General features: G+C 72.0%; 112 protein-coding genes and 2 pseudogenes (2 of these 114 cut by a window edge). 62 read left to right on the forward strand and 52 right to left on the reverse strand.

All coding sequences use genetic code 11. From position 1 onward, the window contains the following. The 3 genes in view from O7620_RS28055 to O7620_RS28065 are tightly spaced (at most 13 nt apart) and all read left to right on the forward strand, a layout consistent with a single transcriptional unit that may run on beyond the window. Positions 1-162, forward strand: the 3' portion of a protein-coding gene (locus tag O7620_RS28055) for an ABC transporter ATP-binding protein (protein ID WP_151488532.1). 645 nt of this gene lie to the left of the window's left edge; only the last 162 of its 807 coding nucleotides appear in the window; its start codon lies beyond the left edge, outside the window; it ends in the stop codon at positions 160-162. After that, positions 159-914 carry an ABC transporter ATP-binding protein gene (locus tag O7620_RS28060; RefSeq protein ID WP_151488531.1) on the forward strand — a complete coding sequence of 252 codons (756 nt, stop codon included), beginning with the start codon at positions 159-161 and terminating at the stop codon, positions 912-914. The genes O7620_RS28055 and O7620_RS28060 overlap by 4 nt, the downstream gene beginning before the upstream one ends. 13 nt (positions 915-927) lie before the next feature. After that, positions 928-1,761, forward strand: a complete 834-nt coding sequence (locus tag O7620_RS28065) for an NUDIX domain-containing protein (RefSeq protein ID WP_151488530.1) — start codon at positions 928-930, stop codon at positions 1,759-1,761. A 201-nt stretch (positions 1,762-1,962) separates the two neighbouring features. Here the strand turns inward: O7620_RS28065 and pstB are convergent, their stop codons facing one another. From pstB to O7620_RS28100, 7 genes are all read right to left on the reverse strand, one after another. Beyond that, positions 1,963-2,739 (reverse strand): phosphate ABC transporter ATP-binding protein PstB, encoded by a 777-nt coding sequence (pstB, locus tag O7620_RS28070; RefSeq protein WP_151488544.1) that lies wholly within the window; start codon positions 2,737-2,739, stop codon positions 1,963-1,965. Positions 2,740-2,756: 17 nt separating this feature from the next. Continuing rightward, positions 2,757-3,845, reverse strand: coding sequence for a phosphate ABC transporter permease PstA (gene pstA, locus O7620_RS28075; protein ID WP_278126119.1), 1,089 nt, complete (start codon positions 3,843-3,845; stop codon positions 2,757-2,759). Beyond that, positions 3,842-4,933, reverse strand: a complete 1,092-nt coding sequence (pstC, locus tag O7620_RS28080; RefSeq protein ID WP_151488528.1) for a phosphate ABC transporter permease subunit PstC — start codon at positions 4,931-4,933, stop codon at positions 3,842-3,844. The genes pstA and pstC overlap by 4 nt, the downstream gene beginning before the upstream one ends. 39 nt (positions 4,934-4,972) lie before the next feature. Further along, positions 4,973-6,082: a phosphate ABC transporter substrate-binding protein PstS gene (pstS, locus tag O7620_RS28085; RefSeq protein ID WP_278126120.1), complete on the reverse strand. Its 1,110-nt coding sequence runs from the start codon at positions 6,080-6,082 to the stop codon at positions 4,973-4,975. Positions 6,083-6,373: 291 nt separating this feature from the next. Then, on the reverse strand, positions 6,374-7,300 hold the full coding sequence (mshD, locus tag O7620_RS28090) for a mycothiol synthase (protein ID WP_278126122.1): 927 nt from the start codon (positions 7,298-7,300) through the stop codon (positions 6,374-6,376). Positions 7,301-7,637: 337 nt separating this feature from the next. Next, a complete protein-coding gene (locus O7620_RS28095; protein WP_278126123.1) occupies positions 7,638-8,513 on the reverse strand; it encodes a polysaccharide deacetylase family protein in 876 nt (291 codons plus the stop codon). A 154-nt stretch (positions 8,514-8,667) separates the two neighbouring features. After that, positions 8,668-9,387, reverse strand: a complete 720-nt coding sequence (locus O7620_RS28100) for a response regulator transcription factor (RefSeq protein WP_192580148.1) — start codon at positions 9,385-9,387, stop codon at positions 8,668-8,670. A gap of 242 nt (positions 9,388-9,629) precedes the next feature. Here O7620_RS28100 and O7620_RS28105 point away from each other — a divergent pair, with 242 nt between their 5' ends. From O7620_RS28105 to O7620_RS28120, 5 genes are all read left to right on the forward strand, one after another. Continuing rightward, entirely contained in the window at positions 9,630-10,685 is a 1,056-nt protein-coding gene (locus O7620_RS28105; RefSeq protein WP_278126125.1) for a hypothetical protein, read from the forward strand. Positions 10,686-10,790: 105 nt separating this feature from the next. Beyond that, on the forward strand, positions 10,791-11,579 hold the full coding sequence (locus O7620_RS28110; protein WP_278126126.1) for a DUF2993 domain-containing protein: 789 nt from the start codon (positions 10,791-10,793) through the stop codon (positions 11,577-11,579). 108 nt (positions 11,580-11,687) lie between these two features. After that, complete coding sequence (locus O7620_RS32135; protein WP_310503780.1) at positions 11,688-11,765, forward strand: Ms5788A family Cys-rich leader peptide; 78 nt, start codon at positions 11,688-11,690, stop codon at positions 11,763-11,765. 209 nt (positions 11,766-11,974) lie between these two features. Then, positions 11,975-12,823: a sulfurtransferase gene (locus tag O7620_RS28115; protein WP_278126127.1), complete on the forward strand. Its 849-nt coding sequence runs from the start codon at positions 11,975-11,977 to the stop codon at positions 12,821-12,823. 6 nt (positions 12,824-12,829) lie between these two features. Further along, on the forward strand, positions 12,830-13,150 hold the full coding sequence (locus tag O7620_RS28120; protein WP_151488520.1) for a DUF1416 domain-containing protein: 321 nt from the start codon (positions 12,830-12,832) through the stop codon (positions 13,148-13,150). Positions 13,151-13,218: 68 nt separating this feature from the next. On the opposite strand, the gene O7620_RS28125 is transcribed toward O7620_RS28120, so the two are convergent. Continuing rightward, a complete protein-coding gene (locus tag O7620_RS28125) occupies positions 13,219-17,592 on the reverse strand; it encodes a S8 family serine peptidase (protein ID WP_278126128.1) in 4,374 nt (1,457 codons plus the stop codon). A gap of 148 nt (positions 17,593-17,740) precedes the next feature. On the opposite strand from O7620_RS28125, the gene O7620_RS28130 reads away from it, so the two are divergent. Both O7620_RS28130 and O7620_RS28135 read left to right on the forward strand, forming a co-directional pair. Continuing rightward, positions 17,741-18,298, forward strand: a complete 558-nt coding sequence (locus O7620_RS28130) for a winged helix-turn-helix domain-containing protein (RefSeq protein WP_278126129.1) — start codon at positions 17,741-17,743, stop codon at positions 18,296-18,298. A 77-nt stretch (positions 18,299-18,375) separates the two neighbouring features. Continuing rightward, positions 18,376-19,233, forward strand: coding sequence for a hypothetical protein (locus tag O7620_RS28135; RefSeq protein WP_278126130.1), 858 nt, complete (start codon positions 18,376-18,378; stop codon positions 19,231-19,233). Between the two features lie 7 nt (positions 19,234-19,240). Here O7620_RS28135 and O7620_RS28140 read toward each other — a convergent pair whose 3' ends face one another. From O7620_RS28140 to O7620_RS28150, 3 genes are all read right to left on the reverse strand, one after another. Beyond that, positions 19,241-21,292, reverse strand: coding sequence for a glycogen debranching N-terminal domain-containing protein (locus O7620_RS28140; RefSeq protein WP_278126131.1), 2,052 nt, complete (start codon positions 21,290-21,292; stop codon positions 19,241-19,243). Then, the gene (locus O7620_RS28145) at positions 21,289-21,669 is read right to left on the reverse strand and encodes an SCP2 sterol-binding domain-containing protein (RefSeq protein WP_278126132.1); all 381 of its coding nucleotides are present in this window, start codon (positions 21,667-21,669) and stop codon (positions 21,289-21,291) included. The genes O7620_RS28140 and O7620_RS28145 overlap by 4 nt, the downstream gene beginning before the upstream one ends. Before the next feature lie 82 nt (positions 21,670-21,751). After that, positions 21,752-22,126: a DsrE family protein gene (locus O7620_RS28150; protein WP_278126133.1), complete on the reverse strand. Its 375-nt coding sequence runs from the start codon at positions 22,124-22,126 to the stop codon at positions 21,752-21,754. Positions 22,127-22,138: 12 nt separating this feature from the next. On the opposite strand from O7620_RS28150, the gene mtfM reads away from it, so the two are divergent. Further along, entirely contained in the window at positions 22,139-22,243 is a 105-nt protein-coding gene (gene mtfM, locus O7620_RS28155; protein ID WP_030327764.1) for a small membrane protein MtfM, read from the forward strand. Between the two features lie 55 nt (positions 22,244-22,298). Next, the gene (locus O7620_RS28160; protein ID WP_151488515.1) at positions 22,299-22,889 is read left to right on the forward strand and encodes an FABP family protein; all 591 of its coding nucleotides are present in this window, start codon (positions 22,299-22,301) and stop codon (positions 22,887-22,889) included. Between the two features lie 3 nt (positions 22,890-22,892). Here O7620_RS28160 and O7620_RS28165 read toward each other — a convergent pair whose 3' ends face one another. Further along, positions 22,893-23,765 (reverse strand): aminotransferase class IV, encoded by an 873-nt coding sequence (locus O7620_RS28165; RefSeq protein WP_151488514.1) that lies wholly within the window; start codon positions 23,763-23,765, stop codon positions 22,893-22,895. 82 nt (positions 23,766-23,847) lie between these two features. On the opposite strand from O7620_RS28165, the gene O7620_RS28170 reads away from it, so the two are divergent. From O7620_RS28170 to O7620_RS28185, 4 genes are all read left to right on the forward strand, one after another. Next, positions 23,848-24,252, forward strand: a complete 405-nt coding sequence (locus O7620_RS28170) for a Fur family transcriptional regulator (RefSeq protein ID WP_151488543.1) — start codon at positions 23,848-23,850, stop codon at positions 24,250-24,252. Further along, entirely contained in the window at positions 24,249-25,361 is a 1,113-nt protein-coding gene (locus O7620_RS28175) for a folate-binding protein (RefSeq protein ID WP_278126136.1), read from the forward strand. The genes O7620_RS28170 and O7620_RS28175 overlap by 4 nt, the downstream gene beginning before the upstream one ends. 23 nt (positions 25,362-25,384) lie before the next feature. Continuing rightward, complete coding sequence (locus tag O7620_RS28180) at positions 25,385-26,212, forward strand: 3-keto-5-aminohexanoate cleavage protein (protein WP_151488512.1); 828 nt, start codon at positions 25,385-25,387, stop codon at positions 26,210-26,212. A gap of 94 nt (positions 26,213-26,306) precedes the next feature. Then, positions 26,307-27,266 carry an asparaginase gene (locus O7620_RS28185; RefSeq protein WP_278126137.1) on the forward strand — a complete coding sequence of 320 codons (960 nt, stop codon included), beginning with the start codon at positions 26,307-26,309 and terminating at the stop codon, positions 27,264-27,266. A 236-nt stretch (positions 27,267-27,502) separates the two neighbouring features. Here the strand turns inward: O7620_RS28185 and O7620_RS28190 are convergent, their stop codons facing one another. After that, positions 27,503-28,300 carry an alpha/beta hydrolase gene (locus tag O7620_RS28190; protein WP_278126138.1) on the reverse strand — a complete coding sequence of 266 codons (798 nt, stop codon included), beginning with the start codon at positions 28,298-28,300 and terminating at the stop codon, positions 27,503-27,505. Between the two features lie 112 nt (positions 28,301-28,412). On the opposite strand from O7620_RS28190, the pseudogene O7620_RS28195 reads away from it, so the two are divergent. The 6 genes and pseudogenes from O7620_RS28195 to O7620_RS28220 form a co-directional block, all read left to right on the forward strand. Further along, positions 28,413-28,907 (forward strand): annotated as a pseudogene (locus O7620_RS28195) (helix-turn-helix domain-containing protein); the annotation flags it as partial. A 134-nt stretch (positions 28,908-29,041) separates the two neighbouring features. Further along, a complete protein-coding gene (locus O7620_RS28200) occupies positions 29,042-29,773 on the forward strand; it encodes a hypothetical protein (RefSeq protein ID WP_278126139.1) in 732 nt (243 codons plus the stop codon). Positions 29,774-29,844: 71 nt separating this feature from the next. Beyond that, positions 29,845-30,159 carry a DUF2516 family protein gene (locus O7620_RS28205; RefSeq protein ID WP_151488507.1) on the forward strand — a complete coding sequence of 105 codons (315 nt, stop codon included), beginning with the start codon at positions 29,845-29,847 and terminating at the stop codon, positions 30,157-30,159. After that, positions 30,156-31,043: an alpha/beta hydrolase gene (locus O7620_RS28210; RefSeq protein WP_278126141.1), complete on the forward strand. Its 888-nt coding sequence runs from the start codon at positions 30,156-30,158 to the stop codon at positions 31,041-31,043. The genes O7620_RS28205 and O7620_RS28210 overlap by 4 nt, the downstream gene beginning before the upstream one ends. Before the next feature lie 11 nt (positions 31,044-31,054). Then, the gene (locus O7620_RS28215; RefSeq protein WP_278126142.1) at positions 31,055-31,357 is read left to right on the forward strand and encodes an alanine--tRNA ligase-related protein; all 303 of its coding nucleotides are present in this window, start codon (positions 31,055-31,057) and stop codon (positions 31,355-31,357) included. A 46-nt stretch (positions 31,358-31,403) separates the two neighbouring features. Next, positions 31,404-32,318, forward strand: coding sequence for an SDR family oxidoreductase (locus O7620_RS28220; RefSeq protein WP_278126145.1), 915 nt, complete (start codon positions 31,404-31,406; stop codon positions 32,316-32,318). 62 nt (positions 32,319-32,380) lie between these two features. Here O7620_RS28220 and O7620_RS28225 read toward each other — a convergent pair whose 3' ends face one another. Beyond that, on the reverse strand, positions 32,381-33,349 hold the full coding sequence (locus O7620_RS28225) for a YafY family protein (protein WP_278126146.1): 969 nt from the start codon (positions 33,347-33,349) through the stop codon (positions 32,381-32,383). 68 nt (positions 33,350-33,417) lie between these two features. On the opposite strand from O7620_RS28225, the gene O7620_RS28230 reads away from it, so the two are divergent. The 3 genes from O7620_RS28230 to O7620_RS28240 all read left to right on the forward strand — a co-directional run bounded on the left by O7620_RS28230 (position 33,418) and on the right by O7620_RS28240 (position 35,334). Continuing rightward, on the forward strand, positions 33,418-34,209 hold the full coding sequence (locus O7620_RS28230) for an EI24 domain-containing protein (protein ID WP_278126147.1): 792 nt from the start codon (positions 33,418-33,420) through the stop codon (positions 34,207-34,209). Position 34,210: 1 nt separating this feature from the next. Further along, on the forward strand, positions 34,211-34,726 hold the full coding sequence (locus O7620_RS28235; RefSeq protein WP_278126149.1) for an O-acetyl-ADP-ribose deacetylase: 516 nt from the start codon (positions 34,211-34,213) through the stop codon (positions 34,724-34,726). Positions 34,727-35,067: 341 nt separating this feature from the next. Then, the gene (locus O7620_RS28240; RefSeq protein WP_278126151.1) at positions 35,068-35,334 is read left to right on the forward strand and encodes a flavin reductase; all 267 of its coding nucleotides are present in this window, start codon (positions 35,068-35,070) and stop codon (positions 35,332-35,334) included. Here the strand turns inward: O7620_RS28240 and O7620_RS28245 are convergent, their stop codons facing one another. The 7 genes from O7620_RS28245 to O7620_RS28275 form a co-directional block, all read right to left on the reverse strand. Next, entirely contained in the window at positions 35,335-36,231 is an 897-nt protein-coding gene (locus tag O7620_RS28245; protein WP_278126152.1) for a GNAT family N-acetyltransferase, read from the reverse strand. A 202-nt stretch (positions 36,232-36,433) separates the two neighbouring features. Then, on the reverse strand, positions 36,434-37,441 hold the full coding sequence (locus O7620_RS28250) for a LacI family DNA-binding transcriptional regulator (RefSeq protein ID WP_278126154.1): 1,008 nt from the start codon (positions 37,439-37,441) through the stop codon (positions 36,434-36,436). 18 nt (positions 37,442-37,459) lie between these two features. Next, complete coding sequence (locus tag O7620_RS28255) at positions 37,460-38,839, reverse strand: GH1 family beta-glucosidase (RefSeq protein ID WP_278126155.1); 1,380 nt, start codon at positions 38,837-38,839, stop codon at positions 37,460-37,462. Next, positions 38,836-39,669 (reverse strand): carbohydrate ABC transporter permease, encoded by an 834-nt coding sequence (locus O7620_RS28260; protein WP_151488495.1) that lies wholly within the window; start codon positions 39,667-39,669, stop codon positions 38,836-38,838. The genes O7620_RS28255 and O7620_RS28260 overlap by 4 nt, the downstream gene beginning before the upstream one ends. Then, positions 39,666-40,658 carry a sugar ABC transporter permease gene (locus O7620_RS28265; RefSeq protein WP_278126156.1) on the reverse strand — a complete coding sequence of 331 codons (993 nt, stop codon included), beginning with the start codon at positions 40,656-40,658 and terminating at the stop codon, positions 39,666-39,668. The genes O7620_RS28260 and O7620_RS28265 overlap by 4 nt, the downstream gene beginning before the upstream one ends. Positions 40,659-40,728: 70 nt before the next feature. Further along, a complete protein-coding gene (locus O7620_RS28270) occupies positions 40,729-42,036 on the reverse strand; it encodes an extracellular solute-binding protein (protein WP_278126157.1) in 1,308 nt (435 codons plus the stop codon). Positions 42,037-42,214: 178 nt separating this feature from the next. Continuing rightward, positions 42,215-42,976 carry a maleylpyruvate isomerase family mycothiol-dependent enzyme gene (locus O7620_RS28275; RefSeq protein ID WP_151488492.1) on the reverse strand — a complete coding sequence of 254 codons (762 nt, stop codon included), beginning with the start codon at positions 42,974-42,976 and terminating at the stop codon, positions 42,215-42,217. A gap of 114 nt (positions 42,977-43,090) precedes the next feature. Between O7620_RS28275 and O7620_RS28280 the strand changes: the two genes are divergently transcribed. Further along, positions 43,091-44,128, forward strand: coding sequence for a UDP-N-acetylmuramate dehydrogenase (locus tag O7620_RS28280; protein WP_278127182.1), 1,038 nt, complete (start codon positions 43,091-43,093; stop codon positions 44,126-44,128). A 163-nt stretch (positions 44,129-44,291) separates the two neighbouring features. Here O7620_RS28280 and O7620_RS28285 read toward each other — a convergent pair whose 3' ends face one another. Continuing rightward, positions 44,292-45,107: a class I SAM-dependent methyltransferase gene (locus O7620_RS28285; protein ID WP_278126159.1), complete on the reverse strand. Its 816-nt coding sequence runs from the start codon at positions 45,105-45,107 to the stop codon at positions 44,292-44,294. A gap of 7 nt (positions 45,108-45,114) precedes the next feature. Then, the gene (locus O7620_RS28290) at positions 45,115-45,882 is read right to left on the reverse strand and encodes an SDR family NAD(P)-dependent oxidoreductase (protein ID WP_278126160.1); all 768 of its coding nucleotides are present in this window, start codon (positions 45,880-45,882) and stop codon (positions 45,115-45,117) included. A 100-nt stretch (positions 45,883-45,982) separates the two neighbouring features. Between O7620_RS28290 and mshA the strand changes: the two genes are divergently transcribed. From mshA to O7620_RS32140, 3 genes are all read left to right on the forward strand, one after another. Next, positions 45,983-47,452: a D-inositol-3-phosphate glycosyltransferase gene (gene mshA, locus O7620_RS28295; protein WP_278127184.1), complete on the forward strand. Its 1,470-nt coding sequence runs from the start codon at positions 45,983-45,985 to the stop codon at positions 47,450-47,452. Between the two features lie 56 nt (positions 47,453-47,508). Next, positions 47,509-48,024, forward strand: coding sequence for a YbjN domain-containing protein (locus O7620_RS28300; protein WP_151489902.1), 516 nt, complete (start codon positions 47,509-47,511; stop codon positions 48,022-48,024). Positions 48,025-48,350: 326 nt separating this feature from the next. Then, positions 48,351-49,250 (forward strand): hypothetical protein, encoded by a 900-nt coding sequence (locus O7620_RS32140; RefSeq protein ID WP_347403807.1) that lies wholly within the window; start codon positions 48,351-48,353, stop codon positions 49,248-49,250. Between the two features lie 393 nt (positions 49,251-49,643). On the opposite strand, the gene O7620_RS28315 is transcribed toward O7620_RS32140, so the two are convergent. Then, entirely contained in the window at positions 49,644-50,927 is a 1,284-nt protein-coding gene (locus tag O7620_RS28315) for an MFS transporter (RefSeq protein WP_278126163.1), read from the reverse strand. A gap of 45 nt (positions 50,928-50,972) precedes the next feature. Beyond that, positions 50,973-52,253, reverse strand: a complete 1,281-nt coding sequence (locus O7620_RS28320) for an MFS transporter (RefSeq protein WP_278126165.1) — start codon at positions 52,251-52,253, stop codon at positions 50,973-50,975. Between the two features lie 153 nt (positions 52,254-52,406). Here O7620_RS28320 and O7620_RS28325 point away from each other — a divergent pair, with 153 nt between their 5' ends. Continuing rightward, positions 52,407-53,174: a phosphoglyceromutase gene (locus O7620_RS28325; protein ID WP_007465667.1), complete on the forward strand. Its 768-nt coding sequence runs from the start codon at positions 52,407-52,409 to the stop codon at positions 53,172-53,174. Between the two features lie 51 nt (positions 53,175-53,225). Here the strand turns inward: O7620_RS28325 and phoU are convergent, their stop codons facing one another. Continuing rightward, on the reverse strand, positions 53,226-53,879 hold the full coding sequence (gene phoU, locus O7620_RS28330) for a phosphate signaling complex protein PhoU (RefSeq protein WP_151489925.1): 654 nt from the start codon (positions 53,877-53,879) through the stop codon (positions 53,226-53,228). Positions 53,880-54,082: 203 nt separating this feature from the next. Between phoU and O7620_RS28335 the strand changes: the two genes are divergently transcribed. Together O7620_RS28335 and O7620_RS28340 are read left to right on the forward strand one after the other, a co-directional pair. After that, positions 54,083-55,363 carry an ATP-binding protein gene (locus O7620_RS28335; protein ID WP_278126167.1) on the forward strand — a complete coding sequence of 427 codons (1,281 nt, stop codon included), beginning with the start codon at positions 54,083-54,085 and terminating at the stop codon, positions 55,361-55,363. Positions 55,364-55,387: 24 nt separating this feature from the next. Beyond that, positions 55,388-56,071 (forward strand): response regulator transcription factor, encoded by a 684-nt coding sequence (locus tag O7620_RS28340; RefSeq protein ID WP_151489907.1) that lies wholly within the window; start codon positions 55,388-55,390, stop codon positions 56,069-56,071. A 12-nt stretch (positions 56,072-56,083) separates the two neighbouring features. Here O7620_RS28340 and O7620_RS28345 read toward each other — a convergent pair whose 3' ends face one another. Further along, entirely contained in the window at positions 56,084-56,737 is a 654-nt protein-coding gene (locus O7620_RS28345; RefSeq protein ID WP_278126168.1) for an NAD(P)-binding domain-containing protein, read from the reverse strand. A 466-nt stretch (positions 56,738-57,203) separates the two neighbouring features. Here O7620_RS28345 and O7620_RS28350 point away from each other — a divergent pair, with 466 nt between their 5' ends. Then, complete coding sequence (locus O7620_RS28350) at positions 57,204-57,782, forward strand: TetR/AcrR family transcriptional regulator (protein WP_278126170.1); 579 nt, start codon at positions 57,204-57,206, stop codon at positions 57,780-57,782. 10 nt (positions 57,783-57,792) lie between these two features. Here the strand turns inward: O7620_RS28350 and O7620_RS28355 are convergent, their stop codons facing one another. From O7620_RS28355 to O7620_RS28365, 3 genes are read right to left on the reverse strand one after another with little or no spacing between them, the layout of a single operon-like run. After that, a complete protein-coding gene (locus tag O7620_RS28355) occupies positions 57,793-58,179 on the reverse strand; it encodes a Fic family protein (RefSeq protein ID WP_278126172.1) in 387 nt (128 codons plus the stop codon). Then, entirely contained in the window at positions 58,176-58,376 is a 201-nt protein-coding gene (locus tag O7620_RS28360) for a CopG family transcriptional regulator (protein WP_151489911.1), read from the reverse strand. Before O7620_RS28360 ends, O7620_RS28355 begins: the two co-directional genes overlap by 4 nt. A gap of 35 nt (positions 58,377-58,411) precedes the next feature. After that, the gene (locus O7620_RS28365; RefSeq protein ID WP_278127185.1) at positions 58,412-59,209 is read right to left on the reverse strand and encodes a hypothetical protein; all 798 of its coding nucleotides are present in this window, start codon (positions 59,207-59,209) and stop codon (positions 58,412-58,414) included. Positions 59,210-59,289: 80 nt separating this feature from the next. Here O7620_RS28365 and O7620_RS28370 point away from each other — a divergent pair, with 80 nt between their 5' ends. Both O7620_RS28370 and O7620_RS28375 read left to right on the forward strand, forming a co-directional pair. Further along, positions 59,290-60,234 carry a Ppx/GppA phosphatase family protein gene (locus tag O7620_RS28370; RefSeq protein WP_278126173.1) on the forward strand — a complete coding sequence of 315 codons (945 nt, stop codon included), beginning with the start codon at positions 59,290-59,292 and terminating at the stop codon, positions 60,232-60,234. A gap of 27 nt (positions 60,235-60,261) precedes the next feature. Further along, the gene (locus tag O7620_RS28375) at positions 60,262-61,068 is read left to right on the forward strand and encodes a sugar phosphate isomerase/epimerase (protein ID WP_278126175.1); all 807 of its coding nucleotides are present in this window, start codon (positions 60,262-60,264) and stop codon (positions 61,066-61,068) included. A 27-nt stretch (positions 61,069-61,095) separates the two neighbouring features. Here O7620_RS28375 and O7620_RS28380 read toward each other — a convergent pair whose 3' ends face one another. Genes O7620_RS28380 through O7620_RS28390 form a run of 3 tightly spaced genes read right to left on the reverse strand, consistent with a single transcriptional unit; the run spans position 61,096 to position 63,251 of the window. Beyond that, the gene (locus O7620_RS28380; RefSeq protein WP_151489914.1) at positions 61,096-61,683 is read right to left on the reverse strand and encodes a CGNR zinc finger domain-containing protein; all 588 of its coding nucleotides are present in this window, start codon (positions 61,681-61,683) and stop codon (positions 61,096-61,098) included. Positions 61,684-61,702: 19 nt separating this feature from the next. Then, positions 61,703-62,869 (reverse strand): glutathionylspermidine synthase family protein, encoded by a 1,167-nt coding sequence (locus O7620_RS28385; protein ID WP_278126177.1) that lies wholly within the window; start codon positions 62,867-62,869, stop codon positions 61,703-61,705. A gap of 1 nt (position 62,870) precedes the next feature. Next, positions 62,871-63,251, reverse strand: coding sequence for a hypothetical protein (locus tag O7620_RS28390; RefSeq protein WP_278126178.1), 381 nt, complete (start codon positions 63,249-63,251; stop codon positions 62,871-62,873). Between O7620_RS28390 and O7620_RS28395 the strand changes: the two genes are divergently transcribed. The 11 genes from O7620_RS28395 to O7620_RS28445 all read left to right on the forward strand — a co-directional run bounded on the left by O7620_RS28395 (position 63,250) and on the right by O7620_RS28445 (position 73,719). Then, entirely contained in the window at positions 63,250-64,170 is a 921-nt protein-coding gene (locus O7620_RS28395) for a proline dehydrogenase family protein (RefSeq protein WP_278126179.1), read from the forward strand. The genes O7620_RS28390 and O7620_RS28395 overlap by 2 nt on opposite strands. Before the next feature lie 108 nt (positions 64,171-64,278). Beyond that, positions 64,279-65,079 (forward strand): alpha/beta hydrolase, encoded by an 801-nt coding sequence (locus O7620_RS28400; RefSeq protein ID WP_278126181.1) that lies wholly within the window; start codon positions 64,279-64,281, stop codon positions 65,077-65,079. Continuing rightward, a complete protein-coding gene (locus tag O7620_RS28405; RefSeq protein WP_151489918.1) occupies positions 65,072-65,647 on the forward strand; it encodes a TetR/AcrR family transcriptional regulator in 576 nt (191 codons plus the stop codon). Before O7620_RS28400 ends, O7620_RS28405 begins: the two co-directional genes overlap by 8 nt. A gap of 63 nt (positions 65,648-65,710) precedes the next feature. After that, a complete protein-coding gene (locus O7620_RS28410; RefSeq protein WP_278126183.1) occupies positions 65,711-67,000 on the forward strand; it encodes a hypothetical protein in 1,290 nt (429 codons plus the stop codon). 42 nt (positions 67,001-67,042) lie between these two features. Beyond that, positions 67,043-68,425, forward strand: a complete 1,383-nt coding sequence (locus O7620_RS28415) for an efflux RND transporter periplasmic adaptor subunit (RefSeq protein ID WP_278126184.1) — start codon at positions 67,043-67,045, stop codon at positions 68,423-68,425. Next, on the forward strand, positions 68,422-69,357 hold the full coding sequence (locus tag O7620_RS28420) for an ABC transporter ATP-binding protein (protein ID WP_278126185.1): 936 nt from the start codon (positions 68,422-68,424) through the stop codon (positions 69,355-69,357). Before O7620_RS28415 ends, O7620_RS28420 begins: the two co-directional genes overlap by 4 nt. After that, the gene (locus tag O7620_RS28425; protein ID WP_278126187.1) at positions 69,354-70,538 is read left to right on the forward strand and encodes an ABC transporter permease; all 1,185 of its coding nucleotides are present in this window, start codon (positions 69,354-69,356) and stop codon (positions 70,536-70,538) included. Before O7620_RS28420 ends, O7620_RS28425 begins: the two co-directional genes overlap by 4 nt. Positions 70,539-70,743: 205 nt before the next feature. Then, positions 70,744-70,953, forward strand: coding sequence for a helix-turn-helix domain-containing protein (locus tag O7620_RS28430; protein ID WP_091079691.1), 210 nt, complete (start codon positions 70,744-70,746; stop codon positions 70,951-70,953). Positions 70,954-71,223: 270 nt separating this feature from the next. Beyond that, on the forward strand, positions 71,224-71,325 hold the full coding sequence (locus O7620_RS28435; RefSeq protein WP_007465623.1) for an AURKAIP1/COX24 domain-containing protein: 102 nt from the start codon (positions 71,224-71,226) through the stop codon (positions 71,323-71,325). A 122-nt stretch (positions 71,326-71,447) separates the two neighbouring features. Then, entirely contained in the window at positions 71,448-72,524 is a 1,077-nt protein-coding gene (locus O7620_RS28440; RefSeq protein ID WP_278126189.1) for an NAD-dependent epimerase/dehydratase family protein, read from the forward strand. A 286-nt stretch (positions 72,525-72,810) separates the two neighbouring features. Next, positions 72,811-73,719: a lysophospholipid acyltransferase family protein gene (locus O7620_RS28445; RefSeq protein ID WP_278127186.1), complete on the forward strand. Its 909-nt coding sequence runs from the start codon at positions 72,811-72,813 to the stop codon at positions 73,717-73,719. 17 nt (positions 73,720-73,736) lie between these two features. On the opposite strand, the gene O7620_RS28450 is transcribed toward O7620_RS28445, so the two are convergent. The 3 genes from O7620_RS28450 to O7620_RS28460 all read right to left on the reverse strand — a co-directional run bounded on the left by O7620_RS28450 (position 73,737) and on the right by O7620_RS28460 (position 76,868). After that, positions 73,737-74,612, reverse strand: coding sequence for an HAD-IB family hydrolase (locus O7620_RS28450; RefSeq protein ID WP_278126191.1), 876 nt, complete (start codon positions 74,610-74,612; stop codon positions 73,737-73,739). 119 nt (positions 74,613-74,731) lie between these two features. Beyond that, the gene (locus O7620_RS28455; protein ID WP_278126194.1) at positions 74,732-75,610 is read right to left on the reverse strand and encodes a DUF5667 domain-containing protein; all 879 of its coding nucleotides are present in this window, start codon (positions 75,608-75,610) and stop codon (positions 74,732-74,734) included. Positions 75,611-75,899: 289 nt separating this feature from the next. Next, a complete protein-coding gene (locus tag O7620_RS28460) occupies positions 75,900-76,868 on the reverse strand; it encodes an ECF subfamily RNA polymerase sigma factor, BldN family (protein ID WP_278126196.1) in 969 nt (322 codons plus the stop codon). A 586-nt stretch (positions 76,869-77,454) separates the two neighbouring features. Between O7620_RS28460 and O7620_RS28465 the strand changes: the two genes are divergently transcribed. The 3 genes from O7620_RS28465 to O7620_RS28475 are packed head-to-tail and all read left to right on the forward strand — an operon-like array spanning position 77,455 to position 80,016. Next, positions 77,455-79,089, forward strand: a complete 1,635-nt coding sequence (locus tag O7620_RS28465) for an AMP-binding protein (RefSeq protein WP_278126198.1) — start codon at positions 77,455-77,457, stop codon at positions 79,087-79,089. Further along, positions 79,079-79,333 carry a glutaredoxin family protein gene (locus O7620_RS28470; RefSeq protein ID WP_151490871.1) on the forward strand — a complete coding sequence of 85 codons (255 nt, stop codon included), beginning with the start codon at positions 79,079-79,081 and terminating at the stop codon, positions 79,331-79,333. Before O7620_RS28465 ends, O7620_RS28470 begins: the two co-directional genes overlap by 11 nt. A 20-nt stretch (positions 79,334-79,353) precedes the next feature. Further along, positions 79,354-80,016, forward strand: a complete 663-nt coding sequence (locus tag O7620_RS28475) for an HAD hydrolase-like protein (protein WP_278126200.1) — start codon at positions 79,354-79,356, stop codon at positions 80,014-80,016. Here the strand turns inward: O7620_RS28475 and O7620_RS28480 are convergent. Then, positions 79,997-80,650, reverse strand: coding sequence for a response regulator transcription factor (locus O7620_RS28480; RefSeq protein ID WP_278126203.1), 654 nt, complete (start codon positions 80,648-80,650; stop codon positions 79,997-79,999). The genes O7620_RS28475 and O7620_RS28480 overlap by 20 nt on opposite strands. A gap of 59 nt (positions 80,651-80,709) precedes the next feature. Further along, positions 80,710-82,011, reverse strand: a complete 1,302-nt coding sequence (locus O7620_RS28485; RefSeq protein ID WP_278126205.1) for a sensor histidine kinase — start codon at positions 82,009-82,011, stop codon at positions 80,710-80,712. A 369-nt stretch (positions 82,012-82,380) separates the two neighbouring features. Here O7620_RS28485 and O7620_RS28490 point away from each other — a divergent pair, with 369 nt between their 5' ends. Genes O7620_RS28490 through hemB form a run of 5 tightly spaced genes read left to right on the forward strand, consistent with a single transcriptional unit; the run spans position 82,381 to position 88,093 of the window. Beyond that, complete coding sequence (locus O7620_RS28490) at positions 82,381-83,151, forward strand: redox-sensing transcriptional repressor Rex (RefSeq protein ID WP_151490875.1); 771 nt, start codon at positions 82,381-82,383, stop codon at positions 83,149-83,151. Further along, the gene (locus tag O7620_RS28495; RefSeq protein ID WP_151490876.1) at positions 83,148-84,545 is read left to right on the forward strand and encodes a glutamyl-tRNA reductase; all 1,398 of its coding nucleotides are present in this window, start codon (positions 83,148-83,150) and stop codon (positions 84,543-84,545) included. The genes O7620_RS28490 and O7620_RS28495 overlap by 4 nt, the downstream gene beginning before the upstream one ends. After that, positions 84,542-85,510 (forward strand): hydroxymethylbilane synthase, encoded by a 969-nt coding sequence (hemC, locus tag O7620_RS28500; protein WP_278126206.1) that lies wholly within the window; start codon positions 84,542-84,544, stop codon positions 85,508-85,510. Before O7620_RS28495 ends, hemC begins: the two co-directional genes overlap by 4 nt. Beyond that, entirely contained in the window at positions 85,507-87,087 is a 1,581-nt protein-coding gene (locus O7620_RS28505; RefSeq protein WP_151490878.1) for a uroporphyrinogen-III synthase, read from the forward strand. The genes hemC and O7620_RS28505 overlap by 4 nt, the downstream gene beginning before the upstream one ends. Positions 87,088-87,109: 22 nt before the next feature. Next, entirely contained in the window at positions 87,110-88,093 is a 984-nt protein-coding gene (gene hemB, locus O7620_RS28510; RefSeq protein ID WP_278126207.1) for a porphobilinogen synthase, read from the forward strand. A gap of 52 nt (positions 88,094-88,145) precedes the next feature. Here hemB and O7620_RS28515 read toward each other — a convergent pair. From O7620_RS28515 to O7620_RS28540, 6 genes and pseudogenes are all read right to left on the reverse strand, one after another. Continuing rightward, a pseudogene (locus O7620_RS28515) lies at positions 88,146-89,258 on the reverse strand (MFS transporter); the annotation flags it as partial. Between the two features lie 30 nt (positions 89,259-89,288). Further along, positions 89,289-90,215, reverse strand: a complete 927-nt coding sequence (locus O7620_RS28520; protein WP_192580338.1) for a CU044_5270 family protein — start codon at positions 90,213-90,215, stop codon at positions 89,289-89,291. A gap of 17 nt (positions 90,216-90,232) precedes the next feature. Continuing rightward, positions 90,233-90,802, reverse strand: coding sequence for a sigma-70 family RNA polymerase sigma factor (locus O7620_RS28525; RefSeq protein WP_151490885.1), 570 nt, complete (start codon positions 90,800-90,802; stop codon positions 90,233-90,235). Between the two features lie 192 nt (positions 90,803-90,994). Next, positions 90,995-94,273: a lamin tail domain-containing protein gene (locus O7620_RS28530; protein ID WP_278126209.1), complete on the reverse strand. Its 3,279-nt coding sequence runs from the start codon at positions 94,271-94,273 to the stop codon at positions 90,995-90,997. Between the two features lie 93 nt (positions 94,274-94,366). After that, complete coding sequence (locus O7620_RS28535) at positions 94,367-95,383, reverse strand: GNAT family N-acetyltransferase (protein WP_278127188.1); 1,017 nt, start codon at positions 95,381-95,383, stop codon at positions 94,367-94,369. Between the two features lie 72 nt (positions 95,384-95,455). Beyond that, complete coding sequence (locus O7620_RS28540; RefSeq protein WP_278127190.1) at positions 95,456-96,838, reverse strand: lytic murein transglycosylase; 1,383 nt, start codon at positions 96,836-96,838, stop codon at positions 95,456-95,458. A gap of 55 nt (positions 96,839-96,893) precedes the next feature. Between O7620_RS28540 and O7620_RS28545 the strand changes: the two genes are divergently transcribed. Next, a complete protein-coding gene (locus O7620_RS28545) occupies positions 96,894-97,112 on the forward strand; it encodes a zinc ribbon domain-containing protein (RefSeq protein WP_151492205.1) in 219 nt (72 codons plus the stop codon). Between the two features lie 152 nt (positions 97,113-97,264). Further along, positions 97,265-100,105, forward strand: coding sequence for an adenylate/guanylate cyclase domain-containing protein (locus tag O7620_RS28550; RefSeq protein ID WP_278126210.1), 2,841 nt, complete (start codon positions 97,265-97,267; stop codon positions 100,103-100,105). Between the two features lie 172 nt (positions 100,106-100,277). Here O7620_RS28550 and O7620_RS28555 read toward each other — a convergent pair whose 3' ends face one another. Both O7620_RS28555 and O7620_RS28560 read right to left on the reverse strand, forming a co-directional pair. Further along, complete coding sequence (locus tag O7620_RS28555; RefSeq protein ID WP_278126211.1) at positions 100,278-100,814, reverse strand: phospholipase; 537 nt, start codon at positions 100,812-100,814, stop codon at positions 100,278-100,280. A gap of 180 nt (positions 100,815-100,994) precedes the next feature. Continuing rightward, a complete protein-coding gene (locus O7620_RS28560) occupies positions 100,995-102,653 on the reverse strand; it encodes a family 10 glycosylhydrolase (protein ID WP_278126212.1) in 1,659 nt (552 codons plus the stop codon). Positions 102,654-102,858: 205 nt separating this feature from the next. Here O7620_RS28560 and O7620_RS28565 point away from each other — a divergent pair, with 205 nt between their 5' ends. Continuing rightward, complete coding sequence (locus O7620_RS28565; RefSeq protein WP_278126213.1) at positions 102,859-104,355, forward strand: amino acid permease; 1,497 nt, start codon at positions 102,859-102,861, stop codon at positions 104,353-104,355. Between the two features lie 44 nt (positions 104,356-104,399). Here the strand turns inward: O7620_RS28565 and O7620_RS28570 are convergent, their stop codons facing one another. Further along, a complete protein-coding gene (locus O7620_RS28570; protein WP_192580440.1) occupies positions 104,400-104,585 on the reverse strand; it encodes a hypothetical protein in 186 nt (61 codons plus the stop codon). 136 nt (positions 104,586-104,721) lie between these two features. Here O7620_RS28570 and O7620_RS28575 point away from each other — a divergent pair, with 136 nt between their 5' ends. Next, on the forward strand, positions 104,722-105,729 hold the full coding sequence (locus O7620_RS28575; protein ID WP_278126214.1) for a LacI family DNA-binding transcriptional regulator: 1,008 nt from the start codon (positions 104,722-104,724) through the stop codon (positions 105,727-105,729). Here the strand turns inward: O7620_RS28575 and O7620_RS28580 are convergent. The 3 genes from O7620_RS28580 to O7620_RS28590 all read right to left on the reverse strand — a co-directional run bounded on the left by O7620_RS28580 (position 105,726) and on the right by O7620_RS28590 (position 108,713). After that, positions 105,726-106,451 carry a methyltransferase domain-containing protein gene (locus O7620_RS28580; RefSeq protein ID WP_151492199.1) on the reverse strand — a complete coding sequence of 242 codons (726 nt, stop codon included), beginning with the start codon at positions 106,449-106,451 and terminating at the stop codon, positions 105,726-105,728. The genes O7620_RS28575 and O7620_RS28580 overlap by 4 nt on opposite strands. A 277-nt stretch (positions 106,452-106,728) precedes the next feature. Next, entirely contained in the window at positions 106,729-107,037 is a 309-nt protein-coding gene (locus O7620_RS28585) for a hypothetical protein (RefSeq protein ID WP_151492198.1), read from the reverse strand. Positions 107,038-107,075: 38 nt separating this feature from the next. Next, the gene (locus tag O7620_RS28590) at positions 107,076-108,713 is read right to left on the reverse strand and encodes an ABC-F family ATP-binding cassette domain-containing protein (RefSeq protein ID WP_278126217.1); all 1,638 of its coding nucleotides are present in this window, start codon (positions 108,711-108,713) and stop codon (positions 107,076-107,078) included. 62 nt (positions 108,714-108,775) lie between these two features. On the opposite strand from O7620_RS28590, the gene O7620_RS28595 reads away from it, so the two are divergent. The 3 genes from O7620_RS28595 (at position 108,776) to O7620_RS28605 (ending at position 110,390) form a co-directional block, all read left to right on the forward strand. Continuing rightward, the gene (locus O7620_RS28595; protein WP_151492196.1) at positions 108,776-109,546 is read left to right on the forward strand and encodes an ROK family protein; all 771 of its coding nucleotides are present in this window, start codon (positions 108,776-108,778) and stop codon (positions 109,544-109,546) included. Positions 109,547-109,646: 100 nt separating this feature from the next. Further along, positions 109,647-110,015, forward strand: coding sequence for a tetratricopeptide repeat protein (locus tag O7620_RS28600; protein WP_278126219.1), 369 nt, complete (start codon positions 109,647-109,649; stop codon positions 110,013-110,015). Positions 110,016-110,135: 120 nt separating this feature from the next. Then, a complete protein-coding gene (locus tag O7620_RS28605; protein ID WP_007465523.1) occupies positions 110,136-110,390 on the forward strand; it encodes a Smr/MutS family protein in 255 nt (84 codons plus the stop codon). 57 nt (positions 110,391-110,447) lie between these two features. Here O7620_RS28605 and O7620_RS28610 read toward each other — a convergent pair whose 3' ends face one another. After that, positions 110,448-110,708 (reverse strand): hypothetical protein, encoded by a 261-nt coding sequence (locus O7620_RS28610; RefSeq protein ID WP_278126223.1) that lies wholly within the window; start codon positions 110,706-110,708, stop codon positions 110,448-110,450. A 541-nt stretch (positions 110,709-111,249) separates the two neighbouring features. Here O7620_RS28610 and O7620_RS28615 point away from each other — a divergent pair. Continuing rightward, positions 111,250-112,008, forward strand: coding sequence for a transposase family protein (locus O7620_RS28615; RefSeq protein WP_278126225.1), 759 nt, complete (start codon positions 111,250-111,252; stop codon positions 112,006-112,008). A gap of 915 nt (positions 112,009-112,923) precedes the next feature. Here O7620_RS28615 and O7620_RS28620 read toward each other — a convergent pair. After that, on the reverse strand, positions 112,924-113,065 hold the 3' portion of the coding sequence (locus O7620_RS28620; RefSeq protein ID WP_278127191.1) for an ISAs1 family transposase. Its footprint extends 1,022 nt past the window's final position; 142 of the gene's 1,164 nt are visible here — the last part of the coding sequence; its start codon lies beyond the right edge, outside the window; the stop codon is at positions 112,924-112,926.

Here is a 113,065-nt window from a genome sequence, read left to right on the forward strand (position 1 = left end):
GTGTCCCGGATCGCCGAACGTGTCCTGGTGCTCGACCGGGGATCCGCCATCGAGTCCGGCACCGTCACGGAGATCCTCACCGCGCCACGCCATCCGGTCACCCGCGCCCTTCTGGAGAGTGCGCGGCACCTGGACGCGGCACTGGAGGTAAGGCAGCCATGATCCTGGAAGGACGCGAGGTCGGCTTCGCGTACCCCCGCGGGCGGGCGGTACTCGACAGCGTCAACGTTGGCGTCACCGCCGGACGTGGCATCGCACTGGTCGGCGAGTCCGGAGCCGGCAAGACGACGCTGCTGCGGATCCTGCTCGGGCTGCTGCGGCCCACCACCGGCGAGGTCCGCTTCGACGGAGAGCCGCTTCGGCCACGCGACCGGGCGCTGACGCGGCGGTTCCGGCGCGGCGTGCAATCCGTCTTCCAGGACCCGTACTCGTCGCTGGACCCACGTCAGAGGGTGGGGCGGATAGTCTCCGAACCACTGCGGTCGCTGGGTCTGGACGCCGCTGGGCAGCGGGTGGCCGACGCGCTGCGCGAGGTCGGCCTGCCCGAGGACGTGGTGGGACGGTACCCGCACGAGTTCTCCGGTGGGCAGCGCCAACGCATCGCCATCGCGCGGGCCATCGTGTGCCAACCGCGGCTGCTTCTCGCCGACGAGCCGGTCAGCGCGCTGGACGTCACCACCCGGGTACGCGTCGTCGACCTGCTCGCCGAACTGCGTGAGACCCGCGGCCTGACGGTGGTCATGGTGACCCACGACCTCGCCGTGGCCTCGCTGCTGTGCCACGAGACGGTGGTGCTCTCCGGAGGCCGCGTCGTAGAGCACGGTGACACCGCCTCGGTGCTTGGCTCCCCCGCCCATCCGTACACGCGTCGGCTGCTCGCCAGCGTCCCCCGGTTGCCGGCCAGGCCCAGCTAGCTAGGCTCGCGGCATGACGATCGACAGCGACGGCTTTCCCGCCCCGGCCGCTCTGGTCGAGCACGCCCGCCGGTTCCGGGCCGAGGGCGGCACTCCGGCGGTGCCGCGGGTCGCGGCCACGGTGCTGCTGCTGCGTCCGACCGACACGGACTTCGAGGTGTACGTCATCCGCCGCGTCGCCGCGATGACCTTCGGTGGGATGTACGCCTTTCCCGGCGGCGGGGTGGACCCCTCCGACTCGGAGGCACATCTGGAGTGGGCGGGGCCGACGCCGATCGAGTGGGCGGGCCGGCTCGGGGTGGACGCGGACGCCGCCCAGGCGGTGGTCTGCGCCGCCGCCAGGGAGGTCTTCGAGGAGGCGGGTGTGCTGCTCGCCGGCCCGGACCGGGCGGCCGTGGTGGGTGACGTCAGCGGCGACGATTGGGAGGTGGCCCGGCAGGACCTGGAGGGGCGGCGGCTGGGCTTCGCGGCGCTGCTCGCCGACCGTCAGCTCACCCTGCGGTCGGACCTGCTGCTGCCCTGGAGCCGGTGGATCACGCCCGAGTTCGAGCCACGCCGCTTCGACACGTACTTCTTCGTGGCCCTGCTGCCGGCGGGACAGCGGACCCGCGACGTCTCCGGCGAGGCCGACCACACCCTGTGGATCCGTCCGGCGGACGCGCTGGCCCGCGCCGAGGCGGGCGAGTTGACCATGCTCCCGCCCACCCTGGTCACCCTCGCCCAGGTGGCGGCGGCCGGCGATCTGGCCGGCGTGGCCCGCGCGGCGACCGACCGGGACGCCGCCACCCCGATCACCCCACGCCTGGACCTCCCACCGAACGGCGAGCCCCGCTTCGTCCTCGGTTAAAACGTGCCGGGCCACGCGCGTACCGCTCGGGGAAAGATCGCGCCCGAACATGGAAATAGTGGCCTCACGCTGCGGTGAGACCACTACATCATGGATCGAGCATGATCATGGCCGAGTTGGGCCCGGGCCGGACACCCCGGGCACGCGAAAAGGGGCGCCGGTCGTGACGACCGACGCCCCTCGCGGACCGGGATCGGCGGCTCAGCCGAAGCGGCCGGTGATGTAGTCCTCGGTCTTCTTCACGCTCGGGTTGCTGAAGATCTTCTGGGTGTTGTCGTACTCGATCAGCCGGCCCGGGTCGCCGGTCTTCTCGATCGAGAAGAAGGCGGTCCGGTCCGACACCCGCGCGGCCTGCTGCATGTTGTGCGTCACGATGATGATCGTGAACTTGTCCTTGAGCTGGAACATCAGGTCCTCGATCGCCAGCGTGGAGATCGGGTCCAGGGCCGAGCACGGCTCGTCCATCAGCACGACCTGCGGCTCGACCGCGATGGTCCGGGCGATGCAGAGCCGCTGCTGCTGACCACCGGAGAGGCCCGCGCCGGGCTTGCCCAGCCGGTCCTTGACCTCGTCCCACAGGTTGGCCGAGCGCAGCGCCTTCTCGGCGGCCTCGTCCAGGATCGACTTCTTCCGGACGCCGTTGAGCTTCAGCCCGGCCACCACGTTCTCGAAGATGCTCATGGTGGGGAACGGGTTCGGCCGCTGGAACACCATGCCGATCATGCGGCGGACCGCGGTGACGTCCACGTCCCGGTCGTAGATGTCCTGGTCGTCGATGGTCAGGCTGCCCTCGACCCGGGCACCCGGCAGCACCTCGTGCATCCGGTTGATCGACCGCAGGAACGTGGACTTGCCGCAACCGGACGGGCCGATCAGGGCGGTGACCGTCTTCGGCTCGACGGTCAGGTTGATGTTCTCGATCGCCTTGAAACCGCCGTAGTACGCGGTGACGTTCGAGGCTTCGACGCGCTTGGCCATGGTGGTACCTCCGGGGTTCATCGGCTGAGCCTGTTGCGACGGGCCAGCAACTTCGCCGCGATCGTCAGGATGAGCACGAGGGCGACCAGGGTGAGTGCCGCGGTCCACGCCCGTGCCGGCGAGTACTTCGAGGCCTCGCCGGCCTGCTGGTAGACGTAGAGGGCCAGCGACGACTGGTTGTTCTCGAAGGGGTTGAAGTTGATCGCGGCGCCGCCGCCGGCGACCAGCAGCACCGGGGCCGTCTCGCCGGCCGCGCGGGCGATGGAGAGCATGACGCCGGTGACGATGCCGGGCAGCGCCGTGGGCAGGACCACCCGCAGGATGGTCTTCCACTTGGGTACGCCGAGCGCGTAGGCGCCCTCGCGCAGGGGCGGCGGAACGAGGCGGAGCATCTCCTCGGTGGACCGGACGATGGTGGGCAGCATCAGCACACTGAGCGCGAGCGCGGCGGCGAAGCCGGAGAAGCCCGGCCGGCCGTCGTTGAACCACGGCGACACGATCAGCACCCAGAACGCCAGCACGAACAGGCCGGTGACGATCGACGGGATGCCGGTCATGACGTCCACGAAGAACCGGATCGCGAAGGCGAACCGGCCCCGGCCGTACTCGACGATGTAGATCGCGCAGAGGATGCCGAGCGGCACGGTGATCAGGGTGGCGATGCCGACCTGCTCCAGCGTGCCGACGATCGCGTGGTACGCGCCGCCGTTCGGGTCGCGAGCCCCGATGTTGTTCATCGAGGTCTGGAAGAAGTTGCCGTCCAGCCGCTCGGTGCCCTTGCTGACAAGCGTCCAGACCACCGAGGCGAGCGGCACCACGGCGAGCACGAACGCGGAGTGGATCAGCGCGCTCCAGGTGCGGTTGCGGGCCGACCGGCGGCCCTCGACGGCGTTGGACGCCGCGAAGAGCCCGACGAGGTAGAGCACCGCGCCGAGGACGATGACAAGGACCGGGCCGCCGATGCCGGCGCCGTAGACGATGACCGCGGAGAGCGCCAGGGCTGCCACGGCGACGGCCGGTGCGGCGTACGCGGGCAGCCGCCGAGCCCGCAGCGTCTCCGGTTGTGCCGGCGGCCGGGGGCGACGTGAGGTGACCGTGGTGCTCATGCGGCGGACTCCGTGAACTCCCGGCGGCGGTAGATGATCGCCCGCGCGATGATGTTGACGACCAGCGTGATCGCGAACAGCACCAGACCGGAGGCGATCAGCGCGCCGCGGCCGGTGTCGTTCGCCTCGGCGAACCGGTTGGCGATGTTGGCGGCGATGGTGTTGCCGCCGCTCTCCAACACGTTGAACGAGATGGCGTACGTGGATCCGAGGGTCAGCGCCAGCGCGATGGTCTCACCCAGCGCCCGACCCAGGCCGAGCATCACCGCGGCGATGATGCCCGGGCGGCCGTACGGCAGCACCGCGGTACGCAGCATCTCCCACCGGGTGGCGCCCAGCGCGATGGCCGCCTCCTCGTTGGCCGTCGGCGTCTGGAGGAACACCTCGCGGGTCAGCGAGGTGATGATCGGCAGCACCATGATCGCTAGCACGAGGGAACCGAGCAGGATCGAGTTGCCGTACGGGCCCTCGCCCCCGAAGATCGGGATCCAGCTGAAGTACTTGTTCAGCCAGCCCGAGAGGTCGGTGACCGGGCCGATCAGGTAGTCGCGACCCCACAGGCCGAACACCACGCTGGGCACGGCGGCCAGCAGGTCGATCAGGAAGCCGAGGCTGTTGCCGAGACGCCGGGGCGCGTAGTGGGACAGGTACAGCGCGATGCCCATGGCTACCGGCACGGCCATCAGCAGAGCCAGGGCGGCGCTGAGAACGGTGCCGAAGGCGAGCGCGCCGATGCCGAACGTGGGCGGGTTGTCGTTCGGGAACCAGCCCTCGAAGGTCCAGAAGTTCGCTGTGTTGGCACGGAGGGCCGGGATCGCCTTCGCGATCAGGAAGGCCGCGATGGCCACGATGATGACCAGCACCATCGCGCCGGCGGCCAGGGTGAGGCCGTGGAAGGCCCGCTCGGCGCCGAACTTCCGGTTTCTCGGCAGCGCGCCGCCGCCTCCCAGCCCGTTGCCACCGGGGGTACGCGCGCTGACTGGTGCCTCGGCCACACGCGCCGAGGCACCGGCGGGCCACTCGTGACTCTGGGTCACGCGCGTCCCGCCGGTGCCGGCGTCGGCCGAGCGGTGAGGGGTTTCACCCATCTGCTCGCTCGATTCCGTTGCTGAGGTGGTGGGGTCGGATCAGGAGAGGTTCTTGACCGCGGTCTCGACCTTGGTGCGGACCGTCTCCGGCAGCGGGGCATAGCCCAGCTCGGTCAGCGAGGTCTGGCCCTCGGCGCTGGCGGCGTAGCCCAGCAGACCCTTGACCAGCTTCAGCTTGTCGGCCGCGAGGCCCTTGCTGCAGACGATCTCGTACGTCGCCAGGACGATCGGGTAGGCCCCGGCCTCCTTGGTGTTGTAGTCGATCGACAGCTTGAGGTCGTCGCCCTGGCCCTCGATCTTCGCCCCGGCGATGGTCTTGCCGGCCGACTCGGCGGTCAGCGCGGCCCACTCGCCGGCGCCGTTCTGCACCTTGGCCATGTTCAGGCTGGAGTTCTCGGCGTACGACCACTCGACGTAGCTGATCGTGCCCACCGTGCTCTTGACCTTGCTGGCCACGCCGTCGGACTTGGCGGCGCCGACGCCACCCGGGGCCTTCCACGCCTTGGCGTTACCGAAGGTCCAGTCCGCCTCGGCGGTCTTCGACAGGTACTTGGTGAAGTTGTCGGTGGTGCCCGACTCGTCGGAGCGGTGCACGGCCTGGATCGGGGCCGACGGGAGCTTGGCGTCCGGGTTGTCGGCCTTGATCGCCGCGTCGTCCCACTTGGTGACCTTGCCGGCGAAGATCTTCGCCAGGGTGGCCGGCTTGAACTGGAGGTTGTCCACGCCGCTGCCGGCGTTGTAGACGACCGCGACCGGGCCGATCACCATCGGGAGGTTGAGGGCCTTGCCACCGGCGCACTTGGCGTCGGCCTGCGGCTGCTCCTCCGGCTTGAGCGCGGAGTCCGAGCCGGCGAAGTCGGCGGTCCCGGCGATGAACGCCTGGATGCCGGCGCCCGACCCGGTGCCCTCGTAGTTGATCGTGGTGCCCTGGCACTTCTGCTGGTACGCCTTGATCCATTCGGCCATGGCGTTCTTCTGGGCCGACGAGCCCTGGGCGTTGACCGTGCCGGTACCGCAGTCGACCGCGGCGGCCGAGCCCGAGGCGCTGGCGCCGGGGGTGGGCTCGTTGTTGTCCGAGCCGCATGCACTGAGGCCGAGCGTCGCGGCAAGAGCGAGGCAGGCAATAGTGCCGTACCGCTGGAGCTTCACCTGAGGGGTTTCCCTTCGCGTCTGACTTGGCGCCCCGATCCCGGGGCCCGAGGACCGGCACTGACCGGCTGACACGAAAGTTAGAAGTGCCAGGTAGCCGGTTCGCCGGTCGCAAGTGAACGCAAGGTGAACACGTGCGGCCCACGAGGTGACCGCTTGCTGAGGGCGAGTTGTCCGTTAAGTGAACCCGGGTGCGCCTGTCGGAAGTATGGTCATATTTCAGGTACGGCGTTATCCCGCCGATGCGCGGCCGTGATCCGCCGGTTACTCGGCTGTCCCGGTGCCCGACCGTCAGCCGAGGTGGTAGTTGATGTGCGCGGACCAGCGGGCGAAGCCCAGCCGCTCGTAGAGCGCGACCGCCCCGGTGTTCGAGTCGTCCACGTAGAGCATCACCCGGTCCAGGCCCCGCTTGTCCCGCAGGTACGCGAGCCCCGCGGTGGTCAACGCCCGGCCGAGCCCGCCGCCGTGCGCGGTCGGCTCCACGCCCAGCACGTACACCTCGCCGATGCGGGCCGACCCGGGCCGCTCGTGCACCTTGGTCCAGTGGAAGCCGAGCAACCGGCCGGTCGAGGTCTCCTCGGCGAGTAGGAAGCCGGCCGGGTCGAACCACGGCTCGGCGAGGCGTACCCGCAGGTCGTCCGCGGTCCAGCGCCCCTGTTCGGGATGCTCGGCGAAGGCGCGCGAGTTGAGGGTCAGCCAGGCCGCATCGTCCGCCCCGGGTCGGAACGCGCGCAGCATCACCCCGTCGGGCAGGCGCGGCTCACCCAGCGGGGCGGCCAGTGGCCGACGCAGCTGCCAGAGCACCCTGGCACGGGTGAACCCGAGGTCGACGGCGAGCGCGGCGGCCGAGGGGTGGTCGCCGTGCGCCCACGCCCGCAGTGGCCCGGTGGCCGAGGCGAGTACGCCCCGAGCCAGCGCCCGGCCGGTGCCCCGCCGCCGGTACGCGGGGTGCACGGCCAGCTCGACCCCGATCCCGCCGACCGGGTCGGTGGTGTCCAGGTGCGCGTATCCGGTGAGGGTGCCGTCGTCGGCACGGGCGATCAGGTGCACGGCCGGGGCGTCGGGGTCGCGCAGCCGGAGCAGGACGTGCTCGTCGAGCGGGTCCGCGCCGTCGGTGTCGCCCGCGCAACGGGCCAGAGCCAGCACATCGGTGACGTCCGCCGGGGCCAGTCGGTCGCTCCGGGTCACCTGGTCGCTGGTCGGCTCCGCGCTGCTCATCCCGTCACCGTATCCGCTGCGTCTCGTGACACCCGCCGGGTCGCCGAGTTAAGGACGGTCGGCGTCGAGGAGGCCAGCAGCCGGCGCCGGCGAGGTTTTGGTCAACGCCTTTGGAGCTGATGCGTTGATGCATCACCGGGCCCGGTCGTGCTGTCCTGCTGGTGCCGGGATTTCACCGGCCCGATGGTGCGGTCCCACTGGTGTCCGCGGCCTCACGCCCGGTCCCGGTCCCGGGAACGCCGGCCTGGCGGGGCTGATTCGTTCACCACATCAACTCCAAGGGCTGCGCACCAACCATCCCCACCCTCCGGACCCGCGGCCTTCGCCAGCGCCGGCCTCACGTCGGGTCGGTCGGCAGCGCCTCCAGCTCGAACCGCGCGGTCAGGTCGGGCAGGATCCGGCGCAGCGCGTCCACGGTGCCCTGGCGATTTCCGCCGGCGTCGTGTAGCAGCACCACCGAGCCCGGTTCGGCCTGGCTGACCACCGTCGCGGCGATCTTGGTCGCGCCGGGGACCTCCCAGTCCGACGGGTCCACCGACCAGTGCAGCGGGGTCATGCCGAGCTGCTGCGCCACCGACACCACGGGGTAGGTCCAGGCGCCGCCCGGCTGCCGGTACCAGACGATCGGCGCGTCCGGCACCGCCGCCCGGATCGCCTCGTTGGTGCGCAGCAGGTCGGCGCGGATCACGTCCGCCGGGCGGTTGCCCAGGGTGACGTCGTGGTGCCACGAGTGGTTGCACAGGCTGTGCCCGCCGTCCACGATCGCCTGGATCAGGTCGGGGTGGGCCTGGGCGTTCTCGCCCACGACACAGAAGGTCGCCTTGACGTCGAACTCGCGCAGCATGGCGAGCACCTGCGGGGTGTAGCGCGGATCGGGACCGTCGTCGAAGGTCAACGCCAGGCGGGGTGTGCCGGTGCTGGTGTGCGCCCCGAACAGTTGGCCGCCCGTGGAGTCCCGTCCCGTCCCGTCCTGGCCGGCCTCGGTGGCACTGGCACTGGCACTGGCACTGGCGGTGGGTGGCCCGCTCGGCCCGTCCCCGGTGGGCTGATCGGCGTAGTACGGCCCCTCTGCGTTGGTGTTCACCCCGGTGGCCTGCCGTTGGGGTTGGTCGGGGACGAGGCTGCGGCCCAGCAGGTATGCCGAGCCGAGCAGCGCCGTCACCACCAACACCACGATTCCGGCCGCCCGGACGGTCGGGTTGCCCCGCGTCACGGCTTCCGCCCCGCCGACCGGACACGCCGGCCCGTCGCCCCCGTGGTTTCTGTGCGCACCGTCGCCCCTTCCGCTAACAAACCCGGCAGTCAGAATAGAACCGACGAGATGCGCAAAAGGGGCATATGGGGAATCCCCCGGACGGGAGGACCGGTCAGACGGGCAGCGGCGCGTGCTCCGCCTCGGGCAGCGACCGCGACGGCGGGACGACGAACTTGTAGCCCACCTGGCGGACCGTGCCGATCATCGACTCGTACTCCGAGCCGAGCTTGGCGCGCAGCCGCCGCACGTGCACGTCGACGGTGCGGGTGCCACCGAAGTAGTCGTAGCCCCAGACCTCACGCAGCAGCTGGTCCCGGGTGAACACCCGACCCGGGTGCTGTGCCAGGAACTTCAACAGCTCGAACTCCTTGTAGGTGAGGTCGAGCGGGCGCCCCTTCAGCTTGGCGGCGTACGTGTCCGGGTCGATGTTCAGCTCGCCGGCCCGGATGGAACCGCCGGCACCGGCGGTCGCGTTGCTCAGCCGGCCCACCGCCAGCCGCAGCCGCGCCTCCACCTCGGCCGGCCCGGCCGAGGCGAGGATGACGTCGTCGACGCCCCAGTCGGCGTTCAACGCGATCAGGCCGGCCTCGGTCACCACCGCGACGAGCGGCACCCCGAGCCCGGTCGCGTGCAGCATCCGGCAGGTCGCCCGTGCCTCGCTCAGCTCCGACCGCGCGTCCACCAGCACCGCGTCGGGGCTGGGCCCGGCGACCAGGGTGCGGACGTCGCGTGGTGCGGTGCGGACCGAATGCGGCAGCAGGTCGAGTGCCGGCAGCACAGCGGACGGTTCCCCTGCGCGTGCGGTCACCAGCAGCAGGATCTCCACGATCACCTCCGTCCCGGCGGCGCATGGCCGCACGCGACCAGACACACTCGTGAGGGGAGTGCGCTGAGAAATTGCGTGGTCCCGGCGTCGCTGACGGGCGGGTAACGCGTTGAGCGTAACCGATCGCCCCGGCTGCGCCCTCAGGCCACTTCCCGTTTGTCTAGCTTGCCCCTGATCGTGGCACAGTTTTTAACGTTGCCGAAACCCTTGACCGCCGCATCGGCGGGTGGGTCTGGCACGATCGGGGCGTGTTTCCCTCCACCTCGCCGGACGCCGGCCGCGAAACGTGGCCCGACGGGCCCCGTCCGGGCCCGGCCGCCCCGACCCGTGGCCAACCGCCCGCGCCGCGCACCGGTCCGGCCGTCGTCGACGGCGAACGTCGTGAGCGGGGTGGTCCGCGCCGTGCCCGCCGCTCCGGCGAGCCCGCCCGTCGCTCCGAGGACGAGATCGACGAGCCGGAGGAGGAGGTCGTACCCCCGGTGGAGGTGCGCCGCCCACTGGCGCTGATCATCGCCGGATTCGCCGCGCTGCTCGGTGTCGGTCTCGTGCTCGGCGCGCAGACGTCGGGCCCGGGCCACCGGTTGCCGTTCGCCTTTATCATCTTCGGCGTCCAGCTGTTGTTCGTGCTCGCCTGGACCATGGCCATGCGCCCGCCCGCCCTGCTGCTGGTCGGCGGGATCAGCGCCGTGGTCGCCGCGCTCGCCGACATCGCCGCCGTGCAGACCGACATCGCCGGCCTGGCTCCGCTGGGCTACCTGGCCGCCGGTGGTTTCCTCGCGGCGGTGCTCGGTCAACTGGTCCGCCGGGTCGACCGGGTCCGGGTCACCGACTCGCTCGGCGCCACGCTGCTCATCGTCGTCGGGGTGGTGGCCCTCGGCACCCTGATCGTGCTCAGCCGCATCCCGGCCGGCACTCAGGCGATCACGGTCTGCCTGACCGCGAGCGGGGTCGCCTTGACCGTCGCCCGGCTCACCGACGCCGTGCTGCCCTGGCCCCGACTGGCCCCGCAGGTGCCCCGGGGCGCCGCCGGCGTCGTCGTGGGCGCCATGGTCGGCACGCTGATCAGCGCGCTTCTCGGCAGCTACCTGGTGGCACCCTTCACGCCGACCCGGGCCGCGGTGATCGGCCTGGTCGCGGCGGTCACCGCCGTGCTCTCCGACCTCGCCGTCGGGTACGCGGAGGCGGGGCGACTGATGGCCGGCGAACCGCCCACCATGTGGGTCGCCCGGCACATGCAGGGTCCGCTGGGCGGCTTCGCCCTGGCCGCGCCGGCCGCGTACGCCATGTGCATGCTCTTCCTCTGAGCCCACGGTTGAGCCCGGAGCCGGTCGGGTACCTACGGGTGCGCCGCTCTGCGGCACCGGTACGAACGCCCCGTCGCTCCGCGGCGGGCGAAGACAGGAGGCGGCGTGGCCCAGGACTATCCGGCGGACGAAACCCGGCCTCGGCGGCGCGGTCGCAAACTGCTCATCGGTCTCGTCATCCTGCTTCTGGTGGTGGCCGGGCTGCTGGTGGTAGCCGACCGGGTGGCGGTCGGGGTGGCCGAGCGGGCGATCGCCGACCGGGTCAGCCAGGAGATCACCAAGCAGGGCGCGCAGTCCGCGGCTCCCGAGGTGCAGGTCGGCGGGACGCCGTTCCTCACGCAGGTGATCGACGGCCGGTACGAGCGGATCTCCATCAAGCTGCGGGACGTGCAGGCCTCCGTCGAGGGTGAAGCCGTACGACTGCCGGTGCTGGACGTCGACGCGCGCAACGTGCGGGCCTCCCTGGACACTCTTCGTTCCGGGCAGGGTGACGTGGTCGCGGACACCGTCAACGGCACCGGCACGATCAGCTACGACAGCCTCGCCGCGTTGCTGGACCGGCCCGGGCTCACCCTCGCGGAGCAGGGCGGCAAGCTCGCCGTCACCGCTCCGGTCGACATCCTCGGCCAGAAGTTCACCGTCGCCGGCACCGCCGACGTCACCGTCGCCAAGAGCGGCGCCGTCGCCCTGCGTTTCAACAACCTGGACGCCGCTGGCCTGCCGAACCTGCCGCTGGCCCGCACCCTGCTGAACAACTACGCCAAGGGCATCTCCGTCGACGTGCCGCTGCCCGACCTGCCGTTCCAGCTCGCCGTGCGGGAGGTCCGTCCGTTGCCCGAGGGGCTGGCGGTCACCGCCGACGCGAAGAACGTGCCGATCAACTCGGTCAGCTGATCGCTCGGGCCGCCGGTGGGACGTCGAATCCGGCCGGCGGCCCGCCCGATTCCCGGATGGTGGTCGGCTCGGTGGCAGCTCGGTCACAGACTGGTAGGCTCCGTCACCATGGGGACTCACCTCACCAAACGGCGCGCGGTCGACCTGTGCCGCGTGGCCACCTGCCTGTGTCGCCCCGTCATCTGACGGCGGGGCTGTCCTCGGCCGCCTGACGGCGGCCACCGGCACGCGGGGTTCTCGTACCCCTCCGGTGATCCCATCGAACGCCCGGCAGCGGCGCCGTCGCACGAACCCGTGATCCCGTCCTTCCACTGGGTCCCGCGCGTGGTGCGACAGTCACACCTATCGATACTCACGCGTTGGCTCACCATCCATCCTCACCAGGGAGTGATTCGATGAGTCGCGACACCGCACTCGTCTCGGCCGAGTGGGCCGAGAAGAACCTCGACGCCCCGGGCGTCGTCTTCGTCGAGGTCGACGAGGATACGTCGGCCTACGACACCGGCCACATCGCCGGCGCCATCAAGATCGACTGGAAGAACGACCTCCAGGACCAGGTCCGCCGGGACTTCGTCAACAAGAGTCAGTTCGAGGCGCTGCTCTCCGAGCGGGGCATCAGCAACGACGACACCGTCATCCTGTACGGCGGCAACAACAACTGGTTCGCCGCGTACGCCTACTGGTACTTCAAGCTCTACGGCCACGGCGACGTGAAGCTGCTCGACGGCGGTCGCAAGAAGTGGGAGCTGGACGCCCGTCCGCTGGTCACCGACTCGGTGACCCGCCCGGCGACGCAGTACGTCGCGCAGGAGCCGGACACGTCCATCCGAGCCTTCCGCGACGAGGTCGTCGCCGCGATCGGCACCAAGAACCTGGTGGACGTGCGCAGCCCCGACGAGTTCGCCGGTCGACTGCTCGCCCCCGCCCACCTGCCGCAGGAGCAGGCGCAGCGGGCCGGCCACATCCCCACCGCGATCAGCGTGCCGTGGTCCAAGGCGGCGAACGAGGACGGCACCTTCCGGTCCGACGACGAGCTGCGCAAGATCTACGGGGACGCGGGGCTCGACGACGGCAAGGAGACCATCGCGTACTGCCGGATCGGTGAGCGCTCCTCGCACACCTGGTTCGTCCTCCAGGAGCTGTTGGGCCACCGCAACGTCAAGAACTACGACGGTTCGTGGACCGAGTACGGCTCGCTGGTCGGCGTGCCGGTCGCGCTCGGCGACGAGCCCGGGGAGGCCTGATCCGTCATGACTGCTCCCACCGCTGCGGGTTGCGCCGCACCCGACCAGGCCGCCCCGCTGCCGGCCAGCCTGGACCTGGAGAAGGAAACCGTGATCACCGGCATCGTCCGCTCGGCGGCGGATGAGGCCGTGCCGGGCGCGTACGTCCGGCTGCTCGACTCGACGGGTGAGTTCACGGCCGAGGTGGTCACCTCGGCCGCCGGTCAGTTCCGGTTCTTCGCCGCGCCGGGTTCCTGGACCCTGCGGGCGCTGTCCCGGCACGGCAACGGCGACACCGCCGTCACCGCGGGCCGGGGCATCAACGAGGTGTCCGTCACCGTCGCCTGACCCACTGCTCTGATCGACCGGGGCCGGTCACCCGCGCGGGTGACCGGCCCCGGTCGTCTCCGGATGGTTCAGATGCCGGTGGCTTTCGTGCCGCACGAGACCGGGTCGAGGGTGACGTCGACGGTGGTCACGAGGCCCGCCGCGATCCGGGTGCGTCGCACCTGGGGCGCCCAGCTGTCCCGGGCCACGACGACGTCGTAGCGGCCTTTCGGCAGCCACCAGGCGTACCTGCCCCGGGCGTCCGCGGTCAGGGTGTGGCCGGTGGCCCTGCCCCGCGGGTTCACCCTCACCGTGGCGGGCACTCCGACGGTCGCCCCGCCGCAGGTCACACCGGTGATGGTGCCCTGAACCCGGCCCCAGTTCGCCGGCGGTGACACGGTCATCGTGACCGCCACGGTGGGCACCGGGTACGGCGTGTCCGAGGCGATGGCCAGCTCACCGGAGTAGGTGCCCGGTTGGAGGACGCCGGCCGCCGCGGTGGCGCTCAGCGTGACGGTGACCGCCCGGGACCTCCCCGGTGCCAGGGTGAAGCCGCTCGGCGCGATGGACAGCCAGGGCAGGTCCGCCTCGTTGGCGCACAGGTCGAGGCCGTCCAGCCGCTCGCTGTCCGCCGACCCCACGAACGGCGAGGGCGAACCACCGATCTTGTACGCGCCGCAGGCGGCGGCGCCCCGAAACCGTCCGGACCGGACGTTGGGCAGGTCGCGCCAGCGTCCTTCCGCCGGGTCGTACGCGATGGTCCGGTTGGTCACCGCGGTCGACGCCGCGGTGACCCCGCCACTCAGGACCAGCAGGCCGCCGGCGGCCGTGTACTGGGAGCCCCACAGGTCGATCGGCAGGTCCGGCAGGGGACTCCAGGTGTCGGCCGCCGGGTCGTACCGGTAGGCGTCGGTGTGTTCGGTGCTGCTGGTGCCGCCGGCGCAGTACACGGCGCTGCCGATTCCGCCGCAGGAGAGCCAGGCGACCGGGTGCGGGTAGGCCGCGCCGGTGCGGAACGTGCCGGTCGCCGGGTCGAACACGACCAGCCGGTCGGAGTCGGTGCAGTCGTTGTCGAGGCATCCGCCGACCAGGTAGACCTTCCCTCCGACCACGGCCTGCCCGGCCGCGGCTGCCGGGAACGGGTTGGTCGCCCCGGCCACCGTGCTCCAGGTGCCGGCGCCCGGGTCGAACACGTCCACCGAGGCGACCGTGAGGTCGTCGGCGCCCCAGCCGCCCAGCACGTACAGCTTCCCGCCCACCGCCGCCGCGACCGGCTTGGACCGGGCGCTCGGCAGGTCGGGCAGCGTGGTCCAGGCGTCGGTCGCGGGGTCGTACCGCCAGGCTTTGCGCTCCAGGCCGGAGCCGCCGCCACCGCCCACCGAGTAGACCGTGCCGTCCAGGTTGGCCGCCGCGTTGTCGAAGACCGCCGCCGGCAGGTCGGCGATCCCGGCCCAGGCGTCCTGGGCGTGTGGCGCGACGTCGGTGCCCGCCCCGCCGTACGCGGTGCCGGTGCGGGCCTTGCTGATTCCCTTCATCTTCTGTTCCCGCAGCGGCGCACCGGCCCGGGACAGCAGGTCGAACCGTCCGTTGCGCTCGACCAGGTTGACGGTGGCCGGCGCGGTGCCGGTGTTGCGAACGGTCAGCTTCGTGCTCCGGGTACGGCCGTAGCGCTGGTACGACTCGATGTCGGTCGTGGTGACGGTGAGTCGGCCGGCGGCCAGCGCGAGGTCCGCCCGGCGGGCGCCGTCCGCCGCGATGGTCGCCGTCCTCGTCACCGTCCGGTACGGGGATCGGCCGGCGGTGAACCGGTGTGCCCCGGTCAGGCCGGAGAATAGCCAGTAGAAGCCGTCCGGCAGGGTCGGGTCCTCCGGTGTGGCCGCGGAGACCCCTCGGTCCTGCGGCCGTTCGACGCTGGCGACGGTGACGCCGTTGAGCGGGGCGCGGGTGTTGCGGTCGGTGGTCACGCCGAGCAGCAGCCCTCCGGGTGTCGGCGCGCAGTCACGGTTGACGAGCTGTACGTCGTCCACCTCCCACCACCAGGCGTACGTGCCCTGGAAGCGGAACCGGACCTGGACGCGGTCGGCGCCGGCGGCCGGGTCCAGGGGCACCTCCTCGGTCCGTGGCCCGCGCCGGCTGCCGGTCTGGTGCCAGACGGTGGTCCAGTTGGCACCGCCGTCGGTGGAGACGTCCACGTCGGCCGTGTCGGTGACGCCGACCGCCCGCCAGTCGCTGCGGAAGCGCAGCACCGGCGCCGGTGCCGCGCTCAGGTCGACCGTGGGGCTGATCAGGTCGGTGTCCTGGGTGCTGTCGGAGCCGAGCCGGTCGCTGTCGACGATCGCGAAGGTGCCGCTGCCGCCGGTGAGGTTGCCCCGTTCCCCGGGGTCGGTGAAGGTCCAGCCGCCGTCGCCGGTGCGGTCGCGCACCGTCCAGCCGGCCGGCGTACCGGCTGCGTCGAAGCCTTCGTTCAGCAGAGGAGTGGCGGAGCTGCCGCTGTAACCGGCTGCCGTGCAGGCCGGCTCGACCGGCACCGCGATGTCCGCCGTCACCGGCCCCGTGCCGGCCACCACCTCCCGGGTGAGGGTGCGGTAGCCGGGGTATCGGGCGGCCACGGTGAGCCGGTAGGTGGCGTTGCCCGCGACGGTGAGCGAGTACCGCCCGGTGGTCGGGTCGGTGAAGATCGGTGCGCCGGGTCGCCCCTCGACGTCGATGCGGGCGTACAGCGGCCAGCCGTGTCCCGAACCGTCGGTGACTCGACCGCGCACGGTGACCAGCGGGCTCGCCACCAGGGCGAAGTCGTGGGTGACCGTGCCGCCCTCGGTGACGGTGACGGTGGCCGACTGCCGGGCGTACCCGTAGGCGTCGACGGTGACGGTGGTCTCGCCGGCCGGCACGGCGAGCGTGTACCGGCCGTCCGCGCCGGTGGTGACGCTGCGGGTGCCGTCGCCGACGGTCGCGCCCGCGACCGGTTCGCCGGCCGCCGTCACTGTTCCGACGACCCGTCCGGCCGGCCCACGCGGCGCGGACCGCACCGCCTCGTACGCGTCCAGTCGGCCCTCGCCGAAGACGTTGTTGTCGGCGGCGGTGCCCCCGCAGGTGGTGGCGTCGACGTCGCGGGCGGTCCGGTCCAGCAGCTCCTCGGTGGCGGCGATGTCCCCCTTGAGGGTCGGTGCCGCCGACCAGACGAGCGCGACCGTGCCGGAGACGTGCGGGGCGGCCATCGAGGTGCCGCTGAAGGCGGCGTAGGCGTTGCCGGGGACACTGGAGCGCACGTCACTGCCGGGGGCGGCGACGTTCGGCTTGTAGGCGTGCGGGTCGGTGGCGTCGCCCCGGCCGGAGAAGTCCGAGATGGCGTTCTGCACGTCGTACGAGCCGACGGCGTACGCGTCGGCGTTGTCGCCGGGGGAGCTGGCGCTGCCGCAGTCCGGGCCGTCGTTGCCGGAGGAGAAGACCGGGAACATCCCGGCCGCCCGCCAGGCCGCGATGGTCTGCTGGAACCACGGGTCGCCGCCGGCGCCTCCCCAGGAGTTGTTCACGACGTCGGGGCGCAGGTCCGGGCGGGGGTTCTGCCCGTTCAGGTCGGTCGGGGCCAGCACCCACTGACCGGCGGCGAGCAGCGAGGCGTCCGAGCAGTCGGTGTCCTCGCAACCCTTCGCGGCGATCCATTTCGCGCCGGGGGCGACGCCGATCTGGTTGCCGGCGCCGTCGTCGCCGACCATCGTCCCCACCGTGTGGGTGCCGTGGCTGTTGTTGTCGCAGGGCGCGGCGTTCGGGCAGACGTGGGCCGGGTCGTACCAGTTGTGATTGTGGTCGACGGTGCCGCCGCCAAGATTCCCCCGGTACGCCCCGACCAGCGCCGGGTGGTCGTACTGGACGCCGCTGTCGATGTTGGCGACCACCACGCCCTCGCCGCGGTCGCCGAACTCGTTCCACACCTGCGGCGCGTTGATGTTGCTGAGGCCCCACTCGGCGCCGGCGGCACTGGCACGGCTGCCGGCGGTCGGCTTCGGACGCACCAGCGGGTAGCTGCGGCTGGGTTCGATCCGGGCCACCTCGGGTCGCTTGGCGATCTCGTCGGCCAGCGCCCGGTCGCCGGTCACCCGTACGGCGTTGGCGATCCAGTAGGCGGTGTGCGGCGCCTTGCGGGCCGCCAGCAGCGAGCGCAGCCCCTGCTGGGTGCGTTCGGCGGTCGTGGTGAGCAGCCGGTGCACCTCCCGGGCCCGGTCGTCGGGGTCGCGCAGCCTGGTGGTTCGCGCCACCGGTGCGGTGTCCCGCAGGTAGACCAGGAAACTTCCGCTGCCCGTCGCGCCGAGCTGACTGAGCAGGCGTTGGTCCACGCTGGCTCGGGCGGGCGCCGGTTGGGGACGGGCGGCGACCACGGGTTGGGCGGTGACGCCCAGCCCGACCGCGGTGCACGCCAGTGCCGCCCGCCAGAGGGCGGTCCTTGTGGCTGATGCTCGGAACACTCTTCCTCCCCACGTCAGGAATCCCGACGGTTCGGGACCCGTGCGCGCACCGCGCGTCGACCCGGTGCTGAATGGTTAACGCCGGTCGGTGCATGGTCAGTGACGAAACGCGATCCCAAGCCGAGCGTGGACCCCGAAATCCATCGGCATGCGTCACTATCAACGGGTGGAATTTCCGGGTGGAGGCGGCGTCTCCGGAGCAGAGGTCCCGATCGTCGTCTGCGTCAGCGCGGACGTCTCGGTGCGGGAGCGGGTGGTCCGCCAACTCGGCGGTGTCGGCCCGGTGGTGAGCTGCGCCGACCTGACCGAGCTGCGCACGCTGCTGTTCCCCGCAGCCCCGCCCGGCCACCCGGCCCCGCCCGCCGCGACGATCGTCCCGCCGGTGGTGCCGCAGGGGCCGGTCAGCTGGGGTGAGCTGGTCGTCGACCGCGCCGCGGACCTGGTCACCTGGTGTGGTGACCCGCTCCCGCTCACCCGCACCGAACGGGAGTTGCTGGCCCGTCTGATCGGGCCGCCGCTGGTGGTGTGGAGCTACGAACAGCTCTTCGCCTCCGTGTCGAGCGGCACGTACCCGGGCGACGGCGCGATCCTGCACTCCGCGATCAGGCGACTGCGGCACAAGCTGCGGAGCCTGCCGGGTGGGCCGAGGGTGCACACCGTGCGGGGCGTCGGCTACCGGCTCGACCCGCCGCCCCGACCGACCTGACCGCAGGGCCGCCGACCGGTTCCCGACCGCCGCCTCCGCCGCCGGGCCGGAGGACCGCCCGTGACACCATGGCACGGGTGAGCGGTGCTGTGCGGACGGGGTGGGTTCCGTCGACCGGTCCCGCCGCGCCGGCACCCGCACGGCGTCGGCGGCGCTGGCTGCTGGTCGCGACCGTGCTCTGGGCCGTGCTGCTGGCCGCGCTCACCTGGACGTCGGTCCGCCACGATCCGCCCACCGTGCGGGAGCAGCGCACCCTGGACCAGGCCGGCCCGGTGGTCGACCGCGCGGTCGGCGAGCTGGCCCGGGCGGCCGGCGCGGCCGGACTGCTGGAGCTCGGCCCGGCGCGTATCGCGGCGGGCTGCCGGGTCACCCCGTTCGCCGACGGTGCCCGGCTGCGCCGTGAGGTAGGTGTCCTCGCACTCGACGGCACCGAACGGTCCGTACTGGCCGGGCTCGCCGAGCGACTGCCGGCGAGCTGGCGGGCCGGGGTCGGTTCCGGTCTGAACGGCCCGGAGCTGCGGGCCGACGCCGGGGAGTTCGTCGCCGTGCAGGGTCGACCGACCGGGGACGGCCGGATCCGGCTGACCGTCGACACCGGCTGCCGGCCGGTCGGCGCGGGTTACACCGCACCGCCGGCCACCGGTGACGCCGGTGCCGTCGCCGCCCTGACCGCCGCGCTGCGCGCACTCGACCGGCCGGCCGAGGCCGCGCCGGAGCTGATCACCGCGCCCTGCCCGGGTGGCGCGCTGGCCCGAACCGCACGCTCCGCCGCCGGCCCGGCCACCCCGGCGGCCGCGCTCGCCCCGCTGGCCGGCGGCATCCCACTGCTGGACAACCCCCCGGTGTACGCGTACCGCGCCGGGACGGTCACCGTGCTGGCCGACCTCACCCCGGACGCGTCCCGGCTGACGGCCACCGTCGGCTGCCCCGACTGATCCGGGCTCAGCCGTCCCGCCCGTCCTGCGGACCACGGCTGCGCCCCAGCGCGTCGACCCGGCCCCAGCGGCCCGGAATGTCCAGCAGCTCGATCCGACCCATGCCCGACGGCACCGCCGGATCGATGATCAGGTGCTCGCCCTGCGGTTCCAACCCCAGCATCACCCGCAGCAGCAGCAACGGGGTGCCCGCCGACCAGGCCTGCGGGCTGCACGCCGTCGGATACTCCACCGGGTATTCGGTGAGGGTGCGGGCGTACCCGGCGAACGCCTCCGGCAGCCGCCCGTCGAAGTAGCGGGACGCGGCCAGCATCGCGTCGCAGATCAGCCCGGCCTCCTCCCGGAAGCCGTACCGCCACAACCCCCAGGCGATGATCGAATTGTCGAACGGCCACACGGTGCCCACGTGGTAGCCGATCGGGTTGTACCGTCCCTCGTCCTCGCCCAGGGTGCGTATCCCCCACCCGGAGAACAGCCGTGGCCCCAGCAGGTGCTCGACGACCTTGCCGGCCCGGGACTCGTCGACGATGCCACTCCACAGCAGGTGCCCGATGTTCGACGTCAGGGCGTCCACCTGCCGGCCGTCGGCGTCCAGGGCGAGCGCGTAGTACCCGCCGTCGGCGATCCAGAAGTCGTGGTTGAACCGCCGCTTCAACTCGGCGGCCTCCCGTTCCAGCCGGTCGGCGTACTCCGGGTCGTTCCAGAACGTGCGGGCCAGCCGGGCGGCCCGGATCTTCGCGTCGTACGCGTAGCCCTGCAACTCACAGGTGGCCCGGGGAAAGCCGGGCATCCGGCCGTCGGCGTACGAGATGGCGTCCCAGGAGTCCTTCCAGCACTGGTTCTGCAGGCCGGTCTCCGGATTGCGGGTCTGGTACCAGAGGTAGCCGGTGCCGAGCAGGTCACCGTACGTGTCGATCCACTCCAGTGCGGCCCGGACGTGTGGCTCCAGCCGCTTGACCAGCGCGGCGTCGCCGGTCCAGCGCTCGTACTCGTCGATCAGGATGATGAACAGCGGCGTCGAGTCGGCCGAACCGTAGTACGGCGAGTGTGGCTGCTCCTCGAAACCGGCGGTCTCCCCGTACCGCAGCTCGTGCAGGATTTTGCCCGGCTCCTCGTCCCGGAAGTCGTCCACCCGGTGCCCCTGGAGGCCGACGAGCATCAGGATGGTCGGCGGGATCAGCTCCGGCAGGAACGGCAGCACCTGCAACGAGGTGATGATGCTGTCCCGGCCGAACAGGGTCATGAACCAGGGCAGCCCGGCGGCGATCAGTCGTACGCCCAGGGCGATCGACTCGTAGCGCAGCGCGGCCAGGTCGTTGAGGCTGCGCCGGTACGCCCCGGCCAGCGGCTGGCAGTCGCAGCCGAGCTTCGGTGCCCGGTCGATTAGCTCCTGCTGGTCGGCCCGGATGGCGTCGGCGCTGCGGCTGCCGCCGTACGGCAGGGTGGCCCGGATGTCCTCGCCCCGCGCCCCGTAGACGACGGTGGACGCGTGCAGCCGGGTGGTCCACTCGCTGTTGCGGGCGATCCGGATCCGGAAGGTCATCCCGGCGACGTCGACCTGGGCCGGCGCGCTGGGGCGGATCACCGTCTCCCGGTGGAACGCATCGCGCCGGTAGATGAGTCGCAGTTCGTCGTCGGCGACCGTGACCGTCGTCCGGCCCCGCTTCTGCCGCGCGTGCTTGATCTCGAACAGGTCGGCGAAGTCGGCCGCCATCTCCATCCGGACGGTGAACTCCACCTCCTCGCCGGAGTGGTTGAGCACGGTCAGCTCCTCCTCGAAGCTGCCCGCGATCGCCCGGTTGCGGATCACCGACGCCTTGGCGTCCAGGTAGTGGGTGGGTTCGCCGGGGGCCAGGAAGAACCGGGACCGGTACGACTCGCCGGTGTCCATGGAGAGCGCGTGCAGCCGTTCGCCGTCGAGGGTGAGCACCCATTTGGACAGGAAGCGGGTGTCGAAGGAGAACAACCCGGTGGGAAAGTCGAAGGAGGCTTCGATGTCTCCCCGCCCGTCGCTGACCATGAAGGTGTTGCCGTCCAGGATGCTGACGAGGTCGGTCACCCCAGCCGCCCGGCTGTCCTACGGGCCACCTCGCGCGGGTCGCGGGTGCCCGGCGGGTTTGGAAAGAACCGTCGGAAGGCGAGGAAAAGCACCACGTTTCCGCTGAACGTGCTCTCGTTACGCAGCACCGCCGCGACCGCCTGGGCCTTCCCGACGATCAGCCGGTCGAACAACTCCGTACTGCTGTACCAGATGGCGTCGGCCGGTCCCCGGCTTCGGTTGACCTCCACCGACCCCGGTCGCATCCGGATTCGCCAATGCTCGGTCTGGTTCTCGGTGCCCAGGTCGATCTGGAGGGTTCCGTCGGCCAGGCCGCGCAGGACGCCGGGGGCGCGGACCGGCAGTGATTCGAAGAACCTCTCCGTCGCCTCGGTCACATCCGAATCGTAGGCAGCTGTCCGGGTTGTCGGGTCGGTATCCGCACTCCGCCCGTGGCGGCCGGCCGTGCCGCCGCGGAGGTCAGTAGACGAGTGCCTGCGTGCCCTCGGCCAACGCCTCCTCGACGAAGGCCGCGGCGCCCGCGATCCGTACCCCCGGCAGGACGTCGTCCGGGCCGATGTCCCGGCGGGCCGCGCACTGGGTGCAGGCGGTCACCCGACCGCTGGTCAGGACGACGTGCAGCAGTTCGGCCAGCGGCGCGGAGTGCGGCAGCTCGAACTCCTGGGCGCGGCCGGGCAGTGCGAACCAGGTCGACTCCCCGGTCAGCCAGAGCGACACGTCGGCGCCGGCCGCGACCGCCGTCGCGGCGACCGTGAACGCCTGCGCGCACCGCTCCGGGGCGTCCGCCCCCGCGGTGGCCTTGACGACGAGATTGCGGGCCATGTGGCCCAGCATAGGATGGTCGGGATGGTTACCGAGATCGGGTTCGTCAGCCTGCTGGTCGCCGGCCTGGGCGGGCTCGCCGGTGGCCTGGTCTACCTTGCCGTACGCATATCGAGAGGACGTTGGTGAGCGCGAGGAGTGAGCCGGGGTTGCGAGCCCCGCAGTCGCGAACGAAGGTTGCCCTGTGAGCGAGGACAACCCGCTGCAGCCACCGTGGCTGAACGCGCCGCCCGTCGAGGAGTACCCGTACGAGGAGAGCTACGACCTGCGGGTCGGGCCGAAGCTGCACCCCGCGTTGGACGGCCTGCTGCCCTACATCGGTCTGTGGCGTGGCCGGGGCAAGGGTGGTTTCCCCACCATCGAGGACTTCGACTACGCGCAGGAGATCCGGATCAGCCACGACGGCCGACCGTTCCTGCACTACGAGTCCCGTGCCTGGATTCTCGACGAGCAGAGCCGGCCGGTCCGCCCCGCCGGGCGGGAGGTCGGCTGGTGGCGGCCGGTCCTGGTGGACGGCCGGGCCACCGACGAGCTGGAGGCCCTGCTGACCACGCCGACCGGCGTGATGGAGCTGCACCTCGGCAAGCGCACCGGCACCCAGGTCGAGTTCGCCACCGACGCGGTCGTCCGGACGCCGACCGCCAAGGAGGTCACCGCCGGGCACCGACTGTTCGGCATCGTCGAGGGTGCGTTGCTGTACGCCCAGGAGATGGCGGCGATGGGGCACGGGCTCAGCCCGCACCTGTCCGCCCGGCTCATCCGGGTCGGCGGCTGACCGTCAGCCGACGGGAAAGCCCAGCACGGCGTGCAGGGCGGGGGTGCGCGGGCAGTGGTCCCGACGCACCCCGTCCAGCATCCGGACCTCGGTGAGCCCCCGGACCGACGAACTGAACCAGACCCCGTCCGCGGCGTGCAGCTCCGCCGGCGTGACCATCCGTTCGGCGGCGCTCAGGCCCAGCTCGTCGGCGTGGGCGAGCAGCCAGGCCACGGTCGTGCCGGGCAGGATGCCGGTGGTGGCGGCCGGCACCGTGCAGAGCGTGTCCCCGGTGAGCCACACCACGTTGGCGGTGGGCCCTTCCAGGGCGTACCCGTCGGAGGAGACCCAGAGCACGTCGTCCACCCCGGCCCGCTGTGCCCAGCGGCGGGCGGCGCTGTTGACCGCGTACGAGGTGGACTTGATGCCGGCCGGCAACCAGTCCAGTCCGGTACGCGCGTCGGCGGGCACCCCCAGCGGCAGGACGGCCACGGTGATCCCGTTCCGCCGCGCCGCCCGGGACGACGCCGGCACCTCGGTCAGCGTGGCGTAGACGGTCGGTGCCCCACCGGCCTCCGAGCCCCGGGTGCAGACCAGCCGCAGCGCACCCTCGATCTGGGCGGGCCAGCCCGCGCGGACCGTGTCGAGCAGGTCGATCAGCGTGTCGGTGGGGGGTAGCTCCAGGTCGACGGCCGCGGCCGCCGTGGTCAGCCGGGCCAGGTGCTCGTCGCGCAGCCACGGCCGGCCCTGACGCAGGTGCATGGACTCGAAGAGCCCGTCGCCGCGCAGGACGCCCAGGTCGTCGCCGCGGAGCACCGGCTCGTCGACCGGGATCAGGCCCCGCCCGAGCACGGCGATCCGCGCGGCCGGGACCGTGCCAGCGGAGGAGGTCACCATGACCGTGCAGCGTAGCGGCGCGCAGGGGGTGGCGCGATCGGCGAACTATGATCGGACGGTGTCCGAATCCTCCCTCGCGGAAATGCTCCGGGCCCGTGGGCTGCGGCTGACAGCCCAGCGGCAGCTCGTCCTCCAGGCGGTGCTCGATCTGGGCCACGCCACACCGGAGCAGGTGCACACCGCTGTCCGGGAGGTCGCCGCCGGCGTCAACATCACCACCATCTACCGCACGCTGGAGCTGCTGGAACGGCTCGGCCTGGTGACCCACACCCATCTCTCCCACGGCTCGCCGACCTATCACGCGGCGGGTGAGCACCAACACGTCCACCTGGTCTGCCGGGAGTGCGGCGCGATCGACGAGGTCGATCCGGAGCTGTTCCGCCCGCTCAGCGACGAGTTGGCCGCCCAGCGGGGTTTCCGGGTGGACATCGGGCACGTGTCACTCTTCGGCGTCTGCGCACGCTGCGAGAACGGGGACCACAAATGATCGACATCGCGGGTGCGGTGGCCGTCGAGAGCATCGACGAGGCCAGCCGCGACCAGCCGGATCCGGCGCACGTCGCGGCCGGGGTGCGGGGGGTCGCCGCGCACTATGGCGACCCGCTGCGCGAGCAGCGCACCCTGGACACCGAGGTCGGTCTCGTCGACCGGTCGCACCGGGGCGTCATCGCGGTGCCCGGGGAGGAACGCGCCGGTTGGCTGCACACGATCACTTCGCAGCATCTGACGGCGCTGGCCGCCGGTGACGGCACCGAGTTGCTGGTGCTGTCCCCGCACGGGCACGTCGAGCAGCACGCCCTGGTGGCCGAGGACGGCGAGACCACCTGGCTGGACACCGAGCCTGGTGCGACCGAGGGTCTGCTGGCGTACCTGGAGAAGATGCGGTTCTTCAGCAAGGTCGACCCGCGTGACGCCACCGCCGAGCGGGCGCTGCTGTCGCTGGTCGGGCCGGCGGCGTCGGAGGCGCTGGGCACGCTCGGCGTGACCGGGCTGGCCGAACCGGACCTGGTCGCGGTGCCCGGTCCGAAGTTCGCCGCCGGTGCCGTGCCACCGCGGGCGAGCGTTCGGTACGACGTACGGCCGCTGCCCGTGGGCGGCTGGGCGCGGCGTGGGCCGCTCGGTGTGGACCTGTTGGTGCCCCGCTCGGCGATGGATCAGGTGGTGGCGGAGCTGCGTGGCGCGGGCGTGCCGGTGGCGGGTCTGTGGGCGTACGAGGCGATCCGGGTGGCTGCCCGGCGGCCCCGGGTCGGGGTGGACACCGACCACCGGACCATCCCGGCCGAGGTGGACCTGATCGGCCCCGCGGTGCACCTGGACAAGGGCTGCTACCGGGGTCAGGAGACGGTGGCCCGGGTGCACAACATGGGCCGGCCGCCGCGTCGCCTCGTACTGCTGCATCTGGACGGGGTGACCACCGACCAGCCGCCGACCGCCGGTACGCCGGTGACCCTCGACGGCCGGACGGTGGGCTTCGCCGGCACCGCCGTGCTGCACCACGAGTTGGGCCAGGTTGCCCTCGCCGTGCTGAAGCGGAACGTTCCGGACGACGCCGCCCTGCGGATCGGCGAGACGGCGGCGGCGATCGACCCGTCCTGACCCGGCCGTCTAGGATCGCCGGCATGACGACAGGGACGTTGATCACGGTGGCCCCGACCGGGGCGGAGTCGGCCAAGGCGGAGGTGCCGGCCCTGCCGGTGACCCTCGACGAGCTGCTGCGCACCGCCAAGGAGTGCGAGGCGCTCGGTGCCGCCGTGATCCACGTCCACATCCGTGACGACGCGGCACGGCCCACCCTCGACCCGGCACGCCTGGCCGAGACGGTGGCGGCGTTGCGGGAGACCACCGACCTGATCGTGCAGCTGTCTAGCGGCGGCGCGGTGACCGACCCGGAGTCCGCCCGACTCGCGGTGCTCGACGCCCGACCGGACATGGCCTCGTGCACGATGGGCACCGTCAACTTCGGTGAGGACGTCTTCCTCAACCGGTGGGAGTTCATCGTCGACCTGCACGGCCGTATGCAGGACCGGGGGATCGTGCCGGAGTACGAGATCTTCGACCTCGGCCACCTTTCCGCGTTGCAGCGGCTGCTCGGCAGGTACGGGCTGCCGGCCGGCGGGCACGTGCACGTCGACTTCGTGATGGGTGTGCCGGGCGGCATGCCGGGCACCACCGAGACGTTGGTCGCGGCTCACCGGATGCTGCGGGACCTGCCGGAGGGCACCACTTTCTCGGCCACCGGCATCGGTCGCAGCACCATCCCGGTCATGCTGGCCGCACTGTCGACCGGTGGGCACCTGCGCGTCGGCATGGAGGACACAGTGACGTACGCGAAGGGCCGCCCGGTGGAGTCCAACATGCAACTGGTCGCCCGCGCGGTCGGCTTCGCGCAGCTCGCCCAGCGCCCACCGCTGACCACCACCGAGGCCCGCGAGCTGCTCGGACTGTAAGGACGCGGCCGTCCCGCGCCCCTGTCACCCGGGCGGTGGACGTCCTGGTCACCCCGCCGCCGGTGCCCCCAGAAGCGTCGGTACCGTCCAGCACGTGGTAAAGACGTACGAGGGCGGCGCGCCGCTCGCCGAGGTGGTCCGGTCCGGGTTCGTGGAGGGCGTGCATCGCGGCTCTGCGGTGGTGCTGGACGCCGCCGGTGTGCCGGTGGCCGTCGCCGGGGACGTGGCCTCTCCGGTCTTTCCCCGTTCGGCCAGCAAGCCGATGCAGACGATCGGGATGCTCCGTGCCGGCCTGCCGCTGACCGACCCGGCCGATCTGGCGCTGGTGTCGGCGAGCCACGCGGGCGAGGACTTCCATCTGGCCCGGGTCGGCGCGCTGCTGGACCGGGCCGGGCTCGATGCCGCGGCCCTGCACTGTCCGCCCGACCTGCCGGTGGGCGCGGCGGCCCGGGAGGCGGTCCTGCGCGCCGGTGGCGGCCCGAGCAGGGTGCAGATGAACTGTTCCGGCAAGCACAGCGGGATGCTGCTGACCTGCCAGGCCGCCGGGTGGCCGCTGGACGGCTACTGGCGACCGGAGCACCCGTTGCAGCAGGGGTTGCGGGCCGCCATCGAGGAGTTCACCGGCGAGCAGGCGGCGGCGGTGGGGGTGGACGGCTGTGGCGCCCCGGTGCTCGCGGTGTCGCTGACCGGCCTGGCCGGGGCGTACCTGCGGCTGGTCGAGGCCGAGCTCGGCTCGACGCCTCGCGCGGTCGCCGACGCGATGCGTGCGCACCCGGAGATCGTCGGCGGCACCCGTGCCGATGACACCAGGTTGATGCGCGGCGTCCCGGGCCTGCTGGCGAAGATCGGCGCCGAGGGTGTGATCGCGGTCGGGCTGCCGGGTGTCGGTGCCGTCGCACTGAAGATCGACGACGGCGCCGACCGCGCCCGGATGCCGGTGTTGGTCTCCGCGCTACGCCGGCTCGGCGTGGACGCCCCGGTGCTGACCGAGTACGCCGAGGTGCCGCTCTTCGGCGGCGGGGTGCCGGTGGGCGCGGTCCGTCCGCTCTGGTAAACCGTGTGGCGGCGCGGCTGGCCCGGCGGCCCGAGGCTGCTGGCTGGTGGCGGAGCCGGCTGAATGGGGCCCGGCGGCCTGCCGGGTGGCCCACTCGTCATGACGGTGATGCCTCAGAGTCATCAATATGACTCTGAGGCATCAGGCTCGTCCGACCGCCGACCGCCGACCGCCGACCGCCGACCGCCGACCGCCGACCGCCGACCGCCGACCGCCGACCGCCGACCGGGGGTCGATCAGGCCAGGAAGTCGAGCAGGGCGGCGTTGACCGGCTCGGGGCGCTCCAGCGGCAGCAGGTGCGCGGCGTCCGGCACGTCGGGCAGTCGTACCGCGTTGGGCGCCTCGGCGGCGATCCGGTCGGCGAGCCGGCTGATGTCCGGCACGTCGGCGGCGCCGGCGGTGACCAGGACGGGCATCCGCAGTTCGCCGAGGCGGCCGATCGCCGGCGGCGACAGTTCGCCCACCTCGACCGCGCCGAGCGCCAGCTCGGCGGCGAGCGCCCGCTGGTTCATCTCCTGCGCGAACGCGATCAGCTCGGGGTCGACGTCGGCCGGCTGGCGGCCCGGACCGACCACCCAGAACCGCACCTCACCGGCGGCCCCGGCGACGAAATCGTCCGGGTCGACCTCGCCGACCAGGCTGTCCCAGAGGTCGTTCGCCTCGTCGGACCACTCGTTGCCGGAGACCGCCGTGTCGAACAGCGCGAGCGCGCTCACCCGGTCCGGGTGGGCCAGCGCGGTGTCGATGGCCACCGATCCACCGAACGAGCAGCCGACCAGGGCGGCCCGGGGCAGGTCGAGCGCGTCCAGCAGGCCGGCCACGTCGTCGTGGTGCGCGAACGGCGTCGGGGGCAGCTCGGAGTCGCCGTAACCGCGCAGGTCCGGAACGATCACCCGGTGCCGGGCGGCGAGCGCCGGGACCTGTCCGCGCCACATCCGGCGGTCGGTGATGCCGGCGTGCAGCAGGACGACCGGCGAACCGGTGCCGACCTCGTCGTACGCGATGGCTGATCCATTGACTGTGATCTTGTGCACGGAGGGACCGTACGGACCGGAGAGGCGGCACGCAAATGGGACGTTGAGACCTTGCTAACTCTGGTTAGCGTTTTGCTTGCAGGAGCTAGCAGGGCCGTCTAGCGTCAGTCTCATGGCCACACCGAAGGACCTTCCCGACATCGGCGGGTTCATCCGCGATCTACGGCGCAACGCCAAGATCTCGCTGCGGCAGCTCGCCGAGCAGGCGGGAGTCAGCAACCCGTACCTCAGCCAGATCGAGCGCGGCCTGCGCAAGCCCAGCGCCGAGGTGCTCCAGCAGCTGGCCAGCGCGCTGCGGGTCTCCACCCCGGCGATGTACCTGCGGGCCGGGCTGCTCGACGACAAGGAGGGCCACGGTGTGCTCGCCGCCATCGCCGTGGACACCGACCTGACGATGGCCCAGAAGCAGTCCCTCAGCCAGATCTACGAGACGTTCCGCCGGGAGAACGCCCGGCTGACCGAGGCTCAGGCCGCCGCCGAGACCCCCGGCGCGACCGCCACCGGCAACACGGCCGGGACGACGACCCCGACCGATGTCGCCGACCAGCCGGCCGACGTGGCCAACCTCGCCGCCACCGGCCCCACCACCGCAGGCGGCACTCCGACCGAGGCCGTGCTCGAGTCGGTCGCCGTCACCGAGGCGGGCACCGCTCCCGCCCCGGGCAGCACGAACACCCCCGAGAAGAAGGCCGCCGGTCCGGCGGTCCGGAAGGCCGCCGAGGCGGCCGAAGAGGAGACGTCATGACCGAGCCGAAGACCAACCGCATCCCCGCCCCGATCTACGCCGCCGCCGGCGCCGGAGAGCTGGCCCTCGAGCAGCTGCGCAAGCTGCCGACCGTGGTCGGTGTCCTCGGCACCCGGGTCGTCGCCGACCTGGGCGGGCGGGCCGTGCTGACCGGCTTCGAGCTGCGTCAGAAGGCCACCGAGACGCTGCGCACCGCCAACGAGACCGCCGGCACCCTGCGCGGCCGGGCACAGGCCGAACTGGACCTCGCCAAGCTCCGCGAGTCGGCCGATCTGGCCAAGCTGCGCGAGGTCGCCGACCTCGACAAGCTGCGCGCCGCCGCGACCCGCAACGCCGCCGTGGTGGTCGCGAGCGCCCAGGCCGCACAGGAGCGGGCGTTCGCCGCGTACGGTGCCCTGGTCGCCCGCGGTGAGCGGGTCGTCGGCGCCGGTGTGCTGGAGGCCGCCGAGACGGTCAACGCCGACATCGAGGCCACCCAGGCCGTGACGTCGACCACCAGCCCGGCCGAGACCACCGCCCCGGCTGCCGCCGAGGTGTCGACCCCGACCGAGGTGTCGACCCCGACCGAGGTGTCGACCCCGACCGAGGTGCCGACCCCGGCGGAGGTGGCCGAGATCGCCGAGGCGAAGCCGGCCGCCGTCAAGAAGGCCGCCCGCGCCCCGAAGGCCGCCACGCCGTCGGCGAAGCTGCCCCGGGCCACCAAGCGGACCCGCCCGGCGGCCGAGTAGTTCGCCGCGTCGACGACCCCGACGGCGTCCTTGTCGGACGTAGTCGGGGTCGTCGACATAAGCTTGCCGGCATGGCCAACGCCGCGCCGATCTTCGCCTTTGAAGTCCGCTACGTGATCGAGCTGATCCTGCTCGTCTTCGCGCTGATCATCCAGGGTGTCGCGCTGGTGCACGCCGTGACGCAGCGCGCCGACGGCTTCCCCGCCATCGGGACGCTGCCCAAGGGTGGTTGGATCGCCATCCTCGCGGTCTGCCTCGTGCTCACCCTGCTCGGCTTCGGTCCGATCAGTCTCTTCGGACTGATCGGCATCGCCGCCGCGCTCATCTACCTGCTCGACGTCCGGGTCGGCCTGCGCGACCTGAGCGACGGCAAAGGGTTCTGGTGAGAGGTTTCCGTTGGCCGCCCCCACCGGACAGCGGGCCCCGCACCTGGGGGCCCGGCCCGGGCGGGCCGCGAACCGGTCGACCCGCACTGCCCGAGCCGGAGACCGAGCTGGTCACCACCCCGCACGGCGTACGACTGGAGAGGCTGGTCACCGGCACCGGTGATCCGGTCACCGTGTTCGCGCACGGGCTGGGCAACGGCATCGCCACCACCCGCCCGTTCGGCAGCGGGGTTACCGGCCGCAAGGTGTTCTTCCAGTTCCGGGGGCACGGCCGATCCGACGCGCCGGACGGGTCGTGGACGTACCTCGACCTGGCACGGGATCTGCGCGCGGTCGCGGATCTCGGCGGCGCCAGCCGCGCGTTCGGGGCGAGCCTCGGCGCGGGTGCCCTCTGCCGGCTGCTGACCGAGAGCCCGGAGCGCTTCGACAAGCTGGTCTTCTTCCTGCCCGCCGTGCTCGACGAGCCGCGTGGGCCGGTGGCCCGGCAACGCCTCACCGACCTGCTGGAGGCGGTGGAGAGCGGCGACGCCTCGGCGGTGGCCGACGTCGTCTCGCTGGAACTGCCGCCGCCGGTGCGTAACACCCCGGCCGGCTGGGCGTACCTGCGGCAGCGGCTCGACCAGTTGCTCCGCGACGGCCTCGCCGACGGTCTGGCCACCCTGCCGGAGCAGGCGCCGCTGCACGACGTCGCCGCCCTGGCGGCGGTCAACGCGCCGGCGCTGGTGATCGCGTGTGCCGGCGACGACCTGCACCCGGTCGAGGTCGCCGAGCGGCTCGCCGCCGCGTTGCCCCGGGCCACCCTGCACGTGTACGACCGGCCCGGCGTGCTCTGGTCGGAACGCGCCGACCTGCGGGAGCGCATCTCCGGCTTCCTCAACGAGTAGCCTGCCCTGTCATGGGCGTCACACAACACGGCCGGACGCACCGGCTGGACCTCGCGGACCCGACCCTGCGCGAGTGGACGTGCACGGTTCTGCACGCCGATCCGGAGCAGGGCATCGTGCTGGACCGTTCGGCGTTCTACCCGGGCGGCGGTGGCCAGCCACCGGACCACGGCGTCCTGCTGTGGCAGGGCGTGCAGACCCGGATCGTCGGCACCCGCGTCGCGTCCACCGCCCAGATCGGCAAGGTGCAGGTGGTCAAGGTGGAGAGCAAGGGCCGCGCCAACCGCCGGGTACGCGTCAGACTGGTGGACTGACAAATTCGGACCCCGGTTGTCAGGTATCGCTGACAACCTCGCAGGTATGACACAACCGCTCGCAGGAAAGATCGCGCTCGTCGCCGGGGCGACCCGGGGAGCCGGCCGGCAGATCGCCGTACAGCTCGGCGCGGCCGGTGCCACCGTGTACGCCACCGGTCGCAGCAGCCGCGCCGGCCGTTCGGAGATGGACCGACCGGAGACCATCGAGGAAACCGCCGAGCTGGTCACCGCGGCCGGCGGCACCGGCATCGCCGTCCGGGTCGACCACCTGGTGCCGGAGCAGGTCCGCGACCTGGTCGCCCGGATCGACGCCGAGCAGGGCCACCTCGACGTGCTGGTCAACGACATCTGGGGCGGCGACCCGCTGGTCACCTGGGACAAGCCGGTCTGGGAGCAGCCACTCGACGCCGGTTTCCGCACCCTGCGGCTGGCCGTCGACACGCACATCATCACCAGCCACTTCGCCCTGCCGCTGCTGATCCGCAAGCCCGGTGGCCTGGTCGTGGAGATCGGCGACGGCACCAAGGCGTACAACGACGAGAACTACCGGCTCTCGGTCTTCTACGACCTGGCCAAGGTGTCGGTCAACCGGCTCGCGTTCACCCAGGCCCACGAGCTGAAGCCGCACGGCTGCACCGCCGTGGCGCTCACCCCCGGCTGGATCCGCTCCGAGGCGATGCTGGAGCACTTCGGCGTCACCGAGGAGAACTGGCGCGACGGCGCCGCCACCGACCCGAACTTCCTCATCTCGGAGACCCCGGCGTTCGTCGGCCGCGCGGTGGCCGCGCTCGCCGCCGACGAGCAGAAGGCCCGCTGGAACGGCCAGTCCGTCGACACCGGCACGCTGTCCAAGGTGTACGGGTTCACCGACGTCGACGGCAGCCAGCCGGAGGCGTTCCGCTACATCGTCGAGGTCGTCGACGCGGGTAAACCGGCCGACGTCACCGGCTACCGGTAGCGCGCGCGGCCGGTCGGCGTCACCGGCTACCGGTAGCGCGCGCAGCCGGCCGACGTCACCGGCTACCGGTAGAGCGCGCGCAGCCGGTCGGCCGCGTCGGCGAACCGCGCCCGTAGCTCGGGTGGATCGACGGCCTCCACCTCGGGGCCGAGGCCCAGCAACTGGTGGTACGCCACCTCGACCGACTCGACGGGCAGTCGGGCCACCACCCAGCCCTGCCCGTCGGGTTCGCTGGCGGCGGCGAGCACCTCGTCGTACACGAACGGGGCATCGACCAGGTGTCGGAGCCGGCGCAGGCCGGCGGGGCTGAGCCGGACGGTGACCTCGGCCCGCAGCATGGTCCGCAGGAACGATCCGGCCTGCTCGCGCCAGTGCCCGGCCAGGTCGAAGCCCTCGTCGCGGTCGAAGCTCTCGTCGCTCACCTCGACCCCGGTCACCCGGTCCACCCGGTAGGTGCGGATGTCGTCGCCGACCCGCCCGACCAGATACCAGACGCCGCTCTTGAGCACCAGGCCGTACGGCCGGATCTGCCGCGTCACCTCCTGGTCGCCGCGCCGGTAACGCAGCTGCACCACCCGGTCCGCCCAGACCGCCCGGGCCAGGTCGGCCAGCCACGGCGGCGGCCCGGTCTCCCGGAACCAGCCCGGCACGTCCAGGTGGAACCGCTGGCCGGTGCGGGCCGGCGCGTCCCGCAGGGCGGGCGGCAGCGCGGCCAGCACCTTCAACTCGGCGGACGCGACCGCGTCGGCGAGCCCCATGTCGCCGGCCGGGCCGGGCAGACCGGCGAGGAAGAGCGCCTCGGCCTCGTCCCGGGTCAGCCCGGTCAGGCGGGTCCGATACCCGCCGAGCAGGCGGTACCCGCCGGCCCGGCCCCGGTCGGCGTAGACCGGCACCCCGGCGGCGGAGAGCGCCAGCACGTCCCGGTACACGGTCCGCTCGGAGACCTCCAACTCCCGGGCCAGCTCGCCGGCCGTCATCGACCCGCGCGCCTGCAACAGCAACAGCAGCGAGATCAGTCGGGAGGCGCGCACCCGCCCATCCTGCCCCGTGCCGCTCGCCGCCCGGCGGATTCGATCACCGGTCGTTAGGCTGCTCGATCGTGGACGTCAGCAGAATCGCCAGCCCGGTGACCGGGGTCGTCGGACGCTTCTTCGCCGGCGCGGGGCTGCTCCTGCGTGGGCTCGGCCTCTACGTCCGCAGCCCGGGGCTGATGCTGCTCGGCATCGTGCCGGCGCTGATCTCCGGCGCGCTCTTCGTGGCCGCGCTGGCCACCCTCGTGTACTTCGTGGACGACCTCGCCGCCCTGGTCACCCCGTTCGCCGACGACTGGTCGACGTCGGCCCGCAGTCTGGTCCGGGTGATCGCCGGGCTGGCCTTCCTGGGGCTCGGCGGGCTGCTCGGCGTGCTCACCTTCACGGCGGTGACGCTGGTCATCGGCGACCCGTTCTACGAGAAGATCTCCGAGCGGGTGGAGGATCGCCTCGGCGGCACTCCGGGTGCGGTGGAGGTGCCCTTCTGGTCGTCGCTGCGCCGCAGCATCGCCGACTCCGTACGACTGGTGGCGCTCACCGCGCTGGTCGGCATCCCGCTGTTCCTCGCCGGCTTCATCCCGGTGGTCGGCCAGACGGTCGTCCCGGTGATCGGGGCGGCGGTGGGCGGCTGGTTCCTCGCCGTGGAGCTGGTCGGTGCGCCGTTCTATCGGCGCGGGATGCGGCTGCCGCAGCGCCGGACGATCCTCAAGGCGGACCGGCCGGCCGCGCTCGGTTTCGGGGTGGCGGTCTTCCTCTGCTTCCTCATTCCGCTGGGCGCGGTGCTGATCATGCCGGCCGCGGTCGCCGGTGCGACCCTGCTGGCCCGCCGATCGTTGGGCCAGTCGACCGAGGAGCGCTGACATGGAGATCACCCTGGTCGAGGGGGACATCACGGCCCAGGCGGTGGACGCGGTCGTGAACGCCGCGAACTCGTCGCTGCTCGGCGGCGGTGGGGTCGACGGTGCGATCCACCGGCGCGGCGGTCCGGCGATTCTGGCCGAGTGCCGGGCGCTGCGGGCGTCCCGCTACGGCGACGGCCTGCCCACCGGTCAGGCCGTGGCGACCACGGCCGGAAACCTGCCGGCCCGCTGGGTGATTCACACCGTCGGGCCGGTCTGGTCAGCCACCGAGAACCGGTCGGCGCTGCTGCGCGACTGCTACGCGAACAGCCTGCGGATCGCCGACGAGCTGGGTGCGTCCACGGTGGCGTTCCCGCTCATCTCCGCCGGTATCTACGGCTGGCCGGTCGACGACGCGGTCCGCCAGGCGCTCTCGGTGCTGCGCTCGGCCACGCCCGCCACGGTCACCGAGGCCCGCCTGGTGCTCTTCGGCGCGGACACCCACGCCACGGCCCGCGAGACCTTCGAGACGGCGTAGGGCTCGGGCGGCTCTCGGCTTGATCACTTGATGCTCACCAGTCGGAACGGGCTTCTGGAAACTGGTCACCGTCAAGTGATCACCGCCCGGTCCGGCCGGTCCGCCCGGTCCGGCCGGTCCGCCCGCAGATCTTGGACAGTTTCCGTTAGCAGCTAACGGAAACTGTCCAAGATCTCGTCGTTCCGGTGCGACCACAGTTGGCATCGCCGCCAGGCATAGCAGAAGACCCCCGGGTTCGCCGAGGGTCTTTGTCGATGTGGCGGTTCAGAGGGCAGCGGTCTTGACCATGTCGACGGAGCCCTGCCAGGTGTGATGGTCGCCCGCCAGCCCGCGTGCGCCGGATGAGCCCGCGTCCGCGTCCGCATCATGCCGGCCTGCCGCACTGGCGCTGTACCCGCTGCGGCGCCCACTGGCCGTGTTCGGCCGCGCGGCTGTCGCTGCTGGCCCGCTGGCGTGGCGACCGGGTCGGGATGCTGCTCATGTTGACCACGCTCGCGCGGGAGGCGTTCGCCGACGCGCTGAGGCTGGGCCTGGGACCGGACCCGGCGGTGTACGTCGCGCGGTTCCTGAAGTGGACGCGTCCGCGCAGCGACAACCGCGCTGACTGATCAGGTCAGGTCGGCCAGGCAGGCCCAGAGGGTCGTCACGGGTCGGTAGCCCAGCCGGGCGTTGATGGCCAGCATCGGCGCGTTCGACTCGTCGTTCGAGGTGTACGCGATCCGTACGCCGGCCTCGGCAGCCCGGTGCAGCGCCGCCGTCTTGGCCAGCCGGGCGAGCCCGCGACCCCGGTACGCCGGGACGGAGCAGGTGTAGTCCGACCACATGCGATCCCCGTCCCGCTTGACCAGGCTGAACGCGGCCACGTCGCCGTTGACCTCGGCGGCGGTGCTGGCCGTCTTGTCGAGTCCGAGGTTGTCCCAGACGTCGTACCGCCAGCTCTCGAAGGTGACCGCGTCGACGGGCACGTCACCGGGTTCGTCGACGGCCGAGGCGACGTCGGCAGCGTAGAGCAGGTGCGGGTCCATCTCGGCGATCGGCCGCAGCCGTACACCCGCAGGCGGCTCGGGCAGCGCGGGCGGTGGGGTCAGGTCCAGCGCCGAGTAACGCACCTCGCGGCTGGGCGTGAAGCCGTGCCGACTGGCGAAGGGCAGCGAGCCCGCCGTGGCCATGGTGCGTACGCGGTGCACCCCGAGAGGGCGGAGGTGGTCGGTCGCGGCGGTCAGCAGCGCCGTCCCGATGCCCCGGCGGCGGTGGCCGGGGTGTACGTGCAGCGTGTTGACGTCGCCGAAGCCCGGCACCGACGTCGACGTGTTGGGCTCGGCGGACGTCCAGCCGATCACCTGGCCGTCGACCTCGGCCACCAACGCGATCCAGCCCTCGTTCGGTGGCGGATCGGTCAGCATCTTGCGGGTCGACTCGACCCCGCGTACCAGGTACGGGTGGACGATCGCCCGCAGCGCCACCACGGCGGCGGCGTCGTCCGGCCGGGCTTCGCGGATGCGCATGTCAGGCCCCCGTCCGTACGGCGACGTCGGAGAGGGCGGGTACGTGCAGCAGCGCGACAGGATCCGGCATGCCGGCGAGGCTAACGACGACCCGGCACGACGGCGACGCATTAACGCGGCAGGCAGCAACTTGGGTGGTGTTGCTGCCTGCCGACGCCGGGAGGCAGCAACACCACCGAAGTTGCGCAGATCATGACGGCGGTCAGGCCGAGGCGCGGATGATCAGCTCGGTGGGGAGCATGACCGCCGGCTCGATGGTCTCCCCGGCGGCCAGCCGGAGCAGTTGCCGGGTCATCCGCCGGCCGAGTTCCACGATGGGCTGCCGGACGGTGGTCAGCGGTGGTTCGGTGTAGGCGGCGGTCTCGATGTCGTCGAAGCCGACCACCGCCACGTCCTCCGGCACCCGCCGGCCGGCCTCGCGCAGCGTCCGCAGGGCGGCGTGCGCCATCAGGTCGGAGGCGGCGAAGACGCCGTCCAGGTCGGGGTGTTCGGCGAGCAGTCGCCGCATCGCCGCGCCCCCGGACTCCCGGGTGAAGTCACCGACGGCGATCAGTTCGGGCAGCCCGGCGGCGGCCATGGCGGTGCGGTAGCCGGTGAGCCGTTCGATCCCGGCGACCATGTCCTGCGGGCCGGCGATGGTGGCGATCCGTCGGCGACCGCTGTCGATCAGGTGCCGGACGGCCGCGGTCACCCCGCCGACGTGGTCGACGTCGACGTACGGCACGGGCACGTCGCCGAGCGGTCGACCACTGACCACCACCGGTATGCCGAGCCGGGCCAGCGTGCCGGGCAGCGGGTCGGCGCCGTGCAACGACGCGAACAGCACCCCGTCCACGTGCCGGCCGGTGGTGTATCGCTCGACGCGGTGATGCCCGGCCGGCGAGCCGGCCAGCATCAGCACGAGTTGTTTGTCGGCCGCCTCCAACTCCTGGCTGACGCCGCGAATGATGCCGGGGAAGACCTGGTCGTCGGAGAAGACTCTTGTGGCCGCCTCCGGCATGACCAGGGCGATCGAGTCGGTGCGCTGGGTGACCAGGCTGCGGGCGGCCAGGTTGGGGACGTACCCCAGCTCGGCGACCGCCCGGTTGACGGCCTCGCGGATCGGCTCGGCGACGGTGGTGGAGCCGTTGACCACGCGGGAGACGGTGGCCCGGGAAACCCCGGCCCGTGCCGCCACCGCCTCGAGCGTCGGCCGGTGCGCCGTCGTCATCGCGACTCCCCCCGCTCGTCACAGCCCGTTCCGGGAGATCACCTCCTGGTACCACCGGGCGCTGGCCTTCGGTGTGCGCCGCTGGGTCAGGTAGTCGACGTGCACGATCCCGAACCGCTTGCGGTAACCCTCCGCCCACTCGAAGTTGTCCAGGAATGACCATACGAGATAACCGCGCAGGTCCACGCCCCGGGAGATCGCCTCGTGCGCGGCACGCAGGTGCCCGTCGAGGTAGGCGATCCGATCCGAATCGATCACCTGCGTCGGGCTGTCGGGCGAGTCGGCGCCCGGCTTGTCGGGGAACGCCGCACCGTTCTCGGTGATCAGCAGCGGCACGCCCGGGTAGTCGGTGGCGATCCGCTCCAGCAGCCGGGTCAGACCGGCCGGTTCGATCATCCAGCCCATGTCGGTGAGCGGCCCGGCCGGCGGCAGGAAGTGCACCGCGCCCTCGGTGCCCGGGTACGCGCCGTTGCCGGCGCCGTCGGGCCGACCCGCGACGTAGCTGGGCGCGTAGTAGTTGATGCCGAGCAGGTCGATGGGGGCGGCGATCAGCTTCTCGTCACCGTCGCGGATGAACGTCGGCTCCACGATGCGCGCCACGTGCTCGAGGACGTCGTCGGGGTAGCCGCCGGCCAGCAACGGGTCGAGGAAGATCCGATTGTGCAGGCCGTCGACCAGGCGCACCGCGGCGGCGTCCGCCGCGCTGTCCGGGTCGGCCGGCCGTACGTCCGCCGGGTTGACGGTGATGCCCACGCTGCGCGCGCCGGCCGCACGCAACGCCCGCGCCGCCAGGCCGTGCCCGAGCAGCAGATGGTGTACGGCGGTGAAGGCCGCCGCCGGGTCCTGCTCGCCCGGTGCGTGGATCCCGTTGCCGTAACCGAGGTACGCCGAGCACCACGGCTCGTTGAGCGTGGTCCAGACGTCGATCCGGTCGCCGAGGCGCGCGTACACCGCGGTGGCGTACGTGGCGAAGTGCTCGGCGGTGTCCCGGTTGGTCCAGCCGCCCCGGTCGCCCAGGCTCTGCGGCAGGTCCCAGTGGTACAGGGTGACGATCGGGTCGATCCCCCGGTCGAGGAGCGTGTCGGTGAGCCGGTCGTAGAAGTCCAGTCCGCGCGGGTTGGCCGGGCCTGTGCCGTCCGGCTGGATCCGCGGCCAGGACACCGAGAAGCGGTACGCCCGCAACCCCAGCTCGGCCATCAGCGCCACGTCGTCGGCGTACCGGTGGTAGTGGTCGCAGGCGACGTCGCCGGTGTGGCCCTGGTACACCTTGCCCGGCGTACGGCTGAAGGTGTCCCAGATGGACGGACCGCGGCCGTCGTCGCGGGCCGCGCCCTCGATCTGGTACGCGGCGGTTGCCGCCCCCCACAGGAAATGCTCGGGAAAACGGAGTTCACTCACGCCTTTACCGCACCTTCCATGATCCCGCCGATGATCTGACGGCCGAACAGCACGAAGACCAGTAGCAGGGGCAGCGTCGCGATGGCTGTCCCGGTGAACACCTGCGACATGTCCTGGTAGTACCCGTCCGACAGCGCCCGCAGGGAGAGCTGCACGGTCGGATTTGCTGGGTCGTTCAGCACAGCGTACGGCCACAGGAAGTCGTTCCAGGTGGTCATGAACGTGAGCAGGCCGAGTACGGCGGCGGCCGGACGCAACGCGGGCAGCACGACGTGCCACCAGGTCCGGGCGGTGCCGCAGCCGTCCATCCGGGCGGCCTCGATCAGTTCGTCGCTGATGGCCTGGCCGGCGTACTGCCGCATCATGAACACCCCGAACCCGGTGACCAGCACCGGCACGATGACCGCGGGCAGCCGGTCGTTCCAGTGCAGTCGGGTCATCAGCAGGTAGAGCGGGATCACGCCGAGCTGCGTCGGCACCATCATGGTCGCGATGATCACCAGCAGCAGCGCGTTGCGTCCACGGAACCGCAGCTTCGCGAAGGCGAACCCGGCCAGGCTGGAGAAGAACACCACGGACACGGTGACCGTGGTCGCGACGATCACCGAGTTGATCAGACCGGTCAAAAAGTACGCGTCGGTGTTGTCGAACAGCCGGGCGATGTTGGCGCCCAGGTTGCCGCCGGGCGTGATCGGGGGCGGCAGTTGTCCCATCGCGTCGCTGGACCGGCTGGCGACCACGAACATCCACCAGATCGGAAAGATCGACAGGGCGGCGGCGGCCACCAGGGCCAGGTAGGTGAGCGGGCTGGCCCGCCAGAGCCGGCTCATCGTGCCGCTCCCTTCCGAGGGCCGGACCCGCCGCCGAGGCGACGCAGGACCAGCACGTTGACGGTCGCGACGATGGCGATGAGCGCGAAGAGCAGCCAGGCGACCGCTGATCCGTACCCGAAGTTGTAGTGCGGTGCGAAGGCGTTCTCGAACATGTACATGGTCAGGGTCTGCGACTCGCGCAGCGGGCCGCCCCGGATCGGGTTGGTGCCGGAGTGGAACATCCGGGGCTCGGTGAACAGCTGCAATCCGCCGATGGTGGCGATGATGGCGCAGAAGATGATCGTCGGCTTGAGTAGCGGCACGGTCACCGACCAGAACTGCCGGACGCGGTTGGCGCCGTCGATCGCCGCGGCCTCGTACAGGTCGCGGGGGATGGCCTGCATCGCGGCCAGGAGGATCAGCGCGTTGTAGCCGGTCCACCGCCAGTCGACCATGGCGGAGATGGCCACCCAGGAGGCGATCCGGTTGGATTTCCAGTCGATCGCGTCCAGCCCCACGAGGTCGAGCAGCCAGTTGACCATGCCGAACTCGCGGCCGAAGAGCACCCCGAAGACGATCGCCACGGCGGTGGTGGAGGTGACGTTCGGGACGAGCACGGCCATCCGCCAGCCGGTGCGGGCCCGCAGCCCCCGGTTCAGGAGGTTGGCCAGCCACAGCGCGGCGAGCAGCTGCGGCACGGTGGAGATCACGAAGATGCCCAGCGTGTTCACCAGCGCGTGCCAGAAGTCGACGTCGGCGAGCAACCGGGTGTAGTTCTCCGCGCCGACGAACGGATGGTCGGTGCCGAGCAGGTCCCAGTCGTGCAGGGAGACCCAGAAGGTGTACGCCAGCGGGTAGACCCCGAAGACCGCGAAGAGCAGGAAGAACGGGGCGATGTAGAGGTACGGCGAGAAGCGGGTGTCGAGCCGGCTGAGCCGACCCGAGGATGGGCGGTGGTTGCCGGATGCCGGTGCGACCGGCGGGCGGGCGTCGAGCTGGACGGTCATGCCCGGGGACTCCTTTCCGTCGTGCGGGCGGAACTCCGGCTCCCGGAGCCCGCCCGCACGCTGGCTCGGACTACTTGGCGGCGGCCTTCTTCGCGTTGGTCACCGCGTCGGTCCAGCCCTGCCCCGGGTTGCGCTGGCCGAGTTCCACCGTCCGTACGGCGTTCTCCACCTCGGTGCGGACGGCCTGGTTCTTCGGGCCCATGTAGACCGGCTTGAGGCTCTTCGCGCCACTGCCGAAGATGGTGCCGACCGGCGCTCCGGAGAAGTACGCGTTGGAAGCGCCGGTGATCGCCGGGTCGTCGAGTGCCTGCGGGGAGGAGGGCAGCGGGCCCTTGGCCTTGAACGCGCCGATCTGCCCCTTGGCGCTGGTGAGGAACTTGGCCAGCTCGATCGCCTCGGCCTGGTGCTTGCTCTGCTTGGGCACGGCGAGGTGCGATCCGCCCCAGTTGCCGCCGTTGCCGGGCACCCGGGCGATGTCCCACTTGCCCTGGGCGGTCGGGCCGGCGTTGCCCTCGATGACCCCGGTCATCCACGCGGGGCAGGCGATGGTGGCGAACTTGGACTGCTTGAAGGCGGAGACCCACTCCTCGGACCAGGATCCGTACTTGCCGGACAGCCCCGAGTCGATGATGTCCATGGTGGTGTCCCACGCCTGGCGTACGGCCGGGTTGCTGTCGACGACGAGGGTGCCGCTGGTGTCGTAGTAGCTGTACCCGGTGGTGTTGCCGGCGGTCTGCAGCAGGATGGTGTTGAAGGTGTTGGTGGCCGCGTCGAGGAAGGACGCGCCGGTCTTCGCGGCGACGAAGCGTTCCCCGGTGGCGATGTAGTCCTGCCAGGTCGGCCAGAGTTGGGACACCGCGTCCCGCTCGGTGGGCAGGCCGGCCTTCTCGAAGAGGTCCTTGCGGTAGCACATGGCGATGCCGCCGACGTCGGTGCCGAGGCCGATGAGCTGCTTGCCGTCGGCGGTCAGCCCGGCGTCCCACTTCCAGTCGAGGAAGTTGCCCTTGAGGTCGGCGGCGCCGTGGTCGAGCAGGTTGACGAAGTTGCCGGGGTTCGCCTTGTACTCGACCAGCAGACCCTCCTCGATGGCCACCACGTCGCCGGCGCCCCGGCCGGCGGCCAGCCACTGGGTGAGCTTCGGTGAGTACTCGTCGAGGTTGGTGCCGGTGCCGCGTTCGACGATCTTCACGCCGGGGTGCGCGGACATGTACTCCTGGTAGAGCTGCTCGTAGCCGAACTGGCCGAAGACGTCGACGGTCAGTGTGACCTGCCCGTCGCCGCCCTGTTCGTCGCCGCCGCCGCAGCCGGCGGTGACGAGCAGGGCGGTGGTGGCGGCGAGGGCCACCGCGGCGAGGCGGCGGCGCGGGAAGACAGCCATGGGATGGGGACCCCTCTCAAGGTGGTCGATGGCGGCGGTGCTGAGAGAGCGCTCTCACATGAGGGTGGGGGGTGCGTCCGGTGCTGTCAAGAGAGCGCTCTCTCGCCGTTGCCGACCGGACCCGGACGCCAACGAGGGCGTCACCCCAGGGGGTGACGCCCTCGCCGCGAAGGACCGGTCAGCGGCCGGTGCGCAGACCTTCGAGCAGGCTGCGGTCGCCGGTCACGTCCAGCGTCTCGAAGCTCACCCGACCCCACAGCGCCAGCAACAGATCGCTCGCCGTGCCGGTGACGTGCGCCCGGGCGTGGTGGTCGTCGTGGTCGAGGATCGTCGCCGTGTCCAGCAACGCCACCCCCTCGCCGCGCAGTCGCAGATACCACTCCTGATCCGCGTCGGTCGCCGCGAGCTGCACCACGCCGTGCCAGTCGCCCGGCACCCGTCGCCGCCCGGCGGGCAGCCAGGTGTCCAGCACCTCGCTCACCCCGTCGGCCGCGAGCTTCGCCTCGACCGGCTCACCGGCGGCGATGGCGAGCTGAGCGTCCCAGCGGTGCACCGCCGTCTCGTGCGCCATCCGCCGCGGCCAGAAACCCGCCCGCTTCGGCTGCGGAGCCCAGTTCCACGCCGGCGCCTCCGGGTCGAGCCCGTCGAAGAGGGTCATCAGCTTGTCGTAGCCCTGCTGCCAGAGCTGCAACGGGCTCACACCGGGCTCCGCGTCGGTCCGATCCGGGCGGGCCGGTACGGTCGTCAGGCCGGAGCCCGCGAACGAAGAAACCCAATGGTAGATACCGGCGAGGTGCAAAGTGAGATCGTTGACTGTCCAGCCCGGACAGGACAGTACCGGTGTCTCCGGCGGGGCCTCGGCCACCGCGGCGGCGAAGGCCGGCCCCTCCGCACGGAGCGCGCCGATCCAGAAATCCTTGCTGCCCTGCAGTCTGCTCATCGCCATCCTCCCGGGGGTGCCGAGCCACCATTGGGTGCCACGGCTACTCCTCAGCCTAAGGTGAAAGACGTGTCAGACGCCTACGCCCAGCCGACAACCGAAACCGATCGTGCCATCCCCGGTCCACTGGCCGGCTACACCACGCTGCGGATGGGCGGCCCGGCCGGGCGGATCGTGGCCGCGACCAGCCCCGACGCCATCGTCCAGGCAGTTCGGGGGGCCGACGAGCCGATCCTCATCCTGGCCGGCGGCAGCAACGTGGTGATCAGCGACACAGGCTTCGCGGGCACGGTCGTCCTGGTGCGCTCCCGCGGCCTGCGCGTCGTCGCCGAGGACGCCGCGTCCGTCACGGTACGGGTCGAGGCCGGCGAACCATGGGACGACCTGGTCGCCGCCACGGTGGCCAACGGCTGGTCCGGGCTGGAGTGTCTCTCCGGCGTCCCCGGCTCGACCGGCGCGACCCCGATCCAGAACGTCGGTGCGTACGGTCAGGAGGTCGCCGAGACGATCACCGGAGTCGAGGTGTACGACCGGACCGAGGACGCCCGTTACGCCATCCCCGCCGCCGACTGCGGCTTCGCCTACCGGGGCAGCATCTTCAAGTACCGGGACCGCTGGGTGGTGCTGTCCGTCGACTTCCGGCTCACCAGATCCCCGCTCTCCGGCCCGGTGCGTTACGCCGAACTGGCCCGCGCGCTCGGTGTCGACGTCGGCGACCAGGTTCCGCTGGCCGACGCCCGCGCGGCGGTGCTGCGGCTGCGTGCCGGCAAGGGCATGGTGCTCGACGCCAACGACCCGGACACTCGCTCGGTCGGCTCCTTCTTCACCAATCCGGTCCTCGACCCGGCGACCTACGAGTCGCTCCGGGAACACGCCGCCGACCTGGGCGAGCCGCCGAACTGGCCCGGTGCCGACGGCATGGTCAAGGTGAGCGCGGCCTGGCTGATCGACAAGGCCGGCTTCGCGAAGGGGCATCCCGGCCCGGACGGCGTGGCCATCTCCGGCAAACACACCCTCGCCCTCACCAACCACAGCGGCAACGCCAGCACCACCGACCTGCTCACCCTGGCCGCCACCATCCGCGACACGGTGCACACCCGCTTCGGCGTAACCCTGCACCCCGAACCAGTCCTCATCAACTGCACCCTCTAACCCCACCCCACCCCACCCCACCCCACCCCACCCCACCCTCCCGCCCCTGGCCGGGTCGATCATGGAGTTATGGTGGGAGACATTCCGCTCTTCCGTGGCCAAAGCGCCCACCACAACTCCATGATCGACGTGGGTCAGGGGCGGGAGGGTGGGTCAGGGTGGGTCAGGGGTGGGGTGGGTCGGGGTGGGGTTTGGGGAGGGGCCAGGGGAGGGTTAGCTCGCCCTGGCGCCAGCGGGTGGGGGTTGCCAGGACGGGCCAGCCGGTGTTCTTCAGGTGGGTGACCGCCCTGAGCCAGCGTTGGCGGGGACCGAAGGTGGCGTACGGGGCGGCGGTCTGCCAGGCGCCGTCGAGGGCCCGGATCAGGTCGTGGACCGGTTCACCGGGGACGTTGCGGTGGATCAGCGCCTTGGGCAGCCGCTCGGCCAGCTCGGCGGGGCTGCCCAGCGTGGTGAGTTTCGCGGCCAGGGTCAGCGTCCGGGGGCCGTCCGCGTCGATCAGCAGCCAGCTGGCGAGCCGACCCAGCTCGTCGCAGGTGCCCTCGACCAGCACGCCGCCGGGGGCGAGCGCGGCGGTCATCGTCCGCCAGGCGTCGGCGACCTCGCTCTCGTCGTACTGGCGTAGCACGTTGAACGCGCGGACCAGGACCGGCCGGAGCCCGGCCAGTTCGAACCCGCCGCGGGCGAAGGTCAGCCCGGGTGGGTCGGCGGCCGGTGCCGCGGCCGCCACCCGCGCCGGGTCGATCTCCAGCCCGACCAGCCGTACGTCGGGGCGTACCGCCGCGGCCAGCCGGGCCCGCAGCTCCACCGCGGTCACCGGGGTCGCGCCGTAGCCGAGGTCGACCACCAGCGGGTCGGCCGCCGCCACCAGCCGGTCGGCGCAGGTGGCGACGATCCAGTTGTCCACCCGACGGAGCCGGTTCGGGTTGGTGGTGCCCCGCGTGACGACGCCGAGCGGCCGGTGCCGGGCTGCCCCGCTCATGCTGGCGTCACTGGCCGATTCGGTGCACCTTGTGCTGGGCTGCCTGCGCCCGTGGCCGCACCACCAGCCGATCCACGTTGACGTGCTGGGGACGGGTGGCGCACCAGGCGATGCAGTCGGCCACGTCGTCGGCGACCAGCGGGTCGGGCACCCCGGCGTAGACGGCGGCGGCCCGGTCGGCGTCGCCGTCGAAGCGGACCAGCCCGAACTCGTCGGTCTTCACCATGCCCGGGTCGATCTCGATGACCCGCAGCGGTCGCCCGCACAGCTCCAGCCGGAGCGTGCCGGCGATGGCGGTCTGCGCGTGCTTCGCGGCGGTGTACCCGCCTCCGCCCTCGTAGACGGTCAGGCCGGCGGTGGAGGAGACCACCACGATGCTGCCGGCGCCGGACGCCTCCAGCGCTGGTAGCAGCGCCTGGGTGACCCGCAGCGTGCCGAGCACGTTCACGTCGTACATCCACTGCCAGTCGCCGATCGAGCCGGACTCCACCGGGTCCAGTCCGCGTGCCCCGCCGGCGTTGTTGACCAGCAGGGTGACCGGTCCGGGTGCCTGCGCGGCGGCCTCGGCGAGGGCGGCGACCGACTCGTCCGAGGTGACGTCGCAGGTCACTGCGGTGGCCTGGCCGCCGGCGGCGGTGATCTCGGTGACGAGGTCGGCGAGTCGGTCGGCGCGGCGTGCGGCGGCGAGTACGTGGAAACCCTCGGCGGCGAGTCGACGGGCGGTTGCCGCGCCGATCCCGCTGGACGCTCCGGTGACGATGGCGACAGAGGTCATCGGGTCATTGTCTCCCGCACCGCGCGGCCGATCCCGACCGGGCGTGCGGGCCGCGTCGGTGCGGGCGCGGTGATGAGGTCGGTCACCCCGGCCGGCCGCGCTGACGCATTTCCGTAGCCCGATGGGGAAGATGACATCCGGCGTACAGGTTGACCGAGAAGCGCCGGTCGTGCGAGACGACATCAACCGTGACAAAGGAGCGGACGTGGCGGAAATGCACACCGGCGTCGGTCGTCAGCGAGGTGCCCGACCGTGGCCCCAGCCACGCCGCATCGCCACCCTGTCGGTGCACACGTCCCCGCTGCACCAGCCCGGCACGGGTGATGCCGGTGGGATGAACGTCTACATCCTGGAGGTCGCCCGGCGGCTGGCCGAGGCCAACGTCGAGGTGGAGATCTTCACCCGGGCCACCTCCGGCGATTTGCCCCCGGTGGTCGAGATGGCGCCCGGCGTGCAGGTCCGGCACATCACCTCCGGGCCGCTGGAAGGGCTGACCAAGGAGGAGCTGCCGGGTCAGCTCTGCGCCTTCACGGCCGGGGTGCTGCGGGCCGAGGCGTCCCGTCCGCCCGGCCACTACGATCTGATCCACTCGCACTACTGGCTCTCCGGGCAGGTTGGCTGGCTGGCCAAGGAGCGCTGGGGGGTGCCGCTGGTGCACACCGCGCACACCCTCGCGAAGGTCAAGAACGCTCAGCTCGCGGCCGGCGACCGGCCGGAACCCAAGGCCCGCGTGATCGGCGAGGAGCAGGTGGTCGCGGAGGCGGACCGGCTGGTCGCCAACACCCGCGTGGAGGCCGCCGACCTGGTCGACCGGTACGACGCCGACCCCGGCCGCGTCACGGTGGTGCAGCCGGGTGTGGACCTGGACCGCTTCCGGCCCGCGCCGGGTGAGCGGTCCGCGGCGACCCGCGACGCTCGTCGCCGGCTGGGCCTGCCGGTCGAGGGGTACGTGGTGGCGTTCGTCGGTCGGGTGCAGCCGCTCAAGGCTCCCGACGTGCTGATCCGGGCGGTCGCCGCGCTGCGGCAGCGCGATCCGGCGCTGGCCGCTCAGGTGACCGTGGTGATCTGCGGTGGCCCCAGCGGCAGTGGGCTGGACCGGCCGACCGCGCTGATCGAGCTGGCCGCCACGCTCGGGGTCAGCGACCGGGTGCGGTTCCTGCCGCCGCGTACCGGCGACGACCTGCCGGCGTTGTACCGGGCCGCCGATCTGGTCGCGGTGCCGTCGCACAACGAATCGTTCGGGCTGGTCGCGCTGGAGGCGCAGGCCTGCGGCACGCCGGTGCTGGCGGCCGCCGTGGGTGGGCTGGTCACGGCCGTGCGGGACCAGGTGAGCGGGGTGCTGATCGACGGGCACGACCCGGTGGACTGGGCTCTGGCGCTGCGCCGCCTGCTGCCCGACCGGGCCCGTCGCGCTGCCCTGGCCCGGGGGGCCGAGCAGCACGCCCGCAACTTCTCCTGGGATCGCACGGTGGCCGGCCTGCTCGACGTCTACGGCGAGGCGATCTCCGCGCACCGCACGCGGCTCGCCGCTAACCTGGCGGGCGATCCCGCGCTCTCCTGCTCTTGGTGACCCCTGCCGTCGGTCGTCGCCGGGTGCGTGGGCCAGGTCGGTCGTAGAGTGGCCCGGTGAGCCCGAAGAGCGATCTTGCGAGTCTTATCGAGTCGGTCTGCGACGAGCGGGACCTGGCCTGGGAGTCGACCGGTCCCGGCTCGTACGCGGTGACCCTGCCGGGCACCCACAAGCTCAAGACCATCTGCAACCTGATCGTCGGTGAGCACGCGCTGCGGGTCGAGGCGTTCGTGATGCGCCAGCCGGACGAGCGACGTGAGGAACTGTGGGCCTGGCTGTTGCAGCGCAACGCCCGGATGTACGGCGTCTCGTTCTCCACCGACGCGGTCGGCGACGTGTACCTGACCGGGCGGGTCAACCCGGCGGGGGTGGACGCCGACGAGTTGGACCGGCTGCTCGGGGCGGTGCTCACGTACGCCGACGAGTCCTTCGACACCATGTTGGAGATCGGCTTCGGCAGTTCCATCCGGCGCGAGTACGAGTGGCGGGTCAAGCGCGGTGAGTCGACCGCGAATCTGGCCGCGTTCGCCCACCTCTTCGAGCCTTCCGGTGCCGGCCCCGACCCGTCCTGACCGCATCTGGCCTGCGGCTGGTGGTTCGGAGTGCCCCTGACGGGTATGCCGCACCGCGCGGTGCGGCAAGGGACCCCCGCGTGCCGATGGCGGAGTGTCAAGGAGCGGAGCGTCCCATGGCTCAGCGGAACAGCTCAGGTCGCGGCGCAACGGCGACCAGGACGAAGCGACAGACGGGCAACCAGACGCCGGGTACTCCCGGCGTCTCCGAGACGGAGATCTCCCGGATGCGGGTGGACGACATCCGCGGGCAGCTACGCAAACGCGGGGTAACCGGGATCTCGGCCCTGCGTAAGCCTGACCTGGTGAAGCAGTTGGTGCGCTCGTTGCGTTCCGGTGCGGGCCGGCGCAGCACCGGCCCGGCGGGTCGGGCCACCGGCAGCAGGGCGTCGGCCGGTCGTGCCGCCGCGACGAAGAAGGCGGCGGCACGACCGGCGCCGAGTCGCGCGAAGGCCGCGCCGGCGAACAAGAGCGCCCCCGCGAAGCGGGCCGCGGCCAAGAAGACGGCTGCCGCCAAGAGAACCACGGCGTCCAAGACCACGCCGGCCAGGAAGACCACGGCGGCGAAGAAGACCACGACGGCCAAGGCCACGGCGGCCAGGAAGACGACGGCGGCCAGGAAGACCACGACGGCGTCCAAGACCACGCCGGCCAGGAAGACGACGGCGGCGCGGAAGAGCACGACGTCGGCGGCTGCGCGCAGGTCGACGGCCGCCCGGAAGACGGCTGCCGCGCGCACGACAGCGACGGCCCGCACCGCGCCCGCGCGGAAGGCGCCGGCGAAGAAGGCCCCGGCGCGGCCGGCGGCGAAGCGGGCGGCGCCGACCCGGTCGACCGGCGCCACGGCAGCCGGTGGGATCCGGACCGGGCGGGGTACCGGCCGGTCGGTCCGTAGTTCGCAGGTGATGTCGTCGATCGCGGATCGACCGGAGCGGCCGGGGCGTAGCCTGATCACCGCGAACCACGAGGTGATCCAGCGTTGGGCGCGGGAGCGCGGGGCGAAACCGGCGACGATTGCCGGCACCGAGCGGGATGGCCGGGCCGGGGTGCTGACGTTCAACATCCCCGGGTACCGGGAAAGCAGCCGGATCCGCGAAATCACCTGGGATGAGTGGTTTTACACGTTCGACCTGCGACGGCTGAACCTGATCTATCAGGAGCAGATGCGTGACGGTCGGCAGAGCAACTTCTTCCGTACCGAGTCACCCGATCGGGAGGACGGCTGAGGTGTTTGTGGGAATGCCGCAGGGGTATGCGGCTGTTGCCAGAGACCGAGGCTCGAACTGGGGATACTCGCCAGTTGTGATGGGCGAGACAGCCATTCTGGGTTGATTCCAGATTCCGGGCGAACTAACTTTATTGCACCGCGCCACGCTTGGAAACGTTCGGGGGAGCGGCGGATCGAACAGATCCGCGCACCAGGCGAGGTGCGAGGGGACGGGTGGACAAACCGTTGGGGGACGGTGCCCACCTGTTTGGACCGGCGGCGTGAGCGGGCGATGCTTACGGGGGTGAGTGTTGCCCGCCGCCGCCGGCCCCACCGGCGGGCGCCCACCATGACCTTCGGGACGTGGTGGGCGCTTTGCGCTGTGCGTACCCCAATGGCCTGTCTGGTCGGTTCATCCGGCCGGGACGCGGTCGGCGGGTGCGCTCGGCTCCCGGCCGGCGGCCCGGCGCCGTGCGGCGACGTGCCGCTCCCGGGGTGGTCCGGCGAGCAGGTGGCCCAGTGCGGCCAGCAGGCCCAGGCCGCCCACGATCAGCCAGTGCCGGTCGCCGAGGTGCTGCAGGCTGACGCCGCCGAGCGTGGGTGCGACGAACGCGGCCGCCGGAAACGTCAGGTAGAAGACCGACTGGTAGCGAGCCCGTAGGTGCGGCGGTGCCAGGTCGGCGTTGATCTGGGCGTTGGGTGGGGCGGCGAGCATCGACCCGACCGTCCAGACGACGGCGGCGCCGAGGTAGACCGCGAGTTCGTCCGCGACGGCGAGCACACCGAATCCGAGCGCGAGCAGGGCGGTGGAGACCGCCAGCACGACGTCCTTGCGGTGCCGGTCGATCAGTCGGGGCACGAACAGTTGCCCGACCACGATCAGCGCGCCGCCGAGTGCGACCACGACCCCGTACGCCGACGGACCCAGGCCATCCGACCGCATGGCCAGCGGCATGATCGTCGAGGTCTGCAGGGTGAGGACGGCCAGCACGAAGGTGAGCCCGACGAAGATCAGGAACGTCCGGTCGGTGAGCGCGGTGTGCAGGCCGGGACGCCGGGACCGGCCGGACTCGGCAGGTGGCCCGAGGTCGACGGCCGGCGCGGCCCGTCGCAGGGTCTCCGGCACCTTCCAGCCGATCACGGCGGCGGCGGTCAGGGTGGCGCCCGCGTCGACGAGGAACAGCGCGGTGAAGCTGGCCTCGGCCAGCACCCCGGCGAGCAGCGAGGCGACCGCCATGCCCAGGTTGAACGCCCAGAACTGGAGGTTGAACGCGCGGGAGCGGCGCTGCGCGGGCACCACGTCGACGATCGCCGCGACGAAGGCCGGGCTGGGCATCGAGTGCACGACACCGACCAGTGCGGAGAGCACCGCGATCAGCACGAGGGGCCGGCTGAACGCCAGCGCCACCATCAGGCCGGCGGTGACGAGGTGCGCGGCGAGCAGGGTGGCCCGACGGCCCCACCGGTCGGCCAACACCCCGCCGAGCAGCACACCGACCGCCCCGCCGGCCCCGTACGCGCCGACGACCGTGCCGGCCACCGCCTCGCTGGCTCCGCGCGCGTCGGTGAGGTAGAGCGCCAGGAAGAGCATCGCGAACGCGCCGGCACGGTTGATGAGCAGGCCGGACCACAGGTACCAGAAGGTGGTGGGGAGTCCACCGGCAGTGTCGTCCCACCAACGGCGTAGGGCCCGCACCCGACCTCCTGACAGTTCAGCTTCCTAACAGTAGCCGGACCGCGGTCAGGCGACCGCTTCGGCGGGCTGCGGCGCCCGGGTGCGGACCGGTGCCAGTGCTTCGCCGGAGTGACGCAGTTCGGCGGCACGCCGTTCCCGGGCCGGCCCCGACACCAGATGCGCCACGGCCGTCAGGGCGCCGATCACGGCGCAGGCGAACCAGAGCGTGTCATTGCCGGCGTGCTCGCGCACCAGGCCGCCGAGGATCGGCGCGCCGGCGCCCGCGATCTGCCAGGAGAGGGAGATGACGCCCTGGTAGCGACCCCGCAGTTCGGCCGGTGACAGCTCGGCGATCAGGGTCGAGTTGGACGGCGAGTTCAGCATCTCGCCGACCGTCCAGATCAGCACGGTCAGGCCGTAGAGCCAGGGGGTGCCGGCGAACGCGGTCAACCCGAAGCCGACGCCCATCACCACGGCGGCCAGCGCCAGCACGTGCGAGCGGCTCCGGCCCCGGATCAGTCGAGGCACGAAGAGTTGGCCCGCCACGATCAGGACGCCGTTGAGCGCGATCACCGAGCCGTAGGTGGTGGGGCTGAGACCGTCGTCCGCCATGGCGATCGGCAGCATCGAGATGTGCTGGAGGAAGACCAGCGAGGCGAACAGGTTCAGCGCCACGAAACCGAGGTAGACCCGGTCGGTGAGGATCGTCCGCAGGGCGCCGCGCGGGGCCTGCATCGTCGCCGCGGCGGCCGGCCCGGTCTGCCGGGTCTCCGGCACCCGGGTGAAGAGGATCAGCGCGGTGATCAGCATGGTGCCGGCGTCGACCACGAACAGCAGCAGGTAGTCCGCCTGCGCGGCGAGGCCGGCGAGGACGGCGGCGCAGGCGAAGCCGAGGTTGATCGCCCAGTAGTTGAGCGAGAACGCGCGCAACCGGTCCTTCGCCGGCACCACGTCGATCATCATGGCGCTGTACGCGGGCCGGGCAGCCTCAGCGAACATGCCGAGCAGTAGGGCGCCCAACGCGATTGCCCAGAGGCTCCGGGCCAGCCCGAGCGCGAGCAGCATGGCGGCAGCGCCGACGTGCGCGGTGAGCAGCGTGGGCCGGCGGCCCCACCGGTCGGCGAGGGTGCCGCCGGCGGTGCTGCCGACCGCGCCGCCGACGCCCCACAGCCCGAGCACCAGGCCGGCCTGGGAGGCCGAGAAGCCGCGTTCCTGGGTCAGGTAGATGGCGAGGAAGACGAGCACGAACGAGCCGAGCCGGTTGATCAGGGTGCCGGTCCACAGGTACCAGAAGGTGGTCGGCAGGCCGCCGGTGGTGTCCCGGAACCAACTCCGCATCGTCCGCATGTGGTGCCCCCGCTTGCAAGTAATGACCGATGTGACTACAGCGCCTTACAACCCTAGTGCTGGCCGGATTCGCAGGTCATCAGCTTTTTCACGTGGTGGTCGTCACGACGGGTGCCCGCGTGTCCCGCGCGCGGTTGGTGCAGGATGATCCGCATGACTGCGAGCGAGGGGCCCACCGTCGGGACGCTGGTCCTGCTGCGGCACGGTGAGAGCGACTGGAACGCCAAGAACCTCTTCACCGGCTGGGTGGACGTCGACCTGACCGAAAAGGGCGAGGGTGAGGCACGGCGCGGCGGCGAGCTGCTGCGCGAGCACAGCCTGCTGCCGGACGTCGTGCACACCAGCGTGATGCGCCGGGCGATCCGCACCGCCGAGTTGGCGCTGAACGCCGCCGACCGGCACTGGATCGCGGTACGCCGGTCGTGGCGGCTCAACGAGCGGCACTACGGCGCCCTGCAGGGCAAGAACAAGAAGCAGACCCTGGACGAGTACGGCGAGGAGCAGTTCATGCTCTGGCGTCGCTCGTACGACACCCCGCCGCCGCCGATCGCCGACGACGACGAGTGGTCGCAGGTCGGCGACCCGCGGTACGCGCTGCTGCCGACCGAGCTGATGCCGCGTACCGAATGCCTCAAGGACGTCGTCGAGCGGATGCTGCCCTACTGGTACGACTCGATCGTGCCGGACATCCTGGCCGGCCGGACGGTGCTGGTGGCCGCGCACGGCAACTCGCTGCGAGCCCTGGTCAAGCACCTCGACCAGATCTCCGACGAGGCGATTGCCAAGCTGAACATCCCGACCGGCATCCCGCTGCGCTACGACCTCGACCCGCAGCTGCGTCCGCTCACCCTGGGCGGCACCTACCTTGACCCGACGGCGGCGAAGGAAGCGGCCGCCGCGGTCGCCAACCAGGGCCGCTGAGCGCAGCAGAAAGGGCCCCGGCGGTTGCCGGGGCCCTTTCTGCTGTTCGGGTCAGATGCTGGCGGGCTTGTTCTCACCGGTGATCAGGAAGATCACGTGCTCGCCGGCGTTGACCGCGTGGTCGGCGAAGCGCTCGTAGAAGCGGCCCAGCAGGGTGGCGTCGATCGCCGTCTCCACCCCGTACGGCCAGTCGTCGCCGAGCAGCACCGAGAACAGGCTCTTGTGCAGCTCGTCCATCGCGTCGTCGTCGCGGTCCAGCTCGCCGGCGAGGTCGGCGTCGGGCTTCGCCAGCACCGAGCCGATCTTCGCCGCCATCCGGTCGGCGATCTCGGACATCTCGGTGAAGACCGTCCGCAGCTCCGCCGGTACGGCGGGGGAGGGGTGCCGGCGCAGTGCCGTCTTCGCCACATGGTCGGCGAGGTCACCCATCCGCTCCAGGTCGGCGGCGACGTGCAGTGCGGTGATCATGGCACGCAGGTCGGAGGCGACCGGTGCCTGCCGGGCGAGCAGGTCGCAGACCCGTTCCTCGACGTGTCGGTAGAGGTCGTCGATCTCGGCGTCCCGCTCGATGACCGTCTCGGCGGCCTGCCGGTCGGCGGTGAGCAGGGCCCGGGTGGCCTGGCGCATGGCGGCGCGGACGCCCTCCGCCATGTCCACCAGCAGTTGGCTGACGATCTGGAGGTCGGCCCGGAACTCGTCGCGCATCATCACGTCCTGTGGTCGGTCACCGCCGACGGGGTGCCGGCGCAGTGGTGAGCAGGTGCGACGCCAACGGTAGGTGGCGCGGACGGACCACGGATGAACCACGGTGAACGACGCCAGACGTGGGGGTGAACATTCCTCGAAGTGCGGGTGGTTCGTCCCGGTCTGTGTGGTAGCCAGGTTAACAATGCCCCTACGATCGCCGGGTGGAGTGGGCGGTGGCGGTCGTGGTGGCTGTGGCGTTGGTGGCCGGGTTGGCCGCCGGGCTCGTGCTGCCCCGGTTCCTGCCGGCGCGGGAGCGTTCCACGTCGACGGGGAGCGCAAGCTCTCGCTGGAGCAGGGGGAGGCTCGCGATAGCCGACGAGCAGCAGGCCGGGCTCGGCCGCCGGACGATCGACTCACTCCGGGCCGGTGTCGTGGTGCTGGACAACGATGACGTGCCCGTGCTCATCAACCCGGCCGCCCGCGCGATGGGTCTGCTGCGCACCGGCAGCGCCCCGGGCACGATCGCCGCGCACCCGTTGATCCGTACCCTCGCCGGCCAGGTGCGACGCACCGGCGTCCGGCGCGAGATCGAGCTGGACCTGCCCCGGGGCCGCGACAGCGCGGGGGAGAACCCGCTCGGCGTGCACCTGCGGGCGATGGGCATCGGCAACGGGTTCATCGCGGTGGAGGCGGTCGACGTGACCGAGTCGCACCGACTGGCCCGGGTGCGACGTGACTTCGTGGCCAACGTGAGCCACGAGCTCAAGACCCCGATCGGTGCGCTCCAACTGCTCGCCGAGGCGTTGCTGGACGCCACCGAGCCGGCCGAGGCGGCGGCACCCGCCCTCTCCGAGGACCTGGTGGCCGCCCGCCGGTTCGCCGAACGTATCCAGCACGAGTCGACCCGCCTGGGCCGGCTTGTGCAGGAGTTGCTGGAGCTGACCCGGTTGCAGGGCGCCGAGCCGCAGCCGCCGGCGGAGCCGGTCGCGCTGGACTGGGTGATCGCCGAGGTGGTCGACCGGACCCGCACCACGGCCTCCGCCCGGGGCGTCGAGGTGATGGTGGACGGCGAGCGCGGCCTCACCGTGTACGGCAGCGACACCCAACTCGCCACTGCGGTGGCGAACCTGGTGGAGAACGCCATCAACTACTCGGGCGAGGACACGGTGGTACGGGTCACCCTGCGACAGGGCGACGAACACGTCGAGATCGCGGTCGCCGACCAGGGCATCGGTATCGCCCCGACCGACGTGGACCGGATCTTCGAACGGTTCTACCGGGCCGACCAGGCCCGCTCGCGTTCCACCGGTGGCACCGGGCTCGGCCTGGCCATCGTCAAACACATCGCGAGCAACCATGGCGGACGGGTCGAGGTGTCGAGCACTCTTGGTGGTGGATCGACGTTCACCCTCCGGTTGCCCGCAAGTCCACCGGACGACCTGCTGGCGACACTGCCGCCGGTTGGGATCGAGCCCGGTCCGGCCGAGCTACGGCAGGTCTGACAGCACATGGAAAGGAAATCCCCCTTGAGCCGCGTTCTCGTGGTCGAGGACGAGGAGTCGTTCTCCGACGCCTTGTCGTACATGCTCCGCAAGGAGGGCTTTGAGGTTTCGGTCGCTGCGACCGGCACCGATGCCCTCACCGAGTTCGACCGGACCGGCGCCGACATCGTGCTGCTCGACCTGATGTTGCCCGAGATGTCGGGGACCGAGGTCTGCCGGCAGCTCCGGCAGCGGTCGGCCGTTCCGATCATCATGGTCACCGCCCGGGACAGCGAGATCGACAAGGTGGTCGGCCTGGAGATCGGCGCCGACGACTACGTCACCAAGCCGTACTCGCCCCGTGAGCTGGTCGCCCGGATCCGGGCGGTGCTGCGCCGGCAGAGCCCGGAGGTGGCCGACGCGGGCGCACCGACGCTCGCGGCCGGGCCCGTCCGGATGGACATCGAGCGGCACGTGGTGACCGTGGACGGCGGTGCCGTGCAGTTGCCGTTGAAGGAGTTCGAGCTGCTGGAGCTGCTGCTGCGCAACGCCGGCCGGGTGCTGACCCGTGGTCAGCTCATCGACCGGGTCTGGGGCGCCGACTACGTCGGTGACACCAAGACGCTGGACGTGCACGTCAAGCGCCTGCGTTCCAAGATCGAGCCGGAGCCGTCCGCACCGCGTTTCATCGTCACCGTGCGGGGTCTGGGCTACAAGTTCGAACCGTGATCCGCGTACCTCTCAGCGGACGACCTTGATGTTGAAGATCGCGGTGTCGAGCCGGCCGTAGAGCCGGAGCCAGAGCGGCAGCAGCATCTCGGTGCCTCGTGCGGTGGAGAGGTCGCCGAGGTCGATCACGTCGGTGTGCCCGAAGCTGATGAGCAGCCCGGTGACGATCCGCTTGGCCTCGGCGTCGTCGCCGGACACGAAGACGCTGTGCGCGCCGTCGGCGAGCTGCCGCGGGTGCACCATCAGCTCGGCGGTCATCGTGTTGAGCGACTTGACCACCTTGGCCTGCGGAAACTCGCGCTGGATCCGCTCCGTGAGGGAGTCGGTGTTGTGCACCGAGAGGCTCGGCGGGAAGCCCGCGCCGAAGTCGAGCGGGTTGGCGATGTCGAGCAGGACCTTGCCGGCCAGGTTCGGTGCGCCGGCCGCGGTCAGGGCGGGGAGCGAGCCGTTGCCGTTTGTGGCGTTCACCACCAGCTCGGCGGCGCTGGCGGCTTCGGCCAGGGTGGCTAGGTCGACCTCGGGGTGCTGCGCCACCCAGGCGGCCTGTGCGCCGGTCCGCAGGGCCGCGACGTCGCGGGTGCCGATGGTGACCTGGTGGCCCAGCTCCGCCGTGCGAGCGGCGATCGCCTGCCCGACCGAGCCGGTTCCGAGAACTGCGATACGCATGTCGATCGATCCTCCGTCGGTGTGCCGAGTGGACTCGTGTCGAGTGCCAGCAGGCTAACAGACGGGTCTGTCTACTGCTGCCTCGTGAGCAGCGTCGTGCGCATCAAGGCCACGTGCCGTGCCGTGCCGTGCCGGGTGGGGTTATGGCCGGCGGCTGGGGTGGTGCCCTCCGCAGCCTGTAGAGCTGCCCCAGAAGTGGGGCGGGTCACGTGTGTGGCTGCTCCAGGAGAACGGGAGCCCGTGCTGTCCGTGCTGTCCGTGCTGTCCACCTCGAAGGGTCCGCCCCATATCCGGGGCAGCTCTACAGGCTGCGGGGAGTGCACCCAGGGCCGGACAGTGGACGCGCCAAGGACGGTGGGAAGCCAGGCGAGCCACGCCCGGGCGTGGTCGGCCGTTGACGCGGTGGGATTTACAGACGGAGCTGTCTATAGGATCGGCCCGATACCAGCAGATCGAGGGAGAACCGATGCCCGCGCCCCGCACCCCGGCCGGCTCGGCCCGGGACCGGATCCTGGACACCGCGTTCCGGCTGTTCTACGCGCACGGGCCGCGCGGCGTCGGGGTGGACACGGTGATCGCCGAGTCGGGCGTGGCGAAAGCGACGCTCTACAAGCACTTCCCGCGTAAGGACGATCTCGTGCTGGCGTACCTCGATCGGGTCGACCAGACGTGGTTCGGCGCGTTGCGGGCGGCGGCCCGGGACGCCGGCGACGAACCGCGCGACCAGTTGGTCGGGATGTTCGACGCGTTGGTCGGCGCCTGTCGCCGGGACGGATACCACGGCTGCGCGTTCATCAACACCGCCGCCGAGTCACCTGCGGGCGGGCCGGTGCACGCCCGGACGGTCGAGCACAAGACCGTGGTCCGCGCCTGGGTGACCGAGCTGGCCCGGCAGGCCGGCGCTGCCGAACCGGAACTGCTCGCCCGACAGCTCACCCTGCTGCTCGACGGCGGGCTCGCCAGCGGCGTGCTGGACGGCGACCCGGTGATCGCCGAGGTGGCCCGGCGCAGCGCCCGCACGCTGGTCGACGCCGCCCTGCGCTGACCCGCCGCGCTCAGAACAGCTTGCGCAACGCGACGGCGATCTCGGCGACCTCCGTCACGCGACTCTCCGCCACGCCGATGACCAGGTCATACGCCACGTCCTGGTCGGTCTGACCGAGTTGGGCGACGGTGATCGCGCGATTCTGGAGCAGAAAGGCGATGGCCACGATCCAACCGATGCGCTTGTTGCCATCGATGAACGGGTGGTTGTTGACCAGTGAGTGCAGCAGCGCCGCCGACTTGGTCCACAGATCGGGGTAGGCGTCATCTCCGAACACACTCGTCTTCGGTCGAGCCACCGCGGACTCCACGAGGCCGACGTCCCTGATCCCGACGCCGAGCTTGCGGGCGATGCCCGCCACGTCGGCGAGTGTGGGGTAACGGACCTCGGTCATCATTCGGCCAGGCGGGCGAGCAGTGTCGAGTGGCGCTCGATGATCTCGTCCGTGAGGTCGCCGAACTCTTTGGCGTTGCGCCGGGCCAGGTAGTCGTCGATCGCGGTGACAACGACGGCGTGCATCGACCGGGCCTCCTCGTCCGCGACGAGGCGGAGTTGCCGTTCACGATCGTCGTCGAGGCGGAGCGTCATGGCCATACGGCGAATGATAGCAACCTTGCTACCAAGATCGGTTAGACGTCGTCGGCGGGGTGCGCGGCTACCATGCCCTGCTTGACCCGGGCCGCGCACAGCTCGGCCAGCCGCTCGTACGCCGCCGCGCCGATCAGGGCGGTCAGCTCCGGCCCGTACGACAGGTACATCGGCTCGGTGCCGACATGCGCGTCCGTCGAGGAGGTGCACCACCAGTCCAGGTCGTGCCCGCCGGAACCCCAGCCGCGCCGATCGAACTCCGACAGCGTGGAGACCAGCACCTTGGTGTTGTCCGGTCGCTTGACCCACTCCTGGTCCCGCCGGATCGGCAGCTGCCAGCAGACGTCCGGCTTGTACTCCAGTGGGTGCACGCCGTCACGCAGCGCCTGGGCGTGCAGCGCGCAGCCGCCCCCGCCGGCGAAGTCGGCGTCGTTGAGGAACACGCACGGCCCCTCGGTGCCCTGGGTGGCGGTGCGACGGGCCGGGTTCTTGCCGTCGATGGTGTCCTCGTCGGTCCAGCTCTTGAACCCGCGCCGGAAGTGCTGCCAGGTCGACGGGGTGAGCAGCTTGACGGCGTTGCGGACCCGCTTCTCGTCGTCCGAGTCGGTGAAGAACGCCCCGTGCGAGCAGCACCCGTCGGCGGACCGACCGGCGATGATGCCGTGGCAGCCCTTGCCGAAGATGCACGTCCAGCGGGAGAGCAGCCAGGTCAGGTCGGCCCGGATCAGGTGAGTCTCGTCCGCCGGGTCGGCGAACTCGATCCACTCCCGGGGAAAGTCCAGTGGCACCTCACGGCTGCGCGGGTCGCCCGGATCGTCCACCAGCACGCGGAGCTCCATCGTCACCCGGCCCAGCGTACGCGCGGTGACGTCCGCGGGCCGGCGAGCCGCGCAAACGAGTTGCACCTAGGGTCTTCACCATGCGGCTGGGAGTACTCGACGTCGGATCCAACACGGTGCACCTACTGGTGGTGGACGCGCACCACGGCGCACACCCGTGGCCGGCGCACTCGGAAAAGGTGGTGCTCCGGCTGGCCGAGCAGATCGGCCCCGACGGAGCGCTCACCGAGGCGGGTGCGGACGGCCTGGTCAAGGCCGTGGGCATGGCGAAGACGGCCGCTGCCGGACTGGACGCCGACGACCTGATCGCGTTCGCCACCTCGGCGGTGCGCGACGCCACCAACGCGCCCGACGTGCTCGCCCGGGTCCGTGACGAGACCGGCGTACGTCTCGCGGTGCTCTCCGGCGCGGACGAGGCGCGGATGACCTTCCTGGCCGTGCGGCGCTGGTTCGGGTGGTCGGCGGGGCGGCTGCTGGTGCTGGACATCGGCGGTGGCTCCCTGGAGATCGCCGCCGGGATCGACGAGGACCCGGACGTCGCGGTCTCGCTGCCGCTCGGTGCCGGGCGCCTGACCCGGGAGCGGCTGCGGGTCGACCCGGCCAGCTCGGCGCCGCCGTCCGCCGAGGCCGTCGACAAGCTGCGGGAGTACGTCGACGGCCGGCTGGACAAGGTGGTCGACCAGATGACCGAGGTGGGCTGGGATCGGGCGGTGGCCACCTCGAAGACGTTCCGCACCCTGGCCCGACTGGCCGGGGCGGCACCGTCCGGCGCGGGCCTGTGGGTGCGGCGGAGCCTGACCCGAGCCGGCTTGCGGCAGGTCATCGGCTTCATCCGGCACATCCCGCCGGCCCAGTTGATGGAGCTGGAGGGGGTCAGCACCGGCCGGGCGCACCAGCTGCTGGCCGGTGCCGTGGTCGCCGAGGCGGTGATGCGTCGCCTGGATCTGGACTCGCTGGACATCTGCCCGTGGGCGCTGCGTGAGGGCGTCATCCTCCGTCGACTCGATCAACTCGAACCGATCTGATCGCGTCTCCGGGCTACCCTGGCTGATGTGACTTCCCGCGTTCCGGTGCTTCTGTCCAGCTCGTCGGTCTTCCCCGAGCCGACCGCGGCGGCGTTCCAACTGGCCGCGGCGCTCGGGTACGACGGTGTCGAGGTGATGGTCTGGACCGACGTGGTCAGCCAGGACGCGGGTGCCCTGCGCGGCCTGTCCGCGCACTACGGCGTGCCGGTGCTCTCGGTGCACGCGCCCTGCCTGCTGGTCACCCAGCGGGTGTGGAGCCCCGACCCGTGGGAGAGGCTGCGTAGGGCCGCCGAGCTGGCCGAGACGCTGGGAGCGCCGACGGTGGTGGTGCACCCGCCGTTCACCTGGCAGCGCGACTACGCGCGGGGCTTCACCGAGGGTCTCGCCACGGTCGCGGACCGGTTTCCCGGGCTGCGCTTCGCGGTGGAGAACATGTACCCGGTGCGGATGGCGGGCCGGCAGTTCGTGCCGTACGTCCCCGGTTGGGATCCCACCGACACCGGCTACCCGTCGTACACCCTGGATCTGTCGCACTGCGCGGCCTCGCACAGCGACCCCCTCGAGATGGCCGACCGGATGGGCGCGGGGCTGGCCCACGTGCACCTCGGCGACGGCACCGGCGAGGGCCGCGACGAGCACCTGGTGCCCGGGCGCGGCACGCAGCCCTGCGGTGAGCTGCTCTCGTCGCTGGCCGGGCGCGGATTCACCGGGGCGGTGGCGGTGGAGGTCGCGACGCGGGGCGCGAAGAGCCGCGCGGTACGCGAGGCGGACCTGCGCACCGCGCTGGAGTTCGCCCGACAGCACCTCACGGCACCGTCCCCGGTCGACGCCTGACCGCCCGGAACGGGCCGGGCGGCGGCGTCAGCTGACCGTGGTGAGCGAGTCGGCGCCGGCGGTCGGCTGAGCGGCCACCGTCACCTGCTCGCCCACGGCGGCCCGCTTGCGGGCCCGGTGCGCCGCCACGTGCGAACGGGTCGCGCAGCGCTCCGAGCAGAACCGCCGGCAGCAGTTGGACGACGTGTCCAGGTAGACGTTGCCGCACCGCTCGTCGGCGCACACCCCGAAACGGGCGCTGCCGTACTCGCAGAGCCACACCGACAGCCCCCACACGGCGCCGGCCAGGTATTCGGCGCTGACCGACGCGCCTCGGCTGGTCACGTGCATGTGCCAGTCGCTGGAGTCGTGCCCGGAGATGCGCGGCTGGACCGGGAACGCCTCGAGCAGCGCGTTCAGCTCGGTGACCGCCTGGGCGTCGCGCCCCGAGGTGCCGTACTCGAAGACGTCACGCAGCCGCTTCTGTGCCCGCCGGAAAATCACGACGTCCCGTTCCGCGACCTCGTCGCGCATCCAGGCGTTGTCGTCGGGGAAGAGGGCCCGCAGGTCGTCGAGGTCGTCCAGGCGGGCGTTGACCAGGTCAACGCCGGTCCGGGCGTACGCGTCGAAGTTCACGCCCCCAACGGTAGACGACTCACGGGGCGCGTGGCGCGTCGATGTAGTGCGGCAGGAACCGCGCGTAGCCGTCGGTGATCAGGCTGGCGCTCTCCCGTACCCCCACGCCGGCCGACTCGCCGTCGATGATCCAGCTGCCCAGCACCATCCGATTGCCGGCGAACTGCGGCAACGCCCGGAACTCCTGGTAGCACCAGCCCTCGTCGCCGTAGATCCCCGGGTTGGTGATCTCTTCGTCGGCGGTGACGATGCGTACCGAGCCGCCCTCCCGGCCGAGCAGCGGCTTGGCCACGTACTCCGTCATGCCGCGCGGCGAGTCGAGGTACGCCGGGAGCAGGTACTCGTGGCCGGGGTACAGCTCCCAGAGGACCGCGAGCAGCGCCTTGTTGGACAGCAGCAGCTTCCAGGCGGGCTCGATCCAGGTGGTCGGCGTGCCCGGGGCCAGCGCCGCCGGCCCGTACGGCTCGGCCAGCATCCACTCCCACGGGTAGAGCTTGAAGCAGGTGGTCACCGGGCGGTCGTCGGCGTCGACGAAGCGCCGGCCGTCCCAGCCGATCTCCTGGATGGGCTGGAGCTCGACGCTCAGGCCGGCCTGCCGGGCGGTCTCGGCGAGGTAGCCGGCGGTCATGTGGTCCTCGCCGGACTCCTCCTCGTTCGACCAGAGCACGTGCACCCGGGGGTCGTGCAGCCCGGCCCCGATCTTGGCCCAGGCGCCGACCAGCCGCTCGTGCAGGCTGTTCCACTGGTCCAGCTCGGGTCGGGTCTGCTCCAGCCAGTACCACTGGATGATGCTCGCCTCGACCAGTGCGGTGGGGGTGTCCGCGTTGTACTCCAGCATCTTCGGCGGCCAGGTGCCGTCGTACGCCAGGTCGAAGCGCCCGTAGAGGGTGGGTGGCGCCTCGCGCAGCGACCGGGCCACCGCCTCGGCCGCCCACTCCGGGATACCGAATTCGGCGTACCGGCGCTGCGCCACGACGTGCTCGGCGGCGGCCACCGACATCCGGTGCAGTTCCTCGGTGGCCTCCTCCAGCCGCAGCACCTCGTCCAGGTCGAAGGCGTACGCGGCGGTCTCGTCCCAGTACGACATGATCCCGCCGTCGGGCAGCTCGGTGTCGACGTAGACGAGCCCCTGGGACCGGATGGTGGCGTCCCAGTCGGGTCGCGGAGTGACCGTCTCGCGGCGCACCTCAGCCGCCGCAGGAGGCGAGGTGGGTGCCGAACCCGCCGCGCTCGGGCAGGGCCGCGGTGGTCGGCTCCGGGGCGGCTCTGCCCCCGGCCGGCGCGGCGACCAGCATCGCCAGCGCGACCGTCTCACCGCCACCGACCGGCCCGAGGGCGCAGTCGTCGTCATCGTCGTCGTCCGAGGTCATATTGCAGCCGGAGAGGGCGAGCGCGAGAGCGGTGAGCGCGCCGAGCTGCACGGAGGCCGACCGGAGCCGGCGGCGGGGGCGTTGGTCCACCGCATCGTTGTAGTCGATCGACGCCACCGCCGCCGCCCCGCCCCGCTGCCGAGGTGCCTCGGCTGCCCCTCGGCGGGGCCCCTGGCAGGGGCGATACGCTCGGTTCATGCTCCGTTCCGTCATCCTCGCCGCCTCCCGGTCATCCCAGGTCGAGCGGCTCGTCGCGACCGCCCCGTTCACCCGGGACGTCGTACGCCGGTTCGTCGCCGGCGCCGCCACCGACGACGCGTTGCGCGCGACCCGTGGGCTCGTCGACGACGGTCTGGCGGTCACCCTCGACCACCTGGGCGAGGACACCGTCACCCCCGAGCAGGCCACCGCCACCCGGGACGAGTACCTGCGGTTGCTCAAGATGCTCGCCGGCGCGGGTCTCACCCCGGCGGCCGAGGTGAGCGTCAAGCTGTCCGCCCTCGGTCAGCTGTTCGACGAGCAGTTGGCGTACGACAACGCGCGGGCGATCTGCGCGGCCGCCGACGCGGCGGGCACCACCGTCACCCTGGACATGGAGGACCACACCACCACCGATTCGACGCTGGAGGTGCTGGGCAAGCTGCGCAAGGACTTCCCGTCGACCGGCGCGGTGCTCCAGGCGTACCTGCGCCGGACCGAGTTGGACTGCCGGGAGTTGTCCTCCGCCGGTTCGCGGGTCCGGCTGTGCAAGGGCGCCTACAAGGAGCCGGAGTCGGTGGCGTACCAGTCGACCCGTGAGGTGGACAAGTCGTACGTGCGCTGCATGAACATCCTGATGTCCGGCGACGGCTATCCGATGCTGGCGACCCACGATCCCCGGATGATCGCCATCGGTGAGGACCGGGCGCGCTGGTTCGACCGGGGGCCGGAGCGCTTCGAGTTCCAGATGCTCTACGGCATCCGCCCGGAGGAGCAGGCCCGGCTGGCCGGCGAGGGTTACACCGTGCGCACCTACGTCCCGTACGGCGACGAGTGGTACGGCTACCTGATGCGCCGCCTCGCCGAGCGCCCGGCCAACCTGGTCTTCTTCGGCCGCGCCCTGATCTCCAAGAAGTAACCCCGACCGATCGGCTGACGGGCCGGCGGCGACCCCTCGGGCCGCCGCCGGCCCGTCGCGTAGGTCCGGGGCTTGACGGCGTTGGCTAAGTGGAATAGCTTTATGGCTATGACAACTAGCTTGGTCCGTCGGGACGGTGGACACATCGCCTACGAGGTGCACGGCGACGGGCCGCTCGTCGTCCTCGCGCACGGCATGGGGGAGAACAGGGCGAGCTTCCGCCACCTCGTGCCCCTGCTGGTGGCCGCCGGTCACCGGGTCGCCTCGGTCGACGTCCGGGGGCACGGAGAGTCCAGCGTCGGCTGGCCCACGTACGCCCCGGCGGAGGTCGGCGCCGACCTGCTGGCCGTCGTCCGCGACCTGGACGCCGGGCGGGCCGTGCTGGTCGGCAGCTCGTCGGCCGCGGCGGCGGTGGTCTTCGCCGCCACCGACGCTCCCGAGCTGGTCTCCGGCATTGTGCAGATCGGCGCCTTCGTCGGTCAGCCGAAGCTCAACCCGCTGCTGCGGTTGGCGATGGGTGCCGTGCTGCGCAGCCCGCGACTGTTCGGGATGTTCCACAAGACGCTCTTCCCGGTGCACCGGCCCGACGACGACGACGCGTACCGCCGGTCGATGGTGGCCAACCTGCGCGAACCTGGCCGGATGGCCGCGACGCGCGGTGTGATCGCGCCGGTCGAGCCGCACTGGACCGCCCGCGCCCCGCAGGTGCGGCAACCGGTGCTGGTGCTGATGGGCGACAAGGACCCGGACTTCCCCGATCCGCGTGCCGAGGTGCGGGCCGCGCGCCGGCTCTACCGCACCGCCGAGGCCCGGATGATCGGGGAGTCCGGTCACTACCCGCACGCCGACCGGCCACAGCGGACGGCCGAGGAACTGATCGGTTTCCTGGCGGTGTGCGCCGATGCCTAGGGTCGGTCTCAACCAGCAGACCCTGGTCCGGGAGGCGGCCCGGCTGGCCGACGAGGTCGGCTACCAGCAGCTCACCCTGGCGGCGCTCGCCAGTCGGCTCGGTGTCGCGCTGCCCAGCCTCTACAAGCACATCCGTGGTGCCGACGCACTGGCCCAGAAGCTCTCCGCGCTGGCCACCGCCGAGCTGGCCACCGAGCTGACCACGGCCGCCGCCGGTCGGGCCGGCGGGGACGCGCTACGGGCGATGGCCGACGCCTACCGCGACTACGCCCACCGGCACCCCGGCCGCTACCCGGCGACCCAGCGGGTGCCCGACCCGGCCGACCCCGAGCACGTCGAGGCGGGGACGCGGGCGGTCGCCGCCATCTATGCGGTGCTGCGCGGGTACGGGCTCACCGACGACGACGCGGTCGACGCGACCCGGGCACTGCGCAGCGCCCTGCACGGATTCGTCGCGCTGGAGGCCGCCGGGGGTTTCGGTCTGCCCCGCGAGGTGGACCGCTCGTACCAGCAACTGGTCGCCGGCCTGGACGTGGCATTCCGATCGTGGCCGTCCGCCGCCGGGTGAGCCGTACCCGTCCGGACGGGGTCGGCCTCGCTCGATGGGACGAATGGTCGTACCCTTCGGCGGGTGATTGACGGGGTGCAGCGCCCGGCACCGCGGCGGCTCTGGCCGCTGTGGACGGCGTTCGTGGTGATCGTCCTGGTCCTGGGCTGCGGCCTGCCGGCGTTGCTGGTGGTGGGGGTGGTCCGCGAGGCCGGTGGCCGCCCCACGATCAGTCGGATCGGGGCCCCGGCGACAGACGATCCGGCCACCGCGGTCGCCCGTGGGCTGTCCGACCGGATGACCGCCCAGCTCCGGCGCCAGTCCTCCGCGTTGCTCGGCGGTGATCGGGCCGGTTACCTCGCCGTCGCCGAACCGGCCGCGCACACCGACCTGCGTCGCCGCTTCGCCGCGCTGCGCGCCCTCAAGGTGACCGTCTGGCGGGCCGAACCGAGTGGCCTGCCCGTGCCGGTCGTCGGCAAGGCGGGCGAGTGGCGGCTGCTGGTGCGCTTCCAGTACTGCTTCGTGGCCCCGGGCTGCCAGCCCAGCCCGGTGCTGATCGGCACCCGCTGGCGGGAGAACGGCGACCAGCCGCTGCTGGTCGCCTTGGAGGAGTCCAAGTCCGCCGAGACCGGCACCCGGCCGTGGGAGATCAGCGACCTGGCCGTGGCGGTCGGCCCGCGCACCATCGTCGCCACCACACCGGCGCTGCGTGCCAAACTGCCCGGCCTGCTCACCCAGGCGGAGGCGGCGGCCAGGGTCGCCGACGGGTACGTGGCCGCCGGCTCACCACCCGATCGCTACCGGATCTTCTACGCGGGTCGCACCGAGTGGCAGCGCTGGTACGGCGGCGGTCGACCACAGTGGACCGGCGGTTACGCGGTGACCGTGGGCGGCGGCCACCACGAGGTCGTGCTCAACGCCGAAGGGCTGACCAGCAGCGGTGCCGACGAGCTGCTCCGGCACGAGTTGACCCATGCGGCGTCCCTGCCGGAGCGCGGATACCCGGGCAAGCTGACCTGGTGGCTCGTCGAAGGGCTGGCCGAGTTCGCGGGCGCGGGCGGCCGGCCGGTGGAACGGTACGAGGGGCTGGCCGAGGTACGGACGCTGGTCCGCGGCGGGTGGGACGGCCAACTGGACGGAGTCACCCCCGCCGACGACGCCTCCGCCGAGCGGGTCGGGGGCAGCTACGGCATCGGGTACCTCGCCGTCCGGCACCTCGTCGACCGGTACGGGTCGCAGCGGGTGCTCGCCTTCTTCAAGACCGTGGTGCACGAGCGCAGAACGCTCGACGTCGCCGCCAGGCAGGCGTTCGGCGAGCAGTGGTCGACGCTGCACGACGAGTGCGTGGCGTACGTCCGCGCCACCGCCGCCTGACGCCTGCGGGGCCGCGGTGACGGTGCGCCGTACGATCGATGGGTGCGCCGCCCTCAGTCACCCCGGCCGGCCAGCACCATCCGGCCCCGCCTGCTCATCGTCCTGACCGCCGTCGCCGTTCTCACCGCCACCACGGCCGCCTCCTGCGGCGACGATCAGCCGCCCGTCGCGCTGGCCTCGGCGGCCCGCAACCCGGTGACCGAGGTGATCGACGCCCCGGCAACGGTGACCGCGCGGACCGCCGCCACCCTCACCGCTTCCTCCGACGGCACCCTGGCCAGCCTGCGCGTCCAACCCGGACAGCGGGTGAAGCGGGGTCAGGTGCTGGCCGTGGTCGATTCGCCGTCCGCGCAGCAGCGACTGCGCCAGGCGAAGGAGGCGCTGGACGCGGCGAAGCGTGCCGGTCGCGGCGCCTCCACCGGAGACCTGACCGGCAGCCGGCGCGGCACCGACAAGGCCGCCGACGAGGCGTTCGACGCCGCCCGCACGGCCGCCGAGAAGATCGCCGACCCGCAGCTGCGCGACGCGCTGCTGACCCAGGTGACGTCGGCGCAGCGCCAGTACGCCGCCGCCGCGCGCAGCGCCGACGCGGCCGTCCGCGCGGTGCAACGGGGGATCAACGGGTTGAGCTCCGCCGTCGGCGCGCTCTCCGCGGCGCAGCGGCTCCAGGCCCAGCAGGCGTACGACCTGGCGAAGGCGACCGTCGACGCGTTGACCCTGCGCGCCCCGATCGCCGGCGTGGTGCAGCCGGGCGGCACCCGGGCCGGCGGGGGCGCGAACGGTGGCCTCGCCGGGCTGCTGGAGCAGGCGGGTGGGGCCGGGATCGACCCGTCCGTGCTGGCACCCAGCCAGGGCGCGCCACCGGCCGGGGTCGACGACGCGGTCGCGGTCGGCGGTCAGGTCACCGCCGGCACGCCGGTGCTGACCGTGGTGGACACCGGGCAGCTGGGGCTGCTCGCCGAGGTGGACGAGACCGACGTGCTGCTGGTCCGAACCGGTGTGACCGCCACGGTCGAGTTGGACGCCGTCACCGGCGCCAGCTACGACGCCACCGTCCGCTCGGTCGACGTGCTCCCCACCAGCTCCGCGCAGGGCGGGGTCACCTACCGGGTACGCCTCACGCTCGGCGCGGGACAGCTGGCCGAGGGCGAGCCGGCACCGACGCCCCGGCCCGGCATGAACGCGATCGTGCACCTGCGGGTACGCGAGGCCGCCGACGCGGTCACCGTCCCCGCCTCGGCGGTGTTCTCCGCCGACGGCCGGGACGCCGTCTGGGTGGTCCGCGACGGTAGGGCGGACCGGGCACCGGTGACCGTGGGTGTCCAGGGATCGGACCTGGTGCAGATCCTCAACGGCGTGCAGCCCGGCGACCGCATCGTGGTGCGCGGCACCGACCAGGTCCGCGACGGCCAGGAAGTCCGGTGACGGGACCGGTCGGCGACCGGCCGGAAGCCGGGTCGACGGCGGAACGCGTCCCGGCCGTCGAGGCGGTGGACGTCTCCCGGACGTACCAGCTCGACGGTGTGTCGGTGGAGGCGCTGCGCGGGGTGTCGCTGATCGTGCACCCGGGTGACTACGTGGCGCTGGTCGGGCCGTCCGGCTCCGGCAAGTCCACCCTCATGCACCTGCTGGGCGGGCTGGACCGGCCCACCGGCGGTCGGCTGGTGATCGGTGGACGGGACGTCAACGCCCTGTCCCCGCCGGAGATGGCCACCCTGCGCAACGAGACGATCGGTTTCGTCTTCCAGGCGTTCCACCTGCTGCCGCGTACCTCGGCGGTGGAGAACGTGGCGTTGCCGCTGGTCTACCGGGGTGTGCCGGCCCGGCAGCGCCGGGAACGGGCGGCGGCGATGCTCGGCCGGGTGGGCCTCGGACACCGGCTGGACCACCGTCCCAACCAGATGTCCGGCGGTGAGCAGCAGCGGGTGGCCATCGCCCGAGCGTTGGTCACCGAGCCGACGGTGCTGCTCGCCGACGAGCCGACCGGCAACCTGGACAGCGTCACCGGCGCCGCCGTGCTGGAGTTGCTGGAGCAGCTGAACGCCGAGTCCGGTGTCGCGTTGGTGATGGTCACCCACGACCAGGAGGTGGCGGCCCGGGCCGCCCGCCGGATCACCATGCGCGACGGGGTGGTCGTGACGGACAGCGACGACCCCCATGATCGACCGCTGTCCGTCGACCACGATCGACCTGAGAGACTGGTGCCCGCTCCCAGCGCGGAGCCCCGATCCGTTTCCGGAAGCGGCCCGGGGCACCCGTCCGGTGGCTCCGGTGGCGCCGCCGGAGCCACCGGGCGCCTTCCGCAGGAGCCCGCTCCGGGTGGCGCCGAGGTCGGTCGGCCCGGAGGTGTGGCGTGAGGGTCGCCGAGGCGTGGCGGGTGGCGCTGGACGCGCTCCGGGCCAACCGGCTGCGCAGCGCGCTCACCATGCTCGGCGTGATCATCGGGGTGGCCTCGGTGGTGCTGCTGGTGGCCATCGGCACCGGCACCAAGCAGAAGGTGGAACAGCAGGTCGAGGGGCTCGGCTCCAACCTGCTGCTGGTCGTCCCCGGCAAGATCGAGGTGGGCACCGCGCCGGTGGTCTCGCCGTTGACCCTCAAGGATGTGGACGCGGTGACCCGGGTGGTCGGCGATCCGGAGCGGGTCGCGGTCACTGTCGCCTCCGGGGCGACCGCGCGCGCCGGTGCCCGCTCCGACTTCACCACCGTGCAGGGCGTGCTGGAGACGACCCCGACGGTGTTCACCCGCTCGCTGGCCCGGGGCCGCTACCTCACCGGCACGGACGTGGACACCAGCCGGCGGGTGGCGGTGCTCGGCGACTCGGTGGCCCGGGCGCTGTTCCCGGACCGGGATCCGCTCGGCCAGCAGGTGACGCTGGCCGGCGTACGGTTCCGGGTCATCGGCGTCTTCGCGCCGCTCGGGCAGAGCCTCGGCGTCGACCGCGACGACGAGGTGCACGTGCCGGTGACGGCCGCGCAGCGGCTCTGGGGCACCCAACGGGTGGACGGCATCGCCGTGAAGGCACCGGACCGGGAGCGGATCGACGAACTGGGCGAGCGGATCGTCGCCGAGCTGAACCGCCGACACCCGGACACCGAGTTCAGCGCCGTCACCCAGCAGCAGATCCTCGGTGTGCTCGGCGACATCCTCGGCGTACTCACCGGCGTGCTGGCGGCCATCGCCGGCATCTCGCTGCTCGTCGGTGGGGTCGGCGTCTCCAACATCATGCTGGTCAGCGTCCGGGAACGGACCCGGGAGATCGGTCTGCGCAAGGCCGTCGGCGCCCGACCCCGCGACATCGGCGTGCAGTTCCTGTTGGAGGCGGTGCTGCTCACCACGATCGGCGGGCTGACCGGAATGGCGTTGGGTGTGGGCACCGCGCTGCTGGTGGACGCGCTGTCGCCGATCCCCGCGGCGATCACCTGGTGGTCGTTGGCGCTCGCGTTCGGCGTGTCGGCGGCGGTGGGCATCGTTTTCGGCGTGGTCCCCGCGCAGCGCGCCGGCCGGCTCGACCCGGTGGTCGCGCTGCGCGCCGAGTGAGCGGCAACCGGACGACCGGAGCGGGCGGGGACGTACCGGGAGCACGGATCGGGTGAACCGCCGACCCAAAACCATGATCAGTTGTACGAAGGGATCGCGCCGGTCACAGCGGCCCCGCTACCGTACTGGTAACACGCGCGTCGCCGCCCGGCCCGGAGCATCCGTCGGGTTGGCACGCGCCGGGCATGGGATGGGTCGGTGAGCCATGGCCGGGTCGCAGTCCGACGGACGGCTGTCGGATGTCAAGTTCCTGACCGTCGCCGAGGTGGCAACGGTCATGCGGGTGTCGAAGATGACTGTCTATCGCCTCGTGCACAGCGGCGAGCTGACCGCCGTCCGGGTCGGCCGGTCGTTCCGGGTGCCCGAGCACGCCGTACACGAGTATCTCCGGGGCGCGTTCCAGGAAACCGCCTGAGCCACCGGCTCCCGGATCGAGTGCGACGTAACGGGCATCGGTGAGCAGGAGGAGCGCGCTCGCGAGCCCCGCGCTCGCGTACCGAAAGCGGCATCGACGGGGGCGCGTTGGTCCTGCTGACGCTCTGCGGCTACCCTGGAGCCCGACCGAGACCCCACCGGTGCGCCCCGCCGCCCAGACTGGTCCGGTCCGTTGTCCGCAAGCGGTCGCCGTCGCCACCTGCGTGGTGTCATCCGGTCCGCCCCGCACGTTGTATCGAAAGGCTGTCGTATGGGCTCGGTGGTCAAGAAGCGCCGTAAGCGCATGGCTAAGAAGAAGCACCGCAAGCTGCTGCGCAAGACCCGCGTCCAGCGTCGCCGTCTCGGCAAGTGATCGCCGCCGGGCTTCGCGCCCGGCGTCCGGCGTCACTTGCCAAACTGTCGACCTCCGGAGGCTCAGGTGATCAGGCCGTGGTCGTCCCGGCTCGATCCCTCCTGTCGGGGTAGGTGCGTCAGATGACCCCCGGTAGCACCTCAGGTGCCCCGGGGGTCGTCGTCGTCACCGGGGTGAGCCGTTACCTGGGCGCTCACGTGGCGGCCCGGCTGGCCGCCGACCCGCGTATCGAGCGGGTCATCGGGGTGGACGCCCCGGAGGCCGGTGCCGAGTTCAGCGACCTGCTGGACCGGGTCGAACGGATCCGCGTCGACGCCGGCTCACTCGGCGGTCTCCTCGCCGACCTGGACGTCGACGCGGTGGTGCACCTCGCGCTGGTCAGCGCCCCCGACCCGCAGCACGGCGGCCGGTCCGGCATGAAGGACCAGAACGTCATCGGCACGATGCAGCTGCTCGCCGCCTGCCAACGGGCACCCCGGCTGCGCAAACTCGTGGTCCGGTCGTCCACCGCCGCGTACGGCGTGTCGTTCCGGGACCCGGCCGTGTTCACCGAGGAGACCGAGCCGCGCGAGGTGCCGCGCGGCGGGTTCGGCCGCGACATCCTGGACGTCGAGGGGTACGTTCGCGGCTTCCGCCGCCGACGGTCCGACGTCACGGCGACGGTGCTGCGGTTCGCCCCGTTCATCGGCTCGACGGCCGACACCACGTTGACCCGCTACTTCGCGCAGCCGTTCGTGCCGACCGTCTTCGGCCGTGACCCCCGGTTGCAGTTCCTGCACTTCGACGACGCGTTGGAGGTGCTGCACCGGTCGATCGTGGAGGATCACCCCGGCACCTACAACGTCGCCGGTCCGGGCGTGTTGTCGCTGTCCCAGGCGATCCGGCGCGCCGGTCGGGTGGCCGTGCCGGTGCTGGAGCCGGGGCTGTCGGGTGCCGCCGCGCTGGCCCGCAGCATGGGCTTCGGGAGGTACGGCCTGGACCAGGTCGACCTCTTCGTGCACGGGCGCGTCGTCGACACCACCCGCCTTGAGCAGGAGTACGGCTTCACACCCCGTTCCACCGCCGAGGCCTTCGACGACTTCATCCGCGCCCACCACGGCGGAGTGGTGGTCACCCGGAGTCAGTTGGCCGCCGCCGAGCAGCTGGTCCTGGACGGCATCCGTCAGGTCCGCGCCGCGGTGCGGGAGCGGACGTCGTGAGCGCGAGGAGTCAGCCGGTTGTGCGGGCCCCGCAGCCGCGGACCGAGGTGGCGTCATGACCGGGTCGGGGCAGGGGCGCGACCCGCAGGGGATCGGCCGGTTCGACGTACCGCAGCAGTCGCCCGCGCTGGACGCGGAGCCGGCGCGGCGCAACGGACACCGGCCGGCGGCCGAGTTGGCACCGACCCCGACGCCGGCCGACGAGGTCGACACCGCAACCAGCGACGAGGTCGACACCGCAACCAGCGACGAGGTCGACACCGCGACCAGCGGCGAGCCGGTGAGCCTGGACGGCGACCGGGCCGCCGACGGGACGCCCGGCGGCACCGCGCCGGCCGTGCCGGACCGGCCCCGGGACCAGTGGGACCGCAGGGTCGCCGGCGGCCTGGCGTTCCTGCGCCGGCGGCTGTCCGGCGAGTACGAGGTCGACGAGTTCGGCTTCGACCCGGATCTGACCGACGCGGTCTTCCACCCGTTGCTGCGCCTGCTCTACCGGGACTGGTTCCGCACCGAGGTCAGCGGGGTCGAGCACGTGCCCGTCGACGGGCCCGCCCTGGTGGTCGGCAACCACTCCGGCACGGTGGCGTTGGACGCGCTGATCCTCTCGGCGGCGCTGCACGACAAGCACCCCGCCCACCGCTACCTGCGCCTGCTCGGCGCCGACCTGGTGTTCCGGATGCCGGTGGTGTCGGAGATCGCCCGCAAGACCGGCGGCACGGTGGCCTGCAACCCGGACGCCGAACGGCTGCTCGGCGGCGGTGACCTGGTCGGCGTGTTCCCCGAGGGCTTCAAGGGCATCGGCAAGCTCTACGCCGACCGGTACAAGCTGCAACGGTTCGGTCGGGGCGGATTCGTCTCGGCGGCGCTGCGGACGGGCACCCCGATCGTGCCGGTCGCCATCGTCGGCGGCGAGGAGATCTACCCGATGCTCGCCGACATCAAGCCCCTCGCCCGACTGCTCAAACTTCCGTATTTCCCGGTCACGCCGACCTTCCCGTTGCTCGGGCCGCTGGGCATGGTGCCGCTGCCCAGCAAGTGGCTGATCGAGTTCTGCCCGCCGATCCCCACCGCCCACCTGACCGACTCGGCGGACGATCCGCTGGTCGTCTTCAACCTCGCCGACCAGGTACGCGAGACGATTCAGCAGACCCTGCACACGCTGCTGGAGCGACGTCCGGACCCGTTCGGCCCCTAGCCGCCCGTGGCGGCCGGTCAGCCGGCGCGGCGGCGGCGTTGCAGCGTCAGCCCGGCGGTGACCGCTCCGGCGACCAGCCCGGCCGCCGCGGTCGACGGTACGGCGATCTTGACCGCGCGGCGGCCGGTGCGGAAGTCCCGTACCTCCCAGCCGTGCTGCCGGGCCTGCCGCAACAGGGTGCCGTCCGGGTTGACGGCCACCGCCCGGCCCACGGCGGACAGCAGCGGCAGGTCGTTGGCCGAGTCGCTGTACGCCGCGCAGCGGCTGAGATCCAGCCCCTCCACGGCCGCGAGCTGGGTCACCGCCTCGGCCTTCGCCGGGCCGTGCATCAGATCACCCACCAACCGCCCGGTGTACGCCCCGTCGAGCACCTCGGCCACCGTGCCGATCGCGCCGGTCAGGCCGAGGCGGGTGGCGATCACCCGGCCGATCTCCACCGGCGCGGCGCTCACCAGCCAGACCCGCTGGCCGGCGTCCAGGTGCCCCTGGGCGAGCCGGTGGGTGCCGGCCCAGATCCGGGGGGCCATCAGCTCGTCGAAGATCTCCTCGGTGAGGCGTTCCACGTCGTCCACCCGCCAGCCCTGGACGAAGGCCAGCGCGGCCTCCTTCGCCAGCGACATGTCACCGGCGTGCTCACGGGCCAGCACCCGGAACCGGAGCTGCTGCCAGGCGAAGCGGGCCAGGTCGGTGGTCGTGAAGTAGTTGCGGGCGGCGAGCCCGCGGGCGAACCAGTAGATCGAGGCGCCCTGGATCATCGTGTTGTCCACGTCGAAGAAGGCCGCGGCGCCCGGATCCGGCACGGGTGCGATCACCGGCGCCCGCTCGGTCTCCGCCCAGCCTGCGGTGTGACCGTGGGCGTCGGTGCTGACCGTCACCTTGCGGCTACGCGCCACGCGACTCCCCTCCTCGCCGGGTACGACGGATGCCCCAGCGAGGGTATCCGGCTCACCTGGCCGATGAGCCGGGCACGCGGTGAACTGGGGCGGAGCCGGTCAGACCTGCGGTATAGGGGTCAGCGGGTGCCGGGGCAGGCGGTGGGGGCGGGGCCGAGGGCGTCGCTGCCCGCCGGTGCCGGGAGGCCGCAGGCGATCGACGCGCGCAGCGCGTCGGAGCGCTCCCGGATGCTGTCCAGCAGCGCCAGCGACTGGCGGGTCCGCTCCCGGTCGGCCCGGTTGGCCCCGTCGAGCAGCTTGCTCACCGCCCGGCGCTGACTGGTGACGAAGGTGTTGACGGTGTCCAGGCTGGCCGGCTCGGCCCGCTGCACCGCCGCCGAGGTCAGCAGACGTACACCCTGCCGGGTGTCGGCGTCCATGTCGTCGAGGACCGTGCTGTAGCCGATCCGGTCACCGCGGAGCTTGGCGGCCTCACCGAGCCGGGTCCGGGCGAAGTCCAGGAAGAGCTGGCCTCGGCTGATGTCCGAGCTGGCCAGGGCGAGCTGGGCGCGTTCCGTCGAGCGCTTCATGCCGTACAGCGCGTCGCCGGGAACGGCGTCCTCGCTGGCGGCGGAGATGCCGGAGACGGCGATGGCACCGGCGGCGATGCCGACCAAGATCGCGGCTCGGGCCCTCGCGCGCCGGGCGGTGACCGCCGGCAGCAGCGGCCCGCGGGCGGTGGTGGCGGGACGGGTGGTGGCCGTCTCGCCGGCCGTCGGGGCGTTGCCCAACCCCTCCCGCTCGGCGGTGGCGAGCAGCATCGCCCGCAGGCCGGTGCGGAACTCGGGGTCCGCCTCGATCGCCGGGGGATCGACGCTGAGCCGCTGGCCCACCGCGACGAGCGGCGCGAGTTGACCGTCCACGCGGGACCGGACGTGGTGCCGCCGGCCGCCGTTGGCCTCCTCGAGAAGCTGCGCGAAGCGCTCGGCGCGCCGGCGGGAGAAGAGGATGTTGTCCACCGCAGGCACCTCCTCTCGCTGGTCACGGCCGGTCGGCCGCCGTCGTTGCCAGCGACCGCGCGGCAGTGTGACACCACGGAGGTGAGGTGCCGCCCGGCGTACCGGTCGGACCTCGGTGACCCGGGCCTGCCGGGCAACCACCGGTCGCACCCGGAGAAACGCGGCGGACCGGGCACGGGTTACGGGCCTGGCGGGGCGAAAATCACAGAAAGTGATCGTCGTCACCCGGCGGGACCGACCCTGAGCTGCACGGATGTCGATCGACATCCATCGGTCCCGCCGAAGGAAATTACGGCTGGAAGCCGTCGGGGAGGAGCCGGGCCAGCGCCCGGACGGCCCGGTACTGGAGGGCCTTGATGGCACCCTCGTTCTTGCCCATGGACCGGGCGGTCTCGGCCACCGAGAAGCCCTGGAGGAAGCGGAGCACGATGCACTCCTGCTGCTCAGGATTGAGCTGCTTCACGGCGGTCAGCAGGGCGACGTTGGTGATGTGCTCGACCACCGCCGCCTCCGGGCTGCCCTCCGGGCCCCGGTCCTCCCGGTCGGCGTCGAGCACGTCGCCGGTGGTGACCTCCAGCCGGTACCGGCCGGACTTGAAGTGGTCCGCGACCAGGTTGCGGGCGATGGTCACCAGCCAGGCGCCCAGGTCGCGCCCCTGCCACGTGAAGCTGCCGATCCGCTTGAGGGCGCGCAGGAACGTGTCCGACGTGAGGTCCTCGGCGAGCTGCCGGTTGCCGACCCGGAAGTAGACGAACCGGAACACCGTGTCGACGTACCGGTCGTAGATCAGGCCGAACGCCTCGGACTCGCCAGCCTGGGCCCGCTCGACCAGCGTCCAGACCTCGGTGGCCGGGTCGGACGGGTCCGGGCGGCTCGGGAAGCCCGTCGGCGTCGTGGTGGTGGGCGTCGTGGCGGCGGCCGGCACCGCCGGGATCACCGCCGTCTCACCCGCCGCCGGGTCGGCGGTCGTCGTCGGCGTGTCGCCGGTCCGCCGGCCCTGCGTCGGCATGGTCGGCCGGGACGGTACCGCGACCCGGCCACCGGTCGGCCGGGCGTTCCCGCCGGGCACCGCCGGACGCGGTGGCGGCTCGTTGGTGTGCGGGCGGTTGCGGATCCGCTGCGCCGCACCGTCGCCGTGGGTGACGGCGCCGTGCGGTTCGTCCAGCGGAGCGCGGGCGGCCGGCCGCTCGTTGATCTGGGCGCGGGTCGGCTGACCGGTCAGGCCGGCCGGACGTTCCGCGTAACCGAAGGTGGTCACCGTGTCGCCCCCGTCCCGGTGGTCGCCGGGCGGGCCGGTCTGTGGATCGTCGGGGTCGACCGACCGGGCTTCCGGTCGGGCAGGACGGTTCCGGGGTTTGCCGACGGGCGGCAGTACCCCTTGAGGTGCTGGTCCAATGCGCTCACAGGCACGGGGGCCTCCTCGGGCTGAGGGGTGTCGACTCACGGCAAATGGGGTGAGCCGACCCGAGTGATAATAGGGCCAACGTCACCCGCGCGTGGCAAGTCCGTTACACAGGGCGGAAGTATTTCCCGCTCTGTCGCACCGTCGGCGGACCGGTTGTCCGTCGTGTGCGATTGACATTCCCCCGGCCCGGTGATCCAGGATGGATTCCCTGGTCGGGGGTGCATTGCCCGTTCGGATGACCCTCCCCGGCCGGTGGCCGCCGCGCCCCGGCCGAACCGTCGGTCGGGGGCGTCACTCGTCCCACCGGCAGGACTCGATCGGACCGTCGGTGGCACGGTGACCGTCCCGTGCACGGGACGCCGGCCACCGGGTCCGTCCGGCGCTCACCCCGACCGTCGGGCGTGGCCAGTCGCCGCCCGCTGTGCCAGACTCGATCACCGTGCAGGACGCAGCGGAGAACCCCGCGCCGAACCTCGCCGACCGGGTCCACCGGGCGGCTCTCGAGTACGGCGACCGGCCCGCGCTGCACTGGCGCGAGCAGAGCATCACCTGGTCCGAGATGGACGCGGCGGTGGACGCCGCCGCACGCGGTCTCGCCGCCGTCGCGCCGCACACCCGTCCGGGCGATCCGCCGCCGCGCGTCGCGATCGCGCTGCCCAACACCCCCGACTTCGTCATCGGCCTGCTCGGCGCGCTGCGTGCCGGGCTGGTCGCGGTGCCGGTCAACCCCGGCTTCACTGCCCCGGAGCTACGCCACGTGCTGGCCGACTCCGGCACGTCGGTGCTCCTCGGCACCGACCGGATCCGGGGCCTCGCCGCCGAGGTGTCCGCCGGGTTGCCCGCACTCACCGCCGTGCACGGCGCACCGCCGCGGCCGGCCGCCGAGGCCCCCGAGCCGACACCGCACCCGCGCCGGGGCGGGGACGACCTGGCCGTACTCCTCTACACCTCCGGCACCGAGGGGCACCCCAAGGGCGCGATGCTCTCGCACCGGGCGCTGCTGGCCAACCACGAGCAGGTCGACCGCATCGAGCCGCCCGTCGTCGGTCCGACGGACACCGTTCTGCTCGCGCTGCCGCTGTTCCACGCGTACGGGCTCAACTCGGGGCTCGGCGCGGTCGTCCACCATGGCGCGACCGGTGTGCTGCTCGACGAGCCGGGGCCGACCGCCGGGCTCGACGAGATCGCCCGGCACCGGGTCAGCGTCCTCATCGGCGTACCGTCGATGTTCCTGGCCTGGGCCGGCGCGGCCACGGCCCGCGCGGCCACTGCGTCCGTGCGGATCGCGGTCTGCGGCGCGGCCCCGCTGGACCCCGCCGTCGCGGCGCGCTTCACCGCGACCACCGGCCACCCCGTGCACGTCGGGTACGGCCTCACCGAGACCGCTCCGGTGCTCACCTCCACCCTGGTCGGCGGGGTCGCCAAGGCCGGCTCGATCGGCCGGCCGCTGCCCGGCGTGCGACTGCGCCTGGTCGACGCCGCCGGCGCGGACCTGTGGCGCGACGGTCTGACAGTTCCCGACGACGACCCGGATGAGCTGGACATCTCCGACATCGCGCCCGGTACCGACCCGGGTCAGATCGTGGTCGCCGGCCCCAACCTCTTCGCCGGCTACTGGCCCGACGGGCGCGACGGCCCGGACGCCGACGGCTGGTGGGGCACCGGCGACATCGCGTACGCGGACTCCGACGGCGACCTCTTCCTCGTCGACCGGCTCGGCGAGCTGATCCTGGTCAACGGGTTCAACGTCTATCCGCACGAGGTCGAGCTGGTGCTCGCCGGGCACCCCGGGGTGGCCGAGTCGGCGGTACTGGGTGTGCCGCACCCGCGGACCGGCGAGACTGTGCGGGCGTACGTGGTGCCGGCGCCGGGTCGGCCGGTGACCGGCGAGGAATTGCTCACCCACTGCGCACGCAACCTGGCCCGGTTCAAGTGCCCGACCGTCGTCGAGTTCGTCGACGCCCTGCCCCACTCGGCGATCGGCAAGGTACGCAAGACCCAACTCCGGTCGGCGACGCCGGCCGGCCCGCCGGCTGACGCCGACACCCGCACGGAGGTAACCGATGTCCACTGACGCCCGGCTCGCCCTGATCACCCGGCCCGGTTGCCACCTGTGCGACGACGCCAAGGCGGCCCTCGACCGGGTCGTGGCGGTCACCGGCGACAAGTGGGTCGAGTGGGACGTCACCGACAACGTGGAGCTGGAGCGGGAGTACGGGGACCGGCTGCCGGTGGTGATGCTCGACGGCAAGGAGCACGGCTACTGGCGGGTCGAGGAGGACCGGCTGCTGCGGGACCTGACCACGCCACAGCTCTGAGCGCTGCCTAGGGTGCTCTGATGACCTCCGCGCATCCCCACCTGGTCTGGGACTGGAACGGCACCCTGCTCAACGACCTCAGCCTGGTGGTGTCCGCCACCAACGTCGTGTTCGCGAGCCTGGGCGGGCCGGTCGTCACCCTCGACGAGCACCGGGTGCGGTTTCGCCGGCCGATCGCCGAGTACTACGCCGACGTGCTCGGGCAGGCCGTGGACGACGACGAGTTCGGCCGACTGGACCGGATCTTCCACGACGCGTACCGCACCGGGTTGACCACCTGCGAGCTGGCCGCCGACGCGCGCGACGCGATGGCGTCCTGGCCGGGCAGCCAGAGCCTGCTCTCCATGTGGTTCCACGAGGAGCTGGTGCCCACCGTGCACACCTTCGGGCTGACCGGCCACTTCACCCGGGTCGACGGGCTGCGGGCCGCGGTCGGTGGCGACCGCAAGGCCGAGTCGCTTCGGCAGCACCTGGCCGAGCTGGGCGTGGACGGCACGTCGGTGGTGCTGATCGGCGACTCCATCGACGACGCGGACGCCGCGCTCGCGGTGGGCGGCCGCGCCGTGCTCTACACCGGCGGGTTCACCGACCCGGCCCGGCTGCGCGCCTCCGGTCACCCGGTGGCCGACACCCTCACCGACGCGGTGGCCCTGGCCCGGGAGGTCAGTTCCGCAGGTAGGTGAGGACGGCCAGCACCCGCCGGTGCTGCTCGGTGTCCGGCGGCAGGGTGAGCTTGGTGAAGATGTTGCGCACGTGCTTCTCGACCGCGCCGTCGCTGACCACCAGGGCGCGGGCGATGGCCGTGTTGGAGCGCCCCTCGGCCATCAGGGCGAGCACCTCCCGCTCGCGCGGGGTCAACTCCCGCAGCGGGTCGTCGCGGCGCCGTCGGGCGAAGAGCTGGCCGACCACCTCCGGGTCGAGCACCGTGCCGCCGCCCGCCACCCGGCGCAGGGCGTCCAGGAACTCGTCGATCGCCGCCACCCGGTCCTTCAACAGGTAGCCGATGCCGCCGCCGGCACCGCCGGTGGTGGCCAGCAGGTCATCGGCGTACGACACCTCGACGTACTGGGAGAGCACCAGGATCGGGGTACGCGGCACCAGCCGACGCGCCTCGACGGCCGCCCGCAGACCCTCGTCGGTGTGTGTCGGGGGCATCCGCACGTCGACGATCGACACGTCCGGCTGGTGCTCCACCACCGCCTCGACCAGGGCGTCGCCGTCTCCGACGGCGGCCACCACCTGGTGACCGCTCTCGGTCAGCAGCCGCACCAGCCCCTCGCGGAGCAGGACGGCGTCGTCGGCGATCACGATGCGCATGGCTGTGGTGTCTACCACGTCCGGGCCGCCGGGCCGGCTCGACGCGGCATCCGGCCGGCTCACAGGGGAAACTCGGCGCGGATCTCGGTCGGGCCACCGGTCGGGCTGAGCACGGCCAGTTCACCGCCGGCCGCCCGGACCCGGTCGGCGATGCCGGCCAGCCCGTGCCCTTTGGCCAGGTGCGCGCCGCCCTGCCCGTCGTCGCCCACCCGGACCTGGATGTGGGCGCCCTGCCGGGACACGGCGACCACGGCCTCGGTGGCCCGGCTGTGCTTGGCGATGTTGGTCAGGGCCTCGGCCACCACGAAGTACGCGGTGTTCTCCACGGCCGGGTCGAGCCGGCCGCCCGGCGTGCCGAGCTGCGGGTCCACCTGCAGCTCGATGGGGATCAGTCCTCGACCGGCGAGCGCGGCCAGGGCGCTGGGCAGCCCCCGGTCCACCAGGATCGGCGGCGCGATGCCCCGGGACAGCGCCCGCAGTTCGGCCAGCGTGTCCCTGGTCTGGGTGACCGCCTCGTCGATGGTCCGGCCGGCGGCCTCCGGATCGGTGGCGAGCTGCATCCGGGCCCGACTGAGGTCCATCGCCAGCCGGACCAGACGCTGCTGCGGGCCGTCGTGGATGTCGCGTTCCAGCCGGCGCAGCGCGGACGCCTCGGCGGAGACGGCCGCCCGCTTCTGCTCCTCCAGCACGGTGATCCGGTCCCGCATCTCGGCCACCCCGGTCAGCATGGCCTTGGCGAAGCTGGCCTGGAGCAGCGCGCAGCCCCGGGTCACGATCGGCAGCGTGATCAGGAAGAACACGCCGACCGCGGTGTACAGCCCGATCCGGGCGGTGGTCGAGTCACCGAGGCCGAGCAGTTGGGCCAGGTCGGTGTCGCCCCCGCCGTCGGCCCGGGGGAGCGCCCAGTCGTACGCCCAGTAGAGCGATCCGGCGACCGCGGCGCCCCACCAGGACAGGGTCACCACGAACGTGAGCAGCGCCACGATCAGCCGCAGCACGCCGTGTGCCAGGTCGAGCCAGGACTGGGCGTCGCGCATCGGCACGAAGATCCGCCGCCAGGCGTTGGCGCCCGCTTCGGCCAGCCGGTAGTGCGGCCGGATCCGGGGCTGCCGCAGCACGGCGGGCAGCCGCAGGCGCTCGATGTCGGCCAGTCCGCGGGCGGCGTACAGGGTGCCGCTGAGGATCGGCAGGCCGATCACCGTGACCACCAGCCCGACACCGACCACGAGGCCCACCACGAGGACGACGAAGCTGGCCACCGCCAGGGGCAGGCCGAGCAGCACATAGCCGGAGTCGACGAAGAGCTGGCGGGGGATGCTCGGTGCCAGCGTCGGCTGGTCGCTGGCGGCAACGGCGGTCATGCCCAAAGGCTAGGCAGTTGGGCTCGGTGTCCCCATCCCGAAGCCCCGCCTCTCCCTCGTAGCGCTGCCCCTACCACCGCCGGACGACCTGGGCGAGGCCCGGCGCGGGATTGGTCAGAGAAGTCGGGATTGAGCAATAATCGCCCCGGCGGAGAGCCGACCGAGTCGCTAAATCGATCTTGTGGAATGGAGGTGCTGGTGGAGTCGCGGCGCGCAGCGGCAAGATCGCGATTTGTGCACGTCTTCACAAGCGCCTACTCTGTGAGTCCGACGCGCCCTGCTAGCACAGCCGGCAATCTCGGTCGCCAGCGGGAGTCCATAAGCGGCCGACCAGCGGAGTTGGCCGAGGATCGCACCGCACGGAGTCTCATGAGTCAGCACCGTCACCCAGGCGCGCCCGGCCGCGCCGGTGCCGTACCGGCGCTCCCGGACCTGCCCGAGGCGACCGTCGCTCGGCTCCCCGAATACCTGCGTGCGCTGCACAACCTCGCCGACGCCGGGCACGAGACGGTCTCCAGCGAGGGCCTGTCCGCCGCCGCCGGAGTCAACTCCGCAAAACTCCGTAAGGACCTCTCCCACCTCGGCTCGTACGGCACCCGGGGCGTCGGCTACGACGTCGCCCTGCTGATCGAGCAGATCGAGTACGTGCTCGGGCTCACCCAGCGTCGGGCGGTTGCCCTGGTCGGCGTGGGTAATCTCGGTCACGCTCTGGCCGGCTACGACGGCTTCGCCAGCCGGGGCTTCCGGATCGCCGCCCTGCTCGACGCCGATCCCTCCCGGGTCGGCGAGGAGATCAACGGCCTGGTGGTCCGGCACGTCGACGAGCTGCCGGCGGTCGCTGTGGAGGAGTCCATCGCGATCGGCGTGATCGCCACCCCGGCCGCCGCCGCCCAGAGCGTCGCCGACCAACTGGTCGCGGTCGGCGTGACGAGCATCCTCAACTTCGCGCCGTGCGTACTCTCGGTTCCGGAGGGGGTCGACGTGCGCAAGGTCGATCTCGCCATCGAGCTGCAGATCCTGTCCTTCCACGAGCACCGCAAGGCGTCGCTGACCGCGCTGCCCGCCACCGGCGGGTCCGCTCTCACGGCCCTGCCCGGCGGGCTCGCGGCCACCGAAACCCAGGAGGCGATCGGCACGTGAAACTGCTCGTCGTCGGCGCGTCCTATCGGACCGCCCCGGTCGCCACGCTGGAGCAGCTGGCCGTGCCCCCTGCCGACCTCACCCGCACCCTGGACCACCTGATCGCCCAGCCGTACGTGAGCGAGGCGGTGCTCGTCTCCACCTGCAACCGGGTGGAGGTCTACGCCGCCGTGTCCGGTTTCCACGGCGGGCTCGGTGACGTCTGCGCCGTCCTGGCCGAGCAGGCCGGCAGCCCGCCGGCGGCGCTCGCCAGCCACCTGTACGTGCACTACGACACCGCCGCCGTGGACCACGTCTTCCGGGTCGCCACCGGCCTGGACTCGATGGTCGTCGGCGAGGCGCAGATCCTCGGCCAGCTGCGCGACGCGTACCACTGGGCCACCGGCGCCGACTCGGCCGGCCGACTGCTGCACGAGCTGATGCAGCAGGCGCTGCGGGTCGGCAAGCGCGCCCACGCCGAGACCGGCATCGACCGGGCCGGCCAGAGCGTCGTCACCGCCGCGCTGGAGCTGGCCGCCGGGCACCTCGACGGCGACCTCGCCGGCCGCCCCGCCCTGGTGATCGGCGCGGGTGCGATGGGCTCGCTCGGGGTGGCCACGCTGTCCCGACTGGGCGCCGGGCCGCTCACCGTCACCAACCGGGGCGCCGACCGTGCCGTCCGGCTCGCCGAGTCGTACGGGGCGAGCGCCGCTCCGATGACCGAGCTCGCCGACACCCTCTCCACAGTGGACATCGTAGTGGCCGCCACCGCGTCCACCGAACCGGTCCTCACCCGGTCGGTGGTCAGCGCGGCGCTGGCCGAACGGGACCCGGCCCGGGGCCCGCTGGTCCTGCTCGACCTGGCCGTGCCGCGGGACGTCGAGGAGGGCGTCGCCGACCTGCCCGGCGTCGAGGTGATCGACATCGACCGGATGGCGGCGCTGCTCGCCGACGGCCCGGCGGCGGCGGACGCCGCCGCCGTCGAGCGGATCGTGCTCGGCGAGGTGGACGGCTTCCTCACCTGGCTGCGCGGCGCCGACGTCGCGCCCACCGTGGCCGCGCTGCGCGGTCGGGCCGACGACGTGGTCACCGCCGAGCTGCGGCGGCTGGCCCAGCGCCGCCCCGACCTCGACGACGACCTGCGTGCCGAGGTCGCCCGTACGGTGCACCGGGTCGTGCAGCGGCTGCTGCACCAGCCCACCGTGAAGGTCCGCCAGCTCGCCGCCGAGCCGGGCGGCGACCAGTACGCTGCCCTGCTGCGCGAGCTGTTCGACCTCCAGGTGCCGCAGACCTCGCCGGTGGACACCGTCCCCGAGGTGCTGACCCCCGACCTCGGCGCCGTGTTCGCCGGCACCGACCCGGTGCTCGGCACGGACAACGCCGACCAGATCCCGCCCACCGGAGGAGCGCGATGACCGCCCCCCTGCGCCTCGGCACCCGGGGCAGCGCCCTGGCGATGGCGCAGTCCGGCCAGATCGCCGAGGCGTTGACCGCCGCCACCGGCCGCCCGGTCGAGCTGGTCGAGGTGGTCACCGCGGGCGACCGTTCCCACGCGCCGGTGCACCGGCTCGGCGTCGGGGTGTTCGTTTCGGCGCTGCGCGACGCACTGACCGCGCGGACGATCGACTTCGCCGTGCACTCCTACAAGGATCTGCCCACGGCCGCCGCCGCCGGGCTGCACATCGCGGCGGTGCCGGCCCGGCAGGACCCCCGCGACGCGCTGATCGCGCAGGGTGGGCGGACGCTCGCCGAGCTGCCGCCCGGGGCCACCGTGGGCACCGGCGCGCTGCGCCGCATCGCCCAGTTGCACGCACTCGGCCTGCAACTGGAGGTCACCCCGATCCGCGGCAACGTGGACACCCGCCTGGCGCGGGTGCTCGGCCCCGACGCCGACCTGGACGCCGTCGTACTGGCCCGGGCCGGACTGGCCCGACTCGGGCGCACCGACGTGATCACCGAGACGCTGGACCCGATGCTGATGCTGCCCGCGCCCGCCCAGGGCGCGCTGGCCGTGGAGTGCCGGGTCGACGACCAGAATCTGGTCGAGCTGCTCGCGACGCTCGACCACGCACCGTCGCGCGCCGCGGTCACCGCGGAACGCGCGCTGCTGGAAACCCTGGAGGCCGGGTGCAGCGCACCCGTGGCCGCCTATGCGGAACTCGCCGAAGGTGACGACGGCGATGAGATCTACCTGCGCGGGGCGGTGATCAGCCCGGATGGCACTCGTGACCTTCGGCTGTCCCGCACCGGAACGCCCGCCGACGCGGCGGAGATCGGTAAGGCACTCGCCGCCGAACTCCTCGAACTCGGCGCCGACTCGATCCTCGGCCACGAAGGACACAACGGCCCGGGGACCCAGCAATTTGGGAGCACAGAATGACCCGCACCCGTAAGCCCGTCGGCCGTATCGCGTTCGTCGGGGCTGGCCCCGGCGACCCGGGCCTGCTGACCCGTCGGGCGCACGACGCCCTGGTCGACGCCGACCAGGTGATCTACGACCGGGGAGTCCCCGAGTCGTTGCTCGCCGTCGTCCGCGCCGAGGCCAGAGAGGACGCCGAGTTCACCCCGGCCGAAGGCGCGCCGGGGGACGTGGCGAAGGTGCTGATCTCCGCGGCCCGTTCCGGGCTGAACGCGGTGCACCTGGTCGCCGGTGACCCTTTCGGTCACGACTCGGTGGTCAAGGAGGTGCAGGCGGTGGCCCGCACCGCCGCCCACTTCGAGGTGGTGCCCGGTGTCGGCCAGGCCGAGGGCGTCGCCACCTACGCGGGTGTTCCGCTGCCGGGTGTGCGTACCGCCGCGGACGTCGAGGACGTCACCGCACTGGACTTCGAGGCGCTCTCCGCGGCCGTCGGCCGGGGCTCGCTCGCGCTGGCCGTGGACGCCGGTGACCTCGCCGCCGTCCGGGACGGCCTGCTGGCCGCCGGGGTCGACGGCACGACCGGCGTCGGGGTGACCGGTGACGGCACCGGCGAGACCCAGTACACGACCACGTCGACGGTGGACAGCTTCGTGGCCGCCGCGCTCGGCTTCACCGGCCGGGTGGTGCTCACCGTCGGCGCCGGCGTGGGCCAGCGCGACAAGCTGAGCTGGTGGGAGAACCGCCCGCTGTACGGCTGGAAGGTGCTCGTGCCGCGCACCAAGGAGCAGGCCGGTGCGATGAGTGCCCGGCTGCGGGCGTACGGGGCGATCCCGTGTGAGGTGCCGACCATCGCGGTCGAGCCGCCGCGTACCCCGGCGCAGATGGAGCGGGCGGTCAAGGGCCTGGTCGACGGCCGGTACGCCTGGGTGATCTTCACCTCGGTGAACGCGGTCCGCGCGGTCTGGGAGAAGTTCGCCGAGCACGGGCTGGACGCCCGGCACTTCGGTGGCGTCAAGATCGCCTGCATCGGCGAGGCGACGGCGGACGCGGTCCGCGCGTTCGGCATCCAGCCGGAGCTGATCCCCGCCGGGGAGCAGTCCTCCGAGGGGCTGCTCGCCGAGTTCTCGCCGCACGACGAGATCCTCGACCCGGTGGGCCGGGTGCTGCTGCCGCGTGCCGACATCGCCACCGAGACGCTCGCCGCCGGGCTCACCGAGCGCGGCTGGGAGGTCGACGACGTGACCGCGTACCGGACGGTGCGGGCGGCGCCGCCGCCCGCCGAGATCCGGGACGCGATCAAGTCCGGCGGGTTCGACGCGGTGCTCTTCACGTCTTCTTCGACCGTGCGGAACCTGGTCGGTATCGCCGGGAAGCCGCACGCGCGCACCGTTGTTGCCGTGATTGGGCCCAAGACGGCGGAGACCGCGACGGAGTTCGGCCTTCGGGTCGACGTCCAGCCGCCGCACGCCTCGGTGCCCGACCTGGTGGAGGCGCTCGCCGCCTACGCCGTCGAGTTGCGGGAGAAGCTGGCCGCCATGCCGGCCAAGCAGCGCCGTGGCTCGAAGGTGCAGGGGCCGACCGCCCTCCGCTTCCGGTAGTCGTCTTCAGGAGGGCCCTTCCATGTCGTACCCCGAGATCCGGCCCCGTCGCCTGCGCCGCACCCCGGCGATCCGCCGGCTGGTGTCCGAGACCCGGGTCGACCCGGCCGAGCTGGTCGTGCCGATGTTCGTCAAGGAAGGGCTCACCGAGCCGCGGGCCATCGCGTCGCTCCCGGGAGTGCTCCAGCACTCCCGGGACTCCCTGCGCAAGGCGGCCGCCGAGGCGGTCCAGGCCGGCGTGGGCGGGATCATGCTCTTCGGGGTTCCCGAGCGGCGCGACCCGACCGGGTCCGGCGGCATCGACCCGAACGGCATCCTGAACGTCGCCATCCGCGACGTGGTGTCCGAGGTGGGCGACGGCACGGTCGTGATGAGCGACCTGTGCCTGGACGAGTTCACCTCGCACGGGCACTGCGGCGTGCTCACCGCCGACGGCGAGGTGGACAACGACGCCACCCTGGCCGCGTACGCCGAGATGGCGGTGGCCCAGGCCGCCGCCGGGGTTCACATGGTCGGGCCGTCCGGGATGATGGACGGCCAGGTGGGCGTGGTGCGCCGGGCGCTCGACGCGGCCGGACACCAGGACGTCGCCGTGCTGGCGTACGCCGTGAAGTACGCCTCGGCCTTCTTCGGCCCGTTCCGGGAGGCGGTGGAGTCGGCGCTCGAGGGCGACCGGCGCGCCTACCAGCAGGACCCGGCCAACCTGCGCGAATCGCTGCGCGAGGTGGCGCTCGACGTCGCCGAGGGCGCCGACCTGGTGATGGTCAAGCCGGCGCTGCCGTACCTGGACGTGGTGTCGGCGGTGCGGGCCGCGGTGGACGTCCCGGTCGCCGCCTACCAGGTCTCCGGGGAGTACGCGATGGTCGAGGCGGCCGCCGCGAACGGCTGGATCGACCGCGAGCGGGTGATGCTGGAGACGCTCACCTCGATCAAGCGGGCTGGTGCCCAGATCATCCTCACCTATTGGGCCGTCGAGGCCGCCGGCCTGCTGCGCCAGCGCTACTGATCGTGCGGGTGGCGCAGTATCGCCACGTGCCACCTCCGCCACCGGTCGACGTCTACTCCTGAGCTGTGGCCGCCGCCGGGGTGGCCGCCTCGTTCGTATCCGGCGCGGCGCCCGGAAGTCGCCGGCTGGTCAGCCAGGCGAGCGCCAACAGCACGGCCGACACCGCGAGCGTGAGCCGGGTGGCTTGCGCCAGTTCCGGTGCGAGGCCGAGCCGGCTGGCCGGGTCGAGTCGGTTGGCGGCCGTAATGCCCCCGCCGCCCAGGCTGGGGGCCAGCCGATCCGTCAGCCAGGACAGGACGGCGGCGATGAGCGCCGTGCCGGCCGCGACAGAGGTGTGCGACACCGTGGTGAGCAGCGTGGAGCCGGACGGCAGATCTTCGCGCGGGAGCGACCGGCTGGCCGCGGTCATCGTCGGCATCAGGGTGGCGCCCATACCCAGGCCGATGACCGCACCCAGCGTGGCCAGCAGCGGGTACGACGTGTCGGCGTCGAGCACGAGCACCTGGGCCACCGTGCCGGCCACCGCGGCGGCGATGCCGAGCCCGACCACCCGCCGCGCCGAGACGCGGTCGACGAGCCGGGTCGCGACCTGGAGCATCAGTCCGGTGGTCAGCGCCTGCGGAATGCCGATCACGCCGGCCAGGGTGGCCGAGTCACCGCGTACCACCTGCACGTAGGCCGGGATGATCAGGAACGAGCCGAAGTATCCGGCGGCGAAGAGCGCCACCGTCGCGGCACCTCCGGCCATCCCCGGGGCTCGCAGGACGGCCACGCGCAGCAGGGGCTGCCGAATCCGGCCGGCCCGCCAGGCGAAGATCACGACCAGCGTGGCGCCCAGCGCGAGCGGCAGCAGCACCGATGCGCTGACAACTCCGCCCCGCTCGCCGGTGACGCTGAGCCCGTACACCGCCAGCGCCAGGCCGGGGCAGAGCAGCAGCAGACCGACGACGTCCAGCCGGACCGACGGACGTCGCGGGTCGGCGGCCGGCAGCACCGACCGGCCGAGCAACACCGCCAACAGCCCCACCGGCAGGTTGATCCAGAAGATCCATCGCCAGGACGCCTGATCGAGCAACAGCCCACCCAGCACCGGCCCGATCAGCGGCCCGACCAGGACCGGCAGGCCGAGCAGGCTCATCATCCGTCCTCGTCGCCCCGCCGGGACCGCGGCGAGCGCGACGGGCCAACCGCTCGGTCAGGGCGTTTGTCCCAGCCGATCGACGACGGCCAACCGCATGACGGCGGTGCTCGAATACAGCGACTGCTTGCCGTCGCGGATCAGAACCCGGCGCGTGCCCAGGTAGACGTGGGTCTCCCGGTCGAAGATCAGGTCGTTGTGCCCGCCGATCCTCCCCGGGGTCCGCAACGCCACCCCTCGCCGGCCGGCAGCGTCCCGCACGTCGCCGGGCACCACCGTGGCCCCGGGCACCTGGGCCATCGCCTGGAACAGCGCGCCGAGCGACTGCGGTGGCACGTAGCCCTCAAGCATCCAACTCCCGTCCGTGAAGACCGTCTGCGGGTCGTTCCTGATGGCCTCCAGGTCGGCGCCGGCGGGCAGATCCAGGGGGATCGGGTGGTCCCGGAGGTACCGGACCATCCGCTCCGGGTCGGTTGGCAGGCCCTGGAAGTAGCCGGGCGGCGGAGCCAGGTGGGACACGTCGTCGGTCCGCCACTCGTCCGGGCGGCTCTCCAGCCGCCGCCGCTGCTGCCAGGTCCGATCGTCACCGACCGGCACCCAACGCTGGAGTCGCTCCTCGGTGTACGCGCCGGACATCGGCAGCTCCCGGTGGCTGACCCGCAGCTCGACGAAGAGGAACTGGCCCGGGCGCGCCGTCAGGTCGGGCTGCTGCCGCGCCGTGTCCGCGGCCTCGGTCAGGATCTCGGCCGCGCTCGCCGTCGGTGGAGCGTCGCCCGTCGTCTGGACCGCCAACCCGGCGACGGTCAGCAGGGCGACCAGCCCGCCGACCCCGGCCAGCCGCCAGCCCGGCGTACGCCACCGTGAGCCTCGCCGGGTCGCCCCGACGGCGGTCGGGGCCGCCTCGACGCCCCGGGTGGCGACGTGTTCCTTCAGCTCGGTGAGAAGTCGTTCCTCGAAGTTGCCCAGTTGCGGGGTACGGCTCATGGTGATCTTCCCTCCGATCAGACGAGCGCGGATTCGGACTGCGCGAGCGCGAGGCGTACCGCCCGGCGGGCCCGGTGCACCCGGACCCGGGCGGCCACCGGGGAGATCCCGAGCGCGTCGGCCGCGTCCGCCACGGACAGCCCGTCGACGGCGACAAGTTCCAGCAGGGCGCGCGTGCGCTCCGGTAGGCCGCCGAGCGCCCGGTAGGTGCGGCGGGCCAGCGACTCCGCATCGATGCGCTCCTCGATCCGGGCGATGTCGTCGGCGTCCAGCAGGCGCCGTCCCGCGACCCGTCCGGTCGCCCGCAGGAGTCGGGTCGCCCGGCGATGCTCCGCCGCGATGACGTTGCGGGCCACGCCGAAGAGCCAGGCCAACTCGCTGCCCCGGTCCGCCCGGTAACCGTTGGCGGAGTCGATCACCGCGAGGAACACCTCGGCGGTGAGGTCCGCGGCCGTGTGCGGGTCGTCGACGCGGCGGGCGACGAACCGGCTGATCGTCTCGACGTGCCGCCGGTAGAACTGCTCGAACGCCGCTGGGTCCCTACCAATGGCGGCGAGATCATCGCCGTCGGGGCTCGGGTTGCTCACAGGCCGTCCTCTCGTTGGCCGTCCTTACACCCCTTCATTGGTCCGGCGGGACCGTGACGTTACATCGATGTCCTCGGCGAGATCGTGCCCCAACATGGATGTAGTGGCCTCCCGACCGGCGGAGGCCACTACATCCTGGATCGAGCGCGATCATGCGCTCACGAGAGGGATCACGCGCTCACGCGCGGGATCTCAGTCGTCGTTCGTGATCGTGCCGGTGGCCAGGGGGTCGGCCAGCCTCAGGCCGGGCACGCCGGCCACCAGCAGGGTCAGCTTCTCGTTCGCCTCCCGCTTCCGGTCACCGCGCACGGTCACCGGGAAGGCGACCGACGTCTGCCCGGCGGGCAGCACCTTGCAACCGGCGTACGGCTCGAAGTCCGAACCCGCCTGCGCGGTGATACCAACGGTGGTGGCGCACAGCAGCACCGGCTGGGACAGCGGCCGGGACACGGTTGCGGTGAACGTGAGCTGCCGGTTGCCCTGGTCGCCCTCGACCACCGTCGCGTCGGCGACGGTCAACGACGCCCGCGACCGGAAGCGAGCCACCTGCGGATCGTGGTCGCTGGACCCGCGCGACCCGTCACCGGTGAACTCCGCAGGCCAGTCCGCGTTGATGTGGGCCGCCCGCACCTGCACCAGGTCGCCGTAGAGCGCGTCGTTGACGAACAGGTGGTCGAGCGTCTGCGCCTGCCCCTCGAAGCTGTACGAGTAGGCCGACGCCGGCACGTCCGCCACCAGGTTGTCCCACAGGTTGTGCAGGCCCGCCTCGTAGAGCGGGGCGAGCTGATCCGACGGAGTGGGTGCGCTGCCCGTCGCGATCGGATCGTCCGGGCGGGGGAACACGTTCAGGTCGCCGCCGTACACCACCCGGGCGTTCTGGTCGGCCGCCTCGATCGTGGTGACGATCGCCGCGCCGTACGCCGCCTGCTCCCGCCGCTGCCCGATCCGGCTGTCCGGGCCGGAGGAGTAGTGGTTGCTCAGCGCGTACAGGGTGAACCGCTCGGCCGAGCCGGGTGCCGCGGCCACGCTGAACTTGCCCAGCTGCGGAGCGCGGGTGAAGACGTTGTTGCCGTCCCGGCCCGTCGAGGTGTCCACATCCGATGGCAGCACCGCGTTGAGGGCCTTCGGGTTCTGCACATCGGCGTTGCCCGGCAGCCCCGCAGCGCGGTACTGCACGGTCGGCGTCGAGCCCAGCAGCGGGTCGTCCGCCGTCGCGGCCGCCAACGACAACCGGTCGGTGCGGTACAGGAACGCGGCGGTGATCCCGCGGGCGTCCGCGCCGGTCCGGTCATAGGCCGCGGCGTACGCCGGCCCGCCGGCCGCCGCCACCGCGAGAGCCAACTCCTGGACGCTGTCCGGAGCGCCGTCGGCGTTGTTGGTGTCGCCGCAGGCCAGCGCCGCACCGGAGACCGTGCAGATGTCCTGGTCCTCCGCCTCCTGCACCAGGATCAGATCCGGAGCGTGCAGGTCCTTGGCGATCTGGTCGGCGAGCGACGTGAGGTGCTCGCGGTAGTCCGCCTCGCTGGACGGCACGTAGTCGAACGGCGGGTCGACACCCGGGCAGCCGGCGTTGCCGGTGAAGTCGCAGCCGTCGAATGGATCGTCGCGGTAGTCGTACAGGTTCTCCACGTTGTACGTCGCGACCGCGACCTCCTGCGAGCGGTCGGCCGGCTTCGGCGGGTTGTTCTTCGACGGGTCGGCCCCGGCGTCGAACTCGGCCCGCTCGACCTGCACGCCGTACTTTTCGAACGAGTAGTAGACGCCGCCCACCGCGTCGGCGCGCAGCGTGTCGAAGGTGTGCGCCGGCGGGAGAAGCGCGGTGCTGTCCCCGGCGGTGGCCTTCACGCCCATGCTGCCGAGCAGCACGCGCTGCCCGTTGCCGTCGTCGAAGCGCCGGGTCGGGTCGTTGTCCAGCGGGTGCGAGTCCCGGAAGACCCGCCGGGCGTACGGGTCGGCGCGGTCCAGCAGCGGGTCGTCCCGGTCGACGACCCACAGCTCCGCGTCGGCGGTGGACGAGAACACGTCCCGGCCGCTCACCGCGCCGCTACCCGAGCGAACCCGCAGGCGGGCGCCCTCGTGCCGCTCCCACCAGCGCTGCGCGTCGGTCAGCTCGACCGGCGGCACCGCGTCGATCACCGCGACGGTCGTGTCCACGGCCAGGCCGGTGGCGATCCGACGGACCAGCGAGGCACCGGAGAGCTGGGTGAGGTTGTAGTACTCCGACACCCGGGCCCGCAGCACGACCTCGTCGCCGACCGTCGGCACGTAGCCGCCGATCAACGAGGTGAACGCGCCCATGAAGACGAAGATGCCGTCGGAGCTGGTCGGGTCTTCGTCGGTGTCGCCGCTGCGGCTCTGCAGGAAGAACCCGTTCTGCTCCGCCCCGGCCGCCGTACGGGCCAGCGTCAGCTGGGTGATCACGCCACGAACGTCGTACAGCGTGCTGCTCGTGCCGTTGCCGCTCGCCGGTGCGAGCGGCGACCGGTCGGCGGCGCCGGACTCGGCGTCGGTGGTCGGGCCCTGCACCTCGCCGACGGTCAGCTCCCGGGTCACCTGCACGGCCAGCGCGCAGCTCGCGGTGCCGCCGTCGGCATCGGTCGCGGTCACCGTCACGGTGTACGCGCCGGCGGCGAGGTCGGCGCTCGCGCCGACCGTGGCGCGGGCGGTGCCGCCCACCCCGTCGGCGGGAGTGACCGCGGTACGGGTGATCGAGCCGGCGGCCGGGGTCGGGCTGACCGCGGTCACCGCCAGGTCGGCGATAGTGTCGTCCGGATCGGTGGCGGTGACCTCTCGGGACGCGGCCGTACCCGCCGCGGTGACCAGCGGGCCGCCACAGGTGAGCGTGGCCGGTACGTCGACCGGGCCGCCACCGTCCACGGTGTGCGCGCCCAGCCCGTCGAAGGTGTCGACGGGGAAGCCCGCCCACTGCGGGGCGGGGTCGAACGCGTCCGACGGGTCGGTGTCACCGGTGGTCACGCTCGGCAGCCGGCGCAGGGTGTTGTCCGCGGTGCTGGTCGCGCCGGCACCCCACTCGGTGCCCGGGTCGACACCCACCTGGCCGATCGAGTCGAGCACGGTGGTGCCCCGGCGCAGCACGATCGCGTCGTCACCGTTGAACAGGCTCGCGCCGGTGGTCTGGTCGGCCTGGGCGAGGACGGCGGCACCGGCCGACGCGCTGGCGAACACGAACACGTCGCCGGCGGCCACGCTCCCGGTCAACGCGATCGTGGTGGCCGTGGTGGAACCGTTGAAGTAGAGCTGCAACTGGTAGCCGCCGCCGGTCAGGTCGACGGCGGCACCGGTGCCGTTGAACAGCTCGATCGCCTTGTTGTTCGACGAACCCTCGACGTACTCCGAGATGAACAGATCGGTGGGCGCGGCGCTGGCCGCGGTGGGTGCGACGCCGAGCGCCGTGAGGGTCACGGCGACGGTGGCGGTCGCGAGCGCGGCTGTTGAGCGGCGCGGGCGCATAGGGCCTCCACGATGGGTGGACGGGGGTCAACGCACGTTAAGGTGCCCGACTGTCCATCGTCCATCCCCCATCGGACAGTTTCGTGAATTCCCTCAGCGCGGCGGATCGAGGCGGTGCACCAACTCGGCGACGTCGACGCTGTATTCGCACCAGTCCCGGTCGGGCCGGTAACCCAGCTCGGCGTTGACCTTCAACATCGCCTCGTTGGCCTGCGCGTTCCAGGTCTGCACCTCGACCAGCTCCGGCTCGGACGACCGCAGCTCCAACAGCATCCGGGCCTTGATCGCCCGGTCGATGCCGTAGCCTCGGTGGTCCTGCGCGACGATCGTGTCGTACTGGTCGGCGCGGGTCGGGTGCTGCGCCGGCACCACCACCTCGGTCAGGCCGGCGACCTCACCGCTCTGCTCGTGCCGGGCCAGCACGATGTACGGCTTCATGCCCCGCCGGTGCAGGGTGTCCAGGCTGTCCCGCAGCCGCTGCGGGTCGTACGAGCTGGGACGCAACTCGCCGTCGTCGACGTCGCGCACCTCGGCCTTGGCCCGCGCGTACGCCTCGATCAGGTCGTCCGGTGGCCCGCCGGGGAAGAACTCCAGGTGGTAACCCGCCCCGACGCCGGTGGACATCTGGGCCAGCTCGGCCCAGTCGACCCCGGACAGGTCAAGGACGCTGCGCGTCTCCACGTACTCCCGGGTGAAGCCGAGTGACTCGTAGAAGCCCACCGCCGGCGTGTCGCCGACGACCTCGACCCCGATCGACCGGAAGCCCTCCTGGTAGACCCGGCGGGCGGCACGCAGCACCAGGTCACGGCCGAGCCCGGAACGTCGCACCGAGGGGTGCACCAGCACCTCGAGCACGCCGATGTCGCCGAGGAGCAGCACATGGACCTGGCCGAGGATCGCGCCCGGGTCACCGGCGGCGCTCGGGTCGGCCTGGGCGACCCAGGAGATCCGCCGCTCGCCGGGCATCACCTCGGCGAGGTACTCCCGCAGGGAGTTCTCCCGCCACGAAGGGTCCTGCGGCAGATCGGCCGCAAGAACCGCGTTCAGCGTGTCCAGCAGCGACGCGATCTCGGCGGACGACGCGGTCCTGGGGTCCCACTCGCGCACCATCACCCGTCTAGCTTGCCGCTAACAGCTGCCCGGGGGAAGTGTCCAGTTCTCTAATGTATGCAGACGATCACTTCACGTGCGGCTGGCCCGTCCGTACCGATTTGCGGTGTCGTAGACGTCCTGGGCGTACCGGCGCACGTCGTTGTACGACAGGATCGCGTTCCACCAGTCGCCCGGGATGCTCAGGTTGCGGCCGCCCTTGCACAGGTAGTTCCCGGCCGCCAGGGCGGCGTCGTCCAGGTCGTGCGGGTCCTTGACGCCGTCGTTGTCCGCGTCCGCGCCGATCTCCTGCCACGTGGTCGGGATGAACTGCATCGGCCCGATGGCGCGGTCGAGGGTGGCGTCCCCGTCGAGCAGCCCACGGTCGGTGTCGATGATCCGCATCCGGCTGTCCTTGCCGTCCAGCGGCAGCCCGATGATCTTCGGCAGGGCCTTGCCGTCCTGCCCCAGGCGGGCGCCGTTGGCCGAGCCGTGCCCGGATTCGACCTGGCCGATCGCGGCGAGGGTCGTCCAGCTCAACGCGCAGCTGCGGTTGGTCCGGGCGAGTACCAGCTCGGCGTAGCCGTACGCCTGCATGGCGGCCGGCGGTACACCGACCTTGGCGCCGACCTGTTGTGCCCAGCCGGCCAGGGCGTCCGACGGTCGGCCACCGATCGCCGGCGGAAGGGCCGGCCCGGTCGGGAACCCGCCGGTCGGAACCCCGCCCGTCGGCAGCCCACCGGTCGGCACCCCGCCACTGGGCAGGGCGGCGGTGGGCAGGCCGGCCGGCGGAACGGCCGGTGGCGGCGTCGCGGACGAATCGGCGGCGACCGATCGGGACGCGCGGATGGTCGCCGGCACGAGCAGCGCGCCCGCCGCGGCGGTCGCGGCCACCAGGGCCAGCAGGAACACGCCGGGCAGGGTGAGTCGACCACTGGGCCGGCGGGCCCAGGCCCGGGTGGCCCGGGCGGCGGTCGTCGCCGCCTGGCGGGGCGGCGGCAGTCGTACGGCGTGGGCGTGCGCGAACGGCACCCGGCGCCGCCGCCCCGCGTCGGCGGCCAGCGGGACCGGCTTGCCGTCCACAGTGGCCACCGCGAGGTCGGCCACCGTGGCGTCGGCCGCGGCCTTCGGGGTCTCGGCCTTCGTGACGTCGACCGTGGCGGTCTCGCTCTGCGGCGCGTCCTCGCTCTGCGGCGCGGCCTCGCTCTGCGGCGCGTCCTCGCTCTGCGGCGCGTCCTTGCTCTGCGGCGCGGTCTCGCTCTGCGGCGCGGCCGCCTTCGCGTCACCGCTGCTCGCGTCGGCTGTCGGGGCGTCGGCTGTCGCGTCGGGGGTGCTGTCGCTCAGCCAGGGGCGGCGGGGGCGGGGCACTGCCCGCGGCGCCGGATCCGGCGCGGCCCCCGAATCGTCCAGCGGACCGTCCGATGGTGCGGACGGTCGGAGCGGTCGCACACGCATCTTGTCCTCGCCGTCCACCACCCGTCGAGTATTACCCATGCCCCGCCGAGCGTCAGGTCCACGTACCCTGGATGCCATGCCCCGGTACGAGTTCCGTTGCCGCGCCTGCGGTGACACCTTCGAGGTCAACCGTCCGATGGCGGCGGCCGGCGAGCCGGCGACCTGCCCGCAGGGACACGCTGACACGGTCAAGCTTCTTTCCGCGGTCGCGGTCACCGGTCGGGGCGCGGGCGGCCCGTTCGGTGGTGCGGCCCCGGCCGGGGGCGGCTGCTGCGGCGGCGCCTGCGGTTGCTGATCCATTTGATTCGCTGCCGCCTGGCGGGCTGCCCTTGCCGGGAGCGGGTCCGAGTGGCACTTTGAGGCGGCACCTGCCCGGCCGTTCTCACGATGCGTGACCGCTCGGACTCAGGCAGCATGAACCCGACGTCACGGGCGGAGGTTCCACGCATGTCGCCACGGATCCAGCTCCCGAGCGGTTGGGTGACCTTCGTGTTCACCGACATCGAGGGCTCGACCCGGCTGGCCCAACTGCTCGGCTCGGACTACCGCCCGGTGCTCGCCGAGCACCGTCGCCTGCTGCGCCGGACGCTCGCCGGCACCGGTGGCGCCGAACTGTTGACCGAGGGCGACTCGTTCTTCCTGGCCTTCGACGACGCGACGGCGGCGATGACCGCCTGCCTGATCGCCCAGCGGGCGTTGGCGAGCCACGACTGGCCCACCCCGGAGGCGGCGCCCCGGGTGCGGATGGGCCTGCACACCGGCTACGCCGAGCCGCGCGACGGGGAGTACGCCAGCCCCGAGGTGCACCGGGCGGCCCGGGTGGCCGCCGCGGCGCACGGCGGGCAGGTGCTCTGTTCGGCGTCCACGGCGCGGCGGGCCGACCCGCTGCCCCCCGGTGCCACGCTGCTCGACCTGGGCCTGCACCGGCTGCGCGGCTTCGACGACCGGGAACGGCTGTTCCAACTCCTCGCGCCCGGCCTGGAGCGGCAGTTCCCCCGACCGCGCACGGCCGACGCGGTGGCGCACAACCTGCCCACGCAGGTGACCTCGTTCGTCGGACGGCAGACCGAGCGCGTCGAGCTCGGCCTGCTGGTGGAGCAGCACCGCCTCGTCACGGTGCTGGGGGCCGGTGGCGCGGGCAAGACCCGACTCGCGGTGGAGCTGGCCTGCGGCGTGGTCGAGGCGTACCCGGACGGGGTGTGGTTCGTCGACATCGCCTCGGTGACCGACCCGGGGTTGGTGGCGTTCGCCATCGCCGCCGTGCTCGGGCTGAGACCCGAGCCGGGCCGTCCGATGCTGGACACGCTTGTCGAGTACGCGGCCAGCCGTCGGATGTTGGTCGTGCTCGATACCTGCGACACGCAGCCGGCGGCGTGCGCGGAGGTCATCGCGCGGCTGCTCTCCGGTGGCGGGGGCGTGCGGGTGCTGGCGACGAGCCGAGAGTCGTTCAGCCTGCCCGGTGAGGTGGTGTGGCGGATTCCGCCGCTCTCGGTGGACCCGCGGACCGACGGCGCGGAGAGCGACGCGGTGGCGCTTCTGCTGGACCGTACGACGGCGGCGCGTGGCGGCCGGCGACCGGAGGTGGCCGAGTCGGCCGACCTGCGCCGGGTGGTGCAGCGGCTCGACGGGTTGCCGCTCGCCATCGAGCTGGCGGCGGCCCGGCTGCGGGTGCTCTCCGTCGGTCAGCTCGCCGAGCGGCTGGACGACGTGCTCGGCACGTTGGACGCCGGTCGGGAGGATCCGGATCCGCCGCCGGCGGAGCGGGGTTGGTCCGGCAACCAGCAGGACACGGTGGACCTCGTGGCGGCGGCGGCCGGGGCGTCGCCGCCGACGCCGGCGAGCAGGGCGGTGCAGCGTTCGGCCACCGAGCGGCACCTGACCATGCAGGCCACCGTCACCTGGTCGTACCGGACGTTGGGGCCGCGAGCCGCCCGACTGCTGCGGTGGTTGGCGGTCTTCGCCGGCCCGGTGGATCTGGCGACGGTGGAGTGGCTGCTGGGTGACGACCCGCTGGATCCACTGTCGGTGCTGGTGGACAAGTCGATGGTGCTGGCCGAGCCGCGCGCCGCCGGCAGCACGTACCGGATGCTCGATCCGATCCGGGCGTACGCGGCACGGCGGCTGGCCGAGGCCGGCGAGGAGCAGGCTGCCCGGGACCGGCACGTGGCCTGGTCTGCGCACGCGCTGGAGCGGGCGCATCTGGGCACCGACGGGCGGCCGGTGACGCTGTCGCTGTACGCCCTCGACCCGCTCGCCGGTGAGCTGCGGGCCGCGTTGCGCTGGTGTGCCACTGGTGGCAGTGCCCGCGCCGGCCTGGGTCTGGCCGGAGGGCTGGACCAGTGGTGGCGGGAGCGCGGGCTGGCCCGGGAGGGGCGGCTGTGGCTGTTCCGGCTGTACGGGCGGATCGCCGAGACCGGTGAGCGGATTCCGGAGGCGGAGCTGGCGGCGGCGTACCACATGCACTCGCTGCACGCCGGCGCGGACGGCGAGTTCGCCGAGGAGCTGCGCTTCTCCCAGCGGGCGGAGGCCGCCGCCCGGCAGGCCGGCGACGCCGGGCTGCTGGCACGGGTGCTCGCCGGTCGCGCGGCGCCGCTGGTCGACATGGGCCAGTTCGCCGAGGCCGAGCGGGTGTGCCGGGAGGTCATCGACTGGGCGCACGGGCAGGACGTGGTCGGCGAGGCGTTGTTCGCGGTGTTCAGCCTGGCCGAGCTGCTGTGGCGGCGGGGCGCGTTGGAGGAGGCCGCGGACCTGTTGGGGGCGGTGCGTCCGGTGGAGGCGGCCCGGCCGGTGGAGCGGGGTCGACGGTCGGTGGACATGCTGCTCGGGATGGTCGCGCTGGCCCGGGGTGACGTGATCGCGGCGCACGAGCATCTGCTGGTGGCGTTGCGTTCCCGGATGGGCCACGGTTATCACGGCCGGGCGTGCGACACGTTGAACGCGATCGCGGTGCGTTGCGCGGCCGGCGGGGAACGGCTGACCGCCGCTCGATTGTTCGGAGCGGCGCAGGCCACCCGGGCCAGCATGCGGTCGACGCCCGGCATCTACGGCGGCTACTGGGCCGATCAGCAGGCGGAGCTGCGTGCGGCGCTGGGCGACGCGGCCTTCGACGACGCGTACGGCGAGGGTGCGGAGTTGGGGCTGGACGAGGCCGCCGCGCTGGCCCTGGACGTGGAACACCCGGATCTGGCGGCGGATTCGACCCGCTTCAGCACGGGCCTGTCCCAACCGACCCCCCGCCAGCCCGCCGACCCCGACCGCCACCCAGCAACAAGAACCGAACGTGCCTAGCTCGGGTCGATCATGGAGTTGTGGTGGGAGACATTCCGCTCTTCCGCGGCCAAAGCCCCCACCACAAGTCCATGATCGACGTGGGTCAGGGTGGGTCAGGGTGGGTCAGGGTGGGTCAGGGTGGGGTGGGTCGGGGTGGGGGTGGGGGTGGGGGTGGGGGTGGGGGTGGGGGTTAGCGGGTTGCGGCCTTGGCTTCGGCTTCGGCCTTCATTCGGGCGGCGCGGTCGATGTCGGCCTGCTGGACGGCCGCTACCGAGCCGAAGACCTTGACTGCCTGGTAGTAGGTCCAGGCCAGGCTGTAGCAGGCCGGGCGGACAACCGAGTTGTAGGTCGCGCAGACCCGCTTCAGGTCCTCGTAGAACGCGCTGTCGAGGCGGGACTTGTTGGCGGAGAACTGGCCGGCCGCCTTGTAGTTGCGGTAGCCGAAGTCGTGCCGGTAGCAGCCCAGGTTGAAGGTGAAGCCGAGCGGGTTGTCCGGGCTGGACGAGCAGTAGTCGGTGGACCAGTCGAAGTTGTACTCGGCCCAGGGTGCCCGGTTGACCCGGGCGCTGTTCCAGGAGTTGTAGCTGGACACGCTGGTCTGCGTCCAACTGGACAGCACGGACAGCTTCTGTGCGGGGGTGACGGCGGCGGCGGGGGAGGCGATGGCGAGGGTGGCGAGCAGCGCGAGCGCGCCCGAGGCGAGCAGGGTGGCGAGACGTCGGGGCACGGGTTACCTCCGCGGGGGTGAGCGGGTGGGACGGAAGTTACCGGGGGGTTACCGGATGTCGATGAGTGTCAATCAGCTGATCAACTAGGCGGTATGCGCCTCGCCAACTATTGGTGACATACGTCGAAACAGACGAATGCCCCGGGCGCGCGAGACGCCCGGGGCATTCGGAAAAGCGGGTCAGCGCAGGGCAAATGCCGGCGGACTGGCCGGGCTCTCGTTGGCCAGTCGGTCCAGCGCGGTCACCTGGTAGGTGTAGCGCCGGCCGGGCTCGGCCGACGTGTCCACCCAGGACTGCGACCCGCCCGGTACGGCCCGGACGGTGTCGATCAGGTGCGCGGCGTCCGCGGTGGCGCACCGACCGGGCAGCGAGGTGCCGTCGAAGCGGTAGATCGCGTACGAGGTGGCGGTGCCCAGCGAGCCGACGCCGTCGGCCGGCTGACGCCAGGTGAGGCGTACCCCGTCGGCCTGTCGGCTGGTCCCGGTGACCACCGGGAAGAGCAGCGGCTTGGCCGGCAGGTGCGGCATGGCCGGCGCCAGTGCCGGGCGCGAGTAGTGCTCGGCGGCGTAGATGTCGGTGGCGCCGAGCCGGTTGGCCCGCACCTGCACGGCGGAGAAGTGCACGTTGCCCTGCACCTCCGGGTACGACCGGTTGAGCGTCAGGTGGTCGGACAGCTCACGCGGGTTCTGCCAGAACGGCCCGTACGCCGGATCGCCGCTCTTGTAGTCGGCCTGGCCGATGTAGAGCTGCACGCGGGTGCCGCGCACCGTCTCGGCCCACCACGGCACCAGGCGCGCGTAGTCGGCGGCCGGGTACTGGCCGATGTACCAGTACAGCTGTGGCACCACGTAGTCGATCCACTCCTGCTTGACCCACTTGCGGGTGTCGGCGGAGATGATGTCGTACGACTGGCTGCCGGTGGTGTCCGAGCCAAGCGGGTCGGCGGTCTGGTTGCGCCAGATGCCGAACGGGCTGACGCCGAACTTCACCCACGGCTTCGCCGCCTTGATCTTGCCGTTCATCTCCTGGATCAGCAGGTTGATGTTGTCCCGCCGCCAGTCCGCCCGGTCGGTGAAGCCCCGGTTGTGGGCGGCGAACGTGGCGTCGTCGGGCACCTGGTAGGTGCCGCTGGGGTAGGGGTAGAAGTAGTCGTCGAAGTGGACGCCGTCGATGTCGTACCGCTTGACCGCGTCCATCATCGCGGTCTGCACGAACTCGCGGACCTCGGGGATGCCGGGGTTGTAGTAGAGCCGGCTGCCGGCGACGCCGGCTGGCGGGTAGGCGAAGGTCCAGTCGGGGTGTTGCCGGGCCGGGTGGCCGGGGGCGAGTTGGGTGAGGTCGGCGCCGGCGCCGCCGGGGGCCGGCATGGAGACGCGGTACGGGTTGAACCAGGCGTGGAATTCCAGGTTGCGCTTATGCGACTCGTCGACCAGGAAGGCCAGCGGATCCCAGCCCGGGTCCTGGCCGCGGACGCCGGTCAGGTACTCCGACCAGGGCTCGTACGGCGAGGGCCAGAGCGCGTCGGCGGTCGGGCGGACCTGCACCACGACGGCGTTGTGGTGCAGCCGTTCGGCGAGGTCGAGCAGCTCGCGATACTCGGCCTGCTGGGCGGCGATCCGGTCCGGGCTGGTCTGGGACGCCTTGCTGGGCCAGTCGATGTTGACGACCGACGAGATCCACATGGCCCGGAACTGCCGTTTGGGGGTGGCCGGGCCGGTGGTGCAGGTGGCGGTGGTGGTGCTGGTGGTGCCGGCTGCGGCGCTCGCGGGGGTGGTGGTGACGAGCGTGCCGAGCAGGGCTACGGCCAGCCCGGCGGCTCCGAGTCGTGTGGCCTTCATGCGGTGTGTCCCTTCGTTGGGGCTACCGGATGTTCCGCGCGGCACCTTCCGGCAAGATTCGCCGTCGATGTCCGCGTTGCTGGAAGGAAATTTTCACAGTCTGGCCATCGACGCAAGGGTTCGTGGTTGACCATTCCCGCCGCTGGGTAGCAACGCCGGCTACCGGCCGCCACGGTGGTGGTCGCACGGTGGGAGGGCTGAGCGCATGTCCGTGCTGCGAACAAAACCGATCAAGGACGTGATAGCTCAAGGTGAGGCGGACGGCTCCGACGGCCAACTCGGCCTGAAGAGGCGCCTCGGTGCGATCGACCTCACCGGCTTCGGTATCGGGATCGTGATCGGTACCGGCATCTTCACGCTCACCGGGATCGAGGCCCGCGACAGCGCCGGACCGGGCGTCGTGATCTCCTTCGCCATCGCCGGCGTGGTCGCCCTGCTCGCCGCCCTCTGCTACGCCGAGCTGGCCTCCAGTGTGCCGACCGCAGGCAGCGCCTACACCTACGCGTACGCCACCATGGGTGAGATCGTCGCGTGGATCATCGGCTGGGACCTGCTGCTGGAATTCGCACTCGGCGCCGCCGTGGTTGCCCGCGGCTGGTCCGGCTACCTGGCCGAACTGCTCGACCTGCCGACCCGGTGGTTCGGCGAGGAGGGCAGCACGGTCAACATCGGCGCCATCGCCATCGTGCTGATCCTCGGCATCGTCGCGATCGTCGGCATCCGGGAATCCGCCCGGATCACCAACCTGCTGGTGCTGGTCAAGGTGGCCATCTGCGTGTTCGTGGTGGTCGCCGGGCTGTTCTTCGTCAAGGCCGCCAACCTCACCCCGTTCATCCCGCCGGCCGAGCCCGCCGGTAGCGGCGACGACGGCATCAAGCAGCCGGTCACCCAGGCACTGTTCGGGCTGGAACCGTCGGTCTTCGGCTTCGTCGGGGTGCTCAGCGCCGCCGCCGTGGTGTTCTTCGCGTACACCGGCTTCGAGGCCGTCGCCAACCTGGGCGAGGAGACGCGCAAGCCCAAGCGGGACCTCACCCTGGGCCTGCTCGGCACGCTGCTGATCTCCACCGTGCTCTACATCGGTGTCTCGCTGGTGGTCGTCGGCATGGTGCCGTACACCGAGATCGACCGGGGCGCCCCGATCGCGTCGGCGTTCGAGGCGGTCGGCGCCGGCTGGGCGGCCGTACTGGTCTCCATCGCCGCCGTCGCCGGTCTGACCAGCGTCATCCTCGTCGACCTGGTGGCCATGGGCCGGATCGGCTTCGCCATCGCCCGCGACGGGCTGATCCCGCCGTCGATCGCGGCCGTGCACCCGCGCTGGGGCACCCCGTACCGGATCTCGGCGATCATGGCGGTGGCTGTCGCGCTGCTGGCCGGCTTCCTGCCGCTCTCGGCCCTGGCCGACCTGGTCAGCATCGGCGCGCTCTGCGCGTTCGTGCTCGTGTCGATCGCGGTGCCGATCCTGCGCCGCAGGCGCCCGGACCTGGAGCGGCCGTTCCGGGTGCCGTTCTCCCCGGTGCTGCCGATCTTCTCCGCGCTGGCCTGCCTCTATCTGATGCTGAACCTGTCGGTGGAGACCTGGCTGCGGTTCCTGGCCTGGATGCTGCTCGGCGCGATCATCTACTTCGGCTACGGCTACCGCCGCAACCGGCTGGCCCGCCACGAACCGGCCGTCGCCCCGGCTCCGCGCGAGCCCACCGCCTGAGTCGACGCGTGCGGAGGGGCCGAGCGCCCCTCCGCACGATCGGCTCAGGGACGCGACTGCGACGTACCGGTCGGGCCCTTGACGACCGGCTTGCCGTCGACCCACGTCACCTCGTCGAGCCACACCTGGCGGCTCGGGCTCTCGCAGACCGCGTAACCCTCGGCGTACTCCGCCCTGTCGTACGCGTTGGCGGCGAAGAAGAGCAGTAGCCGGTCCGCAAGGGGTGCCACCTTTCCTCAGTGCCGGCGCCGGTTGACCGCTGTCACGGTCCGCCCGGTGTCCCTCGTTTCTACAACGTTGTAGGCAACGTTGTAAAGGGCTGATGACAAGGTATGGTGCGCTGGGTTACATCGGGGAGGTTGCGGAGTGCGGCACAGGCTCAAGGACGTCGCCGAACGGGCGGGCGTCTCGGTGAAGACGGTCTCCAACGTGGTGAACGGGTACGTGCACGTCCGGCCGGACACCCGCGCCCGTGTCGAGGAGGCCATCGCCGAACTCAACTACCGGCCTAACCTCTCCGCCCGGCACCTGCGTAAGGGCCGCACCGGTGTGATCGCCCTGGCCGTACCGGAACTGGACATCCCGTACTTCGCCGAGCTGGCCCGCTACGTGGTGACCGCTGCCGCCGACTTCGGCTGGACGGTGCTGATCGACCAGACCGGCGGCGGACGCGAGCAGGAACGGGTGGTCGCCTCCGGCATCACCGACCACCTGATCGACGGGTTGATCTTCAGCCCGCTGGCCCTCACCGCGGAAGACCTGGCCGGCCTCGACGGCACGCCGATGGTGCTGCTCGGCGAACGGGTCGACCACGGCCCGGCCGACCGCGTGGTGATCGACAACGTGGGCGCGGCCCGGGAGATCACCGCCCACCTCGTCGGCCTCGGTCGACGTCGGATCGCGGCCATCGGCTCGCAGCGCACCGACGAGGGCGCCAGCGCCCGACTGCGCCTGGCCGGCTACGCCGACGCGCTGCGCGCCGCCGGCCTGGACTACGACGAAGCCCTCGTGGCGCCCGCGCCGGCCTGGCACCGCGCCGACGGCGCGGCCGCGATGCGCGGCCTGCTCACTTCCGGGGTACGCCCCGACGCCGTCTTCTGCTTCAACGACACGCTCGCCCTCGGCGCCCTGCGGGCCCTGCACGAGGCCGGCCTGCGGGTGCCCGAGGACGTGGCGGTGGTCGGCTTCGACGACATCGAGGACGGCCGGTTCTCGATCCCGACCCTGAGCACCGTCGCCCCGGACAAGGCACAGATCGCCCGCCTGGCCGTGGAACTCCTGGCCAACCGCCTGGACGGCGACCGCACCGCCCCGGCCCGGGAGCTGTCCGCCCCCTGCCGCCTGGAGCTCCGCGAATCCACGCAGACCCCCTAGTCGAAGAAGCGGGCCAGGTGGGACTTGGACGCCGGTTCGGCGTCCGGGGGAAGGGGAGTCAGGTCGGCGAAGATCGAGGCGCCGTCGCAGCCCGCGTGCAGGGGATACCAGCGCGGTGTGCCCGGTGGCCGGAGCTGACAGATCCCCTTGAACGTCTGCACGTCCATCAGCCGGACGTGGGTCGGGTCCGCCACCGCGTTCACATGCCCCCACCAGGGGCTCATGACGTGCAGTACGCCGCCCGGGCGGAGCACCCGGTGGCACTCGTCGACCAGCGGCAGGAAATCGATCAGGTGCTCCAGGATGTGCACCGCGAAGAGGACGTCCACCGAGTTGTCGGCCAGCGGCAGCGAGCCAGACAGGTCCGCCACGGCGTCCACCCCCGGCGCCGGATAGATGTCCAACCCCAGGTTGCTCGGCCACTGCTTGGTCGGCCCGCAACCGAGGTCCACCACCACCGGCTCCCGGCCACCGACACCCACGCGGCACCAGACGCCGTACACCCCGGCCAGTCGCCCCACCAGCTCACGGACCAGCCGCAGGTCGGCGGGCTCGGGCACCTCGCCGCTCAGATGGGCCACACCCCGGTCGAACCGCACCTCCACGGCCAGACCACGCAGCCGTTCGTCGTGCCGGACCTGGTCCGCCCACGCCTGCGCGAGGAAATCGTCGATCGCCCGCAGCCGGTCGGCCGAGGGCGGAGTCTGTGCCAAAGCGACCATTCGGGCCACCTCCCGCCGCGCGATACCCGCATACGCGCCCGTTATGCCCCGCTCGTCCGCCTCGATGCCGACTCGGGTGCGGCCCGCCGTTGAGGGTGTCGCAGGATGCGAGGCAGGAACCGGAATCAGCGTGATGCCACACAGGCATCAAGATGACTCTCCGGCATCACGTTCAACGGAGACATCGGCTCCGCTCGGGCATGAGGCGAGTCGGGAACGACCAACTCCTCCCATGCCACCGCAGTCAACCCGGCGCGGTCGGCCCGGCGCGGTCGGGTCAGCCGGAAAGGGTGCGGCGGCCACCGCGCATCCGCTGCCGGGGCGGCGGGGCGGCTGGCTTCGGCCGCTTGAGGTGATAGCGGTGCAGCTCGTTGTTGCCGGGCAGGGACGGGTCCTCGCTCATCGCGACCAACTCCCAGCCCTGGTCGCCGGCCCGGTTCAGGTGGGCCAGTGCGGTGTCGCCGTACGGCGTCACGTCGACCATCGAGCCGTCCGGGCCATACCAGACGAAGACGACCTCCCAGCCCAGGTCGTTGGTCGCGGCCTGACGGCGGCGGACCAGCAGGGCGTACTCCCACTTGAGCATGGCGTCATTCTCACCCTCCGGCGGCCCGCCGGCACGGATCAATCCTCGGCGATCCGCCCGGCGTCGACCCGCAGCCGTCGGTTCGTCTCGATCGCGGCCAGCATCCGCCGGTCGTGAGTCACCAGCAGCAGCGTGCCCGGGTAGCTGGCCAGCGCCGACTCGAGCTGCTCGATGGCGGGCAGGTCCAGGTGGTTGGTGGGCTCGTCGAGCACCAGCAGGTTGACCCCGCGCCCCTGGAGCAGGGCCAGCGCCGCGCGGGTCCGCTCGCCCGGGGAGAGGGTGGCCGCCGGCCGCGGCACGTGCGCCGCACGCAGGCCGAACTTGGCCAGCAGGGTCCGTGCGTCGGCCGGCGACAGGTGGGGTACGGCCGCCTGGAACGCGTCGATCAGCGGCGCGTCGCCGAGGAACAGGCCGCGGGCCTGGTCCACCTCGCCGACCACCACGCCGGGCCCGAGCGAGGCGGTGCCCTCGTCCAGCGGCAGCCGCCCCAGCAGCGCGGCCAGCAGCGTGGACTTGCCCGAGCCGTTCGCCCCGGTCACCGCGACCCGGTCCGCCCAGTCGATCTGGAGGTCGACCGGGCCGAGGGTGAAGCCGCCCCGGCGTACCACCGCGGAGCGGAGCGTGGCCACGACGGCGCCGGCGCGGGGCGCGGCGGCGATCTCCATCCGCAGCTCCCACTCCTTGCGGGGCTCCTCCACCACGTCCAGCCGTTCGATCAGCCGCTCGGTCTGCTTGGCCTTGGCGGCCTGCTTCTCGCTCGCCTCGCTGCGGAACTTGCGGCCGATCTTGTCGTTGTCGGTGGCCTTGCGCCGGGCGTTCTTCACGCCCTTGTCCATCCAGCCACGTTGGGTGCGCGCCCGCGCCTCCAGGCCGGCCTTCGTGTCGGCGTACTCCTCGAAGTCCGCGCGGGCGTGCCGGCGGGCCACCTCGCGCTCCTCCAGGTAGGCCGCGTAGCCGCCGCCGTAGTGGTTGACCTGCTGCTGCGGCAGGTCCAGCTCCAGCACCCGGGTCACCGTGCGGGTGAGGAACTCCCGGTCGTGGCTGACCAGCACCGTGCCGGCCCGCAACCCGGTGACGAACTCCTCCAGCCGCTCCAGCCCGGCCAGGTCCAGGTCGTTGGTCGGCTCGTCGAGCAGGAACACGTCGTACCGGCTGAGCAGCAGCGACGCGAGCCCCGCCCGCGCCGCCTGGCCACCGGAGAGCCCGGTCGTCGGGTGGTCCAGGTCGACCGCGAGACCGAGGTCGGCGCTCACCTGCTCGGCGCGTTCGTCCAGGTCCGCGCCGCCGAGGGCGAGCCAGCGCTCCAGCGCGTCCGCGTACGCGTCGTCCGCGCCGGCCTTCCCCTCGGTCAGCGCCTCGGTCGCCGCGTCCAGCGCCGCCTGCGCGGCGGTCACCCCGGTCCGGCGGGCCAGGAAGTCGCGGACCGTCTCGCCCGGTCGCCGTTCCGGCTCCTGCGGCAGGTGCCCGACGCTCGCCGTGGGTGGGCTGAGCCGCACGCTGCCGGCCTCGACCGGCAGCAACCCGGCGAGGGTACGCAGCAGCGTCGACTTGCCGGCTCCGTTCGGCCCGACCAGCCCGACCACGTCGCCGGGGGCCACCACCAGGTCCAATCCGGCGAACAGCGGGCGGTCGCCGTGCCCGGCGGCCAGGTCCTTGACGATCATCGTGGCGCTCATCAGGACGGCAGCCTATCCGGCTGCCCGCATACGAGCCGACGGCAGCGGGCAGACTCAACGGCGTGGTGACCACACTGGCGATCGACTGCGGTGGCGGCGGCATCAAGGCGTCGGTGCTCGACGAGGCTGGCACGATGCGGGCCCGGCCGCTACGGGTGCCCACCCCGTACCCCCTGCCGCCCGCGCTGTTCGTCCGGACCCTGCGGGATCTGGGCGGCCGCCTGCCGACGGCGGACCGGCTGACGGTCGGCGTACCCGGGATGATCCGGCACGGCGTGGTAGTGGCCACCCCGCACTACGTGACCCGCAGCGGCCCCCGCAGCCGGGTCGACCCGGAGCTGCTCGCCGAGTGGTCCGGATGGGACGCGCGGGGAGCGTTGGCCGACGCGTTCGGGGTGCCGGCGCTGGTGCTCAACGACGCCGAGGTGCACGGGGCGGGTGTCGTCGCCGGCACCGGCTGCGAGCTGGTGCTGACCCTGGGGACCGGGCTGGGCAGCGCGCTCTTCGACGGCGGGGTGCTCGCACCGCACCTGGAGCTGTCGCACGCGCCGGTGCGCTGGGGCACCACCTACGACACGTACGTGGGTGAGCCGGAGCGCCGCCGGCTCGGCGACGCCTTCTGGTCCCGACGCATCCGGCAGGTGGTGGACGGTCTCCGCCCGGTGTTCCGCTGGGACCGGCTCTACCTGGGCGGGGGCAACTCGCGGCTGATCCGGCCGGAGCAACTGGCCCGGATGGGCGACGACGTGGTGGTGGTGCCCAACACGGCCGGAATCGTCGGCGGTGTCCGTGCCTGGGAGCTGGCCGCCGGCCGCCGGGACGCCCGAACCTGACCCGATCGCGACCCGATCCCGACCCCGGGAACAGTCGCCAAACGCCCATTGTTGTGCCAGCGTCGGAACAGGTGACGGTGCGACCCGAGGAGGTGGGCAGATGGATCTTCTGGCGGACTACCGGCGGGCGACCATGTTCTTCGAGACCGGTGACCCGAGCGGAGCGGCCCGACTGCTGGAGCCGATCGTGGACGCCGAACCCGGCAACGCGGCGGTCCGGCAGCTGCTGGCCCGAGCGTACTTCCAGTCGGCCCAGCTCAACCGGGCCGAGGAGCATCTGCGGGAGCTGGTCGACCGCGACCCGAGCGACCACTACGCGCACCACGTGCTCGGTCGGACGCTGGAGCGGCTGAACCGGCACTCCGACGCGCTGAGGCACCTGCGGATCGCCGCCGCCATGTACGCGGCCAACGACGACTACCGGGCGGCGCTGGAGCGGGTTGAAGCCCGAGTGGGCGGCACGCGCTGACGCGCATCCGGTGACGAGCAGGGGCGGTCCTTCGGGGCCGCCCCTTCGTCGTTCGGCAGGCGGGCCGCCGGGCGTGCCTAGGATGGCGGACATGGGACCTGACCGGCCGGGGGCTGCGGCATGAAGCTCAAGCTGGACCTGCACGAGATCTTCAACAAGGGGCAGGACATCGACCGCGCGCTGCGCGGGATCATGGATGAGGCGGTGGCGAAGAAGGCCACCCTCGTCGAGATCATCCCCGGCAAGGGGTCGGGGCAGCTCAAGAAGCGGGTGCTGCGGTTCCTCGACCAGAAGGACGTCAAGCAGCTCTACCACCGCGTGGAGAAGGACTCGAAGAACTTCGGCCGCCTCTTCGTCCACTTCCGCTGGAAGTAGAAGCGGCATGGCCTCTGACCTGCATAGCAGTCCGCTGTCAGGCCCGACAAACCATGATCATGCCGTGTCCAGGCCGTCAAGGGCTTGCGGAGCAACATCGCCGCCCTGGTCCTCACCGAGTGCCTTGTCGATGGCCCGGCGGGTGCGATCCTCGCTGGCCGGCAGTAAATGGGTGTAGGTCCGGAGGGTGTAGGTCCGGAGGGTGAAGCCCGGGTCCGCGTGGCCCAGGTAGGCCGACAGGGCCTTGATGCTCTCCCCGGCGTCCAGGAGGACCGATGCATAGGTGTGCCGACGCGTGCATCCCGTTGTGTCGGTCATCGGAAACGCCAGTCGCCCGGATCGCCGGCTTCCAGACGCCGGAGTTGAACATCGAGCGGGACAGCGCCAGGCCGGCAGGCGTCGTTAGGTACAGCTCGACGGTTCGTGGTTTGCCGGTCAGCGTTTCCCACGGCAGGGTGACCGCCAGGGGTAGGCAGTCCTTGGCGTGTTGTCTCAGCCTGCGGGCTACCGAGTCCGGTAACGGAACCTCGCGGGACTTGCCGCCCTTTGGCGGCGCGACGATCAGCGAGCCGCGAACGAGTTTGATCTGCCGAGTGATGTGCAGGACCGGACGGGTCGGGTCGAGATCCCCGGGATTGAGGTGATCTCAGCAAGGAGTTGAGCGTGGTTCGGGATGACACGGGCATAGCGTCCATAGCGGACAGCGCGGGATAAGGACGTGGAGCCATCGGTAGACAGGTTCTTGCGACGGAATTGGTCTCCGAGAGGGCTCCACGTGATCACCTATTCTGCCGGGCTGGACGTCCCCAGGGAACTCGTGCGACACGTGGCGCGTCTGCTTCGCGCTGAGCGTCGGGCGGTGGGCACTCGCCGCCGTGCCAGGGTGTTGACGTGCTTCTACCAGGCGCTTCTGGTATTGGTGTGGTTCCGCAAGGGTGAGGACAAGACCACCCCCGGGGCCGGGTTCGGGGTGTCCAGGGCCACCGCGTACCGGTACGTCGCCGAGGCCGTGCAGGTCCTGGCGGCGCAGACTCCCACCCTGCACGACGCCCTCGCCCGGGTCGCCGCCGACGGCTGGTCGCACGTGATCCTCGACGGGAAGCTGTTCGACACCGTCCGGCTCGCCGAGACGACCACGAGCGTGAAAGGCGAGATGATAGACGCCTGGTACTCCGGGAAACATCGCGACTTCGGCGCGAACATCCAGGCGGTCATGCGCCCGGATGGGCTACCGATCTGGACCTCGGACGCCATGCCGGGGCACCTGCACGATCTCACCTGCGCCCAGCAGTTGGACGTCACCGGCGCCCTCTACTGGGCCGCATCAGCCCTGGAACTGCCGACCCTGGCCGGCTCTGGCTACGAAGGCGCTGGCCAGGGCATCCACATTCCGTACAAGCAACCCGCTGACGGCCGTCGCCTCGCGGTCGACAACCGCACCTACAACGCCGCCCTTCGATCAATGCGGTGCCTCGGAGAACGCGGCTTCGCGATCCTGATCGGCCGCTGGCGCACGCTACGCCACAGCACCGCGAGCCCACGGAGCCTCGGCGACATCGTCCGCGCCGCTGTCCACCTCACCCCCTACGAATACCGATACCTACCGGATTCTTGTTGAGATCACGTCACTGCGCCATGACGAAGCTCCGGGTGGCGACCAGATCCGTGAGAAGACCGCGTCCTAACGGAGCTTCGTCCCCATTCGACACGCCGACGTGGTGACCACTATCCACCGCAAGATGATCTTGAAACGCCCGTGGACCTTCCGGACACCTTCTCCACTACAGGCAGCAACCGGACCGTTGCGCGGAATGGCTCAGTCACCTCTGGCTACCCAACGCCGAGCCCGGCAACCGGCCAACCAACATATCCCTTGTAGCTCCGCTTTCCCAGCCCTATGGCTGCGGGCCGGACGAGCGGCCCAGCGACGACCACGGGCGAGCGGAAGGACGCATGGAAGACGACGCCTGAGCACTGGAAGAACCAAGGCTTCGAAGTCTGGCCGCCATCCGTACTGCCCGGTTCGGTGTTTGCACATCTGGCCACGCCACCGTTGTGGGAGATTGAGATAGTCTGACAGGCGGCGGAAGTGAAGGGCCGGAGACCTGCCCCAAGGCTCGGCCGATTCTCCATCCGAGATATTCGGTAAAGTTGCCGTGTGTCGATCGAATATCAACAGAGTTGTGCCAATCTTCCTGGGCTCGGTAAACGATTCGGGTGGGAGTATCATCACTTGCAAGCGGGACGAGACCGACCAGCGGAACGTTGGCGTCTCCAAAGAGCGTATTTCTGGTACCCTTGAAGGTAACGAAGTTTTCCCGCATGTTGTTTTCGTATCGTGCCTCCCGATAATTTCGGTATAACATAAATTCGCGCAACCATTGCTGGTTGGCCGGTTCACTTGCCGTTATCTCTGCGTCGGAGGTCGGGGTTGGTGCGCTCATCATCGCATCCTTAAAGGGCAGCCCTGAAGGGTCTTTACCAAGTAACGGGGAGAGCGTACTGCTGGTTCATGCAACCAGGACCCCCAGGGTCATTGCGTTGTCGGGTAGCTGCTGGTCACGGCGGTGATTAGGTCGTGTGAGCAGCGGTTGGCTTGGCGGGTGGCTCGGGCGATGTTGGTCGCGCCGGTGGTGCGGTGCCAGCCGATCGCGGTGTTACGCAGGGTTGCGATG

Source organism: Micromonospora sp. WMMD710 (assembly GCF_029626045.1).
GTDB lineage: Bacteria > Actinomycetota > Actinomycetes > Mycobacteriales > Micromonosporaceae > Micromonospora.

Coding starts and splice junctions, on each gene's coding strand:
- O7620_RS28580 (WP_151492199.1), bottom strand. CDS start 106,451: ATGGTCGCTTTGGCACAGACTCCGCCCTCGGCCGACCGGCTGCGGGCG.
- O7620_RS28240 (WP_278126151.1), top strand. CDS start 35,068: ATGAGCCCGCGTCCGCGTCCGCATCATGCCGGCCTGCCGCACTGGCGC.
- O7620_RS28530 (WP_278126209.1), bottom strand. CDS start 94,273: ATGCGCCCGCGCCGCTCAACAGCCGCGCTCGCGACCGCCACCGTCGCC.
- O7620_RS28115 (WP_278126127.1), top strand. CDS start 11,975: ATGAGTCGCGACACCGCACTCGTCTCGGCCGAGTGGGCCGAGAAGAAC.
- O7620_RS28560 (WP_278126212.1), bottom strand. CDS start 102,653: ATGAAGGCCACACGACTCGGAGCCGCCGGGCTGGCCGTAGCCCTGCTC.
- O7620_RS28265 (WP_278126156.1), bottom strand. CDS start 40,658: ATGACCGTCCAGCTCGACGCCCGCCCGCCGGTCGCACCGGCATCCGGC.
- O7620_RS28060 (WP_151488531.1), top strand. CDS start 159: ATGATCCTGGAAGGACGCGAGGTCGGCTTCGCGTACCCCCGCGGGCGG.
- O7620_RS28365 (WP_278127185.1), bottom strand. CDS start 59,209: ATGGAGCTCCGCGTGCTGGTGGACGATCCGGGCGACCCGCGCAGCCGT.
- O7620_RS28175 (WP_278126136.1), top strand. CDS start 24,249: ATGATCGACATCGCGGGTGCGGTGGCCGTCGAGAGCATCGACGAGGCC.
- O7620_RS28220 (WP_278126145.1), top strand. CDS start 31,404: ATGACACAACCGCTCGCAGGAAAGATCGCGCTCGTCGCCGGGGCGACC.
- O7620_RS28180 (WP_151488512.1), top strand. CDS start 25,385: ATGACGACAGGGACGTTGATCACGGTGGCCCCGACCGGGGCGGAGTCG.
- pstA (WP_278126119.1), bottom strand. CDS start 3,845: ATGAGCACCACGGTCACCTCACGTCGCCCCCGGCCGCCGGCACAACCG.
- O7620_RS28430 (WP_091079691.1), top strand. CDS start 70,744: ATGGCCGGGTCGCAGTCCGACGGACGGCTGTCGGATGTCAAGTTCCTG.
- O7620_RS28370 (WP_278126173.1), top strand. CDS start 59,290: ATGCGGCTGGGAGTACTCGACGTCGGATCCAACACGGTGCACCTACTG.
- O7620_RS28345 (WP_278126168.1), bottom strand. CDS start 56,737: ATGCGTATCGCAGTTCTCGGAACCGGCTCGGTCGGGCAGGCGATCGCC.
- O7620_RS28470 (WP_151490871.1), top strand. CDS start 79,079: ATGTCCACTGACGCCCGGCTCGCCCTGATCACCCGGCCCGGTTGCCAC.
- O7620_RS28610 (WP_278126223.1), bottom strand. CDS start 110,708: ATGACCGACACAACGGGATGCACGCGTCGGCACACCTATGCATCGGTC.
- O7620_RS28600 (WP_278126219.1), top strand. CDS start 109,647: ATGGATCTTCTGGCGGACTACCGGCGGGCGACCATGTTCTTCGAGACC.
- O7620_RS28360 (WP_151489911.1), bottom strand. CDS start 58,376: ATGGCCATGACGCTCCGCCTCGACGACGATCGTGAACGGCAACTCCGC.
- O7620_RS28480 (WP_278126203.1), bottom strand. CDS start 80,650: ATGCGCATCGTGATCGCCGACGACGCCGTCCTGCTCCGCGAGGGGCTG.
- O7620_RS28350 (WP_278126170.1), top strand. CDS start 57,204: ATGCCCGCGCCCCGCACCCCGGCCGGCTCGGCCCGGGACCGGATCCTG.
- O7620_RS28235 (WP_278126149.1), top strand. CDS start 34,211: ATGGAGATCACCCTGGTCGAGGGGGACATCACGGCCCAGGCGGTGGAC.
- O7620_RS28165 (WP_151488514.1), bottom strand. CDS start 23,765: ATGGTGACCTCCTCCGCTGGCACGGTCCCGGCCGCGCGGATCGCCGTG.
- O7620_RS28065 (WP_151488530.1), top strand. CDS start 928: ATGACGATCGACAGCGACGGCTTTCCCGCCCCGGCCGCTCTGGTCGAG.
- O7620_RS28545 (WP_151492205.1), top strand. CDS start 96,894: ATGCCCCGGTACGAGTTCCGTTGCCGCGCCTGCGGTGACACCTTCGAG.
- O7620_RS28605 (WP_007465523.1), top strand. CDS start 110,136: ATGAAGCTCAAGCTGGACCTGCACGAGATCTTCAACAAGGGGCAGGAC.
- O7620_RS28120 (WP_151488520.1), top strand. CDS start 12,830: ATGACTGCTCCCACCGCTGCGGGTTGCGCCGCACCCGACCAGGCCGCC.
- O7620_RS28520 (WP_192580338.1), bottom strand. CDS start 90,215: ATGAGCCGTACCCCGCAACTGGGCAACTTCGAGGAACGACTTCTCACC.
- O7620_RS28150 (WP_278126133.1), bottom strand. CDS start 22,126: ATGCTGGGCCACATGGCCCGCAATCTCGTCGTCAAGGCCACCGCGGGG.
- O7620_RS28590 (WP_278126217.1), bottom strand. CDS start 108,713: ATGAGCGCCACGATGATCGTCAAGGACCTGGCCGCCGGGCACGGCGAC.
- O7620_RS28355 (WP_278126172.1), bottom strand. CDS start 58,179: ATGATGACCGAGGTCCGTTACCCCACACTCGCCGACGTGGCGGGCATC.
- O7620_RS28285 (WP_278126159.1), bottom strand. CDS start 45,107: ATGAGCGGGGCAGCCCGGCACCGGCCGCTCGGCGTCGTCACGCGGGGC.
- hemB (WP_278126207.1), top strand. CDS start 87,110: ATGTCGTACCCCGAGATCCGGCCCCGTCGCCTGCGCCGCACCCCGGCG.
- O7620_RS28475 (WP_278126200.1), top strand. CDS start 79,354: ATGACCTCCGCGCATCCCCACCTGGTCTGGGACTGGAACGGCACCCTG.
- O7620_RS28250 (WP_278126154.1), bottom strand. CDS start 37,441: ATGACGACGGCGCACCGGCCGACGCTCGAGGCGGTGGCGGCACGGGCC.
- O7620_RS28405 (WP_151489918.1), top strand. CDS start 65,072: ATGCCTAGGGTCGGTCTCAACCAGCAGACCCTGGTCCGGGAGGCGGCC.
- O7620_RS28260 (WP_151488495.1), bottom strand. CDS start 39,669: ATGAGCCGGCTCTGGCGGGCCAGCCCGCTCACCTACCTGGCCCTGGTG.
- O7620_RS28435 (WP_007465623.1), top strand. CDS start 71,224: ATGGGCTCGGTGGTCAAGAAGCGCCGTAAGCGCATGGCTAAGAAGAAG.
- O7620_RS28275 (WP_151488492.1), bottom strand. CDS start 42,976: ATGAGCAGACTGCAGGGCAGCAAGGATTTCTGGATCGGCGCGCTCCGT.
- O7620_RS28490 (WP_151490875.1), top strand. CDS start 82,381: ATGAGTCAGCACCGTCACCCAGGCGCGCCCGGCCGCGCCGGTGCCGTA.
- O7620_RS28535 (WP_278127188.1), bottom strand. CDS start 95,383: ATGGTGCGCGAGTGGGACCCCAGGACCGCGTCGTCCGCCGAGATCGCG.
- O7620_RS28325 (WP_007465667.1), top strand. CDS start 52,407: ATGACTGCGAGCGAGGGGCCCACCGTCGGGACGCTGGTCCTGCTGCGG.
- O7620_RS28320 (WP_278126165.1), bottom strand. CDS start 52,253: ATGCGGACGATGCGGAGTTGGTTCCGGGACACCACCGGCGGCCTGCCG.
- O7620_RS28170 (WP_151488543.1), top strand. CDS start 23,848: ATGCTCCGGGCCCGTGGGCTGCGGCTGACAGCCCAGCGGCAGCTCGTC.
- O7620_RS28485 (WP_278126205.1), bottom strand. CDS start 82,011: ATGACCGCCGTTGCCGCCAGCGACCAGCCGACGCTGGCACCGAGCATC.
- O7620_RS28200 (WP_278126139.1), top strand. CDS start 29,042: ATGACCGAGCCGAAGACCAACCGCATCCCCGCCCCGATCTACGCCGCC.
- O7620_RS28585 (WP_151492198.1), bottom strand. CDS start 107,037: ATGCTCAAGTGGGAGTACGCCCTGCTGGTCCGCCGCCGTCAGGCCGCG.
- O7620_RS28205 (WP_151488507.1), top strand. CDS start 29,845: ATGGCCAACGCCGCGCCGATCTTCGCCTTTGAAGTCCGCTACGTGATC.
- O7620_RS28550 (WP_278126210.1), top strand. CDS start 97,265: ATGTCGCCACGGATCCAGCTCCCGAGCGGTTGGGTGACCTTCGTGTTC.
- O7620_RS28565 (WP_278126213.1), top strand. CDS start 102,859: ATGTCCGTGCTGCGAACAAAACCGATCAAGGACGTGATAGCTCAAGGT.
- O7620_RS28505 (WP_151490878.1), top strand. CDS start 85,507: ATGACCCGCACCCGTAAGCCCGTCGGCCGTATCGCGTTCGTCGGGGCT.
- O7620_RS32135 (WP_310503780.1), top strand. CDS start 11,688: ATGGGGACTCACCTCACCAAACGGCGCGCGGTCGACCTGTGCCGCGTG.
- O7620_RS28215 (WP_278126142.1), top strand. CDS start 31,055: ATGGGCGTCACACAACACGGCCGGACGCACCGGCTGGACCTCGCGGAC.
- mtfM (WP_030327764.1), top strand. CDS start 22,139: ATGGTTACCGAGATCGGGTTCGTCAGCCTGCTGGTCGCCGGCCTGGGC.
- O7620_RS28400 (WP_278126181.1), top strand. CDS start 64,279: ATGACAACTAGCTTGGTCCGTCGGGACGGTGGACACATCGCCTACGAG.
- O7620_RS28130 (WP_278126129.1), top strand. CDS start 17,741: ATGCGTCACTATCAACGGGTGGAATTTCCGGGTGGAGGCGGCGTCTCC.
- O7620_RS28290 (WP_278126160.1), bottom strand. CDS start 45,882: ATGACCTCTGTCGCCATCGTCACCGGAGCGTCCAGCGGGATCGGCGCG.
- O7620_RS28245 (WP_278126152.1), bottom strand. CDS start 36,231: ATGCGCATCCGCGAAGCCCGGCCGGACGACGCCGCCGCCGTGGTGGCG.
- pstC (WP_151488528.1), bottom strand. CDS start 4,933: ATGGGTGAAACCCCTCACCGCTCGGCCGACGCCGGCACCGGCGGGACG.
- hemC (WP_278126206.1), top strand. CDS start 84,542: ATGACCGCCCCCCTGCGCCTCGGCACCCGGGGCAGCGCCCTGGCGATG.
- O7620_RS28395 (WP_278126179.1), top strand. CDS start 63,250: ATGCTCCGTTCCGTCATCCTCGCCGCCTCCCGGTCATCCCAGGTCGAG.
- O7620_RS28270 (WP_278126157.1), bottom strand. CDS start 42,036: ATGGCTGTCTTCCCGCGCCGCCGCCTCGCCGCGGTGGCCCTCGCCGCC.
- pstB (WP_151488544.1), bottom strand. CDS start 2,739: ATGGCCAAGCGCGTCGAAGCCTCGAACGTCACCGCGTACTACGGCGGT.
- mshD (WP_278126122.1), bottom strand. CDS start 7,300: ATGAGCAGCGCGGAGCCGACCAGCGACCAGGTGACCCGGAGCGACCGA.
- O7620_RS28440 (WP_278126189.1), top strand. CDS start 71,448: ATGACCCCCGGTAGCACCTCAGGTGCCCCGGGGGTCGTCGTCGTCACC.
- O7620_RS28390 (WP_278126178.1), bottom strand. CDS start 63,251: ATGAACCGAGCGTATCGCCCCTGCCAGGGGCCCCGCCGAGGGGCAGCC.
- phoU (WP_151489925.1), bottom strand. CDS start 53,879: ATGCGCGACGAGTTCCGGGCCGACCTCCAGATCGTCAGCCAACTGCTG.